Genomic DNA, 114,287 nt, shown 5'->3' with positions numbered 1-114,287 from the left:
GGCGGGCGAAGACACGTTCGCCGCCGCCCAGCGTGCGCTCGGGCGCCTCGCTCTCGATCAGCTGCAGCAGCGCCTGGGCGACGAGCTCGGGCGTGTCGCTGGCGGCGCCGGTCGACACGTTGTAGGCCTGCGCCGCGGCGTCGTTGAAGCCGGTGCGCGTGCTGCGCGGGGCCAGCGTCTGCACACGCACCGGGCCGTCGGCCAGCTCGCGCCGCAGCGCCTCGGCAAAACCGTGCAGCCCGGCCTTGCTGGCGCCGTAGACCGAGAAGCCCGGCAGGCCGATGCGGCCCAGCACCGAGCCGACGAAGACGATCTGGGCGCGCGGCTGGCGTTGCAGCTGCGGCAGCAGCGCCTGGGTCAGCAGCATCGGCGCCAGCAGGTTGGTCTGCAGCACCTGCTCGACCTGCGCCGCGGGCACCTGGGCCAGCGCGCCGAAGGCCGGCACGCCGGCGGCGTGCACGACGACGTTGGCGTTCCAGTCGGCCGCCGCCTGCACGACAGCCTGGCGGCCTTCGGGCGTGGCCAGGTCGGCACGTTGCCAGGCGTTGCCGGGGCCGCTGGCGCCGCGGCCGACACCGAGCACCGCGGCGCCCTGTTCGGCCAGCGCCTGCACCATCGCGCGGCCGATGCCGCCGGCCGCGCCGGTCAGCACGACGCGGGTCTGGTCGATCTTCATGCCGCCTCCTCGACGGGTTGCGGCTGCGGCAGCGGCAGGCTGCGGAAGACGTCGCCGTACAGGCGGTAGAACACCCGCGCGGCGTGCACGATGGCGGCCTGGTCGGCGGGGTCGTGGATCTGGTCCATCAGCAGCTCGAAGTGCTGCACGTGCTCCTGGTCCAGCGTGCCGTGCGAGCGCAGGTAGCTGAAGGCCGAGTCGGGCAGCGCCAGCGCCTGCTGGATGGCGTCGGCGGCGTGCAGCGCCAGCGACACGCTGGTGCCTTCGAGCACCAGCACCATGCCGAAGAAGCCCAGCGGGTTGCGCCGCGCGATCGTGTCGTAGGCGTAGGCCACCATGACCTCGGTGGCGACGCCGGGTGCTCCGTGGCGCACGGCTTCGGCGTCGCCGCCGGCGTGGGCGATGTCGTCGAGGATCCACTCGTCGTGGCCGGACTCCTCCTCGATGTACTCGTCCAGCGGACCTTCGAGCCAGGCGTGGTGCGCGGGCAGCGCGGCGCGCACGGCCTTCAGCAGCGGCACCGTGTGGCGCACGTGGTGGAAGGCCTCGCGCAGAAAGGCCAGGTAGCTGGGCCGCGAGACCTCGCCGCGCAGCGCGCCCTGGATGATCGGCGTGGCCAGCAGGCCGTTGCGGGCCTCGGTGGTCTGTTCGAGCAGGGTGGCGTGGAATCCCATGGCGTGTCAGCAGGAGGAGATGGCGGACGCCGCGCCGAGCCCGAGGGCGTCGGCATGGCGGGCGAGGATGGCGTCGCGGCGCGGGCGGCCGTTGGCCGTGGCCAGGCCCGAGGCGGCGTCGAAGGCGTCGGCGGCGCGCGTCCAGCGGGCGACGCGGGCGTAGTCGGGCAGCGTGGCGTTGGCGGCGGCCACCGCGGCGTCGAGCTGGTGGTCGCCGACCGCCGGCGACGACGGCCAGAGCACCGCCGACAGCGCCGGCTGGCCGTCACCGAGCACCACGGCCTGGGCGACGGCCGGCTGGCAGCGCAGCGCGGTCTCGGGCCATTCGGGCGAGACGTTGCGGCCGTAGCCGGTGATCAGCAGGTTCTTCTTGCGGCCGACGACGTGCACGAAGCCGGCGTCGTCGATGCGGCCCAGGTCGCCGGTGGGCCACCAGTCGCCGTGGCGCGCGGCGGCGTCGCCGACGTAGCCGGCGAACAGCGGGCCGCCGACCTCCAGCTCGCCGTCGGCGGCGACGCGCACGCGGGCGTGCGGCAGCGGCCGGCCGGCGCTGCCGGCGTTGTCGGCCCCGGGCAGGTTCAGCGTCTGCACCGAGGCGCCTTCGGACAGGCCGTAACCTTCGTAGGCCGGCAGGCCCAGCGCACGCGCCGCGTGCAGCACCGGCGCGCCCACCGCGGCGCCGCCGACGGCGACGAAACGCAGCGAGGCCGGCGCGCGCCGGCCGGTGGCGGCCAGCCAGCCGCACCAGGCGCGCAGCATCTGCGGCAGCAGGATCAGGCTCTGCGCTTCGTGGCGCTCGACGGCGGCGTGCAGCCGGGCCGGGTCGAAGCTGGACGAGCCGGCGAGGCCGACCTCGGCCAGCGGCGGGCAGATCACGGTGCTGCCCTGGCGGCGCGGCGCCATCAGCCCGGCGACGTTCTCCAGCAGCACCGCGTAGGGCAGCGCGGCGAGGTGGCGTTCGATGGCCAGCGGCGCCAGCGCCTGCACCAGGCCGTCGGCCACGGCGTCCATCGCCGCGGCCGTCAGGCACACGCCCTTGGGCGTGCCGGTGCTGCCCGAGGTGTAGGTGATCTTGGCGGTGCCGGCCGGCAGCGTCGGCCGCAGCGCCGGCAGGCGCGCGGCGGCCAGATCGCCGGCCTCGCTCGCCAGCGGCTGCCAGTGCAGCCCGGGCCAGCGCGCGGCCAGCGGCGCGGCAGCCACCAGCGTGTCGACGCCGGCCGAGGCCAGCACGTGGCCGAGCATCGTGGCGTCGAAGAACAGCGGCAGCGGCACGTGCACGACACCGGCGGCACGCGCGGCGTCGTCGAACACGGCGAAGGCCGCGCCGTTGTCCAGCAGCGTGGCCAGCACCTGCGTGCCCTGGGCCCGCAGCCAGCCGGCCGCGGCCTCGGTGGCGGCGGCGAGTTCGGCGGCGCTCCAGGCGCGGGCGCCGTCGACCAGCGCCGGCCTCAAGCCGCACCCCCGCGGCGGCGGAAACGCATGATCGCGGCGTCCAGCCGGCCGGCCAGCACCAGCGGCCGGTGGTCGTAGTACGTGCCCCAGCGTGCGGCGTCGCGGCCCAGCACCGCCGGGTCGGCGACACCCAGCGTCACCGGCGCGATGCCCAGGCGCACGAAGAGGTGGCGCAGCTCGACGGTCAGCGTGCAGACGACCCAGTCGTAACCCTGCTCGGCCAGGTGCGGGCCGATGCGCGTGATGAGGCGGCGGCCTTCGCCGGCACGCGCGGCGGCCAGGTGGCCGACCTCGACGATGCGCTCGCGCACCGCCGGTTCGCCGAGCAGCTGCTCGACCGGCGCGTCGAGATAACGCTCCAGGAACAGATCGCCGTCGCGTGCCGGGCGGTAGCCGGCGGCAGCGACGAGTTCGCCGCTGCCGTCGTGCAGCCCGACCATCGCCGGCGCGAACTCGCGCACGTCGGCCTCGTAGCGCTCACGGTAGACGCGGCGCACCAGCGCCTCGACCTCGGGCCGACCGCCGGCGTCGCCCGGATAGACGCGCAGGCGCGGCTCGGCGCCCGGACGTTGGACGAGGCTCATGGCCGGCTCCCGCAGCATGCTCGGCATGCAGACTCCCTTCAGGCGCTGCCGCGGAATGCGGCAGCTGACGGGGAGGATGCTCGCGGCCGACGATTAGCGCGGCATTAACGCAACAGCGCCGGGCACCACCGCGGCGTGCAGCGCGTCACGCGCCGAGCACCGGAAACTCGCGTCCTGGCAAGGCTTTGGCGCGTATCCCATGGGCTTGGGCGGTTTCCCGCCCCGTTCCGGTGCGGAGCCTGACAGAATCGAACGATCGTTCGAAAACGGCGTCCATTGCGGCATGTCAACGCAACCTCCCCCCAGCCTCGACCTCAGTTCCGTCCGCACCCTGCCCGAGCTGCTGCGCTGGCGCGTCGCGTTGAGCCCCGACGCCGAGGCCTACCGCGAACACGAGGACACACGCGGCTGGGTGAGCTGGAGCTGGCGCCAGTTCGGTGACCGTGTCGAACGCTGCGCCGCGGCACTGGACGTGCTGGCCCCGGCACGCGGCGCGCGCATCGCGATCCTGCTGCCCAACGGCCTGGACGCGGTGACGCTGGACCAGGCGGCACTCGCGCGCGGCTGCGTGCCGCTGCCGATGCACGCGCTCGACAACCCGCTGTCGATCGCCTACATCCTGGCCGACAGCGGCGCCGAGCTGCTGGTCACGCAGACCGAGGCCCAGTGGCAGGCGATCGCCGGCTGCGGCGCGCTGCCGGCGTCGCTGCGCCAGGTGGTGATCCGCGAGCGCGACGAGGGCGCTGCCGCAGCGGCCACCGGCGGGCCCGAGCTGCTGTCGCTGGCGCAGTGGCTGGCGCGGGCTCAGGCCCGGCCGCCCGCAGCGCCGGTGCCGGTCGACGAGCAGGAGCTCGCGGCGCTGGTCTACACCTCGGGCACCACCGGCAAGCCCAAGGGCGTGATGCTCACGCACCGCAACGTGATGGCCAACGTGAAGGCGGTGCTGGCGCGCATCGCGCCGCGGCCGGACGACGTCTTCCTGTCTTTCCTGCCGCTGTCTCACACCTTCGAGCGCACCGCCGGCTACTACCTGCCGATCGCCGCCGGCGCGACGGTGGCCTTCGCACGCTCGACTCAGCACCTGCCCGAGGACATGAAGACGGTGCGCCCGACGGTGCTGATCTCGGTGCCGCGCATCTACGAACGGGTGTTCGTCAAGCTGCAGACGATGCTCGAAGGCTCGGCGCTGAAGAAACGGCTGTTCGAGACGGCGCAGGCCGTCGGCTGGCGGCGTTTCTGCCGCGCGCAGAAGCTGCCGGTGCCGGGCTCAGTGCCGGCGGCCTGGGACGCGCTGGTCTGGCCGCTGCTGGCCAGCCGCGTCAGCGCGCCGCTGCAGGCGCAGTTCGGCGGCCGGCTGCGGCTGGCGGTGAGCGGCGGTGCGGCGCTGTCAGCGCCGATCGCGCGCTGCTTCCTCGGCCTGGGCCTGCCGATCGTGCAGGGCTACGGCATGACCGAGAGCACGCCGGTCATCAGCTGCAACACGCCGGAAGACAACGACCCGGCCAGCGTCGGCCGGCCGCTGGACGGCGTCGAGGTGCGCATCGGCGACAACCGCGAGCTGCTGGTGCGCGGCCCGAACGTCATGCGCGGCTACTGGAACCGCCCCGAGGACACGGCGCGTGCGCTGGAAGGCGGCTGGCTGCACACCGGCGACCAGGCCAGCCTGGACGGCGGGCGCATCCGCATCGTCGGCCGCGTCAAGGAGATCATCGTCACCGCCACCGGCGAGAAGATCGCGCCGACCGACCTGGAGATGGCGATCGTCGCCGACCCGCTGTTCGAGGCCGCCTGGGCTTTCGGCGACAACCGGCCGTTCATCGCCTGCATCGCCGTGCTGGCCGCCGGGCCGTGGGAGCGGCTGGCACGCTCGCTCGGGCTGGACCCGGCGGCGCCCGAGTCGCTGCAGGCCCCGGCGGCGCGCGAGGCGGCGCTGGCGCGCATCCGTGCCGCCACCGCCGCCTTCCCGCACTACGCCCAGCCGCGTGCGGTGTGGCTCACGACCGAGCCCTGGACCATCGAGAGCACGATGATCACGCCGACGCTCAAGTTGAAGCGCAACAACCTCCAGTCGCGCTACGGCGAGCAGGTCGAGGCGCTGTACCGGCGCTGAGCCGGGGTCAGGCACCGACGCGGAACACCGCCACCGCCCGCGCCAGCGCCGCCGCACGTTCGCGCAGCGCCTGGCCGGCGGCGGCCGACTGCTCGGCCAGCGCGGCGTTCTCGCCGGCCGCCTCGTCGAGGCGCGCCATCGCCCGCGTGGCCTCGCAGACACCACGCGCCTGCTCGTCGGTGGCGGTGGAGATCTCGCGCTGGCGGTCGGCGACATGGCCGACGGCCTGGGCTGCAGCGTCGGCATCGGCACGCGCCGCCTCGGCGCGGCTCGCCCCTTCGGCGACATGGGCCGCACAGGCCGCGATCAGCGCACGCGCCTGGTTGGCCGCGCTGCGGCTGCGGTGCGCCAGCGCGCCGATGCGTGCGGCCACGACCGCGTAGGCGATGCCCTCCTCGCCGGCGCGCGCCGCGCTGACCGAGGCCTCGCGTGCCAGCAGCTCGGTCTGGTCGGCAATGCCTTCCATCAGGTCGATGGAATCGGCGGCGGCGCGTGTGGCGCGCTCGATCGAGGCCATCGTCGTCAGCATCGCCGATGCCGACTGGCCGCTGCGGCGCACCGTCTGGCGCGCCTCGTCGGCGGCGGCATCGACTTCGCGCGCGGTGTCGGCCACGGCCTCGGCCGAACGCGTGATCTGCTCCATCGCCACGGCCGTCACCTGCACGTCGCCCGACTGCTGCCCGGCCAGCGTCGACAGGCCACGGCTGCCCTGCGCGATCTCCTCGGCGGCACCGGCGATGCGGCCGATCTCGCGGCGCACGTCGTCGACCACGGCGCGCATGTTGAGGTTGGCCAGCCAGATGGCCTGCTGCAGCGGCCCCAGTGGCGCGGCGAGATCGTGGTCGCTGCGGGTGGCAAGGTCGCAGGCGGCCAGGCGGCCGGCAGCCACCGTGGCCAGCCGCAGCTGCCCGGCGACACGCCGCTGGAACCAGGCCAGCAGCAGGACGGCCGCGGCAACCGCCAGTGGCAGACGCAGTGGCGCCAGCGGTCCGAGCGGCGCCAGCGCCAGCACGAGCACGGCGGCCAGCCCGGCGGCCAGGGCCGGCGTCGGGCTGCTCGGCCACCGGCGACGGGCGCCCGGGGCCGGCGCGCCATCGGCCTGTGCCAGGCGGGCGTAGCGCGCCTCGGCCTCGTGCACCTGCTGCGGCGTGGGCCGGTGGCGCACCGACATGAAGGCGACGACGCGGCCGTCGGCGAGCACCGGCGTGACGTTGGCGACCACCCAGTAGTGGTCGCCGTTGCGGCAGCGGTTCTTCAGCACGCCGCACCAGGGCCGGCCGGCCCCGATCGTCGCCCACATGTCGGCGAACAGCGCCGGCGGCGTGTCGGGATGGCGCACGACGTTGTGCGCCCGCCCGAGCAGCTCGTCGGCGGCATAACCGCTGACCTCCGCGAAAGCAGCGTTGCAATGCGTGATGCGCCCCTGGACATCGGTCGTCGAGACCAGCATCAGCGTGTCGGGATAGTCCCGTTCGACCTGTGTGACCGGCAGGTTCGACTTCATGAGGCAGGCAGGCCGAGTGGGCGAAGACGTCAAAATATCACTTTTGCTATTTCGCATACTATTGCCGAAGCATGAAGACCATCACGATCGGCGCCGGGCGGCAATAACGCACGCCCGGCACGGCGCACGCCGCGCGCCGGCGAGCCCGCCGACCGCCCGCCATCGGCTGACGCCGGCCCGGCCGTTGCGGTTCAGGCCAGCCGCTGCTGCAGCGCCGCCACCAGTTCGGCCAGCGGCGGCCACGGCGCGGCCGGCAGCGCGTCGCGCGGCTCGTACTCGACCCGCAGCACCCGCTCCGGCACGTCCTCGTGGCGGGCCTCGCCCTCGGCGTCGAGCCGGCCTTCGATCGTCGCGCCGCCGTCGAAACGGATCGTGTAGCGCTGGCCGGCGAACGGCCGGCCGTCGGCGTCGTGGTGGGCGATCGCGATCCAGTTCGGCGGCGCGCCCGGCCGCCCCAGCGGCAGCGCCGGCAGCGGTGCGTCGACCCGGCCCGGCCCCGGGAACCGCTGGGCGCCGGACTCGACGACGAAGCTGCCGGCCGTCGTGAAGCGCACGTCGGCACCGTCGAGCACGAGCGCCGAACCGCCAGCCCGCAGCACGAGGCGGCGGCGGGCGACGAGACGCAGCTCGCCATCGGCGGCCTGCAGCCGCAGGCGGCCCTCGGCCTGCAGCGACAGCGCGCCGGCGTGGGCACGCACGGCGGCATCGCCAGCGGCGGCGACACAGCGCAGGTCGCCGCCGGCCGAGAGCTGCAGCCGCCCGCCCGCGGACAGCGCCGCGTCGGCGTTCACGCCGGTGCGGCAGCCCGCGCCAGCCACCGAGACCAGGTCGCGGCCGGCGGCCTGCAGCAACTCGGCGGCGCTGGCCAGCACGAGCGTGGCCTCGGCGGCGACGACCAGCCGGGCGTGCTCCGCGGCGTCGGCCTGCACCGGGCCGGCAGGCAGGTCACCGAGCGGCACGAACAGGCCCGCGGCCGCCAGCGCCGCCGGAGCCTGCGCCGAGGGCGGCGCCGTGCCGCCCCGGGCCGCCGCGGCCCGCGCCCGCGAGGCCGCCTGCCCGGCGGCCCGGTCCAGGCGTGCACACGGCTCCTGCACGTCCATCTGCGCACCGTCGCAGGAGCCGCCCCGGCCGTCGCGGCGGTGCGTGCTGACGAGCAGGCCACGGCCGGCACGCAGGCTGGCCCGGCCGGCCGTCGCGGCCTCGAAACCGCGGCCGCGGACCTCGCCCCGCCGGGCCGAACCGGGCGGCTGCACCACGAGGTGGCCGAGGCCGAGTTCGGCGGCCGCCGGCAGGCTGGCCAGCCGGGTGCGCAGCTGCCCGCGGCTGTCGTCCAGCACCCACTCGCCGCAGGCCGCGCCGCGGCCCGGCATGGCGCTGAGCACGCCGGACAGCGCCGTGCCGGCGTACGGCGGACGGTCGCGGCCGTTGAACAGTGCGCCGAGCACCACCGGACGGTCGATGTCGCCGTCGAGATGGCCGACCAGCACCTCGGCACCGACCCGCGGCACGAAGACCGCGCCCCAGCCCGGCCCGGCCATCGGCTGCACGACACGCACCCAGGCGCTGCCGCGCCGGCCGGTGGCACGGCGCAGCGGCCAGACGGCCTGGCCGACACCGTCTTCGCCGGGGTCGGCATCACCCTGCCAGCCGTAACGCAGCTTGACCCGCATCGCGCCGTCGGCCATCGGCAAGCCGTGTTCGACGCCGACGACGGTGGCCGTCTGCAGCCCCGGCGCGAGGGCCCGCGGCGGCAGCCGCGGCACACGCGGCCGTGCGGCCGGCACGGCGTCGAAGCGGTTGCGGTAGCCGCCGGCGTCGAGATCGGCGGCGCCGAGCCGACGTGCCAGCACCGGGCCCAGCGCATTGGCGGCTTCGTGGTGCACACGCGTCAGCACCCAGCGGCTGCCCGCCAGGCCGGCGCCCGGGGCATCGACGAGCGTGAACGCGGCGCCCGGCGCGAAGGCGGGCACGGTGCCCGAGCCCTGGGCGAGCTGGCGGTCGAGCTCGAAGGCCGCGAGCTGCCGCTCGGCGCAGGCGTCGGCCTCGGCGGCATCGGCAAAACGGTCGACGCCGCCGACGTCACGGTACAGCGGCCCGGTCGCGACGCCCGGGGCAGACGCCCGCCCGCCGGCGACGAACGCGGCCGTGCACGACGACCAGGCGCCGACGCTGACCGCCGCCGGTCCGGCCGCGTGGTGGCAGGCGAAGCGGGAGACCGTGTCGTGCGGCGCCGGCACCGACGGAGCCGGGGCCGCGAAACGCACCCGTCCCAGATCGGCCGGCGGTTCGTGGCCGTCGTCGACGACGAGGACGTGGCGCCAGCGGCCCGAGGCGGCCTCGGCGCGGCCGCGGATCTCGAAGCGCCAGCCCAGCCCGTCCTCGGCCATCAGCCGGGTGCAGAACGCCCAGTCGGCCTCGGCGTACTGGGTGCACAGCGCACGGCGCACCGGGGCACCGCCGCGCACGATGCGCCAGGCCGCGCCGGGCACGCTGGAGAAGACCTGCTCGAGGATGCGGTCGGTGCTCAGGTCCTCGTGCAGCGTGCAGCCGTGGCGCTGCTCCAGCAGCGCCGTCCACGGCCGCAGCCGCAGCTGCCAGCGCACGCCGCCGGCCGCCGCGCCGGCCCTCGTGCTCTCGACGACGAGGCCGTACCAGGCGCGCGCCGGGCCATCCGGAGGCTCCAGGTGCACGCCGGCTTCGGCGCCGAGCAGGCCGTCGACGTCGGCGTCGGGCTCGGCCAGAGCCTCGAGATGGATCTCGAAACCGGAGCCCAGCGCCTCGTCGACGGTCACGCGCTCGGCCAGCAACGGCGGCCCGTCCGGCGGCGGCTCGAAGCGCAGCAGCCGGCCGTGCACCGACCAGCCGCAGACGCGGGTGCCGGCGGCCGTCATGGCCACGTGATGCGCAGCTGCGCCGGCTCGGCCGGCGGCGGCACGACCGGCGGCAGCCGCGCGAGCTGGCGTGCCGTCCAGCCCGAGAGCTGCAGGTGCAGCCCACCCCAGGCCAGCAGCAGCACGCCGGCCACGACCGCCGCCACCACCCACGCCGGCACATGGCGGCGCAGCCGGTGCACGAGGTGGTCGGGCGCCTGCGCGTGCGGCGCGAACGCCGGCCGGCCGCCGCGCCAGCGGTCGATGTCGTCGGCCAGGCGCTGCGTCAGCCAGGCCAGGGCCTCGGGCGGCTCGAACGCGTAGCGCCCCTGGAAGCCGAGCAGCAGACACATGCGGAACACCTCCAGCACCGCCAGCCGGCGGGCGCCCTGTTCGCGCAGCCGTTCCAGGTGCTCGAAGAAGCGCTCGCCGGCCAGCGGCTCGTCGTGGCGCTCGAGCTGCAGCGGCCGCCGCGCCCAGGCCTCGCGCAAGGGGCCGGGCGTGCCGAGCACCACCTCGTCGGCCAGCGCGACGAAGGCGAAGCTGGCGAGCCGCAGGTCCTCGGGGTCGAAGCCGAGGCGCAAGCCCTCGGCCTGCACGCCGTCGAGCCAGGCGCCGAGCGCCCGGCGCAAGGCCGCCGGCTCGGCCGGCTGCTCGCCCTGGCGCAGGCGCTGCAGCACGTAGAAGCCTTCGTTCAGCAGGTCGAGCAGGTCGCGCCGCGCGGCGGGGCGCGGCGCGGCGAGTTCGGCGGCAGCGGTGGCGGTCGGTGCCATCGCCGTCCTCAGCCCGTCACCGCGTGCAGCGCCAGCCGCAGCCGCGGCAAGCCCTCGGGGGCGTGCACGGCCATCGCGCCGGCCTGGCGCATGCGGTCGTGGAACGGCCCGAGCGGCTCCACCAGGAAGCAGCACGCACCCGGCGCCAGCGGCAGCGCCGCCGGCAGCTGCGCGGCGGGCACCAGACGCACGCCGGCGACCGCCGTGTGCACCAGGCGCTCGACGTCCTCGGGCGAACCGATCTTCAGCCGCGCCGGCACCGCCTCGATCAGTGCGGCCATCGGCATCTCGGCCTGCACCGCCAGATACAGCGCGCAGCCCGGCCCGGCCGGCACGGCCTGCAGCGAAGCCAGGTGCCAGGACGGCCGCGGCTCGTCGAAGGCGATCGTCGTGCAGCGCGTCGAGACGACGGCCTCGAGCCCTTCGTGCACCAGCGCCTCCAGCGCCTCGAAGCCGGCAGCCGGCGCGGCGTGCCGGTAGGCGGGCAGGTCCGCCGGGCCGCGTCCGGGCGTGAAGGCGGCCAGCGCGCCGGCCAGCTCGAGCAGCGTGCCGAACAGCCGCTCCGGATGCGCACCCGGCCCGAGATGCATCAGGCGCGCATGGGCCGCGCTGGCGGTGTGCAGCAGCCAGAACGCGGCGACGTCGCCCGAGCGCAGCTCGACGACATGGCGCCCGGGCTGCGGCGGCAGGCCGTGCAGCGCGGCGCAACGCTCGCGCAGGCGGTCGAGCAGACGCCGTTGAAGTGCCAGCAGGGCCGGCGCCGCCGCCAGCGTGAGCGCGGGCGGCACGAAGCGGCGGTCCAGCTCGCAGCCGCCGGCGGCGCGGCGGCTCAGGCGCAGCAGAGGCAGTGCGGCCTGCGAACCGCCGGCCGGCTGCAGTCGCGGGCGGCGACGCAGCACGACGAGTTCGGCCTCGGGCGCCCCGGTGAACCAGTCGCCCGCCGGCACGGGATGCGCCGCGAAGCGCGCCGCCAGACGCCGGTCGTCGCCGGCGGCGTAGTTGCAGGCGTCGGGACGCAGCGGCTCCAGCACCAGCTCCCAGTCGGCGGTGAAGCCCGGGCCGAGGTCGACGGGCTCGGGCAGCTCGTCGTCGCGCGGCGCGCAGACGAACTCGCCGTCGGGCATCACGGCCTGCAGCGAGAGCACGCGCAGCAACCCGGCGGCGAGCGCGTCCTCGTCGACCTCGAGCGCGGCCAGCCCCCAGGCCTGCGGCAGCATCCAGCGCATCGCCTGCACGAGGCGCGCCTCGTGGTAGGCATCCTGGCGCTGGAAGTGCTGCGGGCGCAGGAACAGGCCCTCGCCCCAGAGGATCTTGGCGGTGGCGCTCACCGGCCGGGCTCCATCGGCCGGCACGGCGTCAATCGGACGTGGGGCATCGCAGGTCTCCGAGACGGTCGGCGCCGGGCGGGGCGTCCCAGGCGGCGCCGGAGGCAAGCGCCAGCGCGCAGCGGTGCAAGGACACCCGGATCGGCTGCGCCGCGGGCAGGGGGAACACGAGCTTCCAGCGGCCGGATGCCGGCGCGCGGAACAGCACCGCCAGGCCCAGCGCCCGTGTGCCGGCCGGCGGCCGCTCGCGCAGCGTCAGCGTGCGGCCCGGCGCGAGCACGATCTCCCGGACACCGTCGCCGCCGGCGGCCAGGCGTTCGTAGCCGGCACGCTGGAAGGCCGCGGGGTCTTCCAGCCAGCGCAGCTGCACGACGGCCGGCACCGGCACGCCGTCGGCACCGGCGTTGAGCACGGCGCTGGCGTGCAGCTCGACGACGGCCTCGGGCGGCACCGGCTGCGGTGCCGGCCCGAGACCGGCCGCGGCGAGCAGCCGCATGGACCAGGACGCCGCACCACCGGCGGGTGCGGCGCAGGCCGCCAGCAGCGTCAGGCCGATGCAGCAGCCGAGCAAGGCGATGGAGCGAACGGGGCGTGTCATGGGGCGTGGCTGTTGACGCCATTGCAGCGCAGCGCAGGCGACGGCGCAGGCCCCCCGCGAGGGCGGCCCCCAGCGGGGGAATCGGCCGTGCCGGACGGCTCCTAGAGTGCCCGGCAACGGTCCCGCCGGACCTGCCCGAGGAGCTCACCCCGCATGAAACCGATCGCACTGCCCGCCCGGCCGTCAGCCCTCGCACGCCGCCGCACCCCGGCGCTGGCAGCCCTGTCCGCCGCGCTGCTCGCCGCCTGTGCCGCCACGCCGCCGGCGCCCCCGGCCACGCCGCCGCTGGACGAGCGGCTGCGCCAGGCCGAGATCGCCCGCGCCCAGGGCAGCCCGGCGCAGGCACGGCAGCTGTGGCAGCAGGCGGCCCGCGAGCACCCGGCGAGCAAGCAGCCCTGGCTGAGCCTGGCCGACGACCATCTGCGCGCCGGCGAACACGGCAGCGCCATCGCCGCGGCCCAGGAGGCCGCCCAGCGCGACCCGCAGGACCGCGGCGCCCAGGGCATCCTGGCCCTCGGCGGGCTGCGCATCGCGACCGCGGCGCTGTCCGGCCTGCGCGAGCAGCCCGACGCGCTGTCGGCCGACACGCGCGGCGAACTGGTGTCACTGGCGCGCCTGCTGCGCGAGGCGCTCGGCGAAACGCCGACACCGGCCACGCCGCCGGCCGCAGCGGCACCACCCAGGACACGCCCGCGCCCGGCGCGCACGGCGCCCGCCGCAGCGCCACCCCCGGCGACGACGCCGGCCGCGCCGCGCGCAGCCGGCCTGCCGGCAGCGACAACCGTCCCAGGCGCCCCAGCCACCCCTGCCGCCGCACGGCCGCCGGTGAACAGCGCCGTCCCCGCCCCCAACCCCTTCGACCGCCTGCGCTGAACGCGCCCCGAGGAGAAACGATGCCCCGTCACGACAGCATCCAGTCACGGCTCGAACAGGTGCGCCCGCCGCGCGTGCGCCTGACCTACGACGTCCAGGTCGGCGACGCGATCGAGCACAAGGAGCTGCCTTTCGTCGTCGGCGTGCTCGGCGACTTCAGCGGGAGCGAGGTCGGCAGCGCGCAGCCTCGGCCGCGGCTCAAGGAGCGGCGTTTCGTGCCGGTCGACGTCGACACCTTCGACGACGTGCTGCGCGGCATGGCGCCGGCGCTGCGGCTGCGCGTGCGCGACACGCTGGGCGCCGCCGGCGGCGACCTGGCCGTCGACCTGCGCTTCGAGCGCCTGGAGGACTTCCGCCCCGAGGCCGTCGTGCGCCAGGTGGCCCCGCTGCGGCGGCTGCTGCAGGCGCGCTCGCGGCTGGCCGACCTGCGCAACAAGATGGCCGGCAACGAGCGCCTGGAAGACCTGCTGGTGCGCACGCTGCGCGAGCCGGAGGCGCTGGCCGCGATCGGCCACGACGCCGCCACGGCCGGGGCGTGACGATGGACACCGCCGTGCTGACCCCGCTGGAGCCGCTGCCCCCGCCGGCCCCCGACCTGCTCGACCGCCTCGTGCTCGACAGCCGCGTGGCCCGCGGCAGCGCCGAACACGGCCGGGCCCGCGAGCTGATCGCCCACCTGGCGCACGAGGTGGCATCCGGCAGCGTCACCGTCGCCGACAACCTCGGCGTCGCGCTGGACGCGCGCATCGCCGAGCTCGACGAGCTGATCTCGGCGCAGCTCGACGAGATCCTCCACCACCCGCGCTTCCAGCGCCTGGAAGCGGCGTGGAACGGCCTGCACTACCTCTGCCGCCACGCCGCCGGCGGGCCGCTGCAGAAGATCGCCGTGCTCGACGCCACCCAGAACGAGCTGGTGCGCGACTTCTCCGCGGCGATCGACTTCGACCAGTCGGCGCTGTTCCGCCTGGTCTACGAGGAGGCCTTCGGCAGCTTCGGCGGCGCGCCGTTCGGGGCGCTCGTCGGCGACTACGAGATCGGCCGCGGCCCCGAGGACCTCTATTTCGTCGAGCAGATGTCGCACGTGGCGGCGGCCGCGCACGCGCCCTTCATCGCCGCGGCGTCGGCCGAGCTGTTCGGGCTCGACGGCTTCACCGAGATCGGCCGCCCGCGCGATCTGGCCAAGGTCTTCGACACCGCAGAGTACGCACGCTGGAAGAGCCTGCGGGCCAGCGAGGACGCACGCTACGTCGGTCTGGTGCTGCCGCGTTTCCTGGGCCGGCTGCCCTACGACGCTCGCCACGGCACCGGGGTCGAGGGTTTCGGCTACGTCGAACGGGTCGACGGCAGTGACCATTCGCGCTACCTGTGGGTCAACGCGGCGTACGCGCTGGCCGCCAGGCTGAACGTCGCCTTCGCGGCCTACGGCTGGTGCGCGGCGATCCGCGGCGTCGAAGGCGGCGGCCTGGTCGAAGGCCTGCCCACGCACACCTACCGCACCGACGACGGCGAGCGTGCGCTGAAGTGCCCGACCGAGGTGGCGATCACCGACCGGCGCGAGAAGGAGCTCGCCGACCTCGGCTTCATCCCGCTGGTGCACTGCCAGAACACCGACTACGCCGCGTTCTTCGCCGCGCAGTCGGTGCACCGGCCGCGGCGCTACGACAGCGACGCGGCCAACGCCAACGCGGCGCTGGCCGCCCAGTTGCAGTACGTCTTCAGCGTCTGCCGCATCGCCCACTACCTGAAGGCGATGATGCGCGAGAAGGTCGGCAGCTTCGCCTCGGCGGCCAACGTCGAGGAGTTCCTCAACCGCTGGATCCGGCAGTACGTCGTCGAGGACGACAGCGCGACGCAGGAGACCAAGGCCGCCTACCCGCTGCGCGAGGCCAGCGTCCAGGTCAGCGAGATGCCCGGCCGCGCCGGCGCCTACCGCGCCGTGGCCTTCGTGCGCCCGCACTTCCAGCTCGACGAGCTCTCGGTCTCGCTGCGTCTGGTCGCCGAACTGGCGCCGCGCGGCACCTGAGCCCCCTTCCCTTCTCCCCGTTGCAGGAGCTTCCATGAAGGACATCTACGTCAAGTTCGACGGTGCCAGCGAGCTGCAGGGCGACAGCAGCGACAGCCGCCACGCCAACGAGATCGAGGTCTCGGCCTTCCGCCACCGCGTGTTCCAGCCGCGCTCGGCGACGGCCTCGTCCTCGGGCGGCCACACCGCCGAACGCACCGAGCACGGCGAGATGCTGTTCACCAAGCTGATCGACCGCGCCACGCCCAAGCTGCTGCGTGCCGCGTCGGCGGGCACGCTCTACCCCAAGGTGCTGGTCACCTTCTATCGCGCCTACGGCGGCAAGAACGCGACCGCGACCTCGCAGACGCGCATCGACTACTACCGCATCGCGCTCGAGGACGTGGTCGTGTCCTCGGTCGAGACCAGCGTCGACGGCGGCGACCTGCCCAGCGAAACCTTCGGCCTGCGCTACGGCAAGGTGACCTGGGAGTACAAGCAGCACAAGCTCGACGGCTCGGCCACCAGCACCGGCGTCGCCGGCTGGGACCTGCGGCGCAACGTCGCCGTCTGAGCGCGGCATGCGGCCCCCGTCGCTGCTCGAGCGGCTGCTCGGCGACTCGCCCGCCGAGGCCGGGCGCTCGCCGCGCGCCGCCGCCGACCGCCTGCGCCGAGCGCTGGCGCACGACATCGAACGGCTGCTGAACACGCGCTGCGCCTGGCCGCCCGAGCGGCTGCAGCGCTGGCCGCGGGCTGCACGCTCGGTGCTCGCGCTCGGCATGCCCGATCCCGCCGCCGAAACGGGTGACAGCCTGGCGGCACGGCGCCGCATCGCCGAACACATCCGCCACACGCTGTGCGTGCACGAACCCCGGCTGCAGGGCGTGCGCGTCCAGGCGCTGGACGGGCGCGACGCGGCATTCTCGATCGAGGCCGCGCTGCGCCACGGCACCGACGGCAGCGGCCTGCACTTCGACGCCGAGGTGCTGCCCGGCTCGCGGCACTACGCCGTGCTGCCGGCGATCGGGCCCAGGGCCTGAGCCGATGCACACGCTGCTGCCGCACTACGAGCGCGAGCTCGCCTGGTTCGACGAGGCGGCCCGGGAGTTCTCGCGGCGCTACCCGCGTGTGGCCGGCCGGCTGGCCACCGGAGCCGACCTGGCCGAGGACCCGCACGTCGAGCGGCTGATCCAGTCCTTCGCGCTGCTCGCCGCCCGGCTGCACCAGCGGCTGGACGAGGAGGCGCCGCGCCTGGCGCAGGCACTGCTGGAGCTGGTGCACCCGCTGGCGCTGCGGCCGTTTCCGTCGTGCAGCATCGTGCGTTTCGGCGCCGCACGCAGCCTGTCGCAGCTCAGCACCGCGCACCGGATCCCGCGCGGCACGCTGCTGCACGGCCAGCCGGTGCAGGGCGTGCCGTGCCGCTTCACGACGACCCAGGACGTCTGGCTGGCGCCGGTGCAGGTGGCCGGGCTGCGCCGCCAGCCCGGCGACGTCGGCCTGGCGCCCGGCATGCCGGCGGCCGCCGCCTGCCTGAGCCTGCGGCTCGAACTCGTGTCACCCGCGGCACGCTGGGCGACGCTGGGCCTGCCGGCGCTGCGGCTGCACCTCGACGCGGCACCGTCGCAGGTGGTGGCGCTGCGCGAGGCGTTGCTCGACCACCTGGCCGGCGTCTCGCTCGCGCTTGACGACGGCAGCCCCCGGCCGGTGCCCGACGCCGCGCCGCAGGCCGTCGGGTTCGCCGACGACGAAGCCCTGCTCGACGACGCGGCGCCGGCCCGCGCCGCCGAACGCCTGCTCGGCGAGTACTTCGCCTTCCCGGCCAAGTTCGACTTCATCGACCTGCCGCTGCCGGCCGCGCTGCGCGGCAGCGAGGCCCGCAGCGCGACGCTGCACTACCGCCTGGCGGCGCGACCGGGCCGCAGCGGCGCCGCCTGGGACGAACTCGACGGCCTCGGCGCCGGGCAGCTGCTCGCCGGCTGCACGCCGGTAGTGAACCTGTTCCGCCAGCGCGCCGAGCCGATCCGCGTCACGCACGAGCGCGAGGCCTACCCGGTGGTCGTCGACGCGCGGCGGCCTGCGGCCTACGAGGTGCACCGCGTCGAGCGTGTGCGGCGCACACGCGCCGGCGAGCGCGACACGGTGCACGAGGAGCTGGCGCCGCTCTATTCGCTGCGCCACGCCTCGGCCACGCCACCGGGCAGTTCCGGGGCCTGCTTCTGGGCCGTGCGCCGCGACCTGCTGCGCGCCGCGGTCTCGCCCGGGCACGAGCTCGAGCTGACACTGGTCGACACGGCGCTGGACCCGGCGCGCCCGGGCCAGGACACGCTGTCGCTGGACGTGCTGGCCGGCAACCGCGACCTGCCGGCACGCATGTCGATCGCCCGGCCCGACGGCGAACTGCAGGCCGACGGCGGCAGCCCGGCCGACGAGATCGTGCTGCTGCGCCGGCCCACGCCGGGCAGCCGCCCGACACCGGCGGGCGACGCGGCGTGGCGCCTGGTGTCGCTGCTGGCGCTGGCGCGCACGCCGGCCGACGACACCGGGCTCGAGGGCCTGCACGAATGGCTGGCGCTGCACGACCCCGGCGGCGGCGCCGCCGCCCGCGGTGTCGTCGCCGGGCTGCGCTGGCTCGAGCAGCAGCCGGCCACGACCTGGTGGCCCGGCCCGCCGGCGCCCTGCCTGCTGCGCGGCCGCGAGATCCGCCTGGGCATCGACGAGTCGGCCTTCGTCGGCACCGGCGTCGGGCTCTTCGGCCGGCTGCTGTCGCAGGCGCTGGCGCTGCGGGCGCCGGTGAACAGCACCACGCGGCTGCAGCTGGTGTCGGTGGCCGACGGCACGACGCTCTTCGACGGCGGCTGCCGCAGCGGGCGCTCGGCACTGGCCTGACGGCGCGACACGATGGTCGGCACCCCGATCGAACGCCTGTTCGCCCGCCCCGGCGGCTTCGCGCCGTTTGCCGCGTTGCGGCTGCTGCGCCGCTGGCTGGGCACGCCCGCGGCCGGCGGCGCACGGTTGCGCTGCAGCGCATCGACGTCGATGTCGCCGCCCGAAGGCGAACTGGAGGTGGTGCGCCAGCTCCCGGCCGAAGACGGCGAGCCGCCGGCGCTGGAGTTCGTCGCCGCCTTCGGGTCGCTGCTGGGCGTGCACGGGGCGTTGCCGGCGTTCTACACCGAGGCGCTGCTGGAGCGCCGCGACCCGGCGCCGCTGGCCTTTCTGGACCTGTTCCAGCATCGCCTGGCCGCGCTGGCCGAAAGCGTCTGGCGCCACGGCCGGCCGGCGCTCGCCGCCGAGACACCCGCCGAGGACCGGTTGCAGACGATGCTGCTGGCGATCGCGGGCCACGGCCACGGTCACCGTCGCGGTGACGGTCCGGGCGGCGCACCGCCTGCCGCGGCCCTGGCCTGGCACGGCGGCACGCTGGGCGGCGGCCGGCCGTCGGCCCAGGCCATCGAAGCCGTGCTGGCGCATCAGTTCGCGGCGCCGGTGCGTGTCGAACCCTGGCTGGGGCGCTGGCGCGCGGTGCCCGAGGCGGCTCGTGGCCGGCTCGGCCTGCAGGGCCTGCGGCTGGGGCACGACGCGCTGGCCGGCAGCCGGTGCTGGCAGCGCGACCTGGACCTGCGGCTGGTCATCGGCCCGTTGCCGCGGGCGCGCCTGCTGCCCCTGCTGCCCGGGGGCGACGCCGCCGCGGCGCTGCGCGCCTGGTGGCGCCAGCTCGGCGCCGGCCTGCTGGACGCCGAGGTGCGCCTGGTGATGCGCGCCGAGGACCTGCGGCCGGCGCGTGTCGGCGGCCCGGCCGCGGCACGCCTGGGTTTCGACGCCGTGCTGCCGTGGACGGGCCCGCCGCGGGACCGCGCCGACGCCGGCTACCGGCTCAGCGCCGACCCAGCTGCCGCCGCCGCACGAGGCCCGTCGTGAACACGCTGTCGGCCCGGGGCCGGCTCCTGACGCTGCACACCGCGCTCGGTCCCGAGGCGCTCGTGCCCGAGCACGCGACGATCTGGGAGGCGGTCGGCCCGGCACCCGACCCGGCCGGGCCGGCGGCCCCGCTGCGCCGTGCCGCGGCACTCGACCCGCCACCACCCGACCGGCCCGTGGGCTTTCGGGCCGAACTCGTCGTGCTCAGCGAGGACCTCGGCCATGACCTGGCGGCCCTGCCGGGCAGCCCGGCGCTGCTGGTGCTGCAAGGGCCTGGCGGCGCCCGCCGGCCCTTCCACGGCCTGGTGCGCGAAGCCGGCTGGCTGGGCAGCGACGGCGGCCGCGCCCGCGCACGGCTGCTCGTCGAGCCCTGGCTGGCCTGGCTGGGCGACGGCCTGGACGCCGCCGTGTTCCACGAGGCCAGCGTCGTCGAGATCGTCGACCAGGTCCTGGCGCGTGCCGCGCCGGGCCTGGGCGCCACGTGGCGCTGGGACCTGGGCGACCGCGCGGCGCTGCCGCGGCGCGGCCGCTGCGTGCAGGCGCACGAATCCGACCTCGGCTTCGTCGAACGCCTGCTCGCCGAAGAAGGCCTGTGCCACTGGTTCGAACACGAGGAGGACTCGCGGACACCGGGCGGCGGGTGCCACCGCCTGGTCATCGCCGGCCACGCCGGGGCCTTTGCCGCGCCGGCGCCGCAGCCGGTGCGCTGCGTGGCCGGCAGCGTCGCGCCCGGCGAACACACGCTCACGAGCTGGAGCGACGTCAGGCGCCTGGCCACCGGGTCACTGCACTGGGCCAGCCGCGACGACCGCAGCGCCAGCCTGCGGCCGGTGCACGTGGCGTCCGGGACAGCGTCGGGCGCCGCCTCGAGGCTCGAAGCCGTCGACGTCGCCGAAGCGTATGCCTACCCCACAGGCGAGCACGGCCGCGCCCTGGCCGAGCGCCGGCTGCAGGCGCTCGCCGGCTGGGCGGCGCGCTGCCGTGGCCGCGGGCACTGGCGCGAGGCCGCCCCCGGGCGCTGCTTCACGCTGAGCGGCCATGCCCGCCACGACGGTCAGGACCGCGCGCGCGACAGCTTCGCCGTGCTCGCGGTGCGCCACCGCGTGCACAACGACGTGCCCACCGGCGGCCACGCCGCCTGCGCGGCGCCCTCTGGCGGCCCACGCTACGAGTGCGAACTGCTTGCCCAACCCGCGGCCCTGCCCCATCGTCCGCTGCCCGTCGACGCCGCCGGCCGGCCCGAGCTCCGTTTGGCGTACCGGCAGGACGCCCCGGGACTGGCCTGCGCCATCGTCGCCGGCGGCCCGGCCGCGGTGACGACCGACCGTGACCACCGCGTGCAACTGCGCCACCCCTGGGAACGCGGTGCCCCGGCCGACGGCGCACGCCCCGGCGCCTGGGTGCGCGCCGCCACCGCCGTGGCCGGCGACGACTGGGGCGGCGTGCACCCGCCGCGTGTCGGCCGCGAGGTGCTGCTGGGTTTTGCCGGCGGCCGCCTCGATCGCCCGCTGGTGCTGGGCGGCCTGTACACGGGCCCTGTCCGCCACACCACCGCGCACGGCGCCGCCGCGGCCGCCGCCACACCGCCCTGGCACCCCGAAGCGGAGGCCGGCGCACCCCCCGGGCCGGCCTGCGGCGGCCTGTTCGCCGGCTGGCGCACGCGCGAGCTGCAGACGAGCCGGGCGGCGCAGGGCCCGGGCAACCAGCTCGTGTTCGACGACAGTCCGGGGCAGGAACGGGTCGAACTGGCGAGCGACGCCGCGTCGACTCGGCTGCAGCTCGGGCACCTGCGGCATCAGGAAGACCAACAGCCGCTGCAGCCCCGCGGCGACGGCCTGGACCTGCGCACCGACGCCTTCGGCGCGCTGCGTGCCGGCGGCGGCCTGCTGCTCAGCGCACACGGCGCGGCGGGCCAGCCGCCGGAGCGCCAGCTCGACACCGCCGACGCCGCAGCAGGCCTGCGCCGCGCGTCGGACACGCTGGCGCGGCTGCAGACCCACGCGGCGGCGCACGGAGCCGGCCGCGCCACGCCGGACGGGCCGCTGCCGGCGCTGCTGCAGCGCCTCGAAGACGCCGCTCAGGCCGACGCGCTGACGGGCTGGCAGGCACCGGACCTGCTGCTCACCGCACCGGCCGCCGTCGTCTGCACCACGCCCGGCGACCAGATCGACGCGGTCGACGAAGCCGCCGACCGGGTGGCCGGACGGCTGCAGGCGCTGGCCGGGCGCCGGCTGGACCTGCTGGCGGCCCACGAACTGCTGCTGTTCGCCGGCGGCGGCGGGCCCGGCGCGGGCGGCGGCGGGCTGGCGGCGCTGAGCCTGCATGCCGCCGCCGGCGACACGCGGCTGCACACGGCCGGCGCCGCCGAGCTGCACGCCCGGCAGGATCTGCGCGTGGCGTCGGCCGAAGCGGCGCTGGAGGTGCACGCCGCGCGGGCACTGGCGCTCGCGGCGGCCGGGGCCGCGCTTCAGCTGGGGCCGGACGGCATCGTGCTGAAGGCGCCGGGCAGCGTCGTGCTGGCCGCGTCGCAGGTGTCGCTGCAAACCGGCGGCAGCGGCACCTGAGCGGCCTCGGCCCGGGTCAGCGGCCGCCGGCCGGGGCGCCGTCGGCCACGCGGGCGAAGAAGTCGTAGACCGCGCGATCGTCCATCTGACGCGCGTTGGCCAGTTCGCCGGCTTTGGTGACGTAGAGCACGCGGCTGTCGGGCGACAGCACCGCCACCGCCGGGATGCCCTGCTTCAGCGGCACGCCGTAACGCTCGGCGAGCGCGAGGTTGCGGTCGAAGCGGCCGACGTCGACCTTGACGACCTTGAAGCGGCTGGCGATCAGCGGCGCCGCGGCGCCCTGCTTGAAGGCCATGTCCAGCACCTTGCAGTCGCCGCACCAGTTGGCGCCGAAGACGACCAGCACCGGCTGGCGCGTGCCGGCGGCGGCCTGCAGCGCGGCGGCGATCTGCGCCGGCGCGTCGGCACGTTCGTCGTAGGCCGGTTCGGCCGCGGTGGCCGAGAAGGTGGCGGCCGCGAGGGCCAGGCAGGTGATCAAGCGTCGCATCGTTTCACTCCCGGGGCGCGACTGTACGTCAGCGCCACCGCGGCCAGGCCAGACGCAGCAGCGCCGGCCGCCAGGCCAGCGCCAGCGCGACGGCCAGCGCCGCCGCGGCCAGCAGCATCAGCCAGACCAGCACGGCCATGCTCGGCGGGTCAGCGCGCAGGCAGGCCACGAGCGACAGCACGACCGCCGCTGCGCCCAGCAGACGCAGCACCCGCCGCGGCGCCGCCGCCGCCTCGCCCTGCACACGCTCCCAGTGTTCATCCATCGCCAGCGCCAGCCAGGCAAAACCCGCCAGCGCCGCCAGCGTCGCCACGATCAGCATCCCGGTGCTCTCAGACATGGCCGACCTCCGGCAGTGCACGCGGCGTCGTGGCGGCGGCACGCTGCGGTCGCGACAGCCGCCGCGCGACCCAGGCCGCGACGCCGGCCGACACCAGCAGCGCCAGGTCCAGCCCGGCCACCGGCCAGTAAGGCTCGGCGATCGTCTTCAGCAGGTGGTCGCCGGTGGTCACGGCGTTGAGCACGACCGCGGCCACGGCCAGCACGGCGATCACGATGCACTGCTCGCGCCAGGCCGGGTTGGCACGCGCCTGCGCCACCGGCGCGCTGCGCCAGGCGGCGTGCAGCGCGGCCAGCGCCCAGGCGCCCCAGAACACGCCCTGCTCCCAGGTGCCGCGCGCCGGCAGGCCCTCGGGCAGCAGCCGGTTGGCGACGAGGATCGCCGCCGTCGCCACGAGCATGCCGGTGACGGTGGCCACCGCCAGCGCGTCGACGACACGCGCGCCCTGGCTGCCGTCGCGGGCGTGCTGGCGCTTGCGCTTCTCGACGAAGAGCACGAAGCCGGTGGCGATGCAGACCGCGCCCAGCAGCCCGCCCAGCACGTACAGCCAGCGCAGCAGCCAGTGGCGGAAGTGCTGCAGGTGCAAGCCGGTCAGGAACTCGTTGACGCTGTCGACCGCCGTGCGCGGCGGGTCCTCGCGCAGCAGCTCGCCGGTCGAGGCCTTGAAGTGCATGCCCTCGCCGGTCAGCGCGATGCGGTCGGTGCCGGCGCGGTAGATGCTGACGGTGCCGTTGACATCGCCGACGTGGCGCATCGTCAGGAAACCGACCTCACCGGCGCGGCCGCGTTCGGCCCAGCGGCGCTGCGCCTGCGCGACCATCGCGTCGACCGAGGCCAGCGGCGCGGCGACGCCGGCGCGCTCATGCGGCAGCCCGGTCTCGGCGGCTTCGACGCGCTCGTGCATCTCGTGCAGTTCGTGCAGCTGCGTGTGCGCCACCGGGAAGTACAGCCCGGCGAAGATCACCAGCCCGGTGAAGGCGAAGAAGAAGTGGAACGGCAGCGCCGCGACGCCGCTCAGGTTGTGCAGGTCCAGCGTCGAGCGCCCCAGGCTCTTCCACGGACGGAAGGTGAAGAACTCGCGGAACAGCCGCCGGTGCATGACGATGCCGCTGGCCAGCGCCGCCAGCATCACCAGCGCCGCCAGGCCGACGATCCACACGCCCAGATCCTTCCAGTGCAGGTTCAAGCTGTAGTGCAGCGGGTAGAAGAAGCGGCTGCCGATCTTCAGATGGTCGTCCGGCAGCAGCGCGCCGCTGCGCGGGTCGACCGTGCGTGTGCCCCAGACACGCTGCTCGGGATCGTGCGCGTTGGGCACCTCGTAGGAGGCGAAGACCGACAGCACCGGGTCGCGGTGCGTCGTGTAGGCGCCCCAGCTGGCGACGGTGTCCCAGCGTTCGGGCAGCGGGCCGTCGACCAGGCCGCGCAGCGCACGCACGTTGTCGGCGTCGGGCTGCATCCGCTCGAAGATCGGCTTGAGCATGCGGTCGAAAGACGGCATCGGCTGGGCCTCGAAACGCGTGGCCGGAATCGCCCAGCGGTCGATCTCGCGGTCGAACACCGACAGCGCGCCGAAGAAGAAGGCGACGGCGAGCACGTAACCCAGCACCAGGCCGAACCAGGTGTGCAGCCAGGCCATCGCGAGGCGGAAGTTGGCGAACATCGGCAGCTCCTTCAGACCAGCAGCGACTGGATGAACGACGCCGCACCGGCCAGCGCCGCGCCGCCGGCCAGCAGCACGGCCCAGACGCGCACCAGGCTGCGCGCCGCGATCGCCCACAGGAAGACCGCGAGGTAGGCCAGGAAGGCCAGCATCGCGCTCAGGTGCTCGGCGTCGTGGAAGGCCATGCCGGCGGCGTACAGCCCGGCCAGGCCGAAGGCCGTGAGCCCCCAGCAGAAGGCGTAGCCGCCGACGACGGCGGCGAGCACGCGCGAAACGACTTGCACGCGGGAAGGAGAAACGAGGGTGGCGGCCATGCGGTGGATCCGGTCGGGTGCCGAGGGGCCGGCCGGCCAGGGGCGCCACCGCCCCCGCCGGCCGGGGCGTCAGAAGCGGTAGTCCAGGTTCAGCGCGACGGCACGCGCCTGGCCCCAGCTGTAGGTGCTGTAGACGCTGAAGATCGTGTAGTACTTCTTGTCGAACAGGTTGGTGACGTTCAGCCGCCCGGTGAGCCGCGGGCTGAATTGGTAGCTGACCATCGCGTCGGCCACCCAGTAGCCGTCGACCTCGTGGCGCACCGTGCCCAGCGTCGGGTGGCTCACGACGCCCCAGGTCTTGTCCTGCCAGCGCGCGCCGCCGCCCAGCGTCAGGCCGGGCACGGCCGCCGGCTTCCAGCTGCTGTACAGGCTGAACTGGTTCTCCGGCGTCAGCGTCGACACCTTCAGGCCGTCCTGGCGCGAGACCTTGTGGCTGTAGCCCGCGTGCAGCTGCCAGTTCGGCGCCACCTGGCCCGAGAGCTCGAGTTCGTAGCCCTTGGTGGTGACGCCGTCGATCGCCCGGTAGGCCGTGCCGCCGCTGGGCGTCAGGCCGCCGGTCTCCTGGGCGTAGTTGTCCTGCTTCAGGTGGAAGACCGCGGCGCTGGCGTTGAGCCGGCCGCCGAAGAACTCGGCCTTGACGCCGGCCTCGAGGTTGCGGCCTTCCTGCGGGTCCAGCGTCTTGCCGGCTTCGGTCTGCGCCGACTGCGGCATGAAGATCGTCGTGCCGCTGGCGTAGACCGAGAAGCGCTGGTCGAGGTCGTAGACGGCGCCGAGGTAAGGCACGACGACACCCGACTCGTCGATGTCCGAGGTCTCGTAGTTCAGCACGCGGGCGCCGCTGATCAGCTTCAGGTCGTCGCGCAGGTTCCAGCGCACGGCACCGTACAGGCCGTTCTCGCGCGTGGTCTCGCGGTTGCGGCCCTTCCAGCTGGCGTTGTCCCAGTCGGGTTCGGGCAGGCGGCCGTCCCAGGCGTCGTAGTCCGGCACCTCGTTGCTGCCGGCCCAGTAGCCGCGGTTGGTCCAGCGGCGTTTGGTGAGGCTGCCGCCCAGCACCAGCTCGTGGCGCCGGTCCAGCAGCTGGAACGGCCCGCTGGCGTAGACGTCGAGGGCATCGGCCACCGTCTTGCCGACGTACTTGCCTTCCCAGGTGCTGATGCCGCTGCCGTCCACCGGGTCGGGGAAGCCCGAACCCGCCGAACCCAGCTCGGCGTCGTAGCCGTTGATCTGGTGGTTGAACTGCGCCTTGAGCACCCAGTCGTCGGCGAAGAAATGCTCGACGGTGGCGAAGACGGTGCGCGTGTACTGGTCCCAGTGGCTCCAGTCGGCACCGTTGTTGAACGAACGCGGCCGGTCATTGAAGCTGCCGTCGGCGGCGTAGATCGGGATGCCGCCCCAGGTCGAACGTTTCGGATCGTTGTTCTGGAAGTCGGCACCGACGGTCAGCAGCGTCGACGGCGTGAGGTCGGCCTCGACGATGCCGTAGAGCACCGCGGTCCTGCGCTCGTGGCCGTCGAGCTGCGACTCCTTGTGCTGATAGGCCGCCACGGCGCGTGCCCGCACGCGGCCGGCTTCGTCGACCGCGCCGCCGACGTCGACCTGGCCACGCAGGTCGTTCCAGGAACCGACGCCGACGCTGGCCTGGCCCTGGAAGTCGCGTGTCGGCTTCTTGCGGATCAGGTTGATCGTCGCGCCCGGTTCGCCGCTGCCGGTCAGCAGGCCGGTGGCGCCCTTCAGCACCTCGACACGGTCGTAGATCGCCATGTCGCTGAGCGTGTTGCCGGCCGAGTAGCCCGAGTCGCGGCGCATCGGGATGCCGTCGTACTGGAAGTTCTGGATCGCGAAGCCGCGTGCGAAGTACTCGGTGCGCTCGGTGTCGTAGGTGACGATGCTGATGCCCGGCGTGTGCGCCATGACCTCGTCGATCGTCGTCAGGCCGAAGTCCTCCATCTCCTGGCGCGTGACGACGCTGACGGTCTGCGGCGTCTCGCGCGGCTTGAGCACCAGCCGCGTCGCGGTGGCGATCGCACCCGGCGTGTAATTCCCCGAACCTTCGGTGACCTCGCCGAGCTGGTTGGCCGTCGCGGTGAGCGCCGGCAGCCCGGCGGCCGCCGCCGGCACGACGGCCGGCGCCTGCGGCGGCGCAACCCGCAGCACCCAGCCACCGCCGTCCTGGCCCACCGCCTGCAGCCCGCTGCCGGCGAGGATGGCCGCCAGGCCGTCGGCGGCGCCGTAGCGGCCGGCCAGGCCGGGGCTCTTCTTGCCGGCGGTCAGCGCGGCGTCGATCGTGATCATGAAACCGGCGCGCGCGGCGAAGCGGTTGAGCACCTGGTCCAGCGTGCCGGCCGGGATGTCGACCTGCAGGCCGGCGGCGGGAGCGGCGGCCTGGGCGTAGGCGGCGGGCAGTTGCGTAAAGGCCAGGCCGGCGAGCACGGCGGCACGGGCGATCGGGTGGCGCACGAAGGGACGGCGCACGGCGGAAACAAGGCCGGAAGGCATCAGGAATCCTTTTCGTCGGGAGTCAGCGTGGCCCGCCGGACGGCAGGCCTCATCTGCATTCCCGGACGAGCGCGAAAAAGTGCTACGCCCGGCCACGCGCCGGCTCCACGGTGAGCCACCAGCGTGTGGCGCGGGTGATGCGCAGCGGCAGCGCACGCAGCAGCGAGCGCAGCACGGCGTCGGTGTCGGCCAGCGGGAACACGCCCGAGACGCGCAGCCCGGCCACCGCCGGGTCGCAGCGCAGCACGCCGCGGCGGTAACGCGCGAGCTCGGCAAGGAAGTCGTCCAGCCGCATCCGCTCGGCGACCAGCAGGCCGCGCATCCAGGCCGCCGCCGCGTCGTCCAGCACCTCGGGCGCAGCGGCGGCCACGGTGTCGAAGCAACCCTGGAAGCCGGCGTCCAGCCGCCGCGGCGTGCCGCCATCGCGCGGGCGCAGCTCGACGGCGCCTTCGAAAACCTGCACACGCGTCGCCGCGTCCAGGCAGCGCAGCGCGAAGCGTGTGCCCAGCGCCTGCACACGGCCGGCCGGCGTCTCGACGACGAAGGGGCGGCGTGCGGGGTCGGGCGCGGTGGCGATGAACACCTCGCCGGCGAGCAGGCGCACGAGGCGCTCGGTGGCGCCGTAACGCAGGTCGACCGCGCTGGCGGTGTTCAGCGTCAGAAGTCCGCCGTCAGGCAGCCGCAGCTCGCGGCGCTCGCCGGTCGCGCTGCGCTCGTCAGCACCCGCGACCTGCCAGGTCGGCGTCTCGCGCAGCAGCGCGGCCGAGCCGCCGGTACCGGCCAGCAGCAGCAAGGCACGCAGCGTGCGGCGCCGGCCGTGGCCGGCCGTGGTGGTGCGCAGCACGGAGCCGGCGACTTCGGCCGGCAGCGCCTGCAGCCGGCCGCCGGCGCGCTGCAGGCGCTGCCAGGCACGGCGGTGGGCCTCGTCGGCGGCCAGCCAGGCTTCGAAGGCGCGGCGCTCGGCTTCGCTGGCGTCGCCTGACCAGAAGCTCACCTGCCACTGCAGCGCGGCGCGCTGCACCGGGTCCAGCCGCTGGCCGGCCTCAGCCATCGTGGTCCAGCGCCAGAAAGCAGGCTTCACCGGCTTTCAGCATGTACTTGCGCACCGTCGCCACCGCGATGCCCTGGCGCGCGGCGATCTCGGCATAGGTCAGGCCGTCGAACTGCGACAGCAGGAAGACCTCGCGCACGGCCGGCGGCAGCGCCGCCAGCGCCGCGTCCAGCAGCAGCAGCGACTCGACGGCCGCGGCGCGCTGCTCGGGCGACGGCGCCAGCAGCTCGGGCATCGCGGCCAGCGCGTCGAGGTAGGCGCGCTCGACGAGCTGGCGCCGGTGGCGGTCGATCACCAGGCCCTTGGCGATCTGCATCAGATGCGGCCGCGCCTGGCCCGGCGGCGGCGTGCGGCCGCTGACCAGCACGCGCAGATAGGTGTCGTGCGCCAGGTCGGCCGCATGGTGGGCGCAGCCCAGCCGGCGGCGCAGCCAGGCCTGCAGCCAGCCGTGGTGCTCGCCGTAGAGCAGGCTGACTTGCTGTTGCAGGGCGGGTTCGGCGGCACTCACGGCGGCTTCGGGCGCCTGGTGGCGGCGCACAAATAAGAATTGTTCTCATTCTATCCTGCCCTGCCCCGCCGAAGCCGTCAGTAGCGCAGGTTCAGCCCGACGTTGACGCTGCGCGGCGCGCCCCAGGTGTAGTGCAGCGCGCCCCAGTCGGTGACGCCGGCGAAGTACTTCTTGTCGAAGACGTTGGCGACGTTGGCGCTGACACTGAGGCGGCGGTCGATCTCCCAGCGCGCCATCAGGTCCCAGACCCAGTAGGCGTCCTGGCGCAGCCGGGTGGCCTCGGTGCCGGCCGAGATCGTGCTCTGCCAGCGCGTCGCCGCGCCCAGCGTCAGGCCGTCGAAGGTGCCGCCGCTCCAGCGGTGGCTGCCGGCCAGCTTGAACTGATGGCGCGGGCTGCTGCCGGCGCTCTCCAGGCTGCTGTCGTTGAGCACGTAGCTGCCCTGCGCCTGCCAGCCCGGCGCCGGGGCGCCGGCGATCTCGAACTCGTAGCCGTGGCGGCGTGCCCCGGAGACGGCGCGGTAGATGCTGTCGCCACCCGGCGTCAGCCCCACTTCCTCGGCTTCGTTGTCGGTCTTCATCCAGAAGAAGGCGGCGCTGGCGCTCAGGCGCTTGTCGAAGAACTCGCCCTTGGCGCCGATCTCGTAGGACAGGCCTTCCTTCGGCGGCAGCGTGCGCTCGGCGGCGTCCTTGGCGCTCTGGGCCTCGAAGATGCTGGCGTAGCTGGCGTACAGCGAGACCTGGCGCGAGACGTCGACGACGACGCCGGCATACGGCGTCGTGACGCCGTGTTCCGTCATGCGGTAGTTGTACCAACCGATGTCGGTGACGTCCTTCTGGCCGTAGTCGGTGACGCGCACGCCGGTGATCAGCTTCACCGGGTCGGCGAGGTTCCAGCGTGCGGCGCCGTAGGCGTAGCGGCGGTGGCGGCTGAAGAGGTCGTCGGAGGCCGTGTAGGCGCTCCAGTCGGGCTCGGCGATCGCGCCACCGCCGGCGGCGTAGTCCAGCGCGCTCGACTCGTTGGCGTTGGTGCGCTTCAAGGTCGTGCGGCTGCTCGACGCGCCGGCGCCCAGCAGCAGCTCGTGGCGGCGGCCGAGCAGCTCCAGCGGCCCTTGCACGTCGAGCGCGATGCTCTTGTTGCGCGCCTCGACGTCGCGGTATCGCGCCAGGCCGACGGCTCCCGACGCGCCGCGCAGATAGCCGAAACGCACGTCGGGCGTGTCGACGCTCTCGTGCGCCAGCTGCAGCCGGGCGCTCCAACCGCCGTCGAAGCGGTGTTCCAGGCGCGCGAACAGGTTCAGCGTCTCCTGCTCGTAACCGGCCCAGGAGGCGCCGAGGTTGTAGGAGCGCGGTTGCAGGCCGACGAAGGTGCCGTCGTCGGTGTAGGCCTGGATCGGCGTCGTGCCGCCGGCGCCCTGCAGTTCACGCTGGCGCCAGCTGAGGCCCGCGGTCAGCAGCGTCGACGGCGCGAGGTCGAACTCGGCCGTGCCGTAGACCAGCGAGCTGCGGGTCTTCTGGCGGTCGCGGAACGAGCCGGCGTCTTCGTGCGAGGCGACCAGACGCGCACGCAGCCGGCCTTCGCGGTCCAGCGGGCCGGAGACGTCGGCCTCGGCGCGGTAGCGGTCCCAGCTGCCGGCCAGCACGCCGGCCGAAGCCTGGAACTCGGCCGTCGGGCGCTTGCGCACGAGGTTGACCGTGGCCCCCGGATAGCCGTCGCCGTTGACCAGGCCCGACGAGCCCTTCAGCACCTCGACACGGTCGATCTCGGCCATGTCGTCGCTGGTGTAGAGGATGTGGGTGTTCCAGCCCCAGCCGTCGCGCGCCTGGCGCAGGCCGTCGGTCTGCAGGTTGACGTCGGCACCCCGCACCGAGAAGGTCGTCATCTCGTTCTGGCGGCTGACGGTGACGCCGGGCGTCTGGTCCAGCACCGCGCTCAGCGTGTCCAGGCGGAAGTCGTCCATCAGCTGGCGCGTGACGACGGTGATCGACTGCGGCGTCTCGCGCGGCGTCAGCGCCAGGCCGGTGGCCGCGGCGCTGCGGCCCGGCGTCGCGTAGCCGGCGCCTTCGCTGCGGTCGTCGCTGATCGCCGCGGCACTCGCCTTCAGCGCCGGCAGGGCCGGCTGCTCCGCCGTGAGCGGCGGCAGCACACGCAGGCCGTAGGCGCCGGGGCCTTGCGGCTGCAGCGCCAGCCCGCTGCCGCGCAGCAGGCGCTCGAAGGCCTCGTCCAGCGTGTGGCGGCCCTGCAGCCCGGCGCTGTGCCGGCCGGCGACCAGGGCCGGGTCGAAGGCCAGCTGCACGCCGAAGGCCGCGGCACACTGCGCCAGCGCCTCGTCCAGCGGGCCGGGCGCGATGCGCAACTCCTGCGCGCCGGCCTCGGCGGCGAAAGCGGCCGGCGGCGCCGCGACCAACACCGCGCCGCAGAGCACGGCGATCGCCGCCTGGATGGCCACGCCGGCGGCGCCGGCCTTCAGGGCAAAGGCGCGCTGGCGGCGCCCGGAGGTCTGCTTCATGTTCTTCCTGTGCTGGGGATGCGGCGGCCGCTCGGCACACCTTCATCCGCTACACCGGACGAGCGTCCGAAAGTGATCACCCGGCGTTCAGGCCGGGGCCAGCGTCACCCACCAGCGTGTGCGGCGTTCGACGCGCAGCGGCAGCGTGCGCGCCAGCAGCGCCAGCGCGGCGTCGGTGTCGGCCAGCGACAGCGCACCCGAGACACGCAGCGCCGCCACCGCCGGGTCGCAGCGCAGCAGGCCGCGGCGGTGGCGCGCCAGTTCGGCCGCCACCTCGTCGAGCCGGCGGCCGCGCGCCAGCAGCAGGCCACGCTGCCACAGCGTGTCGTTCTCGTCGGCGGCGCCGACGCCGAAGACGCCGCCGGCGTCGAACTCGGCCTGCTCGCCGGCGTCCAGCCGCCGCGGTGCGCCGGCCGCCGGCTGCAGCTCGACCGCGTGTTCGTAGACCGCGACGCGGCAGCGATCACCGTCCAGCCGCACCGAGAAACGGGTGCCCAGCGCGCGCACGCGGCCGGCCGGCGTGTCGACGACGAAGGGCCGCGCCGAGGCCTCCTTCCCGGTCGTCACGAGGATCTCGCCGGCCCACAGGCGCAGGCGGCGCTCGCCGGTGCCGAACAGCACGTCGACCGCGCTGGCGGTGTTCAGCACCAGCCGCGTGCCGTCGGGCAGCACGGTGTCGCGGCGTTCGCCGGTGGCGGTGGCGAGGTCGGCGCGCCATTCGTGCCACGGCGCTTGTTGCCAGGCCAGCCAGGCGGCCGGCGCGCCGACGGCCAGGCCGGCGAGCGCGGCCAGCGTGCGCCGCCGCCCGGCGCGCCCCAGGGCATGCAGCGCCTGGCGACCGGCACCGTCGGGCACACGCCCGAAGACCTCGAACACCGCCTCGGCACGCGCCCAGGCCGCGGCGTGCGCGGGGCTGCGCGCGCGCCAGCGTTCGAAGGCTTCGTGCTCGGCCGCCCCGCCCTCGCGCAGCGCCAGCGCCCAGTCGGCGGCTTCGGACAGCAGCGCGGCGGACGGCTCGGCGGGCGCCATCAGACGCAGGCCATGCAGGCGACCAGCGCCTTGTGCACGTGGCGGCGCACGGTGATGACCGGCATCGCCAGGCGTTCGCCGATCTGCGCCAGCGTCAGGCCGTCGAGTTGGGCGAGCAGGAAACACTCGCGTGTGCGCGGTGCCAGGCCGGCGAGCAAGGTGTCGATCTGCACCAGCGTCTGCAGCAGCGCCAGCCGCGTCTCGGGCGACGGCGCCTGGGCCTCGGGCATCGCCGCCAGCGCCTCCAGGTAGGCGCGTTCGACCTCGCGCCGGCGCCAGTGGTCGACGACCAGGCCTTTGGCGACGTGCGTCAGCAGCGCGCGCGGCTCGTCGCCGAAGTGCTCGCGCCGCCCGGCGAGCAGGCGCACGAAGGTGTCGTGCGCCAGGTCGGCGGCCTGCTGCGAGTCGTCCAGCCGGCGCCGCAGCCAGGCCTGAAGCCAGCCGTGGTGCTCGAGGTACAGCGTCTGGACCGGGTGGACGGAGGTGGCGGAGGCAGACATTGCAATAGCGGGGCGCCAGCGCTAATGAGAATGTTTCTCATTATAAAGAGAACCCCGCCCTGCACGGCTTACCAGCGATACGACACGCTCCCCGTCACCCGCCGCGGCTCGCCGTAGAAACACAGATAGGTGCAGGACGCGACGTAGGTCTTGTCGCCGAGGTTGGCGACGTTGAGCGCCAGCCGCCACGGGCCGTCGGTCCACGACAGCATCGCGTCGACGACGGTGTAGCCCGGCACGTCGACGTCCAGCCAGACGCCGGGCGCCGAGCCGACGTAGCGCAGGCCGGCGCCGGCCTTCAGCGCCGGCAGGCCGAAGGCGCCGAAGCCGTAGTCGGCCCAGACCGAGGCCTGGTGGTACGGCACGGCGCCGCTGCGCCGGCCCTCGACCTCGGGCGTCTGCGGGCTGCTCTTCAGCGTGCGGGCGTCGGTGTAGGCGTAGGCGGCAACGAGGTTGGCGGCGCCGACACGCGTGCGCGCCTCCAGTTCCAGCCCGCGCGAGCGCACTTCGCCGAGTTGCACCGAGTAGTTGGTGTCCACCGGGTCGGTGACCAGCACCTTGCGCTGCGTGAGCTGGTAGAGCGCCGCCGACAGCAGCGTCTGGCCACCTTCGGGCTGCCAACGCAGGCCCAGCTCCCACTGCGTGCCGCGTGTCGGGTCGAAACGCTGACCGCCGCGGTCGGTGCCGGTCTGCGGCTCGAAGGACTGGCTGAAGCTGACGAACGGCGCCAGGCCGTCGGGCCCGAGGTAGACCAGGCCGGCTCGGCCGGTGGTCGCGCTGCTCTTCTCGCCGTCGGCGGCGACGTCGTCGCTGAAGATGGCGTTTTCGTCGTAACGCACGCGGTCGTGGCGCAGCCCGGCGACGGCCACCCAGCGGCCGGCGATCTTGGCCTGCTCCTGCGCGTACAGCCCGACGCGGCGCAGCTCCGAGCGCGACGAGAACGAGGCCGGCTCGGGCGCGCCGAAACCGCCGCCGTAGACCGGGTCGTAGAGGTCCAGCGGCTCGGCGCTGCGGTCGTAGCGCACGGTGCGGAAACGTTCGCGCACGAAGTCCAGGCCCACCAGCGCCGTGTGTTCGACGCTGCCGCTGCGCCAGGTTGACTGCAGCGAGGTGTCGGACATCAGCGCCCGCGAGCGGTCTTCGCGGTCCTGGGCGCCGCGGTAGGCCGTGGTGCGGCCGTCGGCTTCCAGGCCGGAGATCCAGACCGAGGGCATGTCGATGTCGGCGCGGTAGCTGCGCAGCGAATGGCGCAGCGTGAAGTGTTCGTCGAAGCGGTGCTCGAACAGATAACCCAGCGAGCGCCGGTCGAGGTCGTAGCGGTCGTAACCCGGCTCGCCGACGAAGGTGTCGCGCGGCAATCGGCCGTTGGGATTGGCGAGCACCGTGCCTTCGGCCGGCAGGCCGTAGACGTAGGCCGTGTGGTCGTGCTGCAGATCGGCCTGCAGCGTCAGCGAGGTCGCGGCGTCGGGCTGCCAGCGCAGCGAGGGCGCGAGGTAGCGGCGGTCGTCGTCGACGTGCTCGACGAAGCTGCCGCTGTCACGCACCAGCGCCGTCAACCGGTACGACCAGGTGCCGGCGTCGTCCAGCGCGCCGCCGAAGTCGCCCGACAGCTGGCGCCGGTCGAAGGAGCCCAGTTCCAGGTTCAGCTCGTGCAGCGCCTCGTTCGTCGGGCGCTTGCTGACGGTGTTGATGATGCCGCCCGGCGCCGAGTTGCCGTACAGCACCGAGGCCGCGCCCTTCAGGATCTCGATGCGCTCCAGCCCGTAAGGCTCCTGGCGGCCATCGTAGAGGTTGACGCTGTACTTGCTGCCGTCGCGGTAGAGGTTGCCCTGGCTGGCCGTGGCCTGGAAACCGCGCATCACGAAGCCGTCGCCGGTGCGGTCCACGCCTTCGGAGCGCAGCACCGACGCGGTGTAGCCCACCGCCTCGGCCAGGCTGTCGGCCTTGCGCACCTCGATCTCCTCGGCGCCGACGACAGTCAGCGTCTGCGGCGTCTCGAGCATCGGCGTGTCGGTCTTGGTCGCGGTGGCGCTGCGCCGCGCGGCGTAGCCGGCGAGCGGGCCGGTGGCACTCTCGCCGGCGGCGCGCGCGGTGATCGCCGGCAGCGAGTCGGCCGCGGCCTGCGGCCGGCGCTGCACGGTCCAGCTGCCGTTGGGCTGGCGCACGGCCTGCAGCGCGTGGCCGGCCAGCAGCGCGGCGAAACCGTCCTCGGCGCCGTAGCGGCCGTCCAGCCCGTCGCAGCGCAGGCCGTCGAGCAGCGCGGCGTCGACGCTGAGCTCGACACCCAGTGCCGCGGCGAAGCGGTTCAGCGCCGGGCCCAGCGGGCCGGGCGCGATCTTCATCGGCGTGCGCGGCGCCTCGGCGGCCGGCTGCGCCGCCACGCTGCTGGGCGCGAGCGGCGCCGCGGCGGCCAGCATCAAGGCCAGGCAGGCGGCGGCGGTGGGACGTTGGCGGAACAAGGCGGTGTGCTGCATCGGAGGGCCGGAGTGGTGGGGGTTCATCCCGTCTTCCGGACGAGATCGCAAAACCCTCAATCGCCCGGCCGGCGGGCGTTCAGCGGCGCTCCGGATCGGCCTCGACCGTGAGCCACCAGCCGCCGACACGGCGCAGGCGCAGCGGCAGCGCCAGCGTCAGGTTCAGCAGCGCACGCTCGGGGTCGTGCAGCGGGAAGACGCCGCTGATGCGCAGCGCGCCGACCGCCGGGTCGCAGCGCAGCACGCCGCGGCGGTAGCGCGCGATCTCGGCGACCAGCTCGTCGACCCGCCGGCCGTCGGCCAGCAGCAGGCCGCGTGTCCAGGCGGTGTCGGCTTCGTCGGCCGCGCCGCCGGGCGTGACGCCGTCGTCGGCCAGCCGCGCCGACTGGCCGGCGTCCAGGCGCAGTCCTGCCGCGCCACCGCCCGGCTGCAGCTCGACCGCGCCTTCGTAGACCGCGACCTGGCTGGCCGCGCCGAGGTCACGGACGAGAAAACGGGTGCCCAGTGCCCGCACCAGGCCGTGGCGGGTGCGTACCGCCAGCGGCCGCCGCGCCGCGTCGGGCGCGCTGGTGACGAGGATCTCGCCGGCGCGCAGCACGATCAGGCGCTGGTCGGCGTCGTAACGCAGGTCGACGGCGCTGGCGCTGGCCAGCACCAGCCGCGTGCCGTCGGGCAGCACCAGCGAGCGCACTTCGCCTGTGGCGCAGCGTTCGTCGGCGGCCCACAGCGCCCAGGCCTCGCTGCGGCGCACGGCTTCGCCGCTGCCGATCACGGCCACCGCCAGCCCCAGCGTGCGCAGCACGCGCCGGCGTGTCGCGCCGGGCGCCTGCAGCGCGCGGCGTGCGGCTTCGCCGGGCAGGCCACGCAGCCGGGCGTCGAAGCCCTGCATCGCCTGCCAGGCGCGTTCGTGCTCGGGGTGCGCGGCGCGCCAGCGGGCGCAGGCGGCGTGGTCTTCGGCGGCGGCGTCCTCGGCCCACAGCCGCGCCATCCAGCGTGCCGCCTGGCGCGCGACCTCGGCGTCTTCGGCGGCGGCGCTCATCGCGGCTGCAGTGCCTGGTGGCAGGCCAGCAGCGCCGCGGCGACGTACTTCTCGACCGAGGACACCGAGACGCCCAGCCGCGTGGCGATCTCGCGGTAGCCCAGCCCGTCCAGCCGGCACAGCAGCAGCGCCTCGCGCGCCTTCGGCGCCAGCGACTGCAGCGCCGCGTCCAGCTGCACCAGCGCCTCGACCGCCAGCGCGCGCTCCTCGGGTGACGGCGCCAGCGCCGGCGGCAGCGCCGCCAGCGCCTCCAGGAAGGCGGTCTCGATCGCCCGCCGCCGGTACAGGTCGACGACCAGGCCGTTGGCGACCTGAGCCAGATGCCGGCGCGACTCGTCCTGCGGCGGCACGTGGCCGCTGCGCAGCAATCGCAGATAGGTGTCGTGCGCCAGGTCGGCGGCGTCGTGGGCGTTGCCCAGCTTGCGCCGCAGCCAGTCGCGCAGCCAGCCGTGGTGGTCGGCGTAGAGACGCTCGAGCGGATGCGGCGGGGCGAGGTCGGTGGCCGGCACGGGTGGGGAACCCGGGCGCGGCCGGGTGGGCTGTGGCAACGAATGAGAATCGTTCTTGATTGTAGCTCTGCCACCCTGCCCAGCAAGCCGGGCCGGCGATTCGGCGTCGAGACGATCCACCCAAAACGCGATCGCGGATTCGCCATCAATTTCATTGATTCCAATCAGAAACAATGAATTGCGATTATTTCAATTCAATCTCTGCGTGAACTATTCAGCGCATTCGAACCAACGTATTCAGTGAATCGAATGGAAAGCAGCTCATGCGAGCGCAATTTGCCGCCGAAGTCAGGACATCCTTTTTCACCTGCCTCTGCAGACCGATGACCCAACTGAGAATTGCCGTCCGCCTCGGCCTCGCGTTCGCCCTCGTGCTCGCGATCACCGTGGGCATCGCCGCCGTGGCCGTCTGGCAGTTGCAGATGCACCGCGACGCGACGGCGTCGATGGTCCAGCGCGAGATGCTGCGCAACGAGATGACGCAGCAGTGGACCGCGCTGGTTCGGGTCAACCTCCTGCAGGTCACCTCGGCGCTGAAGGCCAGTGACGCGGCCTATGCCGCCAGGCTGCAGGCCGACGCGCTCGAGGGCTCCCGGAGCTCGGCTCCGATCCGCGACAAGGTCGTCGAGCTGACCGACGACGACGAAGGCAAGGCGCTGATCGCGCGCATCGCCGCCGAGCGCCAGAAGTACCTGGACGTGCGCAGCGACCTCTTCAAGCGCAAGGAGGCCGGCACCGACGTCTCCGAGGCCGTGGATCGCGAACTGCAGCCGCTGGCCACGGCCTATCTCGCAAGGCTGCAGGACGTGGCCGACCACTCGCACCACGTGCTGGACCGCAGGGTCGAGGCGCTGGACGCCGCGACGCGGCTGAGCCAGTGGGGCATGGCCGCAGGCGCGCTGTTCGCGGTGCTGCTCGGCGCGTTCTTCGCCGCGCTGGTGAGCCGTTCCATCACCCGGCCGATCTCGCGCGCCGTCTCGGCCGCCGAGGCCATCGGCGCCGGCGAGCTGAACACCGTCATCGACGCCCGCGGCAGCGACGAATCCGCGCGCCTGCTGCACGCGCTGGCCGGCATGCAGGCCAACCTGGCGAAGATCGTCGCCGAGGTGCGCGGCTCGGCCGACAGCGTGGCCACCGCCAGCCACCAGATCGCCCACGGCAACGCCGACCTGTCGGCGCGCACCGAGCAGCAGGCCAGCGCGCTGCAGCAGACCGCCGCGTCGATGGAGCAGCTCAACGCCACCGTGCGCCAGAACGCCGACAACGCCGAGCAGGCCAACCAGCTCGCCGCCGCGGCCAGCGCCGTCGCCACCGAAGGCGGCCAGATGGTCGGCGAGGTCGTCGAGACGATGAACGGCATCAGCGACAGCTCGCGCCGCATCGCCGACATCATCGGCACCATCGACGGCATCGCCTTCCAGACCAACATCCTGGCGCTCAACGCCGCGGTCGAGGCCGCCCGTGCCGGCGAGCAGGGCCGCGGCTTCGCCGTCGTCGCCGGCGAGGTGCGATCGCTGGCCCAGCGCAGCGCCGAAGCCGCACGCGAGATCAAGACCCTGATCGGCACCAGCGTCGAACGCGTGGAGGCCGGCAATACGCTGGTGCATCAGGCGGGCACCAAGATGCAGGACGTGCTGGCCTCGATCCGCCGCGTGGCCGACATCGTCGGCGAGATCAGCAGCGCCAGCGCCGAACAGCGCGATGGCGTCAGCCAGGTGGGCGACGCGGTCGCGCAGATGGACCAGGCGACGCAGCAGAACGCCGCGCTGGTGGAGGAAAGCGCCGCCGCCGCCGACAGCCTGCGCACGCAGGCACGCCAGCTGGTGTCGGCGGTCGCGGTGTTCCGGCTCGGCAACGAGAGCGAGCGCCGCGCGCCGGCGGCCGCCCCGGCACCGGCGGCACGCCCGGCGCCGGCAGCGCGTCCGGCCGCCCGGCCCGCCGCAGAACGCGCGGCCACGCGCACCAGTTCGACGCCCGCCGCGGCCGGCACCGAGGCCGACTGGGAAACCTTCTGAAGCCGAGCCGGCGCACGCCGGCTTGATCGCCCGCAAGGGCCCGGGGCGGACGCCGGCCGAGACTGGGCCGACTTCCGCCAGCCAGCTTTCGCCAGCCAGCGCATCGTGTCGCGCGCCTCCGGTGCGCCGTACGTAGACGAGCGTTGGCGCCTGCCTCCCGGCCAGGCGGCCCCCGGCCTCGACGCCGGCGGGCGCTGCCAGCATCACGGTCTTCCTCGTGCGGTGTGCCGCGGCCACGGCACACCGACAGGAGACCCGAGATGCTGCAACTCTTCCCCTTCGCGGCCGGCATTGCCGCCGGCGCACTCGCCGTGCGCTGGCTGCAACGCCGCCGCGCTCCCGAGGCCCGGCCCGAGGCGCCGGCCGTCGAACCCGCGGCTGCGCCGGCGCCCGAACCGGCACCCGAACCCGTCGCCGCCCCGGCTGCACCGGCCAGGACGCCGCGCCGCCGCACCCGCAAGACCGGGGACACGGCGTGAAACGCCAGCGCATCGCCGCCGCCGACGGCAGCTTCACACGCGGCTTCGTCGCCGCCGCCTGCCTGTCGGCCTTCCAGGACCGGCCCGGTCTGGACGCCCGGCGTGTGCTGCGCCACGCGCTGCAAGGCGGCGCCGCGCTGACCGCCGGCACACAGGCGGCGCGCTCGCTGCAGCGTGGCCAGTGGGGCGGCGCGCTCGCCGCCGTGGCCGCCGGTGCGGCGGCCGTGCAACTGATCGAAACCCTGCTCGGCGAGGCCGGGCGCGAGGAGAAGGAACTTGGCTAAGAAGTCGAAGAAGAAGGCGAAGCTGGCCTGCGCCGGCTGCCCGGCCTGCGGCTGGAACGGCGGCAACACGCCCGCCAACGCCAATGCCGGCAACGGCGGTGGCCTGTTCGGCAACCTGCCGTCGTGGATCCCGGGCAACCCGGCGCAGCAGCAGTTCCTCGTCGGCCTGGCGCTGGGCGCCGGCGCGGCCTGGGTGCTGGGCGACGAAGACCGGCGCGCGGCGCTGCTGAAGACCGCGATGAAGCTCTATTCCGGCCTGGCCGGCGGTTTCGAGGAGCTGAAGGAACAGGCGGCGGACATCCGCGCCGAGATGGTCGCCCAGCTGCACCGGGAGCCGTGAGCCCCGGCCGCTGGATCGCGGCACTGGAGCCGGCACACGCCTGCGCCGGCCGTGTGCGCTGGCGCTACCGCGTCGAACGCGGCGGCGCGCTGGACACCCGCTCGCTGCGCCGCGCCGCCGAGGCCTTGCGCGGCGTGCGCGAGGTTCGTGTCAACGCCGCGGTGCGTTCGCTGGCGCTGTCTTACGACCCGGCGCTCACCGACGCCGCGACACTCGCGTCGCAGCTGCTGGCGCTGCCGCCCCCCGGCCGCGCGCCGGCCGCCGGCTGCGCCCCCGAGCCGGCGCTGGGCAGCGTGCTGGCCACCGGGGCCGCGCTGCTGCTCGGGCCGGCGCTGCCGATGTCGCTGCGCGGCCCGGTGGCCGCGGCCAACGCCGTGCCGCTGCTCGGCGAGGCGCTGGACGACCTGCTGCGCGCCGGCATCACCTCGCACGTGCTCGAAGCGGTGGCCGTGGCGATCTCGATCGGCCGCGGCGACCACGTCGCGGCCAACACCACGTCCTTCCTGCTGGCGCTGGGCGAGGCCCTCGAACACTCGATCGAACGCCGCTCCGACGCGCTGCTGTCGCAGCTGCTGCGCCCGGCCGACAGCGAGGTCTGGGTCGAGCGCGAAGGCCGCGAGACGCGTGTCGACGCCGACGCGGTGCAGGTCGGCGACACGGTCATCGTCGCCACCGGCGCGGTGATGCCGGTCGACGGCACGGTGCTCGGCGGCGAGGCGCTGGTCAACGAAGCGACGATGACCGGCGAGAGCGTGCCGGTGGCTCGCCGCCGCGGCGACCACGTGCTGTCGGGCACGCTGGTCGAGGAAGGCCGGCTGCGCGTCTACGCCGAACGTGTCGGCCGCCAGGCGGCGGCGGCGCGCATCGCCGACTTCGTCGCCCAGTCGCTGGAGACCAAGGGCCAGACCCAGCTCGACGCCGCGCGCCTGGCCGACCGCCTGGTGCCGATGGTGCTGGCGCTGGCCGCCGGCACCTGGGCGCTGTCGCGCGACGGCCGGCGTGTCGCCGCGGTGCTGCAGGCCGACTACTCCTGCGCGCTGAAGCTGGCGACGCCGGTGGCCTTCAAGTCGGCGATGGCCGAAGCCGGGCGCAGCGGCATGCTGATCAAGGGCGCACGCGCGCTCGAACGCCTGGCCGCGGCCGACACCTTCGTCTTCGACAAGACCGGCACGCTGACCACCGGCCGGCTGCTGGTCACCGACACCGTCGCACTCGACCCGGCGCTGACGCCGGCCGACCTGCTGAACCTGGCCGCCTCGGTCGAGGAGCACTACTTCCACCCGATGGCGCTGGCCGTCGTCGAAGCCGCGCACCGCCTGCCCGAACGCGAGCACTTCGACCACGCCGAGGTCGAGTTCATCGTCGCCCACGGCGTCGCCAGCGAGATCGACGGCCGGCGGGTCGTCGTCGGCTCGCGCCACTTCATCGAGGACGACGAAGGCATCGCCGTCGCGCCGCACGCGCCGCGCCTGCAGGCGCTGGAGGCCGACGGCAAGACCCTGCTCTACATCGGCTGGGGCGGCACGCTGATCGGCGTGCTGGCGATGCGCGACCAGCTGCGCCCGGACGCCGCGGCCACCGTCGCGCGGCTGCGCGAGCTGGGCGTGCGCCGCATCGTCATGCTGACCGGCGACCTGCCCGAGCGCGCGCGTGAGACCGCCGCGGCGCTGGGCCTGGACGACTACCGCGCCGGGCTGATGCCCGAGGACAAGGCGGCGGTGCTGCACGAGCTGGCCGAGTCGGGCGCACGCATCGCCTTCGTCGGCGACGGCGTCAACGACGGCCCGGCGCTCAGCGGCGCGCACGTCGGCATCGCGATGCAGCGCGGCGCCGACGTCGCCCGGCTGGCCGCCGACGTCGTGCTGCTCGAGGACCGCATCGGCCACGTCGCCGACGCCAAGGCGCTGGCGCTGGCCACGCGTGCGCTGATCGACAGCAACTTCCGCCTGACGATGGGGCTCAACACGACGATCCTCGGCGCCGCGGCGCTCGGCGCGCTGAGCCCGGTGGCGGCGTCGATGCTGCACAACGGCAGCACGATCGCGATCCTGCTGCGCGCGCTGGCCGGCGCCGGGCTGCCGCGCGCGCGGCGCCGCAAACGCTGATCAGCGCAGCAGGCTGCGGCGGTGCATCGCCAGGTGCACACCCAGCAGGCCGAGGAAGACCGTGCCGGTGGCGACGTGCGCGCTCTTGGCGCCGGCCGCGGCCAGCGCCAGCGAGCCGCCGAGGCTGGCCAGCATGCCGAGGTTGTTGGCGCGGGCGAGCTGGCGCCGGCGGCTGGCACGGCGCGGCGGCGCGGGCACGGCGGCGGGCGCCGCGGTGGCCGGTGCCGCCAGCCACGGCGCGACGGCGTCCAGCACCTCGCGGCACATCAGCGCCTCGCCGACACGCGTGCCGTCGTACTCGACGACGATGCTGCCGGCCGCCGCGTTGGCGCGCAGCGTGCGCAGCGCCGGCAGCGTGTCCAGCCGCGCCAGCACCGCTTCGCGCAGCGCATCGCGGCGCAGCCGCGCGTCGCGCAGGCGCAGGCGCCCCGGCAGGGACGAGACGATCGGAGCGTGGTGGGCGGTGTGCATGGTCGGTTTGTACGGCCTGAAGGCGCGCGGACGGCTCGTTTGTGTCAAGGCCGGCGCCCGAGGCTCGATCGGCGGCCGTCGAAGCTGCATAATAAGAATAATTCCTATTTAACGCACCTCAGACCAGCCGCCGCCAGTCTCCTGCCCGCCGGTGCCGGGCCCCGTCAGACGAGAACGGCCGTGCTGGAGCGTCACTACCGCGAACTGCTGAACTTCCTCGCCGGCCTGGTCGGCGACCGCCATGCCGCGGCCGACCTGGCCCAGGAGAGCTACGCCCGCGTGCTCGGGCTGCAGCAAGGTGGCCAGGCCGTGCTGGACGGCCGCGCCCTGCTCTACCGCACGGCGCGCAACCTCGTCGTCGACCGCCACCGCCGCGCCGCGCTGCGCCGCCACGAGGCGCTGGACGAACTGGCGGAGGACGAGCACCCGAGCGCGCCGCCGCAGTCGCGGCCCGACGAGGCGCTGGCCTCGCGCCAGGACGTGCAGGCCTGCCTGGCGGCGATCGAGGCGCTGCCGCCACGCTGCCGCGAGGCCTTCGTGCTGCACGTCTTCGACGAGCTGAGCCAGGCCCAGGTCGCTGAACGCATGGGCATCTCGGTCAGCATGGTCGAGAAACACGTCGCACGCGGGCTGCTGGCCTGCCGTGCCGCGCGGGCCGGGGGGTGAGGGAAACGGGCCGTTCGTGCGTCTACGGTCACGAGGACTGCCCGATGCCACCACCGCCCGACGCCCCGCCGCCCGCGCCCCACGACGACGCCGCGGCGCGCTGGGCCGTGCGCCGGCGCAGCGGCCTGGACGGCGACGGCCGCCGCGCGCTGCAGGCCTGGCTGGACGCCGACCCGCGCCACGCACAGGCCCTGGCCGAACTCGAGACGACCTTCGAGCACGTGGCCGCGCTGCCGGCCGACGAGGTCGCACGGCTGCGTGCCGGAATCGTGCACGTCTCGCCGGGTGGCCCGCCGCCAGCCGTGCCGCCGCGCCCGGCGCGGCGGCTGCAGCGGATGCTGGGCGCGGCGCTGGCGCTGGCCACGCTGGGCGTCGGCTGGACGGCCTGGGACCGCTGGTCGCGGCAGCCCCGCTTCGAGCAGCACTACGCCACGCAGCGCGGCGAGCAACTCACCGTCACGCTGCCCGACGCCGCGACCGACGGCAGCCGGGTGCGCCTGGACAGCGCGACCCGGCTCGACGTGCGCCTGTACCGCGACCGGCGCGAACTGCGGCTGCACGAGGGCCGCGCGGCCTTCGCCGTGCACGCCGACGCGCGGCGCCCGTTCCACGTGCGGGCCGGCACGCTGGACGTCGTCGTCACCGGCACGCGCTTCACGGTGCGCCACACGCGTGCGGGGCTGGACGCCGGGCTGACGGTGGTCGAGGTCGAGGAAGGCCGGGTGCGCGTGACGCCGCAGGCCGGCGCCGCGCCGGACGCGGTGGTCGAGCTGCACACCGGACAGCGGCTGAGCTCCGGCGGCGACGGCAGGCCCGGCCCGGCGCGGCCGCTGAGCAGCGCCGACGCGGCCGCCTGGCGCGAAGGCCGCATCGCCTTCGACGGCGTGCCGCTGGCCCAGGCGCTGGCCGAGTTCGAGCGCTACGGGCCCACCGGCGTCGTCGTGCGCGACCCGGCGGTCGGCGCGCTGCCGGTCGGCGGCAGCTGGCGTGTCGGCGACGCCCGGCGCTTCGCCGAGACGCTGCCCGAGCTGCTGCCGGTGCGGCTGCGGCCGCACGACGGCGTGCTGGAGCTCGTCGCGCATCCGGCACGGCCGCTCCGACCGGGTCACACGAGGTAACGCGAAATATTCTCATTCGTGACGTGAGGGTTCGCGGCGGCCGTGCGTCTGCATCGGCAGGAGCGGGGCGGCCATCCGGCGCCCGGCCCAGAAGACACCGCAAGAGGACTCTCCGATGCGCCGAGCGCGATTCACCCCTGCCCCCCTGGCCCTGGCGGCCGCCGCCGTCGTCCTGAACCTGGCGACCTCCGTGCCCGTGCACGCCCAGACCGGCGCCACCGCGGCCGCGCCGCTGGCGCTGGAGCTGCCCGCCCAGCCGCTGGGCCAGGCGCTCAACGAACTGGCCCGCCGGGCCGACCTGCAACTCAGCTTCCCGGCCGATGCCGTCGCCGGACGGACGGCGCCCGCGGTTTCGGGCCGGCTGACGCCGGAACAGGCGCTGCAGCGTCTGCTGGCCGGCAGCGGCCTGGCGGCCGACATCGACGGCAGGCGTGTGGTCGTCAAGCCGGCCGACGCGGTGCGCGAGTCGGCGCTGCCGGCGGTGAAGGCCAGCGCCGGCGCGCTGGCCGGCGACCTGCCGGCGCCGCATGCCGGCGGCCAGGTCGCGCGCGGTGCGCGCGTCGGCGCGCTGGGCAACCTGTCGGTCATGGACACGCCGTTCAGCACCATCGCCTACACCGCCGAGCTGATCGCGCAGCAGCAGGCGCGCACCGTGGCCGAAGTGCTGGGCAACGACCCGGCGACACGTTTCACGACCTCGGCCGGCCACGCCTACGAGAACTTCCGCGTGCGCGGCTTCGACGTCAACGCCGGCGACCTGGCGATCGAGGGGATGTACGGCCTGGCGCCGGTCGGCCACTCGCCGGTGGAGGCCCTGGAACGCGTCGAGCTGCTGAAGGGCCCGAGCGCGCTGTTCAGCGGCATGCCGCCGGGCGGCGGCGTCGGCGGTGTCGTCAACCTGGTGCCCAAACGCGCCGGCGACGAGCCGCTGACGCGTGCGAGCTTCGGCCTGCAGTCCGACTCGCAGGCCGAACTCGCGCTCGACCTGGGGCGGCGCTTCGGCGAGCACAAGCAGTGGGGCCTGCGCGTCAACACCGCCTACGCCGACGGCGACACGACGCTGGACGAGCAGAGCAAGAAGCGCGAGTTCCTGTCGGCTGCGCTGGACTTCCGCGGCGAGGCGCTGACGGCCACGCTGGACGCCTACACCAGCACCGAGAAGTTCGACGGCGGCACGCCGGCGATGTACTGGTTCGCGACGACCGACATCCCCGGCGCGCCGGACCCGAGCACCAACCAGTTCCGCAACGGCTGGGGCGAGCTGAAGAGCCAGGCCGTCATCGCACGCGCCGAGTACGCGATCCACGAGCAGCTCGATGCCTTCGCCGGCGTCGGCCGGCGCGAGCACGACTACGCCGGCTTCATCAACGGCACGCACGCGCGCCAGATCGCCGCCAACGGCGACTACAGCGGCCGCATGGTCGGCCAGCGCGGCTACAGCGACACCGTCTCCGCCGAGGCCGGGCTGCGCGGACGCTTCGCCACGGCCGGCGTCCGCCACGAGCTGGTGCTGCACGCCACGCGGCTGGATCAGGAGGACGGCTCGGCGGTCAACATGGCCAGCTTCAGCTCCAACATCTATCGCCCGATCACGCCGACGATGGTGGCCGTGCCGGGCACGGCGCCCAAGACCGGCGAGACGACGCTGGACAGCCTGGCGCTGGTCGACACCCTGTCCTTCCTGGACGACCGCCTGCGGCTGACGCTGGGCGCTCGCCACCAGGGCGTGGAGACCCGCAGCTTCAACCCCGCCGGCGCGGTGACCGCGCACTATGACAAGAGCGCGCTGACGCCGGCCGTCGCCGTCGTCGCCAAGCCCTGGGGCCAGGACGTCTCGCTGTACGCCAACTACGTGCAGGGGCTGAGCAAGGGCGACACCGTCAGCGCCGCGCTGAACGGCGGCAAGGAACTGGTCTTCGCGCCGTACAAGACCGAGCAGAAGGAGCTCGGCGTGAAGTGGACGACGGGCCGCTTCACCAACACCGTGAGCCTGTTCGAGATCGGCAAGCCGGTGCTGGTGACCACCGGCGATCCCTTGGCGCCGACCTACAGCGACGACGGCGAGAAGCGCGTGCGCGGCGTCGAATGGAGCACCTTCGGCGAGCCGATGGCCGGTGTGCGTGTGCTCGGCGGCATCAGCTACAACCAGGGCAAGCTGACCCGGACCGCCTTCGGCCAGAACGACGGCCACGACGCCGTGGGCACGCCGCGCTGGCAAGGCAACCTCGGCGCCGAATGGGACACGCCCTGGCTGCAGGGCCTGACGCTCAGCACGCGCCTCACGGCCACCGGCGAGCAGTACCTGGACCAGGCCAACACCCAGCGCATCCCCGGCTGGAGCCAGATCGACGTCGGCGCGCGCTACGCCACCGAGCTGATGGGGCGGCCGACGCAGTGGCGCCTGGGCGTCAACAACCTGTTCGACCGCCACTATTACGCCGGCAGCTTCAGCGACAGCACGCCGATCGCCACGCTGGGCGCCAAGCGCAGCGTCGCGGCCTCGGTGACGGTGGACTTCTGAGCGCCGTGCACGCGACGACCCCGAAGCGCGCGCTCGCCGGCCTGGCGCTGGTGCTGGCCGCCGGCGCCGCGCCGGCGGCCGACACGCCGGTGCAACTGCCCGGCGCACGCCAGTTCGACATGGCGGCCGAGGGCAGCGGGCCGCGCTACCGCATCTTCGTCTCCGAGCCCGACGCGCCTGCGCCGGCCGCGGGCTATCCGGTGCTCTACGTGCTCGACGGCAACGCCGCGTTTCCGGTGGCCGCCTTCCTGGCGCGTTCGGTGGCCTCGCGGCGCGAGGTCACCGGGCAGGCGCCGCTGCTCGTCGTCGGCATCGGCTACCCCGGCGACGCCGACTTCGACGTCGCGGCGCGCCGGCGCGACTACACCGTCGGCGTGGCCGAGCCCGGCGCCGCCGGCCGCGAAGGCGGCGCCGAGCGCTTCCTCGACTTCGTCGAACGCGAACTGAAGCCGCGCATCGCCGCCCGCCACCCGGTCGACACGCAGCGCCAGGCGCTGTTCGGCCACTCCTTCGGCGGCCTGCTGGTGCTGCACGCGGCGTTCACGCGGCCGGCGAGCTTCACGACCTTCGTCGCGTCGAGCCCGTCGATCTGGTGGAACGGCCGGCGTGTGCTCGACGGGCTGCAACAGCCGCCGGCGGCCGTGCCGCGGCTGCAGCTCAGCGTCGGCGCGCTGGAGGACACGCCGCCGCCGGGCCGGCTGTCGCCCGAGCGGCTGGCGCTGCTGGCCGAACGTTCGATGGTCGGCGAAGCGCGGGCGCTGGCCACGCGGCTGCAGGCGCTGCCGGCCTGGCAGGGGCGCTTCGCCTTCCACGAGTTCGACGGCGAGAACCACGGCTGGGTGTGGCTGCCGGCGCTGTCGCGCGGCCTGCAGTTCTTTCTCGACCAACCCGCGGCGCCGGCCTCCGGCGCACGCCAGGAGGACGCTTCATGAGTTTCACGCTCGCGGGACTGGCCGCCACGCTGGCCGGCAGCGCCTGCCTGTACCTGGCCTCGCCGCACCAGCAATGGCGCCGACGGCCCTGGCCGGCAGGCCCGGCACGCGCCGCCGCGGCGGCGCTGTGGTGCCTGGCGCTGGCGGCGATGGGCCAGGCCCTGCAGCCGCTGGCCGCGGCCTTCTGCTTCGCCACCGCCTTGATGCTGAGCCTGACGCTGCCGCCCTACCTGGGCGCGCTGCGGGCCGCCTACCGGAGCCCCGGCGATGGCCCGCGCTGACACGATGCGCCGCGACTGGCTGGCCAAGACGCTGGCCGGCAGCCTGCTCGGGCTGACGCTGGCGCTGGGCTGCAGCGCCATCTTCGACGTGCTGGCCGCGGCGCTGCCGCTGCCGGTGCGCGCCCAGCTCGCGATGTGGATGGTGGCGCCGATCTGGCTGGGCACGCTGTCGGGCTGCTACTTCTTCGCCGACGGCTGGCGCGCCTGGCGGGGTCTGGCCCTGGCCAACCTCGCCGTCTTCGGTGCCTGGGCGCTGCTGCGCCAGTTCCTTGCCTGATCCCGCCATGCGAGCCGAAGTCCTGCGCATCTACAAGTCGGTCCACACCTGGACCGGCATCGTCTCCGGCATGGCGCTGTTCATCGCCTTCTATGCCGGCGCCCTCACCGTCTTCAAGGAGCCGCTGGCACGCTGGGCGAGCCCGCCGGCGCAGCAGGCGGCGGTGCCGCTGGAGCGTGCGCAGGAGCTGATCCTGCGCACGCTGCAGGCCGAGCCGGCCGCCGCACGCGGCTTCACGCTGCATCTGCGCGACACCGAGAACGTGCCCGGCCGGCTGAGCTGGACAGTGCGCGACGCCGAGGCCGACGACCACGACCACCGCCACCTGCGCCACTTCGTCGCCACGCTGGACGCCGAGGGCCGGGCCGTCACCCAGCCGGCCGCGCCGACGCAGCTCGGCCGGTTCATCGACGTGCTGCACCGCGTCGTCGGCCTGCCGGTGGACAACGACCCCAACCGCTGGGTGATGGGCGTGGTGTCGGCGCTGTACGCGCTGGCGCTGGTGTCCGGCGTCATCGTGCTGCTGCCGTCGCTGGTCAAGGACTTCTTCGCGCTGCGCGTCGGCCCCAACCTCAAGCGCATGTGGCTGGACGCGCACAACGTCGTCGGCATCGTCAGCCTGCCGTTTCACTTCGTGATGGCGCTGACGGCGGTGGTCTTCGCCTTCCACGACGGCCTCTACGCGCTGCAGGACCGGCTGCTGCACGAAGGCCGGCTCGCCACCGCCTTCCAGCGCGCGCCGGCCGCCGACGGCGCCGCCCCGCGCGACGCGGCGGCGATGCGCCCGCCGGCCGAGCTGCTGGCAGCGGTCGCGCAGGTCGCGCCGGGCTTCGTGCCGACGGCGATGCAGTACCAGCAGCCCACCGGGGCCCGCGCCGCGGTGCGCGTCTGGGGCCAGGACGAGAGCGCGGTGGCCCCGCGCGCGCATGGCGGCTTCGTCGTCGTCGACCCGTACAGCGCGCGCATCGTCGGGCGCGAGGCCCTGCCCGGCCAGCAGTCGGCGCCCAACACCGTCATCAGCAGCATCTTCGCGCTGCACATGGCCTCGTTCGCCGGCGACCCGGTGAAATGGCTGTACTTCGTGCTCGGCCTGGCCGGCGCCTGGCTGTTCTACAGCGGCAACCTGCTGTGGATCGAGAGCCGGCGCAAACGCGGCGCCGAGCCGCCGCGGCGCACGCGCTGGATGGCCGCGGCGACGATCGGCGTCTGCCTGGGCAGCGTCTGCGGGATCTCGGCGACGATCGCCGCGGCCAAGTGGCTGCCGGGGCTGGTCGACGACGTCGGCGCCGGCCACCGCTGGACCTACTACGCGGTGTTCTTCGCCGCGATCGGCTGGGCCTTCTGGCGCGGCAGCGCACGCGGCTCGGTGCAGCTGCTGTGGGCGGCCGTCGTGCTGACGGCGGCGATCCCGGCCAGTTCGCTGCTCGGCGCGCTGGCGCCCGGGCTCGGCCCCTGGGCGCCGGCCTCGGGCGCGGCGCTGGCGGTCGACCTGACGGCCGCCGCCGGGGCGGCGCTGCTGGCCTGGATGGCGCGCGCCACGGCGCGGCGCGTGCACCACGGGCCGGCGCCCAGCGTCTGGGCGGCGTCACAGGCGGCGCCGACGGCAGCGCAGGTCCCGGCGACGGCGGGGCGCGAGGGCTGAAGACGAGCCGGCCCTGCCGCGCCCAGGCTCCGCAGGGCTGCCCGGGTTCACTCCCGTCCAGACAGAACCCAGCCCAGGATCCATTCGCCGCCCCAGGCCCAGGCCATCAGCAGCAGGCCGGTCGTGACCACGAGGGCCACCCCCGACATCAGCAGCCCCAGGATCACGGCAACCCCGTCGCGAAACACCAGCCCCAGGCCGATGAACATCAGCGCGACGGCCGGCAGCAGGTTGCCGAACGGAATCGGCATCACGACGATGGCGGCCATCGAGCCGACGGCGAGCGCCGTCGCCGATCGCCGGCCGGCGAGCGCCAGGTGGCTCCATCGGGTCCTGGCACAACGGCCCGCCACGGCATAGGCCGACGCCAGCCCGACCAGCACCCGCCGGGCCCAACGAAGCGGCAGTTCGAGCTCGGCCACCCGTTGCGGCAGACACGGCGCACCGTGGCCCCGCCACATGGCGACCGCCAGCGCCGCCATCCCCACGCCGAGCACCGTGCCGACACCGGGCACCGGCAGCAGACAGGGCATGGCCAGCAGAAGCAGCAGCGTGCCGTGGGCGTCAGGCCCGTGGACCTGCGCCATCGTGCGCATCGACACACGCTCCTCCTGGAGGGCGGCGGCGGCATCGCGCAGCCGCTGCACGATCGGCGGCGTCATGCGGACTCGGCGACCGCGGGCTGCCCGCGGGTCTTCCACAGCGACACCAGCACGCCGCCGGCGATCAGGCCGAAGGTCACGCTCAGCGAGATCACCGCCGGGACCTTGCCGACGATGCCCACCAGGAAGATCTTGCTGCCGATGAAGACCAGCACCAGGGCCAGCGCGTACTTCAGGTACTTGAAGCGGTGGATCATCGCCGCCAGCGCGAAGTACAGCGCCCGCAGGCCCAGGATGGCGAAGATGTTGCTGGTGTAGACGATGAAGGGGTCGGTGGTGATGGCGAAGATCGCCGGCACCGAGTCGACCGCGAAGATCAGGTCGACGAACTCCACCAGCACCAGGGCCAGGAACAGGGGCGTCGCGAAACGTTCCAGCCGGCCCGTCGCGGGGTCGGTCTCGCGCACCCAGAAGGCGTTGCCACGCAGCCCGTCGGTCACGCGCATGTGCCGCTTCAGGAACTTCAGCAGCGGGTTGTTCGCGATGTCCGGCATGTGGTCGGCGATGACCCACATCTTGATGCCGGTGAAGATCAGGAAGGCGCCGAACAGGTACAGCACCCAACTGAACTGGCTGACCAGCGTCGCCCCCAGGCCGATCATGATCGCGCGCAGCACGATCACGCCCAGGATGCCCCAGAACAGCACCCGGTGCTGGTACTGCCGCGGGATGGCGAAGAAGGTGAAGATCAGCGCGATGACGAAGACGTTGTCCATCGACAGCGACTTCTCGATCATGAAGCCGGTGTAGTAGTCCATCCCGCTCTGCGCACCCAGGTACCACCAGACCCAGGCGCCGAAGAGCAGCGCCACGCCGATGTAGCCGGCGGACAGCAGCAGGCTCTCGCGCACGCCGATCTCGTGGTCGTCCTTGTGCAGGACGCCGAGATCGAACGCCAGCAGCGCGATGACGATGCCGACGAAGGCGAGCCAGACCCACGCGGGCTTGCCCATGAAGTCGGCGGTGACGAAAGGAAGCAGGACGTCCATGGCGGATTGATTCGAGTGGATGCTGCCGAGGCGAGCGTGGCGCCTGCGCGATCAGCGCGACACCAGCGAAGGCCCGCCGCTCGGGCCGTTGCCGCCGCGGCTGCGGCGCTGCCAGAGCGTGATGAGCAGGTGCAGCCCGGCGCCCAGCAGCAGCAGGAGAACGCCGCCGAAGGCCCAGGTCACCCAGGCCAAGACGGTCAGCCCGCCCGCCAGGGCAGGCGCAGCCTGCAGCAGGCTGTCGACCAGCGGCCCGAGCCCCGCCAGCATCTGGGTCAGCGCCTGCACCGTCTGCGACGGCAGCCACGCGGCCAGCCAGTGCGGCAAGGCGATGGTGCCGACGCCCGAGGCAACACCGGAGAGCTCCCCCGCGTTGGAGACGGACCAGACGGCGACGGCGTGCAACGCCCAGGCCGCCAGGGACCACAGCGCCAGCAGCGAGGCGACGGCAAACCAACTGAGAACGTGGAACATGGCGGGCGGACGTTGGAGTGATCGGACGGCGGAAGTGTGGGGATGCTCCAAGTTCGAACAAACCAGAACGAAGCGAACCTATATTTCGGTTTTCCGGAATCGGAGGTCGCATGCTGAACTACCGCCATCTGCACTACTTCTGGGTCGTCACCAAGGAAGGCGGCTTTGCCCGGGCCGCCGAGCGGCTGGACATGGCCGTGCAGACGATCAGCGCGCAGGTACGCGAACTGGAGAAGGCCCTCGGCCATCAGTTGCTGAAGCCTGCGGGCCGCGGTGTGGCGCTCACCGAAGCCGGCCAGGCCGCCTTCGCCCGCGCCGAGGAGATCTTCCAGCTGGGCCAGGGCATTCCCGACGAGGTGCGAGAGGCGGCCAGCGGCAAGGTGGCCCGGCTGACGGTGGGGCTGTCCGACGGGATCTCGAAGCTGGCCGCCCATGCGCTGCTCGAGCCCGTGCTGGGCACCGCCAACCTTCGGCTCGTATGCCACGAAGGCGAGATCGAGCAGTTGCTCGGCGAACTGGCGCTCCATCACCTGGATGTGGTGTTCGCCGGGCAGGCGGCACCGCGCAACCCGAACCTGCGCCTGACCAGCGAGAAGCTCGTCGATTCGACCGTCGAGTGGTACGGACCGGCGAAGCTGGTCGGCAGGACCGAGCGCGAGCGCTTTCCGCACAGCCTCAACGACCTGCCCGTGCTCCTGCCGACGGGGCATTCGGCGCTGCGCACGATGCTGGACCACTGGTTCGAGACGCAGGGCCTGCGGCCGCGCATCGTCGGCGAGTTCGAGGACAGCGCGCTGCTGGCGGTCTTCGCCGCTCGCGGCCTGGGCGTGTTCCCGGTCAGCCGGCTCGGTGCGGACGACGTCGGCCTGCTGCGCGGTCTTCGCCCGCTGGGCCGCAGCGACGGCGTGAAGGAGGAGATCCACGCCATCCGCTCGCGCCGCGGCCAGCACCACCCCCTGGTGATGCAGGTGCTGGCCGCGGCTCGCTCTTGAACCCGTGCTGATCGGACCGGATCAGGCCGCTTCGCGCTGGGCCGGGTTCGAGGAGCCCGGCCCCTCCCCATCGAGCAGATTCCAATGGCGGCGCGCGGCCTCGACCACCATGGACTCCCCGTCGGCCAGGTGGCCGTCGGCCCGCGCCGCGGCCAGGGACAGGCGCAGCACCGTCCTCTGCAGCACCGGGTCCGAAATCTCGGCCATCAACGACGCCAAGGCGCTGTCGTCGACGTTGCCCATCAGCGACCCCGTCTCGTACCCGCCCGCCAGCAGTTCTTCGCACAAGGTGTGAACGATGTGCGGCAGGAGTTGGGGCTCCAGCCCGAGTTCGCTCTCCGCGCCCAAGCGCTTGAGGATGTCGAACTCGGAACTGCACACGTGGCCGTCGGAGATGAGCACCAGCGCGACGATGCGCGCCGCGGCTTCGGGGCTGTTGTGGGGGTAGCTGCGCACGGCAAGTCTCCGTTGAGATGGTCCTGTCCGGGTTGTCGATCGGGCTTCCGGACTCAATCGTCCCGACCGAGACTGCGCCGGCCCGGCACGAGGGCGGCGAGTGGCAGGAAGAGCTTCACGGCGGGTGACTCCGGGAGTGATGGCAGAGAGGAATGTGCGCCCGCCGAAACTTCGAAAGAAGCAACGATTCAGGAGCTTCAACTCAGGAAAAAACGAACCCAACCGACCATGGAGCCAGGTGTTGTCAGGGTGTGTCCCGGGTCAACCGCTCTGCGAACGAAATGCCGATGGCGGAAAGCACGAACATGAAGTGGATGACCGCCACCATCGTCACGACCTGGATGTTCTCCAGGCTCAGATCGCCACTCAGGTACGTCTTCAAGGCATGCACGCCGGATATCGAGATGATGGCGAACGCGAGCTTCAGCTTGAGGTTGTACGTGTTGACGTGGTCCAGCCAGTCGGGCTTCTTCATGTCCTTGGTGTCGAAGTGCCCCGTGGTCACGAACAGCGACACGCCGGCGAGCGCCACCACCCAAACCAGCTGCGCCACCATCGTCATGTCCACCAGTTCGAGCACCTTGATGATCAGGTCGATCTTCTCGAGCTCTCCGAACAGCAAGGTGCTCATGAGCTTGTAGGTCTCGAGCAAGAACTTGCCCAGGACGCCCAGGATGATGGTGACCAGGCCGGCGTAGAAGAACAGCATGGTGAACCGCATGCCGTAGAGCAGCGAGCCGACGGCCGAGAGCACTTTTTCCATGGTTGGATACCTTGAGACCCAGCGGAGGGTGACGTCGAACAGCGGGCCTGCCGCAGTTCTCCGGGCCAGGACGGCCGGCCGGCAGAGACAGGCTGCGGCAGACGATCTCAGTCGTGGCGCGGCAGATCGCCGAGGCCGGTGTGCTCACCCTCCTTGCGATCGACGTCCGGGGCGGCGTGCAGCGCGAGCCGGCGCGCCCCGCCGGCCGACACGGCCGGTGGCCGCCGGAAGACGCGGACGCCGCCATTCAGCAGCTTCGCCGAGCCGGGCGGACCGGACCGAACCCGGGAGTCCGTGGCGAACTCCGTTCGGACGGCATTGGCGGGTCGAGTGTTGGGCATCCGGTGCTTCTCCAAAAGATGGCGTTCCGAAGGGCTCTCGTCCTGCAACGCGAGCCGGGTGACGCCAACGAAGCCCGAAGTCTGCGGCCGAATGCCGGTTCAACGTTCAGGTTTAGCCGATGTTCTCGTTCTTGAAATTCTGATTTTCCAGAACCTTCCGGCACCCGGCTGTTTCTCTGCCCCGCAAGCGATGGAGCTCCGCACGCAAGTGCCGGCCTGGCGGTGGCCACGACGGTGGGCGACGAGCCGGCCAGCCTCGCCGGACGCGCATGGCGGCTCGTGTCCGAAGCCTGGGTGCGCGAAGCCAGGTTCTGAGCGCGCGCCAAGCCCACCCCGGTCGAGGCGCGACGCGCCAGCCCAGCGGCGACGCCGCGCGGCGTCCCGGCGCCTCGACCGCCTTGATGCGCCCGCCAGCGCCGAGCGCCCGGGCAAGCCGAGTCCTCGCCAGTGAGGTGCGGCGGTCAGCCCCGCACACGTCCGGGAACGCCTGCGGATCCTCCCGACTCACGGCCCGCGCGCTTGCAGGCGCGCGGGCCGTGATGAGGCAGGAAGACGTTCGCAGGCACGAAGTCGGTTGACCACGCGTCCCGGCCCTAGCGCTTGCAAGCGCTAGGGCAATGACGAGGCGTGAAGACGTGCGCAGGCACGCAAGGCTCTGGCCGCGCACCCCTGCCTTCGGGCTTGCAGGCGCGAAGGCAGTCACGAGGCGACAGGACGCGCGCAGGCGCGAAGTCGGTTGACCACGCATCCCGGCCCTAGCGCTTGCAAGCGCTAGGGCAATGACGAGGCGTGAAGACGTGCGCAGGCACGTCTTCACGTCCGCGTCATTCCCATTCGATCGTCGCGGGGGGCTTGCTGCTGACGTCGTAGGTGACGCGGTTGATGCCGCGGACCTCGTTGATGATGCGGCCGGAGACCTTCTTCAGCAGCGCGTACGGCAGCTCGGCCCAGTCGGCCGTCATGAAGTCGCTGGTCTGCACGGCGCGCAGCGCGACGACGTAGTCGTAGGTGCGACCGTCGCCCATCACGCCGACGCTCTTGACCGGCAGGAAGACCGTGAAGGCCTGGCTGGTCAGGTCGTACCAGGTCTTGCCGCTGGCTTCGTCGCGGAAGTTGCGCAGCTCCTCGATGAAGATCGCGTCGGCGCGGCGCAGCAGGTCGGCGTACTCCTTCTTCACCTCGCCGAGGATGCGCACACCCAGGCCCGGGCCCGGGAACGGGTGGCGGTAGACCATGTCGTGCGGCAGGCCTAGCGCCACGCCGAGCTCGCGCACCTCGTCCTTGAACAGGTCGCGCAGCGGCTCCAGCAGCTTCAGGCCCAGCTGCTCGGGCAGGCCGCCGACGTTGTGGTGGCTCTTGATCGTCGTCGCCTTCTTGGTCTTGGCGCCGCCCGACTCGATGACGTCGGGGTAGATCGTGCCCTGGGCGAGGAAGGTCGCGCCCTTGTGGCCCTCGGTGCCGGCCTTCAGCTTGGCGGCCTCGGCCTTGAAGACGTCGACGAACAGGCGGCCGATGATCTTGCGCTTGGCCTCGGGGTCGGAGACGCCGGCCAGTTCGCCGAGGAACAGCTCGCTGGCATCGACGCGGATCACGCGCGCGTGCAGCTTGCCGGCGAACATGTCCATCACCATGTCGCCTTCGTTCAGGCGCAGCAGGCCGTGGTCGACGAAGACGCAGGTCAGCTGCTCGCCGATGGCGCGGTGGATCAGCGCCGCGGCGACGCTGGAGTCGACACCGCCGGACAGGCCGAGGATGACCTCCTCGTCACCGACCTGCTCGCGGATGCGCGCCACGGCTTCCTCGACGTGGTCGCGCATCACCCAGTCGGGCTTGGCGCCGGCGATCTGCAGCACGAAACGTTCGAGCAGCGCGCGGCCCTGCACGGTGTGCGTGACCTCGGGGTGGAACTGCACGGCGTAGTAGCCGCGCGCCTCGTCGGCCATGCCGGCGATCGGGCAGCTCGGCGTGCTGGCCATCAGCTTGAAGCCCGGCGGCAGCGCGGTGACCTTGTCGCCGTGGCTCATCCAGACCTTCAGCATGCCGTGGCCTTCGGCCGTGGCGAAGTCCTGGATGCCGTCGAGCAGCCGGGTGTGGCCGTGGGCGCGCACCTCGGCGTAGCCGAACTCGCGCGTCTTGCCGCCTTCGACCGCGCCGCCGAGCTGCGCGGCCATCGTCTGCATGCCGTAGCAGATGCCCAGCACCGGCACGCCCAGGTCCCACACCGCCTGCGGCGCGCGCAGGTCCTCGGCCTCGTAGGTGCTGGCGTGGCTGCCCGACAGGATGATCGCCTTCGGCGCGAACTCGCGCACGAAGGCGTCGGAGACGTCGTTCGGGTGGATCTCGCAGTAGACGTGCGCCTCGCGCACGCGACGTGCGATCAGCTGGGTGACCTGCGAACCGAAGTCGAGGATGAGGATCTTGTCGTGCATCGTCGGGCTCTGAAGCGAAGAAGGCCCGCCGCGCGCACCGCGTCTGGCATGACGGGGCGGCGAGGCAGGCGGGAGTCGGTCACGCGGCGTGGGTGGCCAGCCGCGCTCGGCGCTGTTTGCGGAAATGGGCGATCGCGAAGGCCAGCGCCAGGGCCTGCAGCACCGCCGAGAAGAACATCGGCGTGCCGATGCGCCAGTCGCCCTGCGGCAGGTGCGACACCAGGCCCAGCAGCGGTGCCGCCAGCGTCGGCGCCACCACCGCCATCAGGCTGTTGAGCGAGCTCACCGAGCCCATCGTCTGGCCCTGGTTGTCGTGCTGCGCCGCGCCCGACACCAGGCCCTGCAGCGCCGCGGTGATCGTGTTGCCGAGGATGTTGGCGGCGATGACGACGTACATCATCCAGCCCTCGGTGACGAGGCCGAAGGCGACGAAGGCCAGCGTCGACGACAGCAGCCCCAGCACCGCCAGCCGCGGCGCACCGAAGTGCTTCAGCAGCCGGCCCAGCAGCCCGCCCTGCACGATCGCCGAGACGACGCCGATCGCGAACAGCGACCAGCCGTTCTGCGTCGGGCCCCAGCCGAACTTGAAGGTCGTGTAGAGCACCCAGGTCGTGTACAGCGAGAACTGCGCCAGCGCGGCGCAGGCGAGCACGACGACGAGCAGGCCGACGCCCTTGAGCTGCGCCAGCTCCTTCAGCGCCGACAGCGGGTTGGCGCGCTTCCAATGGAAGGGCCGGCGCTTGTCCAGCGGCAGCGATTCCGGCAGCACGAAGTAGCCGTAAGCCAGGTTGATCAGCGCCAGCGAGCCGGCGACGAAGAACGGCAGGTGCGGGTCGATGCCGCCGAGCAGGCCGCCGATCACCGGCCCCAGGATGAAGCCGATGCCGAACATCGCGCCGAGCATGCCGAAGCGCTTGGCACGCTCCTGCGGCGGCGTGATGTCGGCGACGTAGGCGTTGGCCACCGCGGCGTTGGCCTGCATCGCGCCGCCGACGATGCGCGACGCGACCAGCATCCAGATCGACGTCGACAGCGCGGTGACGAAGAAGTTGAACGCCAGGCCGCAGAAGCCCAGCAGCAGCACCGGGCGGCGGCCGTAGCGGTCGGACAGCGCGCCGAGGATCGGCGCGCCGATGAAACACGCCACCGCGTACGAGAACGCGACGACGCCGTACCAGTAGGTCTGCTCCGCCGGGCTGGTGGTGAAGACACCGACCAGCGCCGGCAGCACCGGCGAGATGACGCCCACCGCCAGCATGTCGATGAGCACGACCAGCATGATGAAACGCATCGCTGCCGGCCGGCCGCCGGGGTGCACCGGCGCGGGGGACGTCTCGGGACCGCTCATTCCATGCGGTAGTTCGGCGCTTCCTTCGTGATCTGCACGTCGTGCACGTGGCTCTCACGAATGCCGGCGGCGGTGATCTCGACGAACTCGGCCCGGCTGGCCATCTCCTCGACCGTCGCGCAGCCGCAGTAGCCCATCGAGGCGCGCAGGCCGCCGGCCATCTGGTAGACGATGGACAGCATCGAGCCCTTGTACGGCACGCGGCCCTCGATGCCCTCGGGCACGAGCTTGTCGGCGTTGGGGTTCGCGGACTCGTCGTTCTCCTGGAAGTAGCGGTCGGCCGAACCGGCCTTCATCGCCCCGATCGAGCCCATGCCGCGGTAGCTCTTGTAGCTGCGGCCCTGGTAGAGGATGACCTCGCCCGGCGCTTCCTCGGTGCCGGCGAACATGCCGCCCATCATCACCGTGCTGGCGCCGGCGGCGATGGCCTTGGCGATGTCGCCCGAGTAGCGGATGCCGCCGTCGGCGATCAGCGGCACGCCGCTGCCGCGCAGCGCGGTGGCGACGTTGTCGATCGCGGTGATCTGCGGCACGCCGACGCCGGCGATGATGCGCGTCGTGCAGATCGAGCCCGGGCCGATGCCGACCTTGACGGCGTCGGCGCCGGCCTCGACCAGCGCCAGCGCGGCAGCGCCGGTGGCGATGTTGCCGCCGATGACGTCGACCTGCGGGAAGTTCTTCTTCACCCAGCGCACGCGCTCGATGACGCCGGCGCTGTGGCCGTGCGCGGTGTCGACGACGAGCGCGTCGACGCCGGCCTTGACCAGCAGTTCGACCCGCTCCTCGGTGCCCTCGCCGACGCCGACGGCAGCGCCGACGCGCAGCTTGCCGTGGCTGTCGCGCGCGGCGTTCGGGAAGTCGGTCTGCTTGGTGATGTCCTTCACCGTCATCAGGCCGCGCAGCTCGAAGGCCTCGTTGACGACGAGCACGCGCTCGAGCTTGTGGCGGTGCATCAGCGCCTTGGCCTCGTCCAGCGAGGCTTCCTCGCCGACCCAGACCAGGCGCTCGCGCGGCGTCATGACCTCGCGCACCGGGGCGTCCAGACGGGTCTCGAAACGCAGGTCGCGGTTGGTGACGATGCCGACGACCTTCGGGCCCTCGAGCACCGGGAAGCCGGAGAAGCCGTGCTGGCGCGAGAGCTCGCGCACCTCGCGCACCGTGGTCTCGGGCGTCACCGTGATCGGGTCGCGCAGCACGCCCGACTCGTAACGCTTGACGCGCGCGACCTCGGCCGCCTGCTGTCGGGGCGTGAGGTTCTTGTGGACGATGCCGATCCCGCCCTCCTGCGCGATGGCGATCGCCAGGCGCGCTTCGGTCACCGTGTCCATCGCTGCCGAGACGAGCGGCAGGTTCAGGGCGATGTTGCGGGAGAGACGGGTCTTGAGGCTGGTGTCGCGGGGCAACACCTGGGAGTACGCCGGCACCAACAACACGTCGTCGAAGGTGAGCGCTTTGCCGAGTAGGCGCATGCTGAGGGGAGCTCCAGACGCAAAAGCGGATTATAGGTAGGAGTCGACACCCTCCGCCGGAGTCGCGCTTGCGTCAAATGCACGCGCCGCCGGGCGCACTACACTGCCCCGATGCCGATCGCCCGTCCGTCCCCGCTGCTGCCGCTGGCCGTTGCCGCCTGCCTGCTCGCCCTGGCGGGCAGCGCGCAGGCGCAGTGGATCTGGCGTGACCGCAACGGCCAGATCACCGCCAGCGACCTGCCGCCGCCGCGCGAGGTGGCCGACAAGGACATCGTCCAGCGCCCGTCGAACGCCCGCCGCCCGCTGCCGCCGCCGGCGGCCGCCAGTGCCGCATCGGCACCGGCCGCGCCCCGGGTCGACCCGGTGCTCGAGCAGCGCCGCCGCGCCGCCGAGCAGGAGCAGCAGGCCAAGCTCAAGACCGAGCAGGAGCGCGTCGCTCAGGCGCGCGCCGAGAACTGCCGCCGCGCCAAGGCCCAGCTCGCCGGGCTGCAGAGCGGCCAGCGCATCGCGCGGCTCAACGAGAAGGGCGAACGCGAGATCCTCGACGACAAGGGCCGCGCCGAGGAGTCGCGGCGCGCCGAGGGCATCATCGCCTCGGACTGCGAATGACGCGGCGTCAGCGCGTGCCGCGGTAACGCAGCCGGCGCGCTTCCTTCGGGTCCACCGTCAGCGGCCGGTACAGCTCGACACGGTCGCCGTCGCGCAGCACGGTCTGCGGCGGCTGCACGCGGCCCCAGATGCCGGCGTCCAGCGTCTCGGCCACGAGGCCGTGGCGTTCGGCCAGGCCGCTGGCGTGCAGCGCCTCGGCCAGCGTCGCGCCGTCGGCGAGTTCCAGCTCGACGCGGTCGACGGCGTGCGGCGCCGGGCAGTAGACGACTTCGACGCGCATCACGAACCGGGCGCGCTCAGCGTGCGCCGTAGACCGATTCGGCGCGTTTGACGAAGCAGTCGACCAGCGTGTTGGCGACGCGGTCGAAGACCGGGCTGACCACCGCCTCCAGCGTCTTGCCGGCGAAGGCGTAGCGCAGGTCGAGCTCGACCTTGCAGGCCTGGGTCTCGCTGCCCGGCCGGCCGAGCGGGAGGAACTGCCAGGTGCCTTCGAGCAGCGAGAACGGCCCGTCGACGAGCTTCATCAGCACGCACTCGGGCGGCGTGTTCTCGTTGCGGGTGGTGAAGGCGTGCTTCACCCCCATGTAGTGCATGCCCAGGCGCGCGGTGACGCCGTCGTCGTGCGTCTCGAGCACGTCGGCGCGGTCACACCAGGGCAGGAACTGCGGGTAATGGGCGACGTCCGTCACCAGGTCGTACATCTCCCTCGGGGAGTACCACAGCAGGACCGACTTCTTCACGTGCTTCATACAATGCTTCGATTGTAGGGGGCCACCCCTTCACGACGACTCCATGGCCAACATTGCAGAAAACCGCCGCGCCCGATTCGAGTACCACATCGAGGAGCAGTACGAAGCCGGCATCGTGCTGTCGGGCTGGGAGATCAAGGCCATCCGCGCCGGCCAGGTGCAGCTCACCGACGGCTACGTGCTGATCCGCGACGGCGAGCTGTTCCTCATCGGCTGCCGCATCAACGCGCTGCGTTCGGCGTCCACGCACGTGCTGCCCGAGCCCGACCGCACGAAGAAGCTGCTGATGAAGAAGGACGAGATCCGTCGTCTCGTCGGCAAGGTCGAGCAGAAGGGCTTCACCCTCGTGCCGCTGAACCTGCACTACAAGGGCGGGCGGGTGAAGGCCGAGATCGCGCTGGCCAAGGGCAAGGCCCAGCACGACAAGCGCGACACCGAGAAGAAGCGCGACTGGGAACGCGAGAAGGGCCGGCTGATGCGGCACAAGGTGTCGGGGCCGGCGAAGGACTGAGGCGGCCGCTGTCGGCTTCGTTCAAGACGCCGGCTGCAGCCTGGCGCAGCATCGGGCTTCCAACTGCATGCCCCGCACCATGAAGCTCGCCTACACCATCCTCTACGTCGACGACGTCGCCCGCAGCCTCGCGTTCTACCGCGCCGCATTCGGCCTCGAGCAGCGCTTTCTGCACGACAGCGGCGACTACGGCGAACTCGACACCGGCAGCACGACGCTGGCCTTCTCGGCGCGCCGATTGCTGCGCGAGATGGGCCACCACCCGCAGCGTGCCGACGCCCAGGCGCCGTGTTTCGAGATCGCGCTGACGACCGACGACGTCCCGGCCGCGATGCAGCGCGCCGTCGAGGCCGGCGCGAAGCCGATGCAGGAGCCGCGGCAGATGCCCTGGGGCCAGACCGTGGCCTACGTCGCCGATCCGGAAGGTTTCCTGATCGAGCTCTGCACGCCGGTCGCGCCTCAGGCTTCTCAGGCGTAGCCGGGTTCGGCCAGCACGGCCAGCAGATCGGCACGCCGTCGCAGTGCGGCCGGTGTCAGGCCGAACCAGCCGCGCAGTTCGCGCGTCATGTGCGCCTGATCGGCGTAGCCGTGCTGCCCGGCCAGGTCGGCCAGCGGCACGCCCTCGGGCAAGGCGCGTGCGGCGCGCCGGGCACGCGCCAGGCCGTGCCAGTAACGCGGCGGGCGGCCGGTCGCCGACTGCAGCAGGCGCTCCAGCGTGCGCTCGCCGACACCGAGCTGGCGCCGTGCCGGCAGCACACCGTCAGCCGCGGCCAGCGCCTGCAGCGCCTCGTCGAGCCGGGTGTCCAGCCGCACGTGCTCGGCGATCAGCGCCAGCGCCTCGGTTTCGTCGCGCTCCGGGCGCGCTTGCAGCGCCGCGAGCAGCGGCGCTTCGGCGATGCAGGCCGCCGGGCGCAGGCGGAAACCGACGAAGCGGTCGCCGGCTTCGCTGCGCACCGTGTAGGCGCCGGTCGGCAGGTCGGAGACGAACCAGACCGGCCGCGCCCCGCTGGGGCAGGACAGGATCAGGTCGCGGCAACCGTCGGGCATCACCGTCGCATCGACGGGCTCGACGGCCAACGATCGCCAGCAGGCCAGGACCGCCGGCGCCTCCATGCGTCAGCCCGCCAGTGCGGCCAGCGCCTGCTCCAGATCGGCCTTCAGGTCGGCCACCTCTTCGAGGCCGATCGAGAAGCGCACCACGGTGCCGTCGTAGGCCGGCCTGGCGCGCATCTGCTTCAGGTCGTAAGGCACGACCAGGCTCATCGGCCCGGCCCACGAGTAGCCGATGCCGAACAGCTGCAGCGCGTCGACGAAACGGTCGACCTGGGCGCTGGTGAAGCGCGGTGCGACGACGACCGAGAACAGCCCGGCCGCGGCGCGGCAGCTGCTCTTCCAGTGCTCGTGGCCCGGCGCGCCGGCCAGCGCCGGGTGCAGCACACGCGTGAACTCGGGCCGCGTCGCGCACCAGGCGGCAAGCTCGCGCCCGGCCACGTCGGCGGCGTGATAACGCAGCGAGAGCGAGGGCAGCGAACGCAGCATCGCCTCGGCGTCGTTGGCGCCGACGCCGTAGCCCAGCCGGCCGTGCGTCATGTGGATGCGGTCGGCCAGCTCGGCGTCGCGCGTGACGACCGAGCCCATCAGCACGTCGCCGCCGCCCGAGGGGTACTTGGTCAGCGCCTGCATGACGACGTCGATGCCGAGATCGAAACCGCAGAACGCGAGGCCGGCGCCCCAGGTGTTGTCCAGCGCCGTCGTCACGCCGCGTTCGCGGCAGACGGCGACCAGCGCCGGCAGGTCCGGGAACTCCATCGTCACCGAGCCCGGCGCCTCCAGCCAGACGAGTTTCGTCGCCGGGCCGATCGCCGCGGCCAGCGAGGCCGGGTCCATCGGGTCGTAGAGCTTGTGCGTGATGCCCCAGGCGGCCATTTCCCGCCGGGCCAGTTCACGGCTCGGGCCGTAGACGTTGTCGGGCAGCAGCAGCTCGTCGCCGGTCTTCAGCAGCGCCATGTTCACCAGCGCGATCGCCGCCAGCCCGCTGGGCACCAGCACGCAGTGCGTGCCGCCTTCCAGCGTCGCGATGCGTTCTTCCAGCGTGAAGGTCGTCGGCGTGCCGTGCAGGCCGTAGGTGTAGCCGTTGCGGTGGCGCCAGTCGCGTGCACGCATCGCCGCGACGTCCGGGAACAGCACCGTCGAAGCCTTGTGCACGCCGACCTGCGGCGCGTCGAAGCCGGCCGGCGGACGGTACGGATGGTGGATCAGCTTGGTGGTCATGTCGGGTTGACGGTGCTTGGCGAATTGTCGTCCCTTGGAGTCGACGCAGACACCGGCCGCATGCCTCAGGCGCATCAAGCTGCCGCCGTGGGCCGGCTCTGCCGGACCACTGGCGGCGCCCCCTGGGGGGAGCGCCGAAGGCGCTTCGGGGGGGTCAGACTGCCATCGCGACGAGGTCATGGCCTTCGGCGGCGACGATGCGCGCGCGCACGAACTCGCCGACCTTCAGCGTGCGCGAAGCCTTCTGCGGCGGCAGCAGGCGCACGGTGCCGTCGATCTCGGGCGCGTCGGCATAACTGCGGCCGACGCCGCCCTTGCGGCCCAGCGCCGGCGCGTGGTCGACCAGCACCTGCATCGTCTGGCCGACGCGGCGCTGCAGCCTGGCCACCGACACCGCCTCGGCGACTTCCATGAAACGCGCGCGGCGTTCCTCGCGCACCGCGTCGGGCAGCGCGCCCGGCAGCTCGTTGGCCGGGGCGCCGGCCACCGGCGAGTAGGCGAAGCAGCCGGCGCGGTCGATCTGCGCTTCGGCGAGGAAGTCCAGCAGCGTCTGGAACTCGGCTTCGGTCTCGCCGGGGAAACCGGCGATGAAGGTCGAACGCACGACGAGCTCGGGGCACAGCTCGCGCCAGCGAGCCAGGCGCTCGAGATTGCGTTCGCCACTGGCCGGGCGCTTCATGCGCTTCAGCACGTCCGGATGGGCGTGCTGGAACGGCACGTCCAGGTACGGCAGGATGCGCCCTTCGGCCATCAGCGGCAGCACGTCGTCGACGTGCGGGTACGGATAGACGTAGTGCAGCCGCACCCAGGCGCCGTGCGCCTCGGCCAGCTTCGCCAGCTGCTCGCAGAGGTCGGCGAAACGTGTCTTCACCGGGCGGCCGTCCCAGAAGCCGGTGCGGTACTGGGCGTCGACGCCGTAGGCGCCGGTGTCCTGGCTGACGACGAGCAGCTCCTTGACGCCGTTCTCGAACAGCGCCTTGGCTTCGCCCAACACCTCGCCGACCGGGCGCGAGACCAGGTCGCCGCGCATCGACGGGATGATGCAGAAGCTGCAGCGGTGGTTGCAGCCTTCGCTGATCTTCAGGTACGCGTAATGGCGCGGCGTCAGCTTGATGCCGGCCTCGCCGCGGAACTCGGCGCGCACTTCGGGCACGAGATCGACGAAGGGGTCGTGCGGCTTGGGCACGTGGCGGTGCACCGCGTCCATCACCTCCTGCGTCGCATGCGGGCCGGTGACGGCCAGCACCTTGGGGTGCACCTGCTGCACCATGTTGCCGCCGTCGTCGCCGGCGCGCGCACCGAGGCAGCCGGTGACGATGACGCGGCCGTTCTCGGCCAGCGCCTCGCCGATCGTGTCCAGGCTCTCCTTGACGGCGTCGTCGATGAAGCCGCAGGTGTTGACGATGACGAGGTCGGCGCCGGCGAAGGACTTCGAAGTGCGGTAGCCCTCGGCGGCGAGCTGGGTGAGGATCAGCTCGGAGTCGGTCAGCGCCTTGGGGCAGCCCAGCGAGGCGAAAGCGACGGTCGGAACGGTTTCTTGCATCGGCGGATTTTCCCAAATCCGCCGGGGCCCCGGCCGTGAACGCTTATCGCTTTCCCGGCGGGAAGCGGCCGAACACCGCCATCTGGTCCTGCATCGCCTCGAACACGGCGCGCGACTGGTCCAGGTAGCTCGTCATCAGGTTCGGGAACACCGGCGGCTTGCCGCCGACGAACTGCTGCTGCATCTCGACGAAGGCCTTCAGGTTCTGCTCGAGCATCGCGCCCATCGGCCCCTGCATCGCGCTGCCGTAGAAGCGGATGATCTGCGCCAGCATCTCGGTGCTGAACATCGGCACGCCGCCCGACTCTTCCTCGAGGATGATCTGCAGCAGGATGCTGCGCGTCAGGTCGTCGCCGGTCTTGGCGTCGCGCACCTCGAACTGCTCGCCGCCCATCACCATGCGCTTGACGTCGGCCAGCGTGATGTAGCTGCTGCTGCGCGTGTCGTAGAGGCGCCGGTTGGGGTACTTCTTCAGCGTCCTCGGTCCGGGCTGGGCGTTCGGGTCTGCGGCCTGGGCACGGCGGGACGTGGGCATGCGGCAAGGCTCCTGTCGGTGGGTCGAGAACCCATTCTAGAAGCGCGAGCAGGCCGGGCTGCGCCGGTTCACCCTTCGGCCGGCGGCGGCACGAAGAGCCAGGCCAGGAAGGCGTCGACGGCCTCGGTGGGCTCGCCGCCCTGCCCCAGGCGCTCGTTGAGCTCGGCGTGGGTCAGCGCCAGCGGCACGGCACACGCACGCCCGCCGCGTTCCACCAGCCGGGCGGCGAAACGTTCGGACTGGCGCACCGAATCCTCGCGCAGCGACGAGCACAGCAGCAGCACCGGCGGCGGCGGCACGCCCAGCGTCGCGGCGCGGTGCCAAGGCGAAGCCGCCTCCCAGCCGGCCGGCGTGTCGCCGAAGGCACGGTCGTGCAGCGGCAGGTGCGCGCCCTGCATGACCTCGACGACGTCCAGCGCCGCGCTGTCGACCAGCACCGCGGCGGCCGGCGGCTTGCAGCCGGCGTCGGCGGCCAGCGCCGTGTCGGCCAGCACCAGCGCCGCGAGGTGGGCGCCGGTCGAGTGGCCGAGCACGACGATGCGCCCGGCGTCGCCGCCCCAGCCGGCGCATTCACGCTGCACGAAGGCCAGTGCCCGGGCGACGTCGGCCGCCTGCTCGCGCGGCTCGGCCCAGGGCAGGCGGCGGTAGTTGATCGCGACGACGATCCAGCCCTGCGGCCCCCAGTGCGCCAGCTTGTGGCCGACGACCTGCGGCTGCTGCTTGTCGCCGGCGATCCAGGCACCGCCGTGCACGACGACCAGCACCGGCGCGCGCTGCACCTTGGCCGGGCGGTAGACGTCCAGCCGCTGCGCCGGCCAGCGGCCGTAGGCCAGGTCGGCGTCGACCACGGTGCCCGGCGGCAGCGGTGGCGCCGGCTCGCTGCTGTCGCGCCGCCTCAGCCAGCCGCCGGTGTCGGGGCTCACCGCTTCAGCGCCTCGTGGGCGGCGAAGTGGATCTCGCAGCCGCCACGCGGGTTGGGCAGGTAGCGGTCGCCACCCAGCGGCATGATCTTCGGCCCGAAGGGGTTGGCGGTGCCGCAGAACAGCCCGTACGGCGAGGACACCAGCGTGCGCAGGCCCATGTTGTACGGGTTGTCGAAGCCGTTGTTCGTCACCGGCACCCAGTTCTCGCCGTCGAAGCTGCGGTACAGGTCGAAGCCCGAGTGGTGGTCGAGGATGGCTTGCGCGCCGACGTGGTTGATGACGTTGGTGAAGGCCTCCGGCCAGCGGCTGCGGTTGGCGTAGCCGACCAGCGTGCTCCACTCGAAGGTGCCGAGGTAGAGCCAGCCGTCGTGCTCCACCATGCGCCAGAAGTAGCCGTTGAAGAAGTTGTTGAAGCCGGGCATGTAGCCCGACAGCGGGATCTTGCGGCCGTCGGGCGTGTCGCGTTCGTCGCCGATCAGCAGGTCCCAGGAGCCGTCGGGCCAGATGCGCACCAGCTCCGGCGGCGCCGGGCCGACCTTGTTGGCGGTGTCGATGCCACCGCCCTGGATGCCGCTGCCGATGTAGAGCGCACCCTTGAACGGCAGCATCGACAAGGTGCACTGGTTGAGCTTGCCGCGCCCGGCGCCGCGTTCGATGACCTTCTCCCAGACGTAGGGCTTGTCGCCTTCGCAGGGGCTGCGCCAGACCTGGTAGCCCTCGAGGTTGAAGGTGCCGACGTAGAGATGGTCGCCGAAGCCGCACATCTCGAAGATCGTCTTGTTGCCCGGGTCGCCGAAACCGAAGTCGCTGACCGGCTCCCAGCCGCCGTGCGAGGGGTCGGCGCTCTCGTAGACGACCGAGTGCGCGGAGATGTTCGGGTTGCCGCCGCGCGAGCCGGCCGGCGTCGTGAACAGCCGCCCCTTGAACTCGGTGACGGTGCGGATCGTCGTCACCGGCAGGCCGTTGAGTCCGGGCTCGCAGGTCGGCTCGAAGCGGCGGCCGTCCTCGGAGCGCAGCAGGTGCGGCCCCGGCCCGCGCGCCGGCGACCAGGTGCTGACGAACAGCGCCGGCGGCTCGACGCCGCGGCCCGAGTAGACGAGCATGCCGCGCAGTCCCAGCTCGCGCGGGATCGGCTTGCCGTGGCTGCCGATGATCGTCGGCGACTTGAACACCCGCTCCCACTCGTCGGCGAGCGGGTCGTAGCGCCAGATCTCGGCGTGCATGTCGAGCTCGAACGGGTTCTCCGGGCACTCGACCGGCCAGACGTCCATCGCGATCGGCAGCCGCGACTTCATGAACGGGAAGTTGCCGCGTGTCGTGCCGACGTAGAGATGGCCGTTGAACCAGGCCATCGAGTGCGCGTAGGCGTTGTTGCCGTCGCCGAAACCGCCGCGGGCGACACAGCGGAAGTCACGCCGGTTGAGCCCGGGCCAGATCCCGAGCCGGTTGGCTGCAGCCATCAGAGCGTCACCGCCATCTCGGAGATGTAGCGGGCCAGCGCCTCGTGCGCCTCGTCGGGCGTCGCATACGGGCCGACATGGCCGCGCTCGCGGGTGCTGAAATGCCAGGCGCCGTCGATCTTGAAGACGCGGTCGCTGCGGAAGTGGCGGCGCTGCTCCTCGCCCGAGCGCACGACCGGGCGGCGCGCGTAGTCGCCGCGCCAGAAACGTTCGCACTCGTGCATCACGTCGGCGGCCCGCGACACCGGGAAGAAGTGGCCGGCGTCACGCACGCGGCGGAACTCGCCGTGCGGCCAGACCTCGAGCAGTTCGCCGCCGGTCAGCCGGGCCTGCGAATGGTCGCCGTAGAGCGCGAGGATCGGGAACAGCAGCCGGCGCAGCGACTCCAGCGTCAGCCCGTCGTCGCCCATCAGCTGGGTGCCGGCGGCGGTCTCGTCCATCAGCTTGACCCACTGCGCCGCCGTGCGCTGGCCCTGGCGGCCGAGCATCGGGCCGACGAGCGCGAGCAGGTCCTCGCCGACCGGCTCGTGGCGCAGCTGCAGGTGCGCGACCTCGGTCAGCAGGCGGTGGCCGAAGTACGGGTCGTGCGTGTCGAGCGCCAGGCCGTGGCGGTCGAGCACCGATTGCACGTGGGCGCGCCGGCTCCATTCACGCGGCACGGCGTGGCGGCGCACGGCAGAGATGTGGGTGTCGCACAGCACCAGGCTGGCAAAACGCGCCGGGTCGCTGCAGGCGGCGTTGAGCGCGACGACACCGCCGAAGCTGTGCGCCACGAGGTGCGCGCGGGCGATGCCCAGCGCGTCCATCAGGCCGAGCAGGTCCTGGCCCAGCGCCTGCGGCGTGTAGCCGTCGGGCGTCATCTCCGAGCGGCCGTGGCCACGCAGGTCGAACAGCGTGACACGAAAGCGTTTGGCGAAGGACTGCGCGTACGGCAGATACCAGAACGCCATGTTCGCGGCCAGGCCGTGCACCATCACCAGGTGCTCGCGTGCGGCGCCGTGGGCGTGCTGCGGCTCGTCGACCTGGAGAACGTTCAGGCGCGCGCCGCGGACCAGCGCGTGCGGCATGCGTCTACTCCATGTAGCCCAGCAGTTGCAGCTGGGCCATGATCTGCGCCTTCTCGTCGTCGGCCATCGCGTCGCCGTCGGCGCGACGGGCGCCGGTGGTCGGCGCGCCGATGACCACCGGCTGCGCCGCCTTGTGCTCGGCGGTGAACATCGATTCGGGCACCTGGCCCTCGAAGTCGCTGGGCACCGGCAGCCCCAGGCTGTAGAGCAGCGTGGCGCCGACGTCCATGATGCGGCGCCGGCCGATCTGCTTGCCCTCGGCGATGCCGGGGCCGCAGGCGATGAAGACGCCGTCCGGGTGGTGGGTGCCGGCGGGCTCGGGCCGCTTCTCGACGACCGGCAGCTTGTTCTTGATCGACACGAAGCCGAAGTCGCGCAACACGAGCTGCAGGTCGGGCGCGTCGCCCATCGCCGAGCCGGGGAACACGTCCTCGCGCTTGTGGATCTCGGCGACGATGCGCTCGCCGGTCTCGGGGTCGCGGAAGTCTTCCAGGTCGCGGATCAGGCGCTCGCGCGTCGTTTCGTACTCGGCCAGCGGGATGCCCGGCTGGCCGGGCTCGCGGGCGACGCGGATGTTGATGCCGTTGCTCGACGGCGTGCGGCAGTAGGCCACCGTCTTGCTCCAGTCGAGGTAGGCGAACATGCTGTCCTCGCGGCGGCGGCCCTCCTCGGTGTCGGGCACCGGCTTCCACGCCAGCCAACCCTTCTCGCCGAGGTAGGTGTTGATGCGCACGACCTCGGTCGTCGCGGTGAAGCCGTGGTCCGAGGCCATGAAGACCTGCACCTCGGGGCCGGCGGCGGTGACCAGCGCCTCGATGAAGCTGTCGAGCTGGCGGAAGTAGTCCAGGCACAGCGAGCGCATGCGCCGGTGGTACTCGCCGTCCTCCGGGCTCTGCAGCGCCGGGTCGAGGTACTGCCAGGCCTGGTGCTGCAGCTTGTCGACGCCGTCGAACATCACCGCCATCAGGTCCGGCGCTTCCTCGCGCATCAGGTATTCGGCGATGCGGAACCACTGCTTCTCGCGCGGCAGGTGGTAGCGCACCCAGTTCTCGCGGTCGTGGTCCGACAGGCTTTCCATCGCCTGCTTTTCCTGCTCGAAGTCCCAGGCCAGCTCCTGCGCGCTGAACTCGGGGATCGCCTTCAGGCGGTCGTACAGGTCGGACGGCGTCGTGTTGCGGCGCAGGTGGCGCCAGGGCACGAAACCCGGGACCATGAAACCGTTCAGGTCCTTCGGCGGCGGCGCGGTGAACGGGAAGTTCAGCGCCGCGACCTTCCTGCCCTGGCGGCTGGCGATGGCCCAGATCGTCTCGACGCGGCAGTCGCGCGAGTCGTAGAGCGTGAAGAACACGTCCTCCCCGCGCTCCTCGGCGCGGATGAAGTCGAAGACGCCGTGGTGGCCGGGGCTGCGCCCGGTCATCAGCGACACCCAGGCCGGCGGTGTCAGCGGGTTCGGCGTGGAGCGCAGCTTGGCGCGTGTGCCGCGTTTGAACAGGCTGCCGAGGAAGGGCATCACCGGCACGCCGTCGGCGGCCGAGGTGAGCGAGTCGAGGACGGTGAAGGTCGCCCCGTCCATGCCGATGAAAAGCGTCTTGACGGTCACGTCGCGGTTCCCCCGGCAGCAGCCACACGGGTTTCGATGAAAGCCGCGATCTGGCTCACCGACAAATCGCCGACATAACTGCCATCACGCATCAGGAGATTCTGGAAACCGAGTTTCCGGGAATAGGCCTCTTCGAGCGCGACGCAGAGCTGGATGATGTCGACGGAGGCGAACTCGAGATTCGCCACAAGCTGCGTCGAGGGGCCGACGCCCCCGTCGAGCTCGAGCCCCCAGTCCTGGATCAGATCCTCGATGACGGCGATCACGGTCGCCTCGGCGGTCGCCTTCAAGAGACTGCTCATGTTCTACCCGGAAACTCTTTCGTGATATTCGGCGAGTGCCACCACCGAATTCCCAACGCGCACAAGCAAAACCGGGACCATGCTATCACCGGCCTGCACCCGCGCGCGGCTCGCGCCCCCCGATTCGAATGTCACGGCAAACGCCTCGGGCGCGCCCTGCAGGCCCGTCCCGAGCAGTTTCGCCGCCGCCTCCTTGGCGCACCAGACGCGCAGCAGAGCGTCGTCGCGCGTGGCCGCCGGCTGCGCCGCCAGCCAGACGCGTTCGGCCGGCGTGAACGCGGCTTCGAGCAGGTCCGGGCGCTGCACGCGGCCGATCTCCTCGGCGTCGACGCCGACCGGCGCACCATCGTCGCGCAGCGCTGCGACATTCCAGCGCGCACCGTGCGTCAGCGACACCGCGGGCGCTGGCGCCAGGCTCTGCGTCCACCAGCCGTCGACAAGCGGCGCGCCGTGTTCGTCATGGCCGACGACGACGTCCGACGGATAGACGAGCTGGCCGGTGCGTTCATGCAGCCAGTGGCGCACCAGCTCCTTCAGCGCCAGCCGGCCGTGCAGCCACTGGCGGCGCTGGCGCAGGTTGTCGGGCAGCGCGCGCCAGGCTTCGCGTTCCTCCCAGGCCAGCGTGGCGTGCGCCAGCATTCGCAGGAAGATCGCGTTCGACTGGGCGCAGAAGGCCTCGGGCAGGCTCTCCAGCTGCCACAGCCGCGCCCCGCCCACCGGCGCCAGCGGCTCGCCGAGCCAGCCGCCCAGCGGGTCGCGGCGCAGCTGGTAGAAACGGTGCGGCACGGGGAAGAAGACGTTGACCAGGCCGTCGACGCGCACCAGCGGCCGGCCGTCGGCGCCGTGGGCCTCGAACTGCCAGCGCCGGGCGGCGGCGATGTCGGCCGCCTGCGCCGGGTCCAGCGCCTGCTGGCGGCCGCGCAGCACGAGGCCGGCCTCGGCCGCCGGCTGCGGCGCCAGCAGCTCGATGCGCTCGATCGTCGACGGGAAGCAGTTGAAGTCGGTGCCGACGTGCTCGGCCACCCAGCAGGCGGCGAGCTGGCCCATCGCGTCCATCAGCACCGGGTTCAGCACCATCGACGGCGTGGTCCCGCCGTCGAAGAAGCCGGCCAGACTGCAGTCGCTCAGTTCGCAGTCGATGCCGCTCTCGTCCCAGCCGCGCACGTGCGCCAGGCTCTGGAAGATCGGCCCGTGGAACATGCCGACGTCGTAGATCGCCTGGCCGTCCCAGCGTGCGGCGCGCGGCGCGGCCAGCGCCGGCAGCGGTGCCAGGCGCGGCGTGTCGGCGAGCCGGAACAGCGCCGTCACGGCCGGCGCGCCACGCTGCGACAGCGTCGCGCGCCACAGCCCGGTCTCGCCGGCCTCCGGCTCGGCGACGACGTCCAGCGTCAGCGCCTCGTCGTCGAGCGCAATCCAGTCGAAAGCCCTCACCTGCTCGATGCTGGCGAAGGCCGCCGTGCCGGCCAGCGCCGCGGCGGCCTCGGCCAGGATCTCCAGGCTGGCCATCAGCGGCACGCAGGCCAGGCCGACGAGTTCGGGGTCGGTGTCCGAACCGCGCCCGGACAGCACGTGGTCGCGCAGGAAGGCGTCGCGGTGCACCGCGAGGTGGCAGCGCGCCACCAGGCGCTCGGGCGAGGCCTCGACCAGTTCGTCGAGGAACGGCGCCCAGGCCAGCGGGTCCTCGGCCGCCGGCGCCGGCTCGGCCGCGCCCGGTTGCCAGGCTTCGAGCAGCGACTGCTGCTGCGCCAGGAAGGCGCGCATCGTCGCGAAGTAGTCGGCCATCACCGCGGCGCGTGCCGCGGCCTCGCCGTCGTCGGCCGGCTCGGCCGCCGGTTCGGCGGTCACGGCGGCCACCGGTTCGGCAGGCACCGCGACCGGCACCTCGACGACCGGCACCCCGGCGGCACCGATGCGCTGCAGCAGCGCGCGGTCGGCGTCGCTCAGGCGCAGCACCGGCATCGTGTTGTCGAGCATCGGCCGCTCGCGCGGCACCGGCGCCGGCGCCGTCAGGTCGACGACGGCGACGCGGCGGCGCGCGTACAGCGCCTGCAGCGACATCGTCCTGCCGTGCACCCAGAGCTGGGCCAGCGTCGCCAGCAGCTGCTCCAGGCCGTGCTTGCGGCGCTGGTTGGAGGCCAGCGCCAGATGCGGCTGATCGGCCAGGATGTCGTCGACGAAGGCCGTCAGGTTGCCCGAGGGGCCGACCTCGACGAAGGCGCGCACGCCGTCGGCGACCATGGCCTGCACCGTCTCGCGGAAGCGCACGGTCTGCGACCACTGCGCCCCGGCCAGCTTGCGCACCGCCGCCGGCGACGCCGGGAACAGCCCGGCCGACGCGCAGGAATACAGCGGCACGCGCGGCGCGCCCAGCTTGATCGCCTTGTAGTGCTCGGCGAAGGCCGCGCTCATCGCGCCGAAGGACGGCGTGTGATAACCGCGGTCGAACGGCAGCGGCATGCAGATCGCGCCGATCGTGGTGAGCCGCGCCTGCACGGTATCGATCGCCTCGCGCGTGCCGTAGAGCACGAGCTGGTTGGCGCAGTTGTCCATCGCGACGTCGATCGCCAGCCCGGTGGCGGCCACCGTCTCGTGCACCATCGCCGCGGGCAGCGCGCCGACGGCCAGCAGCGCGCCGGTCGGGATCCTGCCTTCGGCCAGCACCTGGGCGTAGACGGCGTTCAGGTCGCGGATGAAGTCGGCCAGACGGGCGCGGTCCTCGGTGGGCAGCGCGCCGCTGGCGGCCAGCGCCGACGACTCGCCCGAACTGTGGCCCAGCATCACGTCGGGCTCGACGCCCAGCGCACGCAGCAGCGAGTACATCGCCTGGCCGCCGATCATCACCGCCTCGCTGCCGACGTCCATGTCGTGCAGCCGCGCCTCGAGCTGCTTGCGGCGCTCGGGCGTCAGCTCGGTGGCCGGCGGGTAGACGATGTCGGTGCGCGTGTCGCCCGGCACCGCGTCGTACAGGCCGCGCCAGAAGTCCAGCCAGTCGCGCACCTCGTCGAAGCACTGCGCCAGGTCGGCGAACATGCCGAGGTACTGCGAGCCTTCGCCGGGGAACAGGAAGGCCAGCTTGCCGTCCAGCGCGCGCGGCGAATAGAAGACGCCGCCGCGTGTCGCGAAAGCCTTGTCACCGGCGCTGCGCAGCTTGGGCAGCGCCTGCGCCAGGCCCTTGGCCAGCGCCTCGCGGCTCTTGGCGACGATCGCCAGGCGGGCCTCGCCGCCGCGGTCGGCGGCGGCCAGCGCGGCGGCGATCTCGGCCAGCGTCCAGCGCGCCTCACGCGCCAGCGCCGCGCTCAGCGTCTCGACGGCCGTGGCCAGCGCCGCGGCGTCGGGCGCCGACAGCACGCACAGCTCGAACGGCCAGCGCGCCAGCAGCGGCGGGCGCGCGGCGGCAGCCGGCGCCTGCTCGACGATGGCGTGGGTGTTGATGCCGCCGAAGCCGAAGCTGTCGACACCGGCACGGCGCGGCTGGCCCGCCGGCACGATCCACGGCATCGCCTCGGTGTTGACGAACAGCGGCGTGCGCTCCAGGCCCAGATCGGGGTTGACCTGCTCGCACAGCGTCGGCGGCAGCACGCGGTGGTGCAGCGCCAGCGCGGTCTTGATCAGCCCGGCGACACCGGCGGCCGGGATGCAGTGGCTGATCATCGACTTGACCGAGCCGATGGCGATGCTGCCGCCGGCGCCGCGGCGCGGGCCGAAGACGTTGGTCAGCGCCGCGATCTCGGTCTTGTCGCCCAGCGGGATGCCGGTGCCGTGGGCCTCGATCAGGCCGACGGTCGCCGGGTCGACGCCGCTGTGTTCGTAGGCGCGGCGGATGGCCAGCGTCTCGCCGTCGACGCTGGGCGCCAGGAGACCGGTGCCGCGGCCGTCGCTGGCCTGGCCGATGCCACGCAGCACGGCGTAGATGCGGTCGCCGTCGGCCAGCGCGTCGGACAGGCGCTTGAGCACGACCATGCCCAGGCCTTCGCCGAGCAGCGTGCCGTCGCTGCCGGCCTCGAAGGGGCGCACCCGGCCGCGTGCGCTCAGGGCGCCGAGCTGCGTGAAGATCGTCGAGACGTCGGCCGGCAACGAGGCGTTGACGCCGCCGGCGATCATCATGCGGCTGCGGCCAGCGCGCAGTTCGTCGACCGCGGCGCTCACCGCCAGCAGCGACGACGAGCAGGCGGCATCGACGAGGTAGTTCGGGCCCTTCAGGTTGAGCCGGTTGGCGATGCGCCCGGTCATCACGTTGGGCACCAGACCCGGCGCGGTGTCGGCGCAGTGCGGCGGCAGCTTGGCCAGCAGCACGCGGCGCAGCTCGGCCTCGCCGGCGGCGTCCATTCCGGGCAGCGCGGCCTTCAGCAGCGCCATCGTCTGGTCGAGCACGATGTTGTGCTGGATGACGGTGACCTGGCCGCGGTGCAGATAGGTGCTGTGGCCGAGGATGATGCCGGTGTCGCGGTGCTCGGCGTCGTGGCCGAGATAGCCGGCGTCGGCGAGTGCGTCGCGCGCCACGCGCAGCGCGAGGTACTGGTCGGGTTCGCCGCCGTCCATCGAGTTCGGCATGATCCCGAACTCGCGCGGGTCGAAGCGGTACAGGTCCTTCAACCAGCCGCCGCGCGGCGTCTTGATGCGGCCGTCGGCCAGGTAGCGCTCGGCGTCCCAGTTCTCGACCGGGTCGCCGACCGCGTCGACGCCGTCGAGGATGTTGTTCCAGAAGGCCTGCAGGTCCGGCGCGTCCGGGAAGATGCAGGCCATGCCGATCAGCGCGATCGGCTCGGGCGCGGTGTTGGGCGGGTTTCGGCTCATTTGACACCCTTCGGCCTGTCGGCCGTTCCCGCCAAGCGGGAATGAGCCCCGGACAAGTCCTGCGGGCTCATGCGTCGATCGCCGTGCGCGCGCTGCCGCCCAGGCGGTTCAGCGCGGCGCTGGCGATGCTCTCCAGTTCCTCGATCAGCATCACCGGCTCGCCACGTTCGTCGCTGAACACCACGTTGGCGCGGATCAGCGTCGGGTCGTCGGTCGGGATGCGCTCGTACTCCATGCGCAGCCGCTCGGGGAAACGTTCGGCGTAGCGCACGACGCGGCCGAACTTCGCCGGCAGCGCCGACTCGTCGCGGAAGGCGCGCGCCCAGAGCCAGGCCATCTGCGCCGCGGCGTCCAGCAGCGCCGGGTCGAAGACCCAGCCCGGCGCGTCGGCCGGCATGCCGCGCAGCCAGCTCGACGGGTGCGTGGAGCGCACCGCCGTGCCGGCGCCCTGCTGCGACAGGCCGTCGAAACGTTCGATGACCTGGAAGCGCGGGCCGTGGAACAGCCACTCGCCGTAGGCACGGTCGACGGTCAGGCTCTTCTCGCGGTGCGCGCGCGGCACGACACGTTCGCCGGCCGGCAGCTGCTGCTCCAACCGCACCACGCCCTTGTAGTGGGTGATGAAGCGGCCGGCGGCCAGCTCGCTCTGCAGCGCCGCGACGACCTCGAAGCCTTCGCTGCTGCCATAAGGCGGCGGGCTGACCAGCACACGCAGCGCACGCGCCGGCTCCTTCAGCTCGACGCCCTTCATCAGCCGGAACTCGCGCAGCTCGACGACCTTCCAGCCCGGCCACAGCGTGGCCGCGGCCTCGGCGGTGATCTCCAGCGCGGCGGCCGCCGGCAGCACCGGCGTCGCGTCGATGACGTGTTCCTGCAGGTAGAGGTGGCGAGCGACGTCCAGGCGCAGCGCGACGACCTGCTCGCCGCGGCCGGCGTCGAGCACACGCGCGGCGCCCAGCAGCGCGCCGAGCTCGGGGCCTTCGGGCTCGGGCGCCCGTTCGCGCCAGGCGCCGATCTCGGCTTCGTGGCGCTCCCAGGGGCCGGCGCCGCAGACCACCTCGACCGGGCCGCCGGCCGGGCGCGAGATCTCGTCGGCGAAGAGCTTGCGCCCCACCGCCGCGCTGACCAGCGTCACGCCCTTGGCGGCGAACTTGGCTTCGGTCTCGGCGGTCACCATGCCGGCGCCGAACTTGGTCGGCCCCCACGGGCCCCAGCACAGCGCGCTGACGGCGACACGGCCGTCCCAGCGCCCGCGCAGGTGCTCGCAGAGGCGGTTCATCAGCTCGTTGGCGGTGGCGTAGTCACCCTGCCCGCTGTTGCCGTAGCGCCCGGCGACCGAGCTGAAGACGGTGAGGAACTTCAGGCTCTCCGGGCGCAGCCACTTCTGCAGCAGCAGCAGGCCGACGACCTTGGTGTCGACGACGCGGCGCCAGCTCGCCGTGCTCTTGTCGGCGATCAGCTTGTCCTCGATGACGCCGGCGCCGTGCACGACGCCGTCCAGGCGGCCGTGGCGGGCGTAGACGCCGTCGAGCAGCGCCCGCATCGAGCCCTCGTCGGTGACGTCGACCGCGTGGTACTCGACGGCGGCGCCGCTGGCGCGGAAGTCGGCGATGTTGGCGCGCATCTCGCGCAGGCCCAGCAGGGCCTGCACATGGCGGTTGATCTCGCCCGGCTTCATCGCCAGCACGCCGCGGCGCACCTCGGCGATGAAGTGGGCACGCAGCGCCGCGGCGTCGGCCAGCGCCGCCAGTTCGGCGGGTTCGGCCTCGGGCAGCGTGCTGCGGCCGGTCAGCACCAGCGTGTTGCCGGGCCGCGCCAGCTCGCGCAGCACCTCGGCGGTGATGCCGCGTGCACCGCCGGTGGCGAGCACGACGACGCCGGCCAGCGCGACACGCGGTGCGTCGGGCGCCAGCTCGGCGACGACGCTGCGGAACACGGTGCGCTGGCCGCCGGGGTAACCGACTTCCTGGCGGCCGCCGTCGAGCGCCAGCTCGTCGAACAGCGCCTGGGCGTGGGCCAGCGCGGTCTGCGTCGGGTCGAGGTCGACGGCCTTGACGCGCAAGCCGGGCCGCTCCTCGCGCAGCGACTTCAAGAGGCCAGTCGCACCGCCGGACAGCGGCAGCGCCTCGGGTGCCCGGCCGCGGCCGAACAGGCCGCCCAGCGCGCTGGCGGCCAGCACGTGGGCCTCGGGAATGAAGGCCGCGCCCAGTTCGCGCAGCAGCACGAACAGCGCCTGGTCGCCGGCGGCCAGCGCCGCGCGCCATTCGTCGGGGCCGGCGTCGGCGCCGGGCAAAGGCGCGTCGACCGGGCTCAGGAACACCAGGCCGGCGATCGGCGCGACGCGGTGCGTGCTGCACCAGGCGACCAGCGCCGCCTCGTCGCCCAGCAGCGCCGGATCCAGGCGCTCGACCGTGGCACCACGTTCGACCAGCCGCGTGGCCAGGCCGTCGGCGAGCGTGCCGCGGTCGGGCACGATCAGGTAGCGCCCGGCGGCGAGACGGCGCGCGGCCGTCCCGGGCAGGGCTTCGGGTGTCGGTTCGATCAGATGCCGAGACGGGGCATGGTCGGCGACGACGGCGCCGGCCACCGGGGTGCCCGCCTCGGCACGTTCAAAAGGGACGGCCGCCCCTTCCTTGGCCGAGCCGATCAGGTCGAGCATGCCGTTGAGCGTCGGCTGCGTGTTCAGCTTGCTGCGGCTGTCGACCAGCGCGGCGCGCCAGCCTTCGGGCAGCGCCTGCAGCATCGCGCCGACGACCTCGATGCGCTTGATGCTGTCGATGCCGAGGTCGGACTCGAGGTTCTGGTCCAGGCCGACCATGTCCTTCGGGTAGCCGGTCTTCTCCTCGACGATCGTGAGCAGCATCTCGGCGAGCTTGTCGCGCGACAGCGCGGCGGCCGGGGCCGCTGCAGCCACCGGCGCGGCCGCGACCGGCGCCGGCTGCACCGGCGCCGGGGCGGCGACGGGCGCAGCGGGCACCACCGGCGCCACCGGGGCGGCAGCGACGACCGGCGCGGGCGCCACGACGGGCGCCACCGGAACGACCGGCGCCACCGGCGCGGCGGGCACCGCGTCGGCGGCCCGCGGCAGCACCATTGGCGCCACCGGGCGGGCGCGCAGCGCACGCGCCGGCGCCGCCGGCTGGCCGAGGAAGGCGGCCATCACACGTTCCTGCGACTCCAGGAACTGGCGCATCGTGTCGAAGTACTCGGCCATCACCGCGGCGTCGGCCGTGGCGGGCAGTGGTCGTCGTTCATCCATCGTTCGGGCCCTCCGGGAAAACTGGGACGTGATCGGGGTGGCGGTGCGCACCGGGGCGGCCGCGGGCAGCGTGGGGGCGACGGCGGCGACCGGCGCCGCGGGATTGACCGCCGGTGCGACGGCGGGCGGCGCGGCGAGCGCGGCCTGGGCCTGCTCCAGCGTCACGCCGACCGGCTTGACCGGATCGGCGAGGCGGCGCACGCCGGCGCCGTTGATGACCCAGGCGGTGCGCGCCGGCGTCTCGCGGCGGTCCAGCGAGGCCAGGCGCTGCGGGTCGCCGACGCGGCAGTCGCGGCCAGCGAACAGCGGCTCGACGTCCAGCTCCACGCCGGCCACCAGCAACTGGCCGATGCCGGCCAGCACGCCGCCCAGGCCGCTGCCGTCGTCCAGCGCGACAGCCACGTGCGGCTGGTCCTGCAGGATGCGGCCGACCAGGCGCGACAGCACCGCCTTCGGGCCCACCTCGACGAACAGGCGCGCGCCGTCGTCGTGCATCTGGCGCACCTGGGCGACGAACTCGACCGGTTTGACGAGATGCTCGGCCATCAGCTGGCGGCTGCGCGCCGGCTCGGCCGGGTGCGGCCGCGCGGTGGCGTTGGCGTAGACGGGGATCGCCGCCGGCTGCCAGGGCGTGGCGTCGATCAGCGCCGCCAGCGGGCCTTGCGCCGGCTTGACGAGCACCGAGTGGAAGGCCGCGGCCACCGGGATGGCTTGCGCCTCGATGCCGGCGGCGGCGCACTTGGCGATGGCCGCCTCGACGCCGGCACGCGTGCCCGAGACGATGCTCTGCAGCGGTGCGTTGTGGTTGGCGACGATGACGTCGGGCAGGTCGGCGATCAGCTGCTCGACGACACCACGTTCGGCTGGCACCGCGGCCATCGTGCCGAGTTCGGCACCGGCGTCCTGGGCGGCGTCGACGATGAAGCGGCCGCGTGCGGCCGACAGCGTCATCAGCGCGCCGAAGTCGATCGCGCCGGCGGCGTGCTGGGCGACGAACTCGCCGTAGCTGTGGCCGGCGGCCATGTCGGCCTGCAAGCCCAGCGCCTGCAGCAGCCGCCAGAGGCCGACCTCGACGGCGCCGAGCGCCGGCTGGGCGACGTCGGTGCTGGTCAGCGCGCGGCGCGCGGCGTCCTGGGCAGCGTCGTCGTAGGCGGCACGCGGGAACAGGAACTCGCCCAGCGTCTTGCCGAAACGCTGCGTGAACGGCGCGCGCAGCGCGGTCTCGGCCTCGGACAGCGCGTCGGCCACCGGCGGCAGGTACAGCGCCGCTTCGCGGCCCATGCCGGTGTACTGCGAGCCCTGGCCCGGGAACAGCACCGCGACCTTGCCGCCGATCGGCGCACCGGCGCGGTGGAACACCCCCGGCGGCGCGGCCTTGGCCTCGCCGCGCAGGAAGGCGGCCGCGGCACCCAGCTTGGTGGCCAGTTCGGCGGGGCTGCGCGCGACCAGCGCCAGGCGCTCGGCGGCGCCGGCCTGCCACTGGCGCGCCAGGCTGGCGGCCAGGTCGCGCAGTTCCACCGGCGTCGCCGCCAGCTCGGCGTGCAGCGCCGTCAGGCGCGAGACCAGCGCCTCGCGGCTGTCGGCCGCGAACAGCAGCAGCTCGGCCGGCCAGCGCCGCGCCGTCGCGCTGCGCAGCCAGGGCCGGTATTCGCGCTGGTACTCCTCCATCACGACGTGGAAGTTGGTGCCGCCGAAGCCGAAGGCGCTGCAGGCGGCACGCCGCGGCTGCTCGGACGGCAGCCAGGGCAGCGCGTCGGCGATGACGTGCAGCGGCGCGTCGGCGCGCTTGAGCGTCGGGTTCGGGTTCGTCACGCCCAGGTGCGGCGGCAGCACCTTGTGGTGCAGCGCCAGCGCGGCCTTGACCAGGCCGGCGACGCCGGCGGTGGCCTTGGTGTGGCCGATCATCGTCTTCACCGAGCCGACGACGGCGCCGTGCGGGCGAGCGCCCTCCTCCAGCATCAGCCGCGTCGTGCTTTCCAGCTCGGCGGTGTCGCCGGCGACGGTGCCGGTGCCGTGGGCCTCGAACAGGCCGACGGTCGACGGGCCGAAGCCGGCCATCTGGTAGGCGCGGCGCATCGCACGCAGCTGGCCAGCCGGCAGCGGCGCGGTCAGGCCCTTGGCGTTGCCGTCGCTGGAGCCGCCGACACCCTTGATGACGGCGTAGATGCGGTCGCCGTCGCGCTCGGCGTCGGCCAGACGCTTCAGCGCCACCATCGCGATGCCTTCGCTGATGACGATGCCGTCGCCCGAGGCGTCGAAGGTGTTGCAGCGGCCGCGCGGCGACAGCGCCTGCGTCTTGCTGAAGCACAGGTAGCCGAACGGGCCCTGCACGGTGTCGACGCCGCCGGCGATGACGATGTCGCTGCGCCCGGCGGCCAGCTCGGTGACGCCCTGGTAGACCGCGGCCAGCGACGAGGCGCAGGCGGCGTCGGTCGTGAAGTTGACGCCGCCGAAGTTCAGCCGGTTGGCGATGCGCCCGGCGATGACGTTCAGCAGGATGCCGGCGAAGGAATCCTCGGTCCACTCGGGAAGGCGCCCGGCGACGTCGGCCGGCAGCTGGCCCGAGAAACGCGGCAGCTCCGAACGCAGCCCGTACTGCGAGCCGACGTCGCCGGTGCCGCCGCTGGCGCCGACGATCACCGAGGCGCGTTCGCGATCGAAAGGCTTGCGGTCGTAGCCGGCGTCGGCCAGCGTGCGGCGCGCGACTTCCAGCGCCATCAGCTGCATCGGGTCGACGGCCTCGATCGACTTCGGCGGCATGCCGTAGCGTGTCGGGTCGAAGACCAGGTCGTCGATGAAGCCGCCCCACTTCGAGTAGATCTTGTCCGGCGCGTGGCGGTCGCTGTCGTAGTACAGGCGCCAGTCCCAGCGGTGCGGCGGGATCTCGGTGATCGCGTCGACCTTGGCGAGGATGTTGTCCCAGTAGGCGGCCAGCGAATCGGCCTTGGGCAGCAGCGTGGCCAGGCCGACGATGGCGATGTCGACCGGGCCGGTGGCGGCCACCGGCGCGGCCTGGCGGGCGTCGGCCGCGGCGGCCAGCAGCGCGGCGGCGCCGGCCGTGACTTCGTCGTGCAGCGAGGCGACGGTCGTGACGCCGTCGCGCAGCGTCGCCACCTGGCCGAGCATGTACATGCCGTCGGCGTACTGCTGGCTCTCGTCCAGCGTCGTCAGCTTGCCTTCCTCGCCGATGCGCGTCGTGCCCTTGGAGGCGATGCGCAGCCGGCCCATGATCAGGTCGTCGAGCACACGCCGGCTCTCTTCGCCGGCCACCTTCTGCTCGCGCAGCTCGGCGCGCGTTTTGAAGAACTCCTGCGCGAACGGCGTGTAGCCGCAGCGGCTGGCGTGACCCGGGCCGGACTCGAGGCTGACGGTGTGGCGGCAGGCGATGACTTCCTGCTGGAACTTGGCCACCACCGCGCCCGAGGCGACGATCTCCTCGGTGAACAGGTAGGCGCTGCCCATCAGCACGCCGACCTTGACGCCGCGCGCGACCAGCGGCGCGGCCAGCACCTGCACGAAGGCCGACGAGGCGGCGTCGTGGATGCCGCCGGCGAACAGCAGCTGCAGCTCGGCCGGGGCGACGCGGCGCGCGTCGATCTCGTCGGCGATTCGGTCGACCATCGTCGACCAGAGCACGAAGCTGGACAGCGGGCCGATGTGGCCGCCGCACTCGCGGCCCTCGAAGATGAAGCGCCGCGCGCCTTCCTGGACGAACAGCGGGATCAGGTTGGCCGACGGCACGTGCAGAAAGGTCGGCACGCCCGAGGCTTCGAGCTTGACGGCCTGGTCGGGCCGGCCGCCGGCGATCAGCGCGTAGGCCGGCTTGTAGGGCGTCGCCAGCGCGAGCTGCTCGTCGAGCAGGGCCTGCGGCGCGAAGCCCAGCAGGCCGATGCCCCAGGGCTTGTCGCCCAGCAGCTGCCGGGTGCGCGCGAGCAGCTTGTCCAGCGGCGCGCCCTTGAGCAGCGCGAAGGCGACCATCGGCAGGCCGCCGCCGTCGGCCACCGCCTGGGCGAAGTCGGCGACGTCGGAGACGCGCGTCATCGGCCCTTGCACGATCGGGAAACGCAGCCCCAGCGCCTGCGCCAGCGGCGCGCCTTCGGCGACCGGCGGCTGGGCGGCGACCTGGCCGAGCTGGGTCGCGACCGCGCTGTCGAAGGCCTTCAGCACCGCGGCCAGATGGCCGTAGCGCTTGCGCCAGTCGGCGGCGAAGCAGACGTCGTGGCCCACCGGCAGCAGGCCGGCGCGCGGGTCGTCCCAGTTCACGCGGCCGGCGACCTTGGCGCGCAGCACAGCGAAGCCGCAGCCGTCGCCCTCGGTGATCAGCGCCTTGGCCACGGCGTGGCCCGGGCGGCTCAGGATGCGGAAGTACTCGCCGTGTTCGCCGTCGCCGACGGCCACGGTCTCGTTGCCCGACAGGCCGGCGATGACGGCCTGGCCGGCTTCGCCCAGGCGCGCCTCGTCGAGCAGCAGGACCTGCGCATCGAGCGCGCCGCCGGCGACGCCGAGCGCGGCGCAGCCCGCGGCCACGGCCGGCGTCAGGCCGCCGCGCACGTGCAGCGGCAGCGCCGTGCGGCCGCGCCACTTCTGCAAGAGGATGAAGCTGGCGTCCTCGCCGACGAAGCCGCCGGCCTCGTTGCCCTTGAGCAGCAGCGCGTCGACGTCGCCGTCCAGCGCCTCGGCCGGCCAGTCCGGCGTCGTCAGCTCGGCCATCACGCGCAGGCCGGCGGCGCGCAGCGCGGCCAGCGTCTCGCGTGCGGCCGGCACCGCGGCGGCGTCGATCAGCAGCCAGGCCAGGCCCGCGGCACGCGCGGCGAGCAGGCGCTCGGCGTCGCCGTCGGCCAGCGCCGGCAGCTTCAGCGCGTGGCCGCCGTCGGTGGCCGCGGCCGCGGCGGCCAGCGCCGGCACCCAGTGCGCCGCATCGGCGTCGAGCTCGTGGTTGACGACACCGACGGCGCCGGCGCGGCAGGCGGCGATCGCCAGCGACACGTCCCGGTGTCCGGCCGGCGTGAGGACGAAGGTCTGGAATGCGCTCATGTCAGGGGCGGGACAGGCCCCGGCCGGCAGCGGCCAGGGTGGCACCGGGCATCGGGCGATGCATCACCGGCGAGGACACCACGCGTCGCACGCGTGGGTGCGGTCGAGGGCAAGGGAAGCGGCTGTGGCGACAAGCATCTCGATGCCGCGGGGCGGCCCACCGCGTCTTTCCATGCACCAGGTTCGGCACCAAGTTATCACGGGCATCCGGCATTTCAGCCACGCGGGCATCGCGCCTCACCCACCCGAGGGGGCTGGCGGCCAGGCCGCAGCCGACGGACGCAACAGCGGGGATGGCGGGGTGCAGGCACACGCGGGGCGCCGGTGCAATTTCGATGCCGCCGCGCCCCCCGGGTCCGGGGGCGGGCGGCCGTCGACGGCACCGCGGGCCGGCGCTTCAGAGCCCCGGATCGGCGAACCACACGCCGTCGGAGCAGTCGGGCCGGCGGCAGGGTTTGTAGCGCCCGCCGTCGGACAGGTCGGGCACCAGCCGGTTGAAGTAGATGCGCGGCCCGGCGTCGGTGATGAACACCTCGGGATCGGTGCGCGTGCGCAGCGGCTCGCTCGGCGTGATGCGCTTGAAGACCGGCGCCGCGGCGTCGATGTTGGACACCCAGACCTCGGAGCGGAACTTGTTCGGCCGCACCGTCTGCGACATGAAGATGTAGGACTTGCCGTTCCAGGTGAAGGGCTCGGGCGAGTAGATCTTGTTGCCGCGCGGCGCCGCCTGGCGGAAGACGGCGGTCCAGACGCCGCCGAGCTGGCGGTACACGCGCAGCTCGGTCTGGTCGACGAGCGTGAAGAACACCAGCTCGTCGCCGTACTCGGGCGCACACCACATCCAGACCTCGTACTTCTGGCCCGCGTCGAAGGTCAGCTGCTGCGAGGTGTTGCGGTCGAAGTCGCGGTAGAAGACCTGGTCGACGCCGTCGACGGTGACCGGGTAGACGATGCCGCGCGCGCCGGCGACGTCGGGCCGCGAGCACGCGACATGGCGCACCGGGTAGTGGGAGTCGGGGAAGTCCTCGATGCGGCGTTCGGACCCCGGCACGAAGAGCTCGGCCCAGTAGTGGACCTCGCGGTTGTCGACGTAGCTGATGCGCGGGGCCGGGTCGCCGGCGACGCTGCTGCCGTACGGTGCCTTGCGCACCGCGCCGGACAGGATGCTGCTCGTCCAGACGCCGCTGCCGTCGTCCCAGGCCAGGCCGATGCGCGAGTTGCCGTCGGTGTGGCGGCCGGCGTACTTGGTGTGCACCAGCACGTCGCCGCGGGCCGTGGGCACCCATTCGGGGCCGTTCTTGGTCTTCTGCGCGTCCTGGAAGGTCATCGAGTCGGGGTCGACGACGACGCCGCGGCCGTCGGCCGGCACGAAGCGGCCGCTGGCGCGGTCGACGTCGGCGACCCACAGGTTGCCGAGCGTGTCGTTCCAGGCGATCTGGGCGCGCGACTGGCTGAACTCGTAGTCGATCAGCTCGGCCTCGGGCGAGGCCTGGGCCTCGTTGGGCACCCAGCCCTGCGCCAGCGCGGGCGCCGCCAGCGCGGCCACGCAGAACGAGGCCAGCGGCCACCGGCAGGCGCGCGAGGCGCGGGTCAGGAGGGAATGCAGCATGGAACCTCGTGTCGGATCAGGAACCCGGGCCCGGCAGGCAGGCTCCGGCCGCCGAACCTTACCCAGCGCCCGCGGCAGCGGCAACGGCGGCCGCGGCTGCGGCACACGAACACGGGGTGGGTGCGGCGGCCGCGCACGGCCCCCGCGAACCGAGGGGCAGGACCGCGCCGGACCTCCCCCGTCGGGTTGATAGCATGCGCCGAACCGACGGAGCCGCCATGAACGTCCCCCGCCTTTCCCATCGTCCGGGCCTGCTGGCCGGGGTCGCGGCGCTGGTCGCGGCCGCCTGCTCGACCGGCTTCGAGGCCCGGGCGCAGACCGTGCTGCCGGAGGTGCAGGTCACCACCGCGGCGATCCCCGACTACGAGTTCGACAGCGGCCGCAACGGCCGCTTCTGCGCCAGCTGCAACGGCGGCGCGGGCAACGCGCTGTTCGCGTTCACCGCCGCCGACGGCCGGCTCTGGGTGGGCAGCGTCGACTTCCAGACCGGCGCGTTCTATCCGCCCGACGGCCGCGGCGTGCTCGTCGACACCGAGACGGCGCCGGTCGCCGACTTCGGCAACGGCCCCGAGTGGATGTCCGGCAGCGCCGGCTCGAGCATCGTCTACACGCGCTACGTCAGCGGCTCGACCCACGGCCCGTCGACGGCGCAGATCGCCGTGGCCTCGATGGTCAACGGCGCCTGGTCGCCGACGGTGCTGCCCGGCTCGGCCGGCCGCGCCACGCCCGACGGCTCCAAGGACACGAACGACGCCGACCCGCGCGTCAACTACATCGCCGCCGACAAGGACGCGCTGTACTGGCGCCGGTCCTCGGCCCTCGGTGACGAGGTGGCGATGCCGATCTCGGACCTCACCGGCGGCAACTCGCGCCGCTGGGTGCCGGGCACGCGCAAGATCATCTTCCAGGGCCACAACGCCGCCGACCCGCGCCTCGTCGACCAGGTCTACACCTACGACACCGACAGCGGCGCCGTCGAGCAGCTCACCTTCGACGCGGTCGGCAAGTACGGCGCCTTCATGTGGAAGGCGCCCGAGTACAACAACGAGCACGTGTTCTTCACGATGGCGGACTACCGCCGCAAGATCCTCGTCTACCGCAAGATCGCCGGCACCGACGGCGTCAAGCGCTGGACGGTGATCAAGACCATCACGCCGCCGGCCAAGCTGCCGTTCTTCTGGTCGCCCGAGGTCTTCACGCACAACGGCCGCTCGTACATCTTCACGGTCGTCAGCCCGTCCAACAAGTTCTGGGACAAGAGCTACCCGACGCACCTGGCGATCAGCGGCATCGACCCGCTGAAGCAGAACTTCAGGATGCTGACCAACGACACGAGCAAGCCGCGGCTGCGGCTGGACCCGGAGTACTTCATCACGGCCAAGGGGCCGTTCATCTACTACAACCGCATGGTGCCGGCCACGACGCAGTACCCGGACGGCGTCAACGACGGCGTCTGGTACGTCGACACCGGGCTCGGCGCGCCGCTGTCGAAGTAGCCGCAGCCCCGCTCAGGCCAGGCGGAAGCCGCCGACCAGCGTCGTCAGCCGGTGGGCCTGCTCGCGCAGGCTGGCGGCGGCGGCGGTGGACTGCTCGACCAGCGCCGCGTTCTGCTGCGTCGACTGCTCGATCTGCACGACCGCGACGTTGACCCCGCCGATGCTCTCGCTCTGCGCGGCGGTCGTCGCGCTGATGCCGTCGACGACCTCGCCGACTCGCTGCACCGCAGCGACGATCTCCTCCATCGAACGGCCGGCGTCGCCGGCGCGGCGCGTGCCCGCCTCGACCTCGGTGACCGACTGGTCGATCAGCCGCTTGATCTCGCGTGCGGCCTCCGCCGAGCGCTGCGCCAGCAGGCGGACCTCGCCGGCGACGACGGCGAAGCCCCGGCCCTGGTCGCCGGCACGTGCCGCCTCGACGGCGGCGTTGAGCGCCAGGATGTTGGTCTGGAAGGCGATGCCGTCGATCGTGGCGATGATCTCGGAGACACGGCGGCTGCTGCGCTCGATCTCGGCCATCGAGCGCACGAGGTCGGTGACGACGCCGCCGCCGCTGCGCGCGACGTCGCCGGCCGAGTGCGCGAGGCGCTCGGCGTCACGCGCCGACTCGGCGGTGCGGCGCACCGTCTCGGTGAGCGACTGCATCGTGCTGGCCGTGGCCTCCAGGCTGGACGCGGTGCGCTCGGTGCGCGCGCTGAGATCGGCGTTGCCGGCGGCGACCTCGTGGCTGGCGACCTCGATCGACTCGGCCACCTCGTGCACCTGACCGACCAGCGTGCGCAGCGCCTGCTGCATGTTGGCGATCTCCTCGCTCAGCAGAACGGTCTCGGCCTGGCCGGCACCCCGTTCCAGCGGCTGCGCCAGGTCGCCCCCGGCGATGCGCCGAGCCGCGGCCTGCAGCGTGGCCAGCGGCCGCGTGATGCCGCGCGTCAAGGTCCAGCCCATGGCCACCGCGGCGACGATGGCGAGGATCGAGACGACGATCGTGGTGCCGCGCAGTTCCTCCATTGCGGTCCTGGCCTGAACCGAGATCTCGCGCTGGCGCTGCTGCTGGAAGGCCAGCACCTGCGCCGAAACGTCGATGTAGTCGGCCGTGACCTGCTCGAAACGTGCCCCCTCCTCGGCCCGGCGGGCCGTGTCGTCGGCGGCCGCCAGCAGCGCCTTGCGCTGGTCGAGGTAACGCTGGCGCGCGACCGCGAGCGCCTCGATGCCGGCCCGGCCGCCGTCGCTGGTCTCGAGCTCGGCGTAGCGTTTCTGGATCTGGGTCGTGCGCTCGGTGACGGCCTTCATGCGCTCGCCGAAGGCGCGCTCCAAGCCGGCGTCACGCGCCAGGCCGATGGCCAGCGCGCGCTGCGAGTTGACCTGGATGTTCTGGTGCCACTCGTGCGCCAGCGCCAGACGCTCGGCCTGGGCACCGACGAGCTCGTCGTTGGCGCGCTCGGCGCGGGCGATCAGGGCCAGCACGGCCGCCAGCACGATCAGCATCAGCGCGACGACGATGCCGAAGCCGAGGGCCATGCGAGCCCCGATGCGAAGACGCAAGACAAAAGACATGCCGGCCCCAAAAGCGCACAAGTGATACGAGATGATACTCATGACACCTGATGCAGCGAATGGCAACAATGCACGCGGCCCGGGGCCGAAGCCGCCGGGCCGCGCACGCCCCGCGCCAGGGCCGTCCGGCGTCGGGCGTCAGGCGATCAGGGCAGCCACGACCACACCTGGACGTTGACGAAGCGCACCACCGCCTGGCTGAAGGCCTGCCAGACGGGCATCGTGCCGGCGTCGACCTTGGCGTAGCCGGTCATGCCCGACTTCAGCGCGCCGCCGCCGTTGTCGACCACCGCGACCACCTTGACGACACGCCCGGCGGGCTTGACGCTGACGTTGCCGTCGATGCGCTCGACCCGGCCCTCGAAGGTGCGGTCGTTGAAGGCGTTGGGCCGCACGCGCACCGGCGCGCCGACCTTGACGTGGCCGATCTCGCCTTCGGGCACGTCGATCTCGACCGTCATCGAGCCGTTGGCCTCGACGGTGGCGAACGGCGCCCCCTTGTCGAGCACGCTGTTGAGCCGGTCCTTCAGGCGCAGCGACAGGATGGTGCCGTCGAAGGGCATGGTCATCACCGTGCGCCCGGCGCGGCCCTCGACCTCGGCGCGCTGCTGCACCAGCGACTGCAGCGTCGCCTCCTCGGCGGCGATGCGGTCCGGCGGCGTACCGGCGCGGACCAGCGCCAGCGCCGCCTCGCGCTGCGCCAGCTCGCGGCGGTCGACCTCGGCCTCCTTGCGCGCGCTGTCGAGCTCCTCGAACGAGATCGTGCGTTCCTGGTGCATGCGCTCCAGGCGCGGCACACGCTCGCCGCTGAAGCGGGCGCGCTGGCGCGCGATCTCCAGCTCGCTCTGCGCCAGCGCGACCTCCTCCTTGCGCGGGCGCGACTTCAGGTCGGCGACGACCGCACGCTGCGCCGCGATGCGCGCGTCGAAGGTCTGCAGCTGCGCCTTCAGGTCGGTGCTGGCGACACGCGCGATGACCTGGCCCTTGGCGACCTGCTCGCCGCCGTCGAAGTTGACCTCCTCGACGATGCCGGCGACGTCGGTCGTGACGACCTGGCGTGCGGCCGGGTAGATCTCGAAGTCGCCGCCGGCGTCGTAGGGGTACGGCAGGAACAGCAGCAGCAGCAGCGTGACCGCCAGGGCCCGCTTCATGTAGTACCAGGTGCGGCTGGCGGGCGCCTCGGCCTGGGCCTGCTCGGCGGTCTCCGACGGCAGCGCGCGCTTGCGCCAGCGCTCGAACTGCTGCGAGCGCTCGTAGGCGCGCGTGATCAGCTTGAAGCGCCGCGTGGTGCGCACCGCCAGGAACACGCCCAGCGCGACGACGACGATCAGCGCCGCACCGCCCAGGCGCAGTTCGTGGATCAGGAAGTGGCCGGCGACGTAGACGATCAGCAGCACCACGAGGTAGGCGTAGACGAAGCTCGCGAGCGCGAAGCTCGCCAGCAGCATCTGGCCGCGCTCGGTGCTGGCGCCGCCGCGCAGGCGATCGAGGAAGGCGCGGTAGGCCTTGCCGCGCAGCTGCGGCTCGTCGACGAAGGCCGACAGCAGGTGGTAGCCGTTGCCCTTGACCAGCGGGTTGCCGCCTTCGACGAGCAGGTTCACCGCGCACAGGAAGGTCAGGCCCAGGCCGATGTTGGTCAGCCCCTCGTAGCGGCCGCGGGCGTTGTACCAGATCAGCACGCCGAGGCTGAACAGCAGCACGCGCACCAGCAGCGGGCCGGCATGCATCCACATGCGCTCGCGCCGCGACAGCTGCAAGGTGTGCCGGATCGGCACCATGAAACGCGGGAAGAAGCCGAAGCGCAGGCCGATGCCGAAGTCGCCCAGGCTGGCGCGGAACTTCTGCGCCACCAGCGACTGCGTGACGACGACCGCGAGGTTGATCGTCACCAGGCTGAACAGCGCGTGCACGGCCAGCGTCGTGGCGCTGCGCAGCGAGCCGATGTCGCTCCACAGCGTGCCGATGTGGCGCAGCACGAGGATCAGCGCCAGCAGCGCGACCAGCGGCAGCAGGTAGACGGCGTACTTCAGCGGCTCGACGACCGGCAGCAGCGCACGCGCCACCGGCTGCATCGGGAAGAAGCGAAACAGCTGGCGCGACTGCCGCGGGTCCAGGCTGTCGGCCTCGTTGACGCCGGCGGGCAGCACCGCGTCCTCGGGCAGCTCGTCGGGGGCACCGGGTGTCGGGCCGGGTGCCGGCGCGGCGGGTGCGCCCGGGCGCGGCGCCTGGCTCGCCATCTTGACCGCCAGCTCCTCGAAGGACTTCGGCTTGATCAGCCCCTGCTCGAGCGCGTAGCCCTGGCGCGTGAACGGCTTGAGCAGCGGGTGCTTGGCGGCTTCGTCGTCGAGCAGCTTCTGGTCGGCGAGCTGGGCGAAGAAGGCCATCACCTCGTGCTCGCCGATCTCGCGGCCGAAGCGGTCGGCGAAGACCGACAGCAGCTTCTCGGCGGTCTCGCAGCCCGGCAGCACCTCGAGCACGAAGAACTGCCACTGCTCGACGTCGTAGGTGCGGTCGGCGAGCTTGTCGCGCAGCACGTAGCTCGTCTTGTCGCCCCGGACGATGCGGAAGGCCTGCAGACGGCGCGGCAGGTAGGCGGGCAGCGCCACCAGCTTGGTTGAGTCACTCATCGGGGGCTCGTCGTCGTTTGGGCGGTGGCGGCGCTCGGGTCGGGCAGCGACCAGCCGCCGCCCAGGGCCTTGTAGAGCGCGACCAGCGCGTCGGCACGCGCGTGGCGGGTCTGGTTCTGCAACTGCAGGCCGGAGGCCAGCGCACGCTCGGCCTCCAGCACCTGGAAGTAGTCGTCGCGGCCGAGCTCCCAGCGGCGCAGCGCGACCTGCCGCTGGCGCTCGAGCACGGCGACGTTGTCGTCGCGCAGGCCCGCCTGCAGCTCGATCTTCTGCCGGGCCACCAGCGCGTCCTGGACCTCGTGCAGCGCGACCTGCACCGAGCGCACGAAGTCGACGGCGGCCTGGCGCTGCAGCGCCTCGGCCTCGCGCACCTGGCCGCCGAGCCGGCCGCCGCTGAACACCGGGCCGAAGAAGTGCAGCCCGAAGCTGCCGAAGTTGGACCGCAGCTCGTCGAGCCGGCCGAGCTCGGCGCTGGCGAAGCCCGAGCTGCTGGTCAGGCCGATGGTCGGATAGAACTGGGCCTCGGCGACGCCGATGCGGGCGTTGGCCGCGACCAGCACCTGCTCGCGTTCACGCAGGTCCGGCCGCTGGGCGATCAGCTCGGCCGGCAGGCCGGCAGGCACCGGCGGCAGCTTCAGCGCGTCGAGCGTGCCGCGCGCCAGCGGCCCGGGGTTGCGGCCGGCGAGCGCGCCGAGCGCGTTCTCCAGCGCCTGGATCTCGGCCTCCTTGGCCGGGACCTCGGCCGCACGCTGCTGCCACTGCGAACGTGCGTGCAGCACCGGCAGCTCGGAGCTGCCGCCGTTGGCGAAGCGCGACTGCGCCAGCGCCAGCGTGTCGGCCTCGACCTGCACGCTGCGCCGGAGCAGTTCGAGCTCGCGGTCCATCGACAGCAGCCGCAGGTAACCCGAGGCGGCCTTGGCGACCATCGCCATCTCCAGCGCGCGGCGGCCCTCCTGGCCGGCCATCAGGTTGGCGAAGGCCGCCTCGTCGGCGCGACGCAGCTTGCCCCAGAGGTCGAGCTCCCAGCGGATCGAGCCCGAGACGGTGTAGTTGTTGTCCACCGGCTCGGTGCCGCGGCTCAGCGGCACCTGGCGGTTCTCGCTGAGCGTGTCGCGCGTGCGCTGGCCCTCGTAGCCGACCTGCGGCTGGCCGGCGGCGCGGCTGACCTGCAGGAAGGCGTCGAGCTGCTCGACGCGGTGCGCGGCGATGCGCAGGTCCGGGTTGTTCGCCAGCACGTCCTGCACCAGCGTGTCGAGCGCGGGGTCGGCGAAGCCGGACCACCAGGCGGTGTCCAGCGCCTGGCGCGCCGCCGGTGCCGGCTCGGGGGCCGCGGCGGCATGGTGCGCCGGCAGGTCCAGCGCGGGGCGGCGGTAGTCCGGGCCGAGGGTGCAGCCGGCCAGCGCCCAGGCGGCGGCCAGCACGAGCACCGCCTGGGCGGCCGGGCGACGGGGGATGACGGGCATGGGTCGCGGCACCTCTAGTCGCGCTCGCTGCGTTCGAGCACGTCGAGCGCCAGCGCCTCGATCTCGCGCACGCGCAAGAGCCGCGTCTGCAGCTCCAGCAGCATCGCCTCGAACCAGCGCACCTGGTACTCGAGCTGGCGGCGCTCCTCGATGATGTCCTCGATCGGCGCGTTGGCCGGCGGCTGGCCGTGCTCGTCGAAGAGGATCTTGATCGACTCGGCGACCTGACGGTTGCCGTTGATGTAGTGGACCTGCTTCTCGACGAACTTCTTCGCCTTGCGCGCCTTGAACTCGCGCAGCAGCGCGTCGCGCAGGCCACGCTGCGCCGGCGACAGCCGGCTCAGGTCGGGGTGCGTCGTGACCGGCTTGCCGTCGATCGGGCCGAGCTTGGCGCGCCGGCCCAGCGGGGGGGTGTCGGAGTCGCTCATCGCCTCAATATCCAAACTCACGGGCGAGTTCGACGACCTCGGGCTTCAGGCCCTGGCCGTCCTCGCGCCAGGGCACCGGCCTGTCCAGTGGCGGCACCTTCACCTTGTGCGGGCGGAAGGTCGGGCCGGAGAGGAAGTTCGGGTCGTTGCCGAACAGCGCATCCAGCGGGCCGAAGCAGGCGAACGGCGAACGTTCGGGATGCATCATCTCCTCGAGCGCATCGGCGTCGTCGCGGATGCCCAGCCAGCGGCAGATCATGCCGAGGAACTTCGGCGGATCGTTCATCACGTCCTCGCCACGGATGCGCATCTGGCGCTCGGCCGGGATCGTGTCGAGGAAGTTCAGGATGTTGATGTTCAGGTCGTACCAGGCGAACTGGGGTTCGACGATGGCGCGGTCCTCGAGGAAGTCGATCGAGTTGACGAACAGCGCGAAGGTGCCGTCGTACAGGCTCATCACCGACTTGCACTGGCCCACCGGGTGGCGCGTCAGGTGCAGGTAGCGCGCATCGGGGAAGGTCTCGCGGATGCGCAGCAGGCGCTGGATGTCCACCGTGTACGCCGGGCTCTTCTCGACGGCGATCAGCGGGTCGATCCTGTCGACCAGCTCGCGGTAGATCTCGCCGGTGGACAGGTTCTGGCGCGCGGCGCACCAGTGGCTGGCCATGCGCACGCTGTCCATGGTCTGTTCGCCTCCGTAGATCTCGGCGACGGCGCGCAGCAGGCCGTGGCGCGTCTTGGCCTCGCTACCCATCTCGTCGGTCGAGCGCACCCACAGGTCGACGAGGCGCTCGACGTTGAACAGGCACAGCTCCGGCAGGCCGAAACACTGCGGATGCTGGCCCAGCATCGCGTTCATCAGCGAGGTGTAGGACCTCGGCGGCGCCAGCAGGAACAGCGGCGCGGCCATTCAGCCCAGCCGCCCCTCGACGAAGGGAACCTCGAAGCACTTCTCGTGCATGATGGGCCCGTGGCCGAAGTAGCCGTCCTCGCCGAACAGTTCGCCGTGGTCGGCGGTGACGATGAAGTGCGTGTTCGGCGGCGCCATGGCCATGATGCGGCCGATCTGGGCGTCGCAGTACTCGATGCACCTGATCTGCTGCAGCCGCAGCATCTCCATCTGGCCGGGCTCGAAACCGCGCCGGCCCTGCGTGGCCTCGGTCACCGCGTCCATGCCCTTCAGCGCACCGTGCAGCCCCGAGATGTGCGGCAGGTCGGCACCTGACAGCATGTACGGGTAGTGGGTCTCGCCGACGTTGAGGAAGTAGTAGTGCGGCTCGTCGTCGGGGAACTCCATCTCCGCGACCATGCCCTTGAAGTCGTTGTGATGGGGCATGAGCTTGTAGTCGTCGAAGTCGCGGCTGATCAGCGTGCTCTTGTTGAGCACCGGCATCGAGACCCGGGCGACGGTGCGGTAGCCGAGCTTGCGCAGCACCTTGGGCAGCGACAGGTCGGGCAGGAACTCCTTGAACGCGATGTCGGCGCAGCCGGTGCGCTCGCGCCACTGCGCGAACTCGTCCTTGTAGACCTCGGAGGCGAAGACGTCCTTGGGGCTCGTGTGCGGCAGCATGCCCATCGCGAAGGTGTGGTGCGACGGCGCCGTCCACGAGGCGTACGAATAGCGCTTCTGCGCCGCGCCGAGGCGGTCGACGTTGGGCGTGTTCGCGGCGACGAAGCTGTCGTGCCGGCAGCTGTCGAGCACGATGAAGACGATGTGGTTCAGGGACATGCAGGTTCCTCGGGACGCGGACACGCTCAGGGCAGCGCGATCTGCAGCAGGCCGCTCAGGTTGGTCACGCCCTCCGGCACGAGGGGCGCACCACCGACGATCAGCAGCGGGTAGTTCTGCAGCACCCACACCGGCGAGCCCGGGTGCTGCGTGTTGAGCTCGCCGTGGAACATCGACGGCGGCTGCTGGCCGTTCAGCGAGGTCAGCACGGCCTGGTCCTCGAAGGCGCCGCCCAGGGCGGTGTAGGTGCCGGCGTCGGCGTCCATCGTGATCGCCAGCCAGTCGGCGTCGCCGCCGAGCACGCCGGGGCCCACGAAGCGGCCCGGGAAGAAGCCGGCGAACTCCTCCTTCAGCGCCACCAGCCACTGCAGACGGCCATCGCCCAGCGTGCTTTCGCCCACCGACAGCAGCAGCTCGGTCTGCCCGGCACGCGCGATGCGGAAGCGGATCGGCGGCGTGCCGGCAACGGTCGGCGTCGCGGTGAAAACGCTGTCGGCGACGCTCACCGTGTAGCTGCGCAGCGAGCCGCTGGCGCAGGCCGAGGTGTAGACGACCTCGTAGTCGTTCTCGCAGATCTGCAGCGTGTTGCCCGACAGCGTGGCGGTGGCCGGGTGCGTGCTGGCGTCGCTGCCGTCGGCGGCGACGCGCCGGATCATCAGGTTGTAGCGCCCGGCCGCGCCGGTGGTCGACGCGAGAAAGGTCTGCGCCGCGACGTAGGGCAGCAGCGTGTCGCCGACCTGGTGCACGCCGACGACGAGGCCTTCGGCGCTGCGCAGCCGCTCGGGCCCGGCACCGACGATCCAGCCGCCCTCGCCGTCGGACACCAGCTCGCGCCGGTCGGAGACACCGTCGCCGCCGAGGCTGTAGCGGCCGGCGCCGAGGTCCAGCGCCATCGTGTAGGCGCGGCCGTCGGCGGCGAAGACCCGGTAGTCGCTGTCGTCCTCGGCGGCGTCGCTGCCGCGGGAGCCACCGCAGGCGGCCAGCGCCAGGCTGGCAGCCAGTGCACAAACGGTCGCGGCGCGCACCGCGAAGCTCCCAACGCCTCTGCCCATTCGTTCGACTCGTGTGACTTGCGTGAACCGATTGTTAGCGAGCCCCGGCGGTGGCGATACCGCCGGGACGCCCGCCCGGCTCATGCAAGTGCGGGGCCATCCCCGCGAGCGCGGGGGCTTCAGCCGCCGGCGCTGGCGACGAAGTGCGGGTTGTCGAAACCCGGCTTGCCGTAACGCAGCGGCGCACCGGCGACGGTGTCGACACGGCCACCGGCGGCGGCCAGCACGGCGTGGCCGGCGGCGATGTCCCACTCCATCGTGCGCCCCAGGCGCGGGTAGAGGTCGGCCTCGCCGGCGGCGACCAGGCACAGCTTCAGCGACGAGCCCGCATTGGCCAGCGCGGCCACCTTGCGCCCGGCCAGAAACGCGTCGAGCGCAGCGGCGTCGCCGTGCGAGCGGCTGGCGACGACGGTCAGCCCGTCGGCCGGCACCTCGCGGCAGCGGATCGCACGCACCACGCCGGCTTCCTCGACACGCGCGCCCTGCCCGCGTGCACCGGCAAAGAGCCGGTCGAGCGCCGGCGCGAAGACCACGCCGAGCACCGGCTCGCCGCGGTGCACCAGCGCGATGTTGACGGTGAACTCGCCGTTGCGGCTGATGAACTCCTTGGTGCCGTCCAGCGGGTCGACGAGCCAGAACCAGTCGCCGACCTCGGGCACCGAACCCGCGGCGACGGCCTCCTCGGCGACCACCGGCACCTCGGACGCCAGCGCGTGCAGCGCCGGCACGATGAGTTTCTCGGCACGTTCGTCGGCCTCGGTCACGGGCGAGGCATCGTCCTTGCCGCGCACCGAGAAATCGGTGGCGTAGATCTGCATGATCAGCGCGCCAGCACGGCGCGCGATGGCGCTCACCTCGTCCAGCAGGCCGGGGGCGGCCACTCGTTCTTCGGTCATGAACAGTCCTCCTGTGCGCCGACTTTAGCGGCGCCGGGCCGGCCGGCAGCCGACGCCTGTGCGCCGGCGTCCCTCATCCCCACGAGGTGCGCGGCCCCGGGGCCTTGGGGGATACTCACGGCCCCGCGGCATGCCGCTTGCTGCGGCGCAGCACGAGACCACCGAGCACGAGGCCTATGCATCCACCGATCAACCTGACCCATCTGCAGCGCCTGGAAGCCGAGAGCATCCACATCCTGCGAGAAGTCGTCGCCGAGGCCGACAAGCCGGTGATGCTCTACTCGATAGGCAAGGACAGCGCGGTGATGCTGCACCTGGCGCGCAAGGCCTTCTACCCCGCGCCGCCCCCGTTCCCGCTGCTGCACGTGGACACGACCTGGAAGTTCCGCGACATGTACGCGATGCGCGAACGCATGGCGCGCGAGCTCGGCATGGAACTGCTGGTCCATCACAACCCCGAGGCCATGGAACGCGGCATCAACCCGTTCGACCACGGCTCGCAGATCCACACCGACATGTGGAAGACCCAGGGCCTGAAGCAGGCGCTGGACCACCACGGCTTCGACGCCGCGTTCGGCGGCGCCCGCCGCGACGAGGAGAAGAGCCGCGCCAAGGAACGCATCTTCTCGTTCCGCACCGCGCAGCACCGCTGGGACCCGAAGAACCAGCGCCCCGAGCTCTGGCACCTCTACAACGGCCGCAAGCACAAGGGCGAGTCGATCCGCGTCTTCCCGATCTCGAACTGGACCGAGCTCGACATCTGGCAGTACATCTACCTCGAGAACATCCCCATCGTGCCGCTGTACTACGCGGCCGAACGGCCGGTGGTCGAGCGCGACGGCACGCTGATCATGGTCGACGACGAGCGCATGCGCCTGAAGCCCGGCGAGCAGCCGATGATGAAGAAGGTGCGTTTCCGCACGCTGGGCTGCTACCCGCTGTCCGGCGCCGTGGAGTCCGAGGCCGAGACGCTGGTCGACATCATCCAGGAGATGCTGCTGACGCGCACCAGCGAACGCCAGGGCCGCATGATCGACCACGACACGGCCGCTTCCATGGAGAAGAAGAAGCAAGAGGGGTACTTCTGAGATGGCGCACGTTTCCGACCTCATCGCCACCGACATCGAGCGTTATCTCGAACAGCACGAGAAGAAGAGCCTGCTGCGCTTCATCACCTGCGGCTCGGTCGACGACGGCAAGAGCACCGTCATCGGGCGCCTGCTGTACGAGTCGAAGATGCTGTTCGAGGACCAGCTCGCCGCCATCGAGGCCGACTCCCGGAAGTGGGGCACGCAAGGCGGCGACATCGACTTCGCGCTGCTCGTCGACGGCCTGGCCGCCGAGCGCGAGCAAGGCATCACGATCGACGTCGCCTACCGCTTCTTCAGCACCGACCGGCGCAAGTTCATCGTCGCCGACACGCCCGGGCACGAGCAGTACACGCGCAACATGATCACCGGCGCGTCGACCGCCGACGTCGCGGTGATCCTGGTCGACGCGCGCAAGGGCGTGCTGACGCAGACCCGCCGCCACAGCTACCTCGTCTCGCTGATCGGCATCCGCAAGGTGGTGCTGGCGATCAACAAGATGGACCTGGTGGACTACTCGCAGCAGGTCTACAACCGCATCGACGAGGAGTACCGCGAGTTCGCCCGGCAGATCGGCCTGGCCGACATCACGACGATCCCGCTGTCGGCCCTGAAGGGCGACAACATGACCGAGCCGAGCACGCAGACCGGCTGGTACCACGGCCCGACGCTGATGGGCTTTCTCGAGACCTGCGAGATCGACGAGACGCGGCTGCAGAACGGGCCGCTGCGCCTGCCGGTGCAGTGGGTCAACCGCCCCAACCTCGACTTCCGCGGTTTCTGCGGCCTGATCGCCAGCGGCAGCGTGCGCCCCGGCGACCGCGTGCGCGTGCAGCCCTCGGGCCGCGAGAGCACGGTGGCGCGCATCGTCGCCCACGGCGGCGACCTGCCGGTGGCCGTCGCCGGCCAGTCGGTGACGCTGACGCTGGCCGACGAGGTCGACATCTCGCGCGGCGACGTGATCTCCGCCGCCGACGCGCCGGCCGAGGTCGCCGACCAGTTCGAGTGCTCGATCGTCTGGATGGCCGACGAGCCGATGCTGCCCGGCCGGCCCTACCTGCTGAAGCTCGGCACGCGCACCGTCAGCGTCTCGGTGACCGAGCCCAAGTACAAGGTCAACGTCAACACGCTGGAGCGCCTGGCGGCCAAGCAGCTGGAGTTGAACGAGATCGGCGTCTGCAACATCGCGCTCGACCGCGCCGTGCCCTTCGACGCCTACCAGGCCAACCGCGAGACCGGCGGCTTCATCCTGATCGACCGGCTGACGAACAACACCGTCGGCGCCGGCATGCTGCACTTCGCGCTGCGCCGCGCGCACAACATCCACCTGCAGCACGTCGACATCGACAAGGCCGCGCGCTCGCTGCAGAAGGGCCAGAAGCCGGTGGTGCTGTGGTTCACCGGGCTGTCGGGCGCCGGCAAGTCGACGATCGCCAACCTCGTCGAGAAGCGGCTGCACGCGCTCGGCCGCCACTCCTACCTGCTCGACGGCGACAACGTGCGCCACGGCCTGAACAAGGACCTCGGCTTCACCGAGGCCGACCGCGTCGAGAACGTGCGCCGCGTCGGCGAGGTCGCCAGGCTGATGGTCGACGCCGGCCTGATCGTGCTGACGGCCTTCATCTCGCCGTTCCGCGCCGAGCGCCGCCTGGCGCGTTCGCTGGTCGCCGACGGCGAGTTCATCGAGGTGCACGTCGACACGCCGCTGGACGTCGCCGAGAGCCGCGACGTCAAGGGCCTGTACAAGAAGGCGCGCCGAGGCGAGCTGCGCAACTTCACCGGCATCGATTCGCCGTACGAGCCGCCGGAAAACCCCGAGATGCGCATCGACACCACCGAGCTGACCGCCGAACGGGCCGCCGACCGGGTCATCGAACTGCTGCGCGAGCGGGGCGTGATCGCCTGACAAGCGCCTGGCTCGCCATGAAGGCCGCGCGTTCCCGGCAGGGCACGCGCGGCTTTTTCATTTCGGGCCGGCTATAGCCGTGCTCAATGGTCCTGATTGAAACGATCGACTGCCAACATCGAGACCGGCCGCTACAGTCTCCTGGTCGCGTTCTCCTTCACTCGCGTCTCTCACCGACCCAACCATCAGAGGAGTCTCCCCATGTCGCTGATCAACACCCAAGTCAAGCCGTTCAAGGCCACCGCCTACCAGACCGGCAAGTTCTTCGACGTCACCGAAGAAAGCCTCAAGGGCAAGTGGAGCGTCGTGGTGTTCTACCCGGCCGACTTCACCTTCGTCTGCCCGACCGAACTCGAAGACCTGGCCGACACCTACGCCGAGTTCCAGAAGCTGGGCGTCGAGGTCTACGGCGTGTCGACCGACACCCACTTCGCGCACAAGGCCTGGGCCGAGACCTCGCCGGCGATCCAGAAGGTCAAGTACCCGCTGATCGGCGACCCGACCGGCACGCTGACGCGCAACTTCGAGGTCATGATCGAAGAGGAAGGCCTGGCGCTGCGCGGCACCTTCGTCATCAACCCCGAAGGCCAGATCAAGCTCTGCGAGATCCACGACAACGGCATCGGCCGTGACGCCAGCGAGCTGCTGCGCAAGGTCAAGGCGGCCCAGTACGTCGCTTCGCACCCGGGCCAGGTCTGCCCGGCCAAGTGGCAGGAAGGCGCCGCGACGCTGACCCCGTCGCTGGACCTGGTCGGCAAGATCTAAGCCGCCCGGCACCCCGGCCCGCCCCAGCGGGCCCCACGGACGCCCGGCTCGCCCGGGCGTTTTGCCGACAGGGCCCGGCTCCCGGGCCCCTGTCGCCAGCCCCCCGCGCGGGACGGGCGCTGACGACAGGGCGACACCCTCCCCTCCCCGCATCGCCAACAGGAACACCGCCATGCTCGACGCCAACCTCAAGACCCAGCTCAAGGCCTACCTGGAGCGCCTGCAGCAGCCGATCGAACTCGTCGCCTCGCTCGACGACCGCCCGGCCTCGGCCGAGATGCGCGCGCTGCTCGAGGACATCGCGCCGCTGTCGGCGCTGATCAGCGTGCGCTACGACGGCAAGGACGAGCGCCGCCCGTCGTTCTCGATCAGCCGCGCCGGCGCCGACATGGGCGTGCGTTTCGCGGCCATCCCGATGGGCCACGAGTTCACCTCGCTGGTGCTGGCGCTGCTGCAGGCCGGCGGCCACCCGCCCAAGCTCGACGCCGACACGATCGCGCAGATCCAGGGCCTGGAAGGCGACTTCGTCTTCGAGACCTACATGTCGCTGACCTGCCACAACTGCCCCGACGTGGTGCAGGCGCTGAACCTGATGGCGGTGCTGAACCCGCGTGTTCGCCACGTCGCGATCGACGGCGGCCTGTTCAAGGCCGAGGTCGACGCGCGCCAGATCATGGCCGTGCCGACCGTTTTCCTGAACGGCCAGCCCTTCGGCTCGGGCCGCATGGAGATCGGCGAGATCCTGGCCAAGATCGACACCGGCGCCGCCGCGCGCGACGCCGCCAAGCTGGCGAAGAAGGAGCCGTACGAGGTGCTGATCGTCGGCGGCGGCCCGGCCGGCGCCGCGGCGGCGATCTACGCCGCGCGCAAGGGCATCCGCACCGGCATCGTCGCCGAACGTTTCGGCGGCCAGACGCTGGACACGCTGGCCATCGAGAACTTCGTCTCGGTGATGGAGACCGAAGGGCCGAAGTTCGCCGCCGCGCTGGAAGCCCACGTGCGCGCCTACGCCGTCGACGTCAACGTCGGCCAGCAGGTGCAGGCCGTGGTCCCGGCGCCGCAGCCGGGCGCCCACGCGACGGTCAAGCTGGCCAACGGCGCCGAGCTGAAGGGGCGCACGGTGATCCTGGCCACCGGCGCGCGCTGGCGCAACGTCAACGTGCCCGGCGAGCAGGAGTACAAGACCCGGGGCGTGGCCTACTGCCCGCACTGCGACGGCCCGCTGTTCAAGGGCAAGAAGGTCGCCGTCATCGGCGGCGGCAACTCCGGCGTCGAGGCCGCGATCGATCTCGCCGGCGTCGTCGAGCACGTGACGCTGATCGAGTTCCTCGACCAGCTGAAGGCCGACGCGGTGCTGGTCGACAAGCTGAAGAGCCTGCCCAACGTCACGATCCACACCAACGCGCAGACGACCGAGATCACCGGCGACGGCCAGAAGGTCAACGGCCTGCGCTACAAGGACCGTGTCTCGGGCGCCGAGCACCACGTCGAGCTGGCCGGCGTGTTCGTGCAGATCGGCCTCGTGCCCAACACCGAGTTCCTGAAGGGCACGCTGGAGCTGAGCCGCTTCGGCGAGATCGTCATCGACCCGAAGTGCGCGACCAGCGTGCCGGGCATCTTCGCCGCCGGCGACGTGACGACCGTGCCGTACAAGCAGATCATCATCGCCACCGGCGAAGGCGCGAAGGCGGCGCTGTCGGCCTTCGACTACCTGATCCGCACGCCGGCCGCGCAGGGCTGAGGCCTGGCGACGGCCGGAAGTCGGGGGTCAGGTCTCACAAGACCTGACCCCTTTTTGCTGAGACCTGACCCCTTTTTGCTGCCGTCGCCTCGCGCCGCTCACTTCGCCGCCGGCGCCTTGCGGCCGACGAGCTTCTCGACGGCCGCCATCGTCCGCGATACGTGCTCGTCGGGGTCGAGGCTCTCCCAGACGTAGGCGACGCGGCCGTCACGGCCGATGACGTAGGACACACGCTTGGCCATGCCGGGCAGGAAGGCGATCTTCGCGTCATAGGCGCGGATCACGCGCGAGTCGGCGTCGGAGGCGACGGCGAACTTGTCGCGGCAGGCTTCGCTGGAAAAGCGCTGCAGCGTCGGCAGATCGTCGTTGGAGACGCCGATGACGGTCGCGCCGAGCTTCTCGAACTGCGGCGTGGCCTCGGCGAACAGGTGCGCCTCGACGGTGCAGCCGGACGTGAAGGCCTTCGGGAAGAAGAACAGCACCACCGGCCCGCGCGAGAGCGCGTCGGCCAGCGCGAAGCGCGTCGGCTTGCCGGCCAGCGCGGCATCGGTGGTGAAGTCGGGCGCCTTGGCGCCGACTTCCAGCGCCGCCAGCGCGGCCGGCGACACGGCGGCCATCGTGGCCGCCGCGGCGAAAGAGCAGATCGTGGAACGCAGCATCGTGGACTCCTGAGTGCACGCAGTCTGCCAGCGCGGCGCGATCCACGTTCTCACGCGGGCGAATCGGCGCGCGCGACGCAGCGGCGCTGGCGCTCGTCGACGCGCCGCGCGAACCACTCGGTGGTCAGCTTGCGCTGGATCTTCGGTCCTTCGAGCGTGATGCGCGGCAAGGCGGCGCGCGGCAGCGTGCGGCCCTGGCGTTCGGCGAGCGCGAACACACGCTGCCACAGCCGCGAACGCTCGAATCCCGGCCCCTCGCCTTGCGCCAGTTCGCGGCGGATGTCGTCGGCGTCCAGGCCCAGGCGCGAGGCCAGCGAACGTGCCGCGGTCTCGGTGGCGCCGGGCGGCGTGTCGCGGCCGGCGTCGGGCGGCAGCAGGTCGCCGTCGGGCACCAGCGGGATGCCGGTGACGGCAGCCAGCGCGTTCTGGAACGCGGCGTTGCGGCTGGCCCAGCGGCCGGCGTTGAAGTCGGCGTAGCGGTAGATCAGCGCGTCGTACGGCGCCTCGTAGTCCAGCAGATGGGCGACGCCGAAGTACAGCCCGCCGCGGCGCGTGAAGACCTCGTCGCGCACCGAGCCCTTCAGCGGGTACGGGTAGCCGCGCTCGGCCTGGCGCTCGGCAAACGCCACCGAGACCTGCATCGGCCCGCCGGTGCGCACCGGGTTGCGGCTGGCGAGGAAACGCCGGCCCAGCGGCACGCGGTCGATGAAGCTCTCGTACAGATCGCTGAGCTCGCGTTCGGTCTTCACCGCGGCCAGGCGCTCGTTCCACGAGCGTCCGTCGGGCGACGGCAGCACCAGCGCGGCGGCGACGGCCAGGCGCGGCACGCCGGCCCGTTCGGCGCGTTCCTCGAGCTCGCGGCGCGCGATCTCGCCCAGCCGCGGCACCGGCGGGTCGGCGCGCAGGCCGGACTCCTGCTCGGCCACCGCGATCGCGGCGCAGAGGTTCTCGACACTGGGCTCCACGCCCAGCGCCGAGAACGCGACCTGCAGGTCCTGCGCCCAGCCGGCGCGGTCGGCCAGGGCCGGCGGCAGCAGCGACTGCACCCGCTGGCGCACGTCGGCCGGGCGCTCGGGCGCGTCGGCCGGCCGGGGCGCCGTCGTGCAGCCGGCGGCCAGGGCCGCCACGGCGATGGCCGCGGCCAGGCGCAGCGTCGGAAGGCATCGGGAGCGGTTCATCACCCCCGATGCTGCCGCAAAGCGCGCGCGTTCAGCGTGCCGGGCGGTACAGCGTGCGGCTGACGGCCGCGCGCTGGATCTCCGCCGCCGTGACGCGGAACGGATAGGTCTCGTTGCTCAGCCAGCGGCCGAGGAAGTTGGCGTAGTCCTCGCTGCCGAGCACGCCGCTCTGCCCGCCGGGCAGGATGGACCGCGCCGGGATGCCGCCCGGGCCGGGCGCACCGACATAACGCCGGTTGGGGCCTGACGAGAACATGAACGCACCGTCGTCGGCCGCACGCGGCGAGTGGTTGGCGACGTCCACCGTGCCCAGCCCGCCGTCGACCGCCAGCCCGGGCAGCCCGGCGACCGAGGGCTCGAAGCCCGGCGTCGCGCCGGGGATGCTCTCGTCGCCGAAGACCCCGGCCAGCACGATGCGGTGCAGCTTGCCCCAGCGCCAGTCGCCCGGGTTCGTCGAACGCCCGAAGGCGCGCTCGAAGGCCGGCCCGGAGAGCCGCTCCAGCGCGTCCTGCAGCGCCTTCAGCAGCACGTAGTCGCGCCGCTGCGCGGCCTCGGGCAGCCCGGTCCAGGCGAAGAAGTCGACACCGGACAGGCCGATGCCGTCGCGCTCGACGAGGTGGCGCAGCGACTTCATCGCCTCCTGGCTGCCCGGCTGCGGCAGGCCGTACTGGGCCAGCGTGCGGTCCAGACCCAGCGCGATCGCCTGGCCGCGCCAGACGGCGTGGATCGTCGCGGCGACGCTGGCGTCGATCTCGCGCGGCGTCGGCGCGCGGCGCTGGCCGTTGAAGTCCGAGGCGTCGTAGCCGGTCTCGATGCCGGTCGGCGTGTCGAAGCCCCAGCGGCGCAGGCGCTCGGCGGCTTCGGCGACGCGCGTGTCGGCGGCCAACGCCTGCAGCGCCGCCGGGGCGCCGGCGGCGCGGGCGCCGTCGTAGGCCCGCAGCAGCCACGGCACGAAGACCTGGGCGTCGACGAGCACGGTGTCGGCCTGGATGCTCGCCATCTCGCGCCGCGTCACCGGGCCGGCGGCGATCGCGGCCTGCAGCCGCTGGGTGATGCGGCCGGCGCGCAGCCCGAAGTCGAAGCCCGGCCCCAGGTAGTACAGCCCGCCGCCGGGGCGGCGCTGGTTCAGCGGGTCGTTGTCCAGCGTCAGCCCGGCGGGGTCGTTGTTGGCGTTGACGAAGAAGCCCTCGGGCGGGTCGACGGCCTGCGGCATCTCGGCGAACGGCAGCGTCTCGTAGCCGCTGGCATCGGTGGGCCCGGGCGAGGCCTTCTTCAGCCATTCGTTGCCGCCCTGGCCGTTGCGCACCAGGAACGGCGGCGCGCCGGCCACGGCGCCGCCCTGCAGGTCCTCGCGCAGCGGTATCTCGCCGCTGGTGAACCAGGCCATGCGGCCGTCGACGTCGCCGACGACGAAGTTCTGCGAGCCGACGTCGAAGTACTGCAGCGCGGCGCGCACGTCCTCCAGGCTGGCGGCGCGGTTCAGCAGCCGGTAGGCGTCGAGTTCGCGTGTCGCGCCGGCGCCGATCCACTGGATCGTGATGGCGCTGCCGGCCGCGGCGTCGAGCTGCACCACGGGGCCGTGGCGCGGCACCAGCAGCACCACCGGCGGCACCTGCACGCTCGGCGGCACGGTGTCCAGCGCGTCGGTGCGCGACGGGTCGAGCGCGTTGACCCGGAAGCTGACCGGGATCGGCACGATGGCTTCGTTCTGCCCCTGGTACACCGAGGCCAGGCCGCTGGCGGTGCCGGCGGCGACGATGCGCTCGGCGTAGGCATCGGTGACGTCATAGGCGCTGGTCGTCGAGCCCCAGGCGACACGCCGGTTCTGGCCGAGCACGATCCAGGGCACGCCGGGGAAGCTGCTGCCGATCGCGTCCAGCCCGTCGGCGCTGACGAGGTGCTGGTCGTAGAGGTTGGACGGCATGCCCAGCGACAGGTGCGGGTCGTTGGCCACCAGCGGCCGGCCGTCGGCCGTCAGCCGCGCGCTGACCGCCCACTCGTTGCTGCCGATCTGGTGCTGGCGCCGCGAGAGCACGCGCTCGAGCAGCGGCACGCGTTTCGTGCGCTCGAGCTGGCGCCTGAGCAGCGGCGCCAGCGTCGCCGGCACCGCCGACGGCTGCGATCCGGCCGCCGCGGCACTCCAGGGCAGCGGCCCGCCGGCGTCGGGCAGCGTCGACGCCGGGTCGAAGGGCGCGGCGCGGTAGACGTCGCCGAAGAACAGCGCCTGCGCCAGCCGCTCGTCGCCCAGCGCGGCGCGGTAGGCCAGCCAGGCGCTGGTGAGATCGGTGTCGAAGTCGAACGAGAGCTGGAACGACACCAGCTTGCCGATCGCCAGGCTGTCCACTGGCGTCCAGGGGCTGAACTTCGTCAGCCGCAGCCGCGTGTAGTCGGCCGGCAGCGGGTGCGCCGCGACCCAGGCGTTGACGCCGGCGGAATAGGCCTCCAGCCCGGCGCGCAGCTCGGGCGAGGCCGCCGTCAGCGACTTCTCGGCGGCACGGCGCAGGCCGATCGTGCGCAGCTGCACGTCCTGCGCCAGCGCCGAGGCGCCGACCAGCTCGGCCAGCGTGCCGCTGGCGGTGCGGCGCAGCGTGTCGGCCTGGAACAGCCGGTCCTCGGCGTGCAGCCAGCCCTGCATGAACAGCGCGTCGCGTTCGGTCAGCGCACGCACGTGGGCGACGCCGTCGACGTCGCGCACGACGCTCACCGGGCCGCGCAGCCCGGCGACGGCGACGCTGCCGTCGTCGGCAGACGCCGGTGGCGCGACACACGCGAGCCAGGCGGACAGGGGCAGGACGGCGCGACGCAGCCAGGGGCGCATGGTGATCTCCTCGTGGGTGTCGTGACGGCCCGGGCCGGCCGTGGCCGCGGCAGCGTAGGCCGGGCACCGCAGCGCGTCCATGAAGGCTGTCCCGGCCCCTATCCCCCGCGGATCGGGGGACGGCGGCGCATCGCTGCGACGGGCCGGCGGCGCGCAAGCGGCGCCCGCCCGCCACCGGTGGCCGCGGCAACCAGGGCCGCGAATCCGGGTACGCTCGGTGTTCCGACCTGCCTTCGCGCCCCGATGCCTTTCAAGACGATCCGCCACGCCCTGCTCGCGGCCGCCGTGCTGGCCGCCACCACCTTGAACGCCCACGCCGAGAGTCTGGCGTCCTCGGCCTCCAGTGCGGGGTCGGCCTCGTCGGCCAGCGTCTCGCACTCGATCGAGGGCTCCAGCGACAGCTCGAGCCGGGCCGCAGACCGTGTCGCCGGCGACTACCGCGTCGTCGACGTGGCCCAGGCCCCGGGCCGCCCCGGCGAGCTGCGCCTGACGCTGCAGCGCCTGGACGACACCGGCGCCGGCGGCGAACTGCGCCTGTACGTGCCCGCCGGGGCGCTGGCGCAGCCGCTGGCCACGGGCGAACGCATCCGGGCGCGTGAACGCGGCTATGGCTACGAGTTCCGCCGCGGCGACGCGCCCGAGCCCTTCTTCCTCGCGCTGCACGACGCGCCGCAGCGCGAGCTGGCGCCGCGCGCCGTCACGCTCTGATGCGCCGGGCCGCCGCCGCGGCGGCCCTGCTGGGCACGCTCGCCACGCCGGCCGCCGCCGCGCTGCCCGGCCTGTGCGCGCGGCCGGTGACGATCAGCGCGCTGCAGCAGTCGCGCCTGCTGCAGTTCGCCGGGCTCGTGCGCCAGGCGCTGCTGCGCTCGGACGCCGCCGGGGCGCTGGTGGCGCGCTCGGGCACCGACCTCGGCCGATTCGGCATCCGCTACTCGCACGCCGCGCTGGCGCTGCGCGAGCACCCGCTCGCGCCCTGGGCGGTGCGCCAGCTCTACTACGCCTGCGACGAGGCCCGCCCGCGGCTGTTCGACCAGGGTCTGGCCGGTTTCGTCTCGGGCACCGACGACGCCGAGCGCGGCTTCGTCTCGGTGCTGCTGCTGCCGGCCGCCGACGGCCGCGCGGTGCAGGCCGCGGCGCTGGACAACGCCCGCGCGCTGCGCCTGCTGGGCGGCACCTACAGCGCCAACGCCCACGCCTGGTCGACGCGCTACCAGAACTGCAACCAGTGGGTCGCCGAGCTGCTGGCCGACGCCTGGCAGCCGCTGGCCGCCGATGCCGAGCCGCGTGAACAGGCCCAGGCCTGGCTGCGTGCGCAGGGCTACACGCCGACGGCGGTGGCGGTGGGCTCGCACGCGCTGGTCTTCGCCGCCCAGCTCGTGCCCTACCTGCACGTGCGCGACCACCCGCTGGCCGACCTGCAGGCGCTGACGATGCACGTCAGCCTGCCGGCGTCGATCGAGGCCTTCGTGCAGGAGCGCCTGCCGGGCGCGCAGCGGCTGGAGTTCTGCCATGCCGGCGGCCGCGCCGTCGTGCGCCGCGGCGGCCCGCCGCTGCCGGCCGACTGCAGCGCCGCACCGGGCGACGAGGCGGTCTCGCTGGACGACTGAGCACCGCGCCGGCGCGCGGGCCGGCTCAGGGCAGCGGCGTCACGCCCTCGGCCGGCCGCAGCGCCGTCAGCGGCGCCACGCCTTGCACGTGGATCGACAGACCCGTCTGCTTGGCGGTCTGCTTGGCGCGCGCCGCGGCGCTGGCGACATCGGACGCGCTGCGGAACAGCGTGCCGGCCGCGACCTCGACGACGCCCATGTAGACCGAGACGAAGCCGAAGAAACGTTCGACGCCGTGGCGGTCTTCGGCGCGAATGCCGCCGGCGGCCTGCGCGTCCGCGTCGTACAGGCCGATCGCGGCGGCGTCGAAGTCGGCCACCATGCGCTCGCAGCGTGCGCGCCAGTCGGCGCTCTGGAACAGGATGACGAAGTCGTCGCCGCCGACGTGGCCGACGAAGTCGCGCCGCGGGTCGGCGTGGGCCTGGATCGTCGCCGCCAGCAGCTTGATCATGCGGTCACCGCACCAGTAGCCGTAGTGGTCGTTGAAGGGCTTGAACTGCGCCAGGTCGGCGTAGCAGGCGACGAAACTCGCGCCGGCGGCCTGCAGGCGCTCGATGTGCTCGCTGATCGGGCTGTTGCCGGGCAAAAAGGTCAGCGGGTTGGCGTGGCGCGCGGCCTCGATGCGGCTCTCGGTCACCTGGCGCACCAGCTGCTGGCCGGTGCCCAGGCCGCGGTAGCGGCCGTTGTCGACGTAGACGAATCCTTCGCTCAGGTAACGCTGGTCGGGCGAGGTCAGCAGCTCGGCCAGTTCGTCGATGCCGGCGTTGACGTCGACCAGCGTCGGCTCGGTGTTGGCGAAGGCCAGGCAGGGTTTGCGCCCGCAGACCTCCTTGAAGTAGAGCTTGGCGTAGCGGTCCAGGCACTGCTGGCGGCCGACCAGCGCCACCGGGCGATCGCCGTCGACGAGCGCGATGGCGTGCCACTCGGGATGGGCGGTGAACATCGCGACGACCTGGTCGTTGCTGGCGTCCAGCCCGACCGGCGGCACCTCGACGATCTTGGCCTGGCTCAGCCGGCGCGGCAGTGGCGCGGTGCGTTCGGTGGGCAGCACGGCGATCTGGCGGTCGGCCAGCACCGACAGCGCCTCGGGTTCGGGGGCGGCGCGCGGCGACGCCGCCGGGCGGCCGAGCAGGTAGCCCTGGGCCAGCGGACAACCCAGGTCGCGCAGCGCGCGCAGGTCTTCCTGCGTCTCGACGCCTTCGGCGACGAGCATCGTGCCGAAGGTGTCGGCGATCTGCATCAGCGCGCGCAGCGTGCGCAGCCGCTTCGGGTTCTGCGCGATGTCGCGGCTGAAGTACTTGTCGATCTTGACGACGTCGGGGTTCAGTTCGGACCACAGCCGCAGGCTGGAGCGGCCGTCGCCGAAGTCGTCGAGCACGAAGCTCATGCCGGCGCCGTGCACGCCGTCGGCGATCTCGACGAGCAGCGGGATGTCGGCGACACGTTCGTGCTCGGTGATCTCGAAGGCCACGCTCTGCGGGTTGACGCCCCAGCGCTGCACGCTGTGGGCGATGTCCTGCGCGCTGCGCCCGGCGAAGCAGCGCACCAGCGCCGAGGCGCTGATGTTGATGAACAGCCGCCCGGCCTGGCGCATCGCCGCCCAGCGCTCCAGCGCCAGCACGACGCAGGCGACCTCGAACTCCTGCAGCAACTCCTCCTGGCGCGCCTGCGCCAGCAGCGCCTCGGCGCCGTGCAGCGCGGTGCCGCGCGGCCCGCGCACCAGCGCCTCGTGGGCGTGGATGCGGCCGTCGGCCAGCGAGACGATGGGCTGGAAGTGGATCTCCAGCGCCCGTTCCAGCATCAGGCGCGCCAGGGGCCGGGAGGTGTCGCCGAGATCGAATTTCATCGGGTCGGATACCGGTTTGGAGTGGCCATGGAACAGCGGCAGCGCGCTCATTCGACGTCTCCCTGGCTGCCCGCGCCGGTGCGAAAGCGCGCCACCGTCGCGACCAGCTCGCGGGCCTGGCGCTCGAGCTCGGCGGTGGCCGCGGCGGTCTGCTCGACCAGCGCGCCGTTGTGCTGCGTCGCGGTCTCCAGCGTCTGCAGCGCGGCGACCACCTGGCGCACCTCGTGGCCCTGGCGTGCCGCGCCTTCGGCGATCGTCGCCACCAGCGCCCGCGCCTCGCCGGCCTCGCCGACGATGGCCTGCATGTGCTCCCCCGCACGGCGCACGACGGCGCTGCCGGCGCGCACGCCGTCGACGTTCTCGCCGATCAGGCCCTGGATCTCGCGCGCCGCGTCGGCCGAGCGCCGCGCCAGCAGGCGCACCTCGGCGGCGACGACGGCGAAGCCGCGCCCCTGCTCGCCGGCGCGCGCCGCCTCGACGGCGGCGTTGAGCGCCAGCAGGTTGGTCTGGAAGGCGATGCCGTCGATCGTGTCGACGATGGCCGCGATGCGCCCGGCCGAGGCGTCGACGCGCGCCATCGTGCGCACCGCCTCGTCCATCGTCTGCTGGCTGACGCGCGCGGCCTGGACATAAGCGTCGGCCGCCACGGCGGCGCGGCCCGAGCGCTGCTCGCCGTCGGCGGCGTCGCGGCCGATGCGCTCCAGCGCGGCATGCGTGTGCTGCAGGCCGGCGGCGGCCTGCCCGCTGCGCGTGGACAGATCGCCGGCTCCGGCGGCGATCTCGCGGCCGGCACGGGCCACCGTCTCGGCGGCGGTGCGCACCTGCTCGACGACCGCGCGCAGCGACTCGCGCGCCGCGGCGGCGCTGCGCTGCAGCTCGGCGGCCTCGTCGCGGCCGGCTGGCAGCGGCGCCGGGCGCAGGTCGCCCTGCGCGATGCGGCCGAGTTCCTGGCCGACGGCGGCGAAACCCGACTCCAGCGAGCGGGCGAAGCAGAGGAAGAGATAGGCCGCCAGCAGCAGCGCGCCGGCCAGCAGCGCAGCATGCAGCGCGCTGCGGCGCGCCAGCTCGGCACGGCGCTCGGCCAGCCGCGCATCGACCGCCGGCAGCGCCGAGGCCGCCTGCTGCCACAGCGTGTGCAGCGCGGCGCGGCCCTGGGCGTAGACCTCGTCGGGCGTGAAGGCGTCGCGCACCAGCGCCGAGACGTCCGCAGCTTGCACGAAGGCGGCGGCCGGCGAGGCGGCCTGGCCTGCGTCGGCCAGCGCCGCCGTCGCCCGCGCCTGCCAGGCAGCCTGGCGCTGGTACTGCGCCGGCTCGTCGAGCGCACCGCGCGCCACGCCGTGCACCGCCCAGCCCCACAGCGAGGCGCTGTCGGCCGCGGCGCGCGGCAACGCCACCAGCGCCCGGCGCACCGGGTCGGCGACCTCGGGGTCGGCGTCGTGCGCCAGCTCGCCCTGGCCCAGCAGCGCCGGGATCAGCGCCGCGGCCTCGGTGGCCGCGGCATCGGCCGCGTCGGCCAGCGCCGGGTCGGCCGCCGCCTCGGCCGGCAAGCTGCCGAGCCGGCCACGCAGCTTGCCCAGCGACGGCGCCGCGGGCGTGTCGCCGAGCGCCGCAGCCGCGCCGCGCGCCTGCGCCAGCGCCTGGCGATAGTCGGCCGCCGCGGCCTCGTGGCCGGCGGCCACGGCACGCGCGGCGCCTTGCAGCGTCTGCACCGCCTCGGCCAGCGGCAGCAGCTGCGTGGCGACAGCCAGCGCATCGCGTTCGGCCTGGGCGGCCTGGGCCTGTTCGAGCCCGGCGCGCACCAGCGCAGCGCCGGTGACGAATGCCGGCGCCAGCAGCACGGCGCAGATGACGGCGGCCTTGGCACGCAGGCGCAGCGGGCCGAACAGCCGCATGCCGGGAGACCAGAGGCCACCGGTCGACGATGTCGGGGCTCGCGGGCCGCGCGTGGACGGGACGACGGAATCAGGAAACGAGGTCATGGCAGCCGGCCGCGCGGCCGGTCGTCGGGAAAACGCCAGGAATATCGGCGAAAACCCCTAGGAAGTTAATCAGCGAAACTCAAGAAAACAGCTGAAATATCGCCCCGGAGGTCATCAAAGAGTCATGTTCAGGCGACATGAAGGGCACCAAAAGAAACCTTCAAGATATCGTCATGAAATTGCCATGAAAATCTGCGAGGAGATTCAGGCAACGACCTCGGGTTCGGCCAGCACGCCTTCGACGCGCTGCACGAAAAGCGCCGCACGGTCCTGCCCGGCGACTTCGGCGATGCGCCCGGCGCAGTCGCCCAGCCAGCGCTCGAACGAGGCTTCGTCCTGCACCTCGCGCCAGGATTCACGCAGCTCGGCGTCGCGCCCGGCCAGCATGCGCGCCGCCAGGTCGATGGCGAACATGCGCGCCGCGGCCAGGCGCCGGCGCGCGGGCGTGGTGTCGGCCGGCGGCGGCGCGGCAGGCGCGGCGTCGGCGATCCAGCCGTCGGCGGCCAGGCGTTCGATCAACGCGCAGCCGTCCAGGCCCAGGCCGGCGGCCAGGGTCAGCAGCTCGGTTTCGCTGCGCCGGCCGTCGACGGTGATCAGCCACATGCGCCAGGCCGGCGGCATGGCGGCGCGGTCGTTCAACAAACGGCGCGACAAATCGGTCTTGCGCCAGCGGCGGCCTTTGCGTTCCATGGCGTGGGGCAGGCGGACCGGCGGAGAGCAGCCCGTGGCGCGAGTATTCCCGGCGATTCGTGTCAAATCGTGACAGCGGCAGCCTGTGGCGCGATTTCAGTTCCGGCGCCTGAAGGCCGATAACCGGGCATGACGAATGGCAGCGAGAGCCGGGCCCCGGGGAGGGCACGATGAACGTCCAGATGTCCACGGTGACCGCCAGCGCCGGCAGCGGCAGTTCCGATGCCTCGCTGAAGTCGCGCATCCAGGCGCTGCTCAAGCAGATCACGACGCTGTCCAAGCAGCAGCAGGAGGTCGTGCACTCGGAGCTGCCGGCCAAGGACAAGCAGAAGCAGAGCGAGCTGCTGCAGGCGCGCATCGAGGCCGTGCAGGCGCAGCTCGCCGAGCTGTACCGCCAGCAGGCCGAGCAGGCGCAACGACGCCAGGCGCAGGGCCGCGGCGACGGGCAGGCCCGCGTCCCGGGCACCGAAGACGCCGCCGCGGCGGCACGGCCCGGCAGCAGCACCGCCACCTCGTCGCTGATCGCGGTGGCCTGACCGGGCACGCGGCAAATCCCCTCGAAGGGCGGCCCGCATACTCGGCGGCACCGAGTTGCGGACAAGGACGCCCGATGA

94 protein-coding genes (2 of these 94 running past the window's edge) are annotated in these 114,287 nt (G+C 73.0%); 34 read left to right on the top strand and 60 right to left on the bottom strand.

All coding sequences use genetic code 11. The annotated features are described in order from the left end of the window. The 4 genes in view from G5B56_RS02535 to G5B56_RS02520 are tightly spaced (at most 6 nt apart) and all read right to left on the bottom strand, a layout consistent with a single transcriptional unit that may run on beyond the window. On the bottom strand, positions 1-676 hold the 5' portion of the coding sequence (locus G5B56_RS02535) for an SDR family oxidoreductase (protein ID WP_009856452.1). The gene continues 95 nt to the left of window position 1, outside the view; 676 of the gene's 771 nt are visible here — the first part of the coding sequence; the start codon lies at positions 674-676; its stop codon lies beyond the left edge, outside the window. Then, entirely contained in the window at positions 673-1,350 is a 678-nt protein-coding gene (locus G5B56_RS02530; RefSeq protein WP_164962224.1) for a TenA family transcriptional regulator, read from the bottom strand. The genes G5B56_RS02535 and G5B56_RS02530 overlap by 4 nt, the downstream gene beginning before the upstream one ends. Positions 1,351-1,356: 6 nt before the next feature. Further along, positions 1,357-2,802: an AMP-binding protein gene (locus G5B56_RS02525; RefSeq protein ID WP_164962223.1), complete on the bottom strand. Its 1,446-nt coding sequence runs from the start codon at positions 2,800-2,802 to the stop codon at positions 1,357-1,359. Then, entirely contained in the window at positions 2,799-3,386 is a 588-nt protein-coding gene (locus G5B56_RS02520; RefSeq protein ID WP_240920628.1) for a thermostable hemolysin, read from the bottom strand. Before G5B56_RS02520 ends, G5B56_RS02525 begins: the two co-directional genes overlap by 4 nt. A 283-nt stretch (positions 3,387-3,669) precedes the next feature. Here G5B56_RS02520 and G5B56_RS02515 point away from each other — a divergent pair, with 283 nt between their 5' ends. Next, positions 3,670-5,496, top strand: coding sequence for a long-chain fatty acid--CoA ligase (locus G5B56_RS02515; protein ID WP_164962221.1), 1,827 nt, complete (start codon positions 3,670-3,672; stop codon positions 5,494-5,496). A 7-nt stretch (positions 5,497-5,503) separates the two neighbouring features. On the opposite strand, the gene G5B56_RS02510 is transcribed toward G5B56_RS02515, so the two are convergent. From G5B56_RS02510 to tssJ, 5 genes are all read right to left on the bottom strand, one after another. Next, positions 5,504-7,000: a methyl-accepting chemotaxis protein gene (locus G5B56_RS02510; protein ID WP_164962220.1), complete on the bottom strand. Its 1,497-nt coding sequence runs from the start codon at positions 6,998-7,000 to the stop codon at positions 5,504-5,506. Positions 7,001-7,191: 191 nt separating this feature from the next. Beyond that, on the bottom strand, positions 7,192-9,891 hold the full coding sequence (tssI, locus tag G5B56_RS02505; RefSeq protein ID WP_164962219.1) for a type VI secretion system Vgr family protein: 2,700 nt from the start codon (positions 9,889-9,891) through the stop codon (positions 7,192-7,194). After that, the gene (icmH, locus tag G5B56_RS02500; protein WP_164962218.1) at positions 9,888-10,643 is read right to left on the bottom strand and encodes a type IVB secretion system protein IcmH/DotU; all 756 of its coding nucleotides are present in this window, start codon (positions 10,641-10,643) and stop codon (positions 9,888-9,890) included. Before icmH ends, tssI (G5B56_RS02505) begins: the two co-directional genes overlap by 4 nt. A gap of 8 nt (positions 10,644-10,651) precedes the next feature. Beyond that, positions 10,652-11,971, bottom strand: a complete 1,320-nt coding sequence (tssK, locus tag G5B56_RS02495) for a type VI secretion system baseplate subunit TssK (protein ID WP_164962217.1) — start codon at positions 11,969-11,971, stop codon at positions 10,652-10,654. A gap of 28 nt (positions 11,972-11,999) precedes the next feature. After that, positions 12,000-12,566, bottom strand: a complete 567-nt coding sequence (gene tssJ, locus G5B56_RS02490; RefSeq protein WP_240920626.1) for a type VI secretion system lipoprotein TssJ — start codon at positions 12,564-12,566, stop codon at positions 12,000-12,002. A 153-nt stretch (positions 12,567-12,719) separates the two neighbouring features. On the opposite strand from tssJ, the gene G5B56_RS02485 reads away from it, so the two are divergent. From G5B56_RS02485 to tssI (G5B56_RS02450), 8 genes are read left to right on the top strand one after another with little or no spacing between them, the layout of a single operon-like run. Next, positions 12,720-13,439 (top strand): hypothetical protein, encoded by a 720-nt coding sequence (locus G5B56_RS02485; protein ID WP_164962216.1) that lies wholly within the window; start codon positions 12,720-12,722, stop codon positions 13,437-13,439. Positions 13,440-13,459: 20 nt separating this feature from the next. After that, positions 13,460-13,978, top strand: a complete 519-nt coding sequence (tssB, locus tag G5B56_RS02480; RefSeq protein ID WP_164962215.1) for a type VI secretion system contractile sheath small subunit — start codon at positions 13,460-13,462, stop codon at positions 13,976-13,978. Between the two features lie 2 nt (positions 13,979-13,980). Next, complete coding sequence (gene tssC / locus G5B56_RS02475) at positions 13,981-15,462, top strand: type VI secretion system contractile sheath large subunit (protein ID WP_164962214.1); 1,482 nt, start codon at positions 13,981-13,983, stop codon at positions 15,460-15,462. A 34-nt stretch (positions 15,463-15,496) separates the two neighbouring features. Beyond that, positions 15,497-16,015: a type VI secretion system tube protein Hcp gene (locus G5B56_RS02470; RefSeq protein WP_009857925.1), complete on the top strand. Its 519-nt coding sequence runs from the start codon at positions 15,497-15,499 to the stop codon at positions 16,013-16,015. A gap of 7 nt (positions 16,016-16,022) precedes the next feature. Then, the gene (tssE, locus tag G5B56_RS02465; RefSeq protein ID WP_164962213.1) at positions 16,023-16,481 is read left to right on the top strand and encodes a type VI secretion system baseplate subunit TssE; all 459 of its coding nucleotides are present in this window, start codon (positions 16,023-16,025) and stop codon (positions 16,479-16,481) included. 4 nt (positions 16,482-16,485) lie between these two features. Beyond that, positions 16,486-18,327, top strand: coding sequence for a type VI secretion system baseplate subunit TssF (gene tssF, locus G5B56_RS02460; protein ID WP_164962212.1), 1,842 nt, complete (start codon positions 16,486-16,488; stop codon positions 18,325-18,327). Between the two features lie 12 nt (positions 18,328-18,339). Continuing rightward, the gene (gene tssG / locus G5B56_RS02455; protein WP_164962211.1) at positions 18,340-19,356 is read left to right on the top strand and encodes a type VI secretion system baseplate subunit TssG; all 1,017 of its coding nucleotides are present in this window, start codon (positions 18,340-18,342) and stop codon (positions 19,354-19,356) included. After that, positions 19,353-21,920, top strand: coding sequence for a type VI secretion system tip protein TssI/VgrG (tssI, locus tag G5B56_RS02450; protein WP_164962210.1), 2,568 nt, complete (start codon positions 19,353-19,355; stop codon positions 21,918-21,920). Before tssG ends, tssI (G5B56_RS02450) begins: the two co-directional genes overlap by 4 nt. Positions 21,921-21,936: 16 nt before the next feature. On the opposite strand, the gene G5B56_RS02445 is transcribed toward tssI (G5B56_RS02450), so the two are convergent. From G5B56_RS02445 to G5B56_RS02385, 13 genes are all read right to left on the bottom strand, one after another. Beyond that, positions 21,937-22,407, bottom strand: a complete 471-nt coding sequence (locus G5B56_RS02445) for a co-chaperone YbbN (RefSeq protein WP_164962209.1) — start codon at positions 22,405-22,407, stop codon at positions 21,937-21,939. 28 nt (positions 22,408-22,435) lie between these two features. Continuing rightward, positions 22,436-22,747 carry a DUF3325 family protein gene (locus G5B56_RS02440; RefSeq protein WP_029718478.1) on the bottom strand — a complete coding sequence of 104 codons (312 nt, stop codon included), beginning with the start codon at positions 22,745-22,747 and terminating at the stop codon, positions 22,436-22,438. After that, a complete protein-coding gene (locus tag G5B56_RS02435; protein WP_164962208.1) occupies positions 22,740-24,407 on the bottom strand; it encodes a PepSY domain-containing protein in 1,668 nt (555 codons plus the stop codon). Before G5B56_RS02435 ends, G5B56_RS02440 begins: the two co-directional genes overlap by 8 nt. Before the next feature lie 11 nt (positions 24,408-24,418). Then, on the bottom strand, positions 24,419-24,721 hold the full coding sequence (locus G5B56_RS02430) for an iron uptake protein (RefSeq protein ID WP_164962207.1): 303 nt from the start codon (positions 24,719-24,721) through the stop codon (positions 24,419-24,421). Between the two features lie 69 nt (positions 24,722-24,790). Beyond that, entirely contained in the window at positions 24,791-27,217 is a 2,427-nt protein-coding gene (locus G5B56_RS02425; protein ID WP_164962206.1) for a TonB-dependent receptor, read from the bottom strand. Positions 27,218-27,299: 82 nt separating this feature from the next. After that, a complete protein-coding gene (locus G5B56_RS02420; protein ID WP_240920625.1) occupies positions 27,300-28,298 on the bottom strand; it encodes a FecR domain-containing protein in 999 nt (332 codons plus the stop codon). After that, on the bottom strand, positions 28,261-28,776 hold the full coding sequence (locus tag G5B56_RS02415) for a sigma-70 family RNA polymerase sigma factor (RefSeq protein WP_164962205.1): 516 nt from the start codon (positions 28,774-28,776) through the stop codon (positions 28,261-28,263). The genes G5B56_RS02420 and G5B56_RS02415 overlap by 38 nt, the downstream gene beginning before the upstream one ends. Before the next feature lie 77 nt (positions 28,777-28,853). After that, positions 28,854-31,283: a TonB-dependent siderophore receptor gene (locus G5B56_RS02410; RefSeq protein ID WP_164962204.1), complete on the bottom strand. Its 2,430-nt coding sequence runs from the start codon at positions 31,281-31,283 to the stop codon at positions 28,854-28,856. Positions 31,284-31,370: 87 nt separating this feature from the next. After that, on the bottom strand, positions 31,371-32,312 hold the full coding sequence (locus tag G5B56_RS02405) for a FecR domain-containing protein (protein ID WP_164962203.1): 942 nt from the start codon (positions 32,310-32,312) through the stop codon (positions 31,371-31,373). Further along, positions 32,312-32,812 carry a sigma-70 family RNA polymerase sigma factor gene (locus G5B56_RS02400; protein WP_164962202.1) on the bottom strand — a complete coding sequence of 167 codons (501 nt, stop codon included), beginning with the start codon at positions 32,810-32,812 and terminating at the stop codon, positions 32,312-32,314. The genes G5B56_RS02405 and G5B56_RS02400 overlap by 1 nt, the downstream gene beginning before the upstream one ends. Positions 32,813-32,880: 68 nt before the next feature. Beyond that, entirely contained in the window at positions 32,881-35,313 is a 2,433-nt protein-coding gene (locus G5B56_RS02395) for a TonB-dependent siderophore receptor (RefSeq protein WP_164962201.1), read from the bottom strand. Positions 35,314-35,365: 52 nt separating this feature from the next. Then, the gene (locus G5B56_RS02390) at positions 35,366-36,325 is read right to left on the bottom strand and encodes a FecR domain-containing protein (RefSeq protein WP_164962200.1); all 960 of its coding nucleotides are present in this window, start codon (positions 36,323-36,325) and stop codon (positions 35,366-35,368) included. Continuing rightward, positions 36,322-36,834, bottom strand: a complete 513-nt coding sequence (locus G5B56_RS02385; protein ID WP_164962199.1) for a sigma-70 family RNA polymerase sigma factor — start codon at positions 36,832-36,834, stop codon at positions 36,322-36,324. The genes G5B56_RS02390 and G5B56_RS02385 overlap by 4 nt, the downstream gene beginning before the upstream one ends. 323 nt (positions 36,835-37,157) lie before the next feature. On the opposite strand from G5B56_RS02385, the gene G5B56_RS02380 reads away from it, so the two are divergent. The 5 genes from G5B56_RS02380 to G5B56_RS02360 all read left to right on the top strand — a co-directional run bounded on the left by G5B56_RS02380 (position 37,158) and on the right by G5B56_RS02360 (position 42,057). Next, positions 37,158-38,849, top strand: coding sequence for a methyl-accepting chemotaxis protein (locus tag G5B56_RS02380; RefSeq protein WP_164962198.1), 1,692 nt, complete (start codon positions 37,158-37,160; stop codon positions 38,847-38,849). A gap of 260 nt (positions 38,850-39,109) precedes the next feature. After that, positions 39,110-39,328, top strand: a complete 219-nt coding sequence (locus tag G5B56_RS02375) for a hypothetical protein (RefSeq protein WP_164962197.1) — start codon at positions 39,110-39,112, stop codon at positions 39,326-39,328. Next, positions 39,325-39,612 (top strand): hypothetical protein, encoded by a 288-nt coding sequence (locus G5B56_RS02370; RefSeq protein WP_009857179.1) that lies wholly within the window; start codon positions 39,325-39,327, stop codon positions 39,610-39,612. Before G5B56_RS02375 ends, G5B56_RS02370 begins: the two co-directional genes overlap by 4 nt. Further along, positions 39,605-39,952 carry a hypothetical protein gene (locus G5B56_RS02365; RefSeq protein WP_164962196.1) on the top strand — a complete coding sequence of 116 codons (348 nt, stop codon included), beginning with the start codon at positions 39,605-39,607 and terminating at the stop codon, positions 39,950-39,952. Before G5B56_RS02370 ends, G5B56_RS02365 begins: the two co-directional genes overlap by 8 nt. Further along, the gene (locus G5B56_RS02360) at positions 39,949-42,057 is read left to right on the top strand and encodes a heavy metal translocating P-type ATPase (protein ID WP_240920624.1); all 2,109 of its coding nucleotides are present in this window, start codon (positions 39,949-39,951) and stop codon (positions 42,055-42,057) included. The genes G5B56_RS02365 and G5B56_RS02360 overlap by 4 nt, the downstream gene beginning before the upstream one ends. On the opposite strand, the gene G5B56_RS02355 is transcribed toward G5B56_RS02360, so the two are convergent. Then, positions 42,058-42,528: a hypothetical protein gene (locus G5B56_RS02355; RefSeq protein ID WP_164962195.1), complete on the bottom strand. Its 471-nt coding sequence runs from the start codon at positions 42,526-42,528 to the stop codon at positions 42,058-42,060. Positions 42,529-42,708: 180 nt separating this feature from the next. On the opposite strand from G5B56_RS02355, the gene G5B56_RS02350 reads away from it, so the two are divergent. The 7 genes from G5B56_RS02350 to G5B56_RS02320 all read left to right on the top strand — a co-directional run bounded on the left by G5B56_RS02350 (position 42,709) and on the right by G5B56_RS02320 (position 49,965). Next, the gene (locus tag G5B56_RS02350; protein ID WP_164962194.1) at positions 42,709-43,194 is read left to right on the top strand and encodes a sigma-70 family RNA polymerase sigma factor; all 486 of its coding nucleotides are present in this window, start codon (positions 42,709-42,711) and stop codon (positions 43,192-43,194) included. A 44-nt stretch (positions 43,195-43,238) separates the two neighbouring features. Beyond that, positions 43,239-44,312 carry a FecR family protein gene (locus G5B56_RS02345; RefSeq protein WP_164962193.1) on the top strand — a complete coding sequence of 358 codons (1,074 nt, stop codon included), beginning with the start codon at positions 43,239-43,241 and terminating at the stop codon, positions 44,310-44,312. Between the two features lie 115 nt (positions 44,313-44,427). Then, positions 44,428-46,833 (top strand): TonB-dependent receptor, encoded by a 2,406-nt coding sequence (locus G5B56_RS02340; RefSeq protein ID WP_164962192.1) that lies wholly within the window; start codon positions 44,428-44,430, stop codon positions 46,831-46,833. A gap of 5 nt (positions 46,834-46,838) precedes the next feature. Next, a complete protein-coding gene (locus tag G5B56_RS02335) occupies positions 46,839-47,765 on the top strand; it encodes an alpha/beta hydrolase (protein WP_164962191.1) in 927 nt (308 codons plus the stop codon). Continuing rightward, positions 47,762-48,046 carry a hypothetical protein gene (locus G5B56_RS02330; protein WP_009858138.1) on the top strand — a complete coding sequence of 95 codons (285 nt, stop codon included), beginning with the start codon at positions 47,762-47,764 and terminating at the stop codon, positions 48,044-48,046. Before G5B56_RS02335 ends, G5B56_RS02330 begins: the two co-directional genes overlap by 4 nt. Then, positions 48,033-48,323: a hypothetical protein gene (locus G5B56_RS02325; RefSeq protein WP_009858139.1), complete on the top strand. Its 291-nt coding sequence runs from the start codon at positions 48,033-48,035 to the stop codon at positions 48,321-48,323. The genes G5B56_RS02330 and G5B56_RS02325 overlap by 14 nt, the downstream gene beginning before the upstream one ends. Positions 48,324-48,330: 7 nt before the next feature. After that, entirely contained in the window at positions 48,331-49,965 is a 1,635-nt protein-coding gene (locus tag G5B56_RS02320; protein ID WP_164962190.1) for a PepSY domain-containing protein, read from the top strand. 47 nt (positions 49,966-50,012) lie between these two features. On the opposite strand, the gene G5B56_RS02315 is transcribed toward G5B56_RS02320, so the two are convergent. Genes G5B56_RS02315 through G5B56_RS02305 form a run of 3 tightly spaced genes read right to left on the bottom strand, consistent with a single transcriptional unit; the run spans position 50,013 to position 52,087 of the window. Beyond that, the gene (locus tag G5B56_RS02315; RefSeq protein WP_164962189.1) at positions 50,013-50,627 is read right to left on the bottom strand and encodes an exopolysaccharide biosynthesis protein; all 615 of its coding nucleotides are present in this window, start codon (positions 50,625-50,627) and stop codon (positions 50,013-50,015) included. Further along, entirely contained in the window at positions 50,624-51,616 is a 993-nt protein-coding gene (locus G5B56_RS02310; RefSeq protein ID WP_164962188.1) for a TerC family protein, read from the bottom strand. Before G5B56_RS02310 ends, G5B56_RS02315 begins: the two co-directional genes overlap by 4 nt. A 51-nt stretch (positions 51,617-51,667) precedes the next feature. After that, positions 51,668-52,087 carry a hypothetical protein gene (locus tag G5B56_RS02305; protein ID WP_164962187.1) on the bottom strand — a complete coding sequence of 140 codons (420 nt, stop codon included), beginning with the start codon at positions 52,085-52,087 and terminating at the stop codon, positions 51,668-51,670. A gap of 110 nt (positions 52,088-52,197) precedes the next feature. On the opposite strand from G5B56_RS02305, the gene G5B56_RS02300 reads away from it, so the two are divergent. Further along, positions 52,198-53,079 (top strand): LysR family transcriptional regulator, encoded by an 882-nt coding sequence (locus G5B56_RS02300; RefSeq protein WP_009858143.1) that lies wholly within the window; start codon positions 52,198-52,200, stop codon positions 53,077-53,079. Positions 53,080-53,100: 21 nt separating this feature from the next. Here G5B56_RS02300 and G5B56_RS02295 read toward each other — a convergent pair whose 3' ends face one another. The 6 genes from G5B56_RS02295 to guaB form a co-directional block, all read right to left on the bottom strand. After that, a complete protein-coding gene (locus G5B56_RS02295) occupies positions 53,101-53,535 on the bottom strand; it encodes a TerB family tellurite resistance protein (protein ID WP_164962186.1) in 435 nt (144 codons plus the stop codon). Between the two features lie 244 nt (positions 53,536-53,779). Further along, positions 53,780-54,298, bottom strand: a complete 519-nt coding sequence (locus tag G5B56_RS02290) for a YqhA family protein (RefSeq protein WP_164962185.1) — start codon at positions 54,296-54,298, stop codon at positions 53,780-53,782. A 107-nt stretch (positions 54,299-54,405) separates the two neighbouring features. Beyond that, complete coding sequence (locus G5B56_RS02285; protein ID WP_138938885.1) at positions 54,406-54,639, bottom strand: hypothetical protein; 234 nt, start codon at positions 54,637-54,639, stop codon at positions 54,406-54,408. 824 nt (positions 54,640-55,463) lie between these two features. After that, on the bottom strand, positions 55,464-57,068 hold the full coding sequence (guaA, locus tag G5B56_RS02280; protein ID WP_009858147.1) for a glutamine-hydrolyzing GMP synthase: 1,605 nt from the start codon (positions 57,066-57,068) through the stop codon (positions 55,464-55,466). Positions 57,069-57,147: 79 nt separating this feature from the next. Further along, positions 57,148-58,347, bottom strand: a complete 1,200-nt coding sequence (locus G5B56_RS02275) for an MFS transporter (RefSeq protein WP_230247885.1) — start codon at positions 58,345-58,347, stop codon at positions 57,148-57,150. Positions 58,348-58,412: 65 nt separating this feature from the next. Further along, positions 58,413-59,885: an IMP dehydrogenase gene (gene guaB, locus G5B56_RS02270; protein WP_009858149.1), complete on the bottom strand. Its 1,473-nt coding sequence runs from the start codon at positions 59,883-59,885 to the stop codon at positions 58,413-58,415. Positions 59,886-59,996: 111 nt separating this feature from the next. Here guaB and G5B56_RS02265 point away from each other — a divergent pair, with 111 nt between their 5' ends. Beyond that, positions 59,997-60,494, top strand: coding sequence for a DUF4124 domain-containing protein (locus G5B56_RS02265; protein WP_164962184.1), 498 nt, complete (start codon positions 59,997-59,999; stop codon positions 60,492-60,494). A 7-nt stretch (positions 60,495-60,501) separates the two neighbouring features. Here G5B56_RS02265 and G5B56_RS02260 read toward each other — a convergent pair whose 3' ends face one another. Next, positions 60,502-60,774: an RnfH family protein gene (locus tag G5B56_RS02260; protein ID WP_009858151.1), complete on the bottom strand. Its 273-nt coding sequence runs from the start codon at positions 60,772-60,774 to the stop codon at positions 60,502-60,504. 16 nt (positions 60,775-60,790) lie between these two features. Beyond that, the gene (locus G5B56_RS02255) at positions 60,791-61,243 is read right to left on the bottom strand and encodes a type II toxin-antitoxin system RatA family toxin (RefSeq protein WP_009858152.1); all 453 of its coding nucleotides are present in this window, start codon (positions 61,241-61,243) and stop codon (positions 60,791-60,793) included. A gap of 43 nt (positions 61,244-61,286) precedes the next feature. Between G5B56_RS02255 and smpB the strand changes: the two genes are divergently transcribed. Beyond that, positions 61,287-61,754: an SsrA-binding protein SmpB gene (gene smpB / locus G5B56_RS02250; protein WP_009858153.1), complete on the top strand. Its 468-nt coding sequence runs from the start codon at positions 61,287-61,289 to the stop codon at positions 61,752-61,754. 79 nt (positions 61,755-61,833) lie between these two features. Then, complete coding sequence (locus G5B56_RS02245; protein WP_164962183.1) at positions 61,834-62,232, top strand: VOC family protein; 399 nt, start codon at positions 61,834-61,836, stop codon at positions 62,230-62,232. On the opposite strand, the gene G5B56_RS02240 is transcribed toward G5B56_RS02245, so the two are convergent. From G5B56_RS02240 to G5B56_RS02185, 12 genes are all read right to left on the bottom strand, one after another. Further along, positions 62,223-62,801: a helix-turn-helix domain-containing protein gene (locus tag G5B56_RS02240; RefSeq protein ID WP_240920623.1), complete on the bottom strand. Its 579-nt coding sequence runs from the start codon at positions 62,799-62,801 to the stop codon at positions 62,223-62,225. The genes G5B56_RS02245 and G5B56_RS02240 overlap by 10 nt on opposite strands. 69 nt (positions 62,802-62,870) lie before the next feature. Continuing rightward, complete coding sequence (locus G5B56_RS02235) at positions 62,871-64,025, bottom strand: PLP-dependent transferase (RefSeq protein WP_164962181.1); 1,155 nt, start codon at positions 64,023-64,025, stop codon at positions 62,871-62,873. Positions 64,026-64,179: 154 nt separating this feature from the next. Beyond that, the gene (rimO, locus tag G5B56_RS02230) at positions 64,180-65,568 is read right to left on the bottom strand and encodes a 30S ribosomal protein S12 methylthiotransferase RimO (RefSeq protein ID WP_164962180.1); all 1,389 of its coding nucleotides are present in this window, start codon (positions 65,566-65,568) and stop codon (positions 64,180-64,182) included. A gap of 43 nt (positions 65,569-65,611) precedes the next feature. Then, positions 65,612-66,103 carry a polyhydroxyalkanoate synthesis repressor PhaR gene (gene phaR / locus G5B56_RS02225; protein ID WP_164962179.1) on the bottom strand — a complete coding sequence of 164 codons (492 nt, stop codon included), beginning with the start codon at positions 66,101-66,103 and terminating at the stop codon, positions 65,612-65,614. 68 nt (positions 66,104-66,171) lie between these two features. Continuing rightward, positions 66,172-67,026, bottom strand: coding sequence for an alpha/beta hydrolase (locus tag G5B56_RS02220; RefSeq protein ID WP_164962178.1), 855 nt, complete (start codon positions 67,024-67,026; stop codon positions 66,172-66,174). After that, positions 67,023-68,486 (bottom strand): hypothetical protein, encoded by a 1,464-nt coding sequence (locus G5B56_RS02215; RefSeq protein WP_164962177.1) that lies wholly within the window; start codon positions 68,484-68,486, stop codon positions 67,023-67,025. Before G5B56_RS02215 ends, G5B56_RS02220 begins: the two co-directional genes overlap by 4 nt. Then, positions 68,486-69,553 carry an alpha/beta fold hydrolase gene (locus G5B56_RS02210; protein ID WP_164962176.1) on the bottom strand — a complete coding sequence of 356 codons (1,068 nt, stop codon included), beginning with the start codon at positions 69,551-69,553 and terminating at the stop codon, positions 68,486-68,488. Before G5B56_RS02210 ends, G5B56_RS02215 begins: the two co-directional genes overlap by 1 nt. Before the next feature lie 4 nt (positions 69,554-69,557). After that, complete coding sequence (locus tag G5B56_RS02205; protein ID WP_206023469.1) at positions 69,558-71,153, bottom strand: alkaline phosphatase family protein; 1,596 nt, start codon at positions 71,151-71,153, stop codon at positions 69,558-69,560. Beyond that, a complete protein-coding gene (locus G5B56_RS02200) occupies positions 71,150-71,443 on the bottom strand; it encodes an acyl carrier protein (RefSeq protein WP_230247893.1) in 294 nt (97 codons plus the stop codon). The genes G5B56_RS02205 and G5B56_RS02200 overlap by 4 nt, the downstream gene beginning before the upstream one ends. A 15-nt stretch (positions 71,444-71,458) precedes the next feature. Continuing rightward, entirely contained in the window at positions 71,459-76,249 is a 4,791-nt protein-coding gene (locus G5B56_RS02195; RefSeq protein ID WP_164962175.1) for a type I polyketide synthase, read from the bottom strand. A 67-nt stretch (positions 76,250-76,316) separates the two neighbouring features. After that, positions 76,317-84,542 carry a type I polyketide synthase gene (locus tag G5B56_RS02190; protein WP_164962174.1) on the bottom strand — a complete coding sequence of 2,742 codons (8,226 nt, stop codon included), beginning with the start codon at positions 84,540-84,542 and terminating at the stop codon, positions 76,317-76,319. 397 nt (positions 84,543-84,939) lie between these two features. Next, positions 84,940-86,151: a hypothetical protein gene (locus G5B56_RS02185; protein ID WP_164962173.1), complete on the bottom strand. Its 1,212-nt coding sequence runs from the start codon at positions 86,149-86,151 to the stop codon at positions 84,940-84,942. Between the two features lie 218 nt (positions 86,152-86,369). Here G5B56_RS02185 and G5B56_RS02180 point away from each other — a divergent pair, with 218 nt between their 5' ends. Then, positions 86,370-87,647, top strand: coding sequence for a hypothetical protein (locus G5B56_RS02180; RefSeq protein WP_164962172.1), 1,278 nt, complete (start codon positions 86,370-86,372; stop codon positions 87,645-87,647). A gap of 12 nt (positions 87,648-87,659) precedes the next feature. Here G5B56_RS02180 and G5B56_RS02175 read toward each other — a convergent pair whose 3' ends face one another. The 8 genes from G5B56_RS02175 to cysQ all read right to left on the bottom strand — a co-directional run bounded on the left by G5B56_RS02175 (position 87,660) and on the right by cysQ (position 97,396). After that, a complete protein-coding gene (locus tag G5B56_RS02175; protein WP_164962171.1) occupies positions 87,660-89,165 on the bottom strand; it encodes a methyl-accepting chemotaxis protein in 1,506 nt (501 codons plus the stop codon). Positions 89,166-89,347: 182 nt separating this feature from the next. After that, a complete protein-coding gene (locus tag G5B56_RS02170) occupies positions 89,348-91,828 on the bottom strand; it encodes an HlyD family secretion protein (protein WP_009857601.1) in 2,481 nt (826 codons plus the stop codon). After that, a complete protein-coding gene (locus G5B56_RS02165) occupies positions 91,825-93,291 on the bottom strand; it encodes an efflux transporter outer membrane subunit (RefSeq protein WP_164962170.1) in 1,467 nt (488 codons plus the stop codon). The genes G5B56_RS02170 and G5B56_RS02165 overlap by 4 nt, the downstream gene beginning before the upstream one ends. A 14-nt stretch (positions 93,292-93,305) precedes the next feature. Then, the gene (locus G5B56_RS02160) at positions 93,306-93,719 is read right to left on the bottom strand and encodes a hypothetical protein (protein ID WP_164962169.1); all 414 of its coding nucleotides are present in this window, start codon (positions 93,717-93,719) and stop codon (positions 93,306-93,308) included. A gap of 4 nt (positions 93,720-93,723) precedes the next feature. Beyond that, positions 93,724-94,629, bottom strand: a complete 906-nt coding sequence (locus G5B56_RS02155; RefSeq protein ID WP_009857598.1) for a sulfotransferase — start codon at positions 94,627-94,629, stop codon at positions 93,724-93,726. Beyond that, complete coding sequence (locus G5B56_RS02150; RefSeq protein ID WP_009857597.1) at positions 94,630-95,448, bottom strand: sulfatase-like hydrolase/transferase; 819 nt, start codon at positions 95,446-95,448, stop codon at positions 94,630-94,632. It lies immediately after the preceding gene. 26 nt (positions 95,449-95,474) lie between these two features. Next, positions 95,475-96,473, bottom strand: coding sequence for a hypothetical protein (locus tag G5B56_RS02145; protein WP_164962168.1), 999 nt, complete (start codon positions 96,471-96,473; stop codon positions 95,475-95,477). Positions 96,474-96,619: 146 nt separating this feature from the next. Beyond that, positions 96,620-97,396 carry a 3'(2'),5'-bisphosphate nucleotidase CysQ gene (gene cysQ, locus G5B56_RS02140; protein ID WP_164962167.1) on the bottom strand — a complete coding sequence of 259 codons (777 nt, stop codon included), beginning with the start codon at positions 97,394-97,396 and terminating at the stop codon, positions 96,620-96,622. A 176-nt stretch (positions 97,397-97,572) separates the two neighbouring features. On the opposite strand from cysQ, the gene cysD reads away from it, so the two are divergent. The 4 genes from cysD to ahpF all read left to right on the top strand — a co-directional run bounded on the left by cysD (position 97,573) and on the right by ahpF (position 102,896). Next, positions 97,573-98,484, top strand: a complete 912-nt coding sequence (gene cysD / locus G5B56_RS02135; RefSeq protein WP_206023468.1) for a sulfate adenylyltransferase subunit CysD — start codon at positions 97,573-97,575, stop codon at positions 98,482-98,484. 1 nt (position 98,485) lies between these two features. Continuing rightward, positions 98,486-100,390 carry a sulfate adenylyltransferase subunit CysN gene (gene cysN / locus G5B56_RS02130; protein WP_009857593.1) on the top strand — a complete coding sequence of 635 codons (1,905 nt, stop codon included), beginning with the start codon at positions 98,486-98,488 and terminating at the stop codon, positions 100,388-100,390. 201 nt (positions 100,391-100,591) lie between these two features. Then, on the top strand, positions 100,592-101,155 hold the full coding sequence (ahpC, locus tag G5B56_RS02125; protein ID WP_009857592.1) for an alkyl hydroperoxide reductase subunit C: 564 nt from the start codon (positions 100,592-100,594) through the stop codon (positions 101,153-101,155). A 172-nt stretch (positions 101,156-101,327) separates the two neighbouring features. Beyond that, positions 101,328-102,896, top strand: a complete 1,569-nt coding sequence (ahpF, locus tag G5B56_RS02120) for an alkyl hydroperoxide reductase subunit F (protein ID WP_164962166.1) — start codon at positions 101,328-101,330, stop codon at positions 102,894-102,896. Between the two features lie 98 nt (positions 102,897-102,994). Here ahpF and G5B56_RS02115 read toward each other — a convergent pair whose 3' ends face one another. The 3 genes from G5B56_RS02115 to G5B56_RS02105 are packed head-to-tail and all read right to left on the bottom strand — an operon-like array spanning position 102,995 to position 107,632. Beyond that, on the bottom strand, positions 102,995-103,555 hold the full coding sequence (locus tag G5B56_RS02115; protein ID WP_009857590.1) for a peroxiredoxin: 561 nt from the start codon (positions 103,553-103,555) through the stop codon (positions 102,995-102,997). A gap of 50 nt (positions 103,556-103,605) precedes the next feature. Then, positions 103,606-104,733 (bottom strand): DUF1615 domain-containing protein, encoded by a 1,128-nt coding sequence (locus G5B56_RS02110; protein WP_164962165.1) that lies wholly within the window; start codon positions 104,731-104,733, stop codon positions 103,606-103,608. Between the two features lie 31 nt (positions 104,734-104,764). After that, the gene (locus tag G5B56_RS02105; RefSeq protein WP_164962164.1) at positions 104,765-107,632 is read right to left on the bottom strand and encodes a penicillin acylase family protein; all 2,868 of its coding nucleotides are present in this window, start codon (positions 107,630-107,632) and stop codon (positions 104,765-104,767) included. A gap of 162 nt (positions 107,633-107,794) precedes the next feature. On the opposite strand from G5B56_RS02105, the gene G5B56_RS02100 reads away from it, so the two are divergent. Together G5B56_RS02100 and G5B56_RS02095 are read left to right on the top strand one after the other, a co-directional pair. After that, the gene (locus tag G5B56_RS02100; protein WP_164962163.1) at positions 107,795-108,259 is read left to right on the top strand and encodes a hypothetical protein; all 465 of its coding nucleotides are present in this window, start codon (positions 107,795-107,797) and stop codon (positions 108,257-108,259) included. Continuing rightward, a complete protein-coding gene (locus tag G5B56_RS02095; protein ID WP_164962162.1) occupies positions 108,259-109,158 on the top strand; it encodes a DUF2145 domain-containing protein in 900 nt (299 codons plus the stop codon). The genes G5B56_RS02100 and G5B56_RS02095 overlap by 1 nt, the downstream gene beginning before the upstream one ends. 25 nt (positions 109,159-109,183) lie before the next feature. Here G5B56_RS02095 and G5B56_RS02090 read toward each other — a convergent pair whose 3' ends face one another. The 3 genes from G5B56_RS02090 to G5B56_RS02080 all read right to left on the bottom strand — a co-directional run bounded on the left by G5B56_RS02090 (position 109,184) and on the right by G5B56_RS02080 (position 113,673). Further along, a complete protein-coding gene (locus G5B56_RS02090) occupies positions 109,184-111,055 on the bottom strand; it encodes a phosphodiesterase (RefSeq protein WP_164962161.1) in 1,872 nt (623 codons plus the stop codon). Beyond that, the gene (locus tag G5B56_RS02085) at positions 111,052-112,896 is read right to left on the bottom strand and encodes a methyl-accepting chemotaxis protein (RefSeq protein WP_164962160.1); all 1,845 of its coding nucleotides are present in this window, start codon (positions 112,894-112,896) and stop codon (positions 111,052-111,054) included. The genes G5B56_RS02090 and G5B56_RS02085 overlap by 4 nt, the downstream gene beginning before the upstream one ends. A gap of 291 nt (positions 112,897-113,187) precedes the next feature. Then, the gene (locus G5B56_RS02080) at positions 113,188-113,673 is read right to left on the bottom strand and encodes a hypothetical protein (RefSeq protein ID WP_164962159.1); all 486 of its coding nucleotides are present in this window, start codon (positions 113,671-113,673) and stop codon (positions 113,188-113,190) included. Between the two features lie 170 nt (positions 113,674-113,843). Between G5B56_RS02080 and G5B56_RS02075 the strand changes: the two genes are divergently transcribed. Both G5B56_RS02075 and G5B56_RS02070 read left to right on the top strand, forming a co-directional pair. After that, positions 113,844-114,209 (top strand): FlxA-like family protein, encoded by a 366-nt coding sequence (locus G5B56_RS02075; RefSeq protein WP_009857317.1) that lies wholly within the window; start codon positions 113,844-113,846, stop codon positions 114,207-114,209. A gap of 74 nt (positions 114,210-114,283) precedes the next feature. After that, positions 114,284-114,287, top strand: partial view of a phosphoenolpyruvate carboxylase gene (locus G5B56_RS02070; protein WP_164962158.1) — the start only. Its footprint extends 2,735 nt past the window's final position; the window shows 4 of its 2,739 coding nt (coding positions 1-4); its start codon is at positions 114,284-114,286; its stop codon lies off the right edge, out of view.

This window comes from Rubrivivax sp. JA1026, assembly GCF_011065555.1.
Taxonomy (GTDB): Bacteria; Pseudomonadota; Gammaproteobacteria; order Burkholderiales; family Burkholderiaceae_C; genus Rubrivivax; species Rubrivivax benzoatilyticus.
This window is presented reverse-complemented; position numbering and strand designations above follow the sequence as displayed.

Bases quoted from the DNA above. Each gene is read 5' to 3' on its own strand.
- G5B56_RS02530 (WP_164962224.1), bottom strand. From the start codon at position 1,350: ATGGGATTCCACGCCACCCTGCTCGAACAGACCACCGAGGCCCGCAAC.
- G5B56_RS02520 (WP_240920628.1), bottom strand. From the start codon at position 3,386: ATGAGCCTCGTCCAACGTCCGGGCGCCGAGCCGCGCCTGCGCGTCTAT.
- G5B56_RS02515 (WP_164962221.1), top strand. From the start codon at position 3,670: ATGTCAACGCAACCTCCCCCCAGCCTCGACCTCAGTTCCGTCCGCACC.
- G5B56_RS02510 (WP_164962220.1), bottom strand. From the start codon at position 7,000: ATGAAGTCGAACCTGCCGGTCACACAGGTCGAACGGGACTATCCCGAC.
- tssI (WP_164962219.1), bottom strand. From the start codon at position 9,891: ATGACGGCCGCCGGCACCCGCGTCTGCGGCTGGTCGGTGCACGGCCGG.
- icmH (WP_164962218.1), bottom strand. From the start codon at position 10,643: ATGGCACCGACCGCCACCGCTGCCGCCGAACTCGCCGCGCCGCGCCCC.
- tssJ (WP_240920626.1), bottom strand. From the start codon at position 12,566: ATGACACGCCCCGTTCGCTCCATCGCCTTGCTCGGCTGCTGCATCGGC.
- G5B56_RS02485 (WP_164962216.1), top strand. From the start codon at position 12,720: ATGAAACCGATCGCACTGCCCGCCCGGCCGTCAGCCCTCGCACGCCGC.
- tssB (WP_164962215.1), top strand. From the start codon at position 13,460: ATGCCCCGTCACGACAGCATCCAGTCACGGCTCGAACAGGTGCGCCCG.
- tssC (WP_164962214.1), top strand. From the start codon at position 13,981: ATGGACACCGCCGTGCTGACCCCGCTGGAGCCGCTGCCCCCGCCGGCC.
- G5B56_RS02470 (WP_009857925.1), top strand. From the start codon at position 15,497: ATGAAGGACATCTACGTCAAGTTCGACGGTGCCAGCGAGCTGCAGGGC.
- tssE (WP_164962213.1), top strand. From the start codon at position 16,023: ATGCGGCCCCCGTCGCTGCTCGAGCGGCTGCTCGGCGACTCGCCCGCC.
- tssF (WP_164962212.1), top strand. From the start codon at position 16,486: ATGCACACGCTGCTGCCGCACTACGAGCGCGAGCTCGCCTGGTTCGAC.
- tssG (WP_164962211.1), top strand. From the start codon at position 18,340: ATGGTCGGCACCCCGATCGAACGCCTGTTCGCCCGCCCCGGCGGCTTC.
- G5B56_RS02445 (WP_164962209.1), bottom strand. From the start codon at position 22,407: ATGCGACGCTTGATCACCTGCCTGGCCCTCGCGGCCGCCACCTTCTCG.
- G5B56_RS02440 (WP_029718478.1), bottom strand. From the start codon at position 22,747: ATGTCTGAGAGCACCGGGATGCTGATCGTGGCGACGCTGGCGGCGCTG.
- G5B56_RS02435 (WP_164962208.1), bottom strand. From the start codon at position 24,407: ATGTTCGCCAACTTCCGCCTCGCGATGGCCTGGCTGCACACCTGGTTC.
- G5B56_RS02430 (WP_164962207.1), bottom strand. From the start codon at position 24,721: ATGGCCGCCACCCTCGTTTCTCCTTCCCGCGTGCAAGTCGTTTCGCGC.
- G5B56_RS02425 (WP_164962206.1), bottom strand. From the start codon at position 27,217: ATGCCTTCCGGCCTTGTTTCCGCCGTGCGCCGTCCCTTCGTGCGCCAC.
- G5B56_RS02410 (WP_164962204.1), bottom strand. From the start codon at position 31,283: ATGAAGCAGACCTCCGGGCGCCGCCAGCGCGCCTTTGCCCTGAAGGCC.
- G5B56_RS02405 (WP_164962203.1), bottom strand. From the start codon at position 32,312: ATGGCGCCCGCCGAGCCGTCCGCCGCGCTGCTGTCCGAAGCCGCCGAC.
- G5B56_RS02400 (WP_164962202.1), bottom strand. From the start codon at position 32,812: ATGTCTGCCTCCGCCACCTCCGTCCACCCGGTCCAGACGCTGTACCTC.
- G5B56_RS02395 (WP_164962201.1), bottom strand. From the start codon at position 35,313: ATGAACCCCCACCACTCCGGCCCTCCGATGCAGCACACCGCCTTGTTC.
- G5B56_RS02390 (WP_164962200.1), bottom strand. From the start codon at position 36,325: ATGAGCGCCGCCGCCGAAGACGCCGAGGTCGCGCGCCAGGCGGCACGC.
- G5B56_RS02380 (WP_164962198.1), top strand. From the start codon at position 37,158: ATGACCCAACTGAGAATTGCCGTCCGCCTCGGCCTCGCGTTCGCCCTC.
- G5B56_RS02375 (WP_164962197.1), top strand. From the start codon at position 39,110: ATGCTGCAACTCTTCCCCTTCGCGGCCGGCATTGCCGCCGGCGCACTC.
- G5B56_RS02355 (WP_164962195.1), bottom strand. From the start codon at position 42,528: ATGCACACCGCCCACCACGCTCCGATCGTCTCGTCCCTGCCGGGGCGC.
- G5B56_RS02345 (WP_164962193.1), top strand. From the start codon at position 43,239: ATGCCACCACCGCCCGACGCCCCGCCGCCCGCGCCCCACGACGACGCC.
- G5B56_RS02340 (WP_164962192.1), top strand. From the start codon at position 44,428: ATGCGCCGAGCGCGATTCACCCCTGCCCCCCTGGCCCTGGCGGCCGCC.
- G5B56_RS02330 (WP_009858138.1), top strand. From the start codon at position 47,762: ATGAGTTTCACGCTCGCGGGACTGGCCGCCACGCTGGCCGGCAGCGCC.
- G5B56_RS02325 (WP_009858139.1), top strand. From the start codon at position 48,033: ATGGCCCGCGCTGACACGATGCGCCGCGACTGGCTGGCCAAGACGCTG.
- G5B56_RS02320 (WP_164962190.1), top strand. From the start codon at position 48,331: ATGCGAGCCGAAGTCCTGCGCATCTACAAGTCGGTCCACACCTGGACC.
- G5B56_RS02315 (WP_164962189.1), bottom strand. From the start codon at position 50,627: ATGACGCCGCCGATCGTGCAGCGGCTGCGCGATGCCGCCGCCGCCCTC.
- G5B56_RS02310 (WP_164962188.1), bottom strand. From the start codon at position 51,616: ATGGACGTCCTGCTTCCTTTCGTCACCGCCGACTTCATGGGCAAGCCC.
- G5B56_RS02305 (WP_164962187.1), bottom strand. From the start codon at position 52,087: ATGTTCCACGTTCTCAGTTGGTTTGCCGTCGCCTCGCTGCTGGCGCTG.
- G5B56_RS02300 (WP_009858143.1), top strand. From the start codon at position 52,198: ATGCTGAACTACCGCCATCTGCACTACTTCTGGGTCGTCACCAAGGAA.
- G5B56_RS02290 (WP_164962185.1), bottom strand. From the start codon at position 54,298: ATGGAAAAAGTGCTCTCGGCCGTCGGCTCGCTGCTCTACGGCATGCGG.
- G5B56_RS02285 (WP_138938885.1), bottom strand. From the start codon at position 54,639: ATGCCCAACACTCGACCCGCCAATGCCGTCCGAACGGAGTTCGCCACG.
- guaA (WP_009858147.1), bottom strand. From the start codon at position 57,068: ATGCACGACAAGATCCTCATCCTCGACTTCGGTTCGCAGGTCACCCAG.
- G5B56_RS02275 (WP_230247885.1), bottom strand. From the start codon at position 58,347: ATGCTGGTCGTGCTCATCGACATGCTGGCGGTGGGCGTCATCTCGCCG.
- guaB (WP_009858149.1), bottom strand. From the start codon at position 59,885: ATGCGCCTACTCGGCAAAGCGCTCACCTTCGACGACGTGTTGTTGGTG.
- G5B56_RS02265 (WP_164962184.1), top strand. From the start codon at position 59,997: ATGCCGATCGCCCGTCCGTCCCCGCTGCTGCCGCTGGCCGTTGCCGCC.
- G5B56_RS02260 (WP_009858151.1), bottom strand. From the start codon at position 60,774: ATGCGCGTCGAAGTCGTCTACTGCCCGGCGCCGCACGCCGTCGACCGC.
- G5B56_RS02255 (WP_009858152.1), bottom strand. From the start codon at position 61,243: ATGAAGCACGTGAAGAAGTCGGTCCTGCTGTGGTACTCCCCGAGGGAG.
- smpB (WP_009858153.1), top strand. From the start codon at position 61,287: ATGGCCAACATTGCAGAAAACCGCCGCGCCCGATTCGAGTACCACATC.
- G5B56_RS02245 (WP_164962183.1), top strand. From the start codon at position 61,834: ATGAAGCTCGCCTACACCATCCTCTACGTCGACGACGTCGCCCGCAGC.
- G5B56_RS02240 (WP_240920623.1), bottom strand. From the start codon at position 62,801: ATGCCCGACGGTTGCCGCGACCTGATCCTGTCCTGCCCCAGCGGGGCG.
- G5B56_RS02235 (WP_164962181.1), bottom strand. From the start codon at position 64,025: ATGACCACCAAGCTGATCCACCATCCGTACCGTCCGCCGGCCGGCTTC.
- rimO (WP_164962180.1), bottom strand. From the start codon at position 65,568: ATGCAAGAAACCGTTCCGACCGTCGCTTTCGCCTCGCTGGGCTGCCCC.
- phaR (WP_164962179.1), bottom strand. From the start codon at position 66,103: ATGCCCACGTCCCGCCGTGCCCAGGCCGCAGACCCGAACGCCCAGCCC.
- G5B56_RS02215 (WP_164962177.1), bottom strand. From the start codon at position 68,486: ATGGCTGCAGCCAACCGGCTCGGGATCTGGCCCGGGCTCAACCGGCGT.
- G5B56_RS02210 (WP_164962176.1), bottom strand. From the start codon at position 69,553: ATGCCGCACGCGCTGGTCCGCGGCGCGCGCCTGAACGTTCTCCAGGTC.
- G5B56_RS02195 (WP_164962175.1), bottom strand. From the start codon at position 76,249: ATGAGCCGAAACCCGCCCAACACCGCGCCCGAGCCGATCGCGCTGATC.
- G5B56_RS02190 (WP_164962174.1), bottom strand. From the start codon at position 84,542: ATGAGCGCATTCCAGACCTTCGTCCTCACGCCGGCCGGACACCGGGAC.
- G5B56_RS02185 (WP_164962173.1), bottom strand. From the start codon at position 86,151: ATGCTGCATTCCCTCCTGACCCGCGCCTCGCGCGCCTGCCGGTGGCCG.
- G5B56_RS02180 (WP_164962172.1), top strand. From the start codon at position 86,370: ATGAACGTCCCCCGCCTTTCCCATCGTCCGGGCCTGCTGGCCGGGGTC.
- G5B56_RS02175 (WP_164962171.1), bottom strand. From the start codon at position 89,165: ATGGCCCTCGGCTTCGGCATCGTCGTCGCGCTGATGCTGATCGTGCTG.
- G5B56_RS02170 (WP_009857601.1), bottom strand. From the start codon at position 91,828: ATGAGTGACTCAACCAAGCTGGTGGCGCTGCCCGCCTACCTGCCGCGC.
- G5B56_RS02165 (WP_164962170.1), bottom strand. From the start codon at position 93,291: ATGCCCGTCATCCCCCGTCGCCCGGCCGCCCAGGCGGTGCTCGTGCTG.
- G5B56_RS02160 (WP_164962169.1), bottom strand. From the start codon at position 93,719: ATGAGCGACTCCGACACCCCCCCGCTGGGCCGGCGCGCCAAGCTCGGC.
- G5B56_RS02155 (WP_009857598.1), bottom strand. From the start codon at position 94,629: ATGGCCGCGCCGCTGTTCCTGCTGGCGCCGCCGAGGTCCTACACCTCG.
- G5B56_RS02150 (WP_009857597.1), bottom strand. From the start codon at position 95,448: ATGTCCCTGAACCACATCGTCTTCATCGTGCTCGACAGCTGCCGGCAC.
- cysQ (WP_164962167.1), bottom strand. From the start codon at position 97,396: ATGACCGAAGAACGAGTGGCCGCCCCCGGCCTGCTGGACGAGGTGAGC.
- cysD (WP_206023468.1), top strand. From the start codon at position 97,573: ATGCATCCACCGATCAACCTGACCCATCTGCAGCGCCTGGAAGCCGAG.
- cysN (WP_009857593.1), top strand. From the start codon at position 98,486: ATGGCGCACGTTTCCGACCTCATCGCCACCGACATCGAGCGTTATCTC.
- ahpC (WP_009857592.1), top strand. From the start codon at position 100,592: ATGTCGCTGATCAACACCCAAGTCAAGCCGTTCAAGGCCACCGCCTAC.
- ahpF (WP_164962166.1), top strand. From the start codon at position 101,328: ATGCTCGACGCCAACCTCAAGACCCAGCTCAAGGCCTACCTGGAGCGC.
- G5B56_RS02115 (WP_009857590.1), bottom strand. From the start codon at position 103,555: ATGCTGCGTTCCACGATCTGCTCTTTCGCCGCGGCGGCCACGATGGCC.
- G5B56_RS02110 (WP_164962165.1), bottom strand. From the start codon at position 104,733: ATGAACCGCTCCCGATGCCTTCCGACGCTGCGCCTGGCCGCGGCCATC.
- G5B56_RS02105 (WP_164962164.1), bottom strand. From the start codon at position 107,632: ATGGACGCGCTGCGGTGCCCGGCCTACGCTGCCGCGGCCACGGCCGGC.
- G5B56_RS02100 (WP_164962163.1), top strand. From the start codon at position 107,795: ATGCCTTTCAAGACGATCCGCCACGCCCTGCTCGCGGCCGCCGTGCTG.
- G5B56_RS02095 (WP_164962162.1), top strand. From the start codon at position 108,259: ATGCGCCGGGCCGCCGCCGCGGCGGCCCTGCTGGGCACGCTCGCCACG.
- G5B56_RS02090 (WP_164962161.1), bottom strand. From the start codon at position 111,055: ATGAGCGCGCTGCCGCTGTTCCATGGCCACTCCAAACCGGTATCCGAC.
- G5B56_RS02085 (WP_164962160.1), bottom strand. From the start codon at position 112,896: ATGCGGCTGTTCGGCCCGCTGCGCCTGCGTGCCAAGGCCGCCGTCATC.
- G5B56_RS02080 (WP_164962159.1), bottom strand. From the start codon at position 113,673: ATGGAACGCAAAGGCCGCCGCTGGCGCAAGACCGATTTGTCGCGCCGT.
- G5B56_RS02075 (WP_009857317.1), top strand. From the start codon at position 113,844: ATGAACGTCCAGATGTCCACGGTGACCGCCAGCGCCGGCAGCGGCAGT.